The 115,343-nt window shown below is 46.4% G+C and carries 71 protein-coding genes (1 of these 71 running past the window's edge); 60 read left to right on the top strand and 11 right to left on the bottom strand.

All coding sequences use genetic code 11. From position 1 onward, the window contains the following. The 38 genes from B0I21_RS16830 to fucP all read left to right on the top strand — a co-directional run. Positions 1-504, top strand: the final stretch of a protein-coding gene (locus tag B0I21_RS16830; RefSeq protein ID WP_133641644.1) for a RagB/SusD family nutrient uptake outer membrane protein. Its footprint begins 1,509 nt before the window's first position; only the last 504 of its 2,013 coding nucleotides appear in the window; its start codon lies off the left edge, out of view; it ends in the stop codon at positions 502-504. A gap of 819 nt (positions 505-1,323) precedes the next feature. Continuing rightward, positions 1,324-2,970 carry a DUF5123 domain-containing protein gene (locus B0I21_RS16825; protein ID WP_133641643.1) on the top strand — a complete coding sequence of 549 codons (1,647 nt, stop codon included), beginning with the start codon at positions 1,324-1,326 and terminating at the stop codon, positions 2,968-2,970. Between the two features lie 47 nt (positions 2,971-3,017). Then, positions 3,018-6,230: a SusC/RagA family TonB-linked outer membrane protein gene (locus B0I21_RS16820; protein WP_133641642.1), complete on the top strand. Its 3,213-nt coding sequence runs from the start codon at positions 3,018-3,020 to the stop codon at positions 6,228-6,230. A gap of 11 nt (positions 6,231-6,241) precedes the next feature. Beyond that, the gene (locus B0I21_RS16815; RefSeq protein ID WP_133641641.1) at positions 6,242-8,107 is read left to right on the top strand and encodes a RagB/SusD family nutrient uptake outer membrane protein; all 1,866 of its coding nucleotides are present in this window, start codon (positions 6,242-6,244) and stop codon (positions 8,105-8,107) included. Between the two features lie 30 nt (positions 8,108-8,137). Continuing rightward, positions 8,138-9,106: a hypothetical protein gene (locus B0I21_RS16810; RefSeq protein ID WP_133641640.1), complete on the top strand. Its 969-nt coding sequence runs from the start codon at positions 8,138-8,140 to the stop codon at positions 9,104-9,106. Between the two features lie 302 nt (positions 9,107-9,408). Then, a complete protein-coding gene (locus tag B0I21_RS16805; RefSeq protein ID WP_243836204.1) occupies positions 9,409-11,046 on the top strand; it encodes a polysaccharide lyase in 1,638 nt (545 codons plus the stop codon). A gap of 6 nt (positions 11,047-11,052) precedes the next feature. Continuing rightward, a complete protein-coding gene (locus B0I21_RS16800; protein ID WP_166637887.1) occupies positions 11,053-12,663 on the top strand; it encodes a polysaccharide lyase in 1,611 nt (536 codons plus the stop codon). Positions 12,664-13,024: 361 nt separating this feature from the next. After that, positions 13,025-16,114, top strand: a complete 3,090-nt coding sequence (locus B0I21_RS16795; RefSeq protein WP_208292375.1) for a DUF6298 domain-containing protein — start codon at positions 13,025-13,027, stop codon at positions 16,112-16,114. 2 nt (positions 16,115-16,116) lie between these two features. Beyond that, positions 16,117-17,517, top strand: coding sequence for a glycoside hydrolase family 140 protein (locus B0I21_RS16790; RefSeq protein ID WP_133641638.1), 1,401 nt, complete (start codon positions 16,117-16,119; stop codon positions 17,515-17,517). Next, on the top strand, positions 17,517-18,437 hold the full coding sequence (locus tag B0I21_RS16785; RefSeq protein ID WP_133641637.1) for a glycoside hydrolase family 43 protein: 921 nt from the start codon (positions 17,517-17,519) through the stop codon (positions 18,435-18,437). Before B0I21_RS16790 ends, B0I21_RS16785 begins: the two co-directional genes overlap by 1 nt. Before the next feature lie 2 nt (positions 18,438-18,439). Further along, positions 18,440-20,263, top strand: coding sequence for a sialidase family protein (locus B0I21_RS16780; protein ID WP_133641636.1), 1,824 nt, complete (start codon positions 18,440-18,442; stop codon positions 20,261-20,263). After that, positions 20,263-21,696 (top strand): sialate O-acetylesterase, encoded by a 1,434-nt coding sequence (locus B0I21_RS16775; RefSeq protein WP_243836202.1) that lies wholly within the window; start codon positions 20,263-20,265, stop codon positions 21,694-21,696. The genes B0I21_RS16780 and B0I21_RS16775 overlap by 1 nt, the downstream gene beginning before the upstream one ends. Before the next feature lie 12 nt (positions 21,697-21,708). Continuing rightward, complete coding sequence (locus tag B0I21_RS16770) at positions 21,709-24,477, top strand: glycoside hydrolase family 2 protein (RefSeq protein ID WP_133641635.1); 2,769 nt, start codon at positions 21,709-21,711, stop codon at positions 24,475-24,477. A 12-nt stretch (positions 24,478-24,489) separates the two neighbouring features. Next, a complete protein-coding gene (locus tag B0I21_RS16765) occupies positions 24,490-27,234 on the top strand; it encodes an alpha-L-rhamnosidase (protein WP_166637886.1) in 2,745 nt (914 codons plus the stop codon). Between the two features lie 7 nt (positions 27,235-27,241). After that, entirely contained in the window at positions 27,242-28,393 is a 1,152-nt protein-coding gene (locus B0I21_RS16760) for a sialidase family protein (RefSeq protein ID WP_243836200.1), read from the top strand. A 21-nt stretch (positions 28,394-28,414) separates the two neighbouring features. Next, complete coding sequence (locus B0I21_RS16755) at positions 28,415-29,566, top strand: iron-containing alcohol dehydrogenase (protein ID WP_133641634.1); 1,152 nt, start codon at positions 28,415-28,417, stop codon at positions 29,564-29,566. Positions 29,567-29,579: 13 nt separating this feature from the next. Continuing rightward, positions 29,580-30,506, top strand: a complete 927-nt coding sequence (locus B0I21_RS16750) for a dihydrodipicolinate synthase family protein (protein WP_243836198.1) — start codon at positions 29,580-29,582, stop codon at positions 30,504-30,506. After that, positions 30,499-31,527 carry a 4-hydroxythreonine-4-phosphate dehydrogenase PdxA gene (gene pdxA, locus B0I21_RS16745; RefSeq protein WP_133641632.1) on the top strand — a complete coding sequence of 343 codons (1,029 nt, stop codon included), beginning with the start codon at positions 30,499-30,501 and terminating at the stop codon, positions 31,525-31,527. The genes B0I21_RS16750 and pdxA overlap by 8 nt, the downstream gene beginning before the upstream one ends. A 2-nt stretch (positions 31,528-31,529) precedes the next feature. Beyond that, complete coding sequence (locus B0I21_RS16740) at positions 31,530-32,669, top strand: four-carbon acid sugar kinase family protein (RefSeq protein WP_133641631.1); 1,140 nt, start codon at positions 31,530-31,532, stop codon at positions 32,667-32,669. Further along, positions 32,669-34,246, top strand: coding sequence for a sodium:solute symporter (locus B0I21_RS16735; protein ID WP_133641630.1), 1,578 nt, complete (start codon positions 32,669-32,671; stop codon positions 34,244-34,246). The genes B0I21_RS16740 and B0I21_RS16735 overlap by 1 nt, the downstream gene beginning before the upstream one ends. Next, positions 34,239-35,624 (top strand): DUF4974 domain-containing protein, encoded by a 1,386-nt coding sequence (locus B0I21_RS16730; RefSeq protein WP_133641629.1) that lies wholly within the window; start codon positions 34,239-34,241, stop codon positions 35,622-35,624. The genes B0I21_RS16735 and B0I21_RS16730 overlap by 8 nt, the downstream gene beginning before the upstream one ends. A gap of 6 nt (positions 35,625-35,630) precedes the next feature. Next, positions 35,631-36,521, top strand: coding sequence for a sugar phosphate isomerase/epimerase family protein (locus B0I21_RS16725; protein WP_133641628.1), 891 nt, complete (start codon positions 35,631-35,633; stop codon positions 36,519-36,521). Beyond that, positions 36,518-37,990 carry a glycoside hydrolase family 28 protein gene (locus B0I21_RS16720; RefSeq protein WP_133641627.1) on the top strand — a complete coding sequence of 491 codons (1,473 nt, stop codon included), beginning with the start codon at positions 36,518-36,520 and terminating at the stop codon, positions 37,988-37,990. Before B0I21_RS16725 ends, B0I21_RS16720 begins: the two co-directional genes overlap by 4 nt. A 10-nt stretch (positions 37,991-38,000) precedes the next feature. Then, positions 38,001-40,772 carry a family 78 glycoside hydrolase catalytic domain gene (locus B0I21_RS16715; protein ID WP_243836196.1) on the top strand — a complete coding sequence of 924 codons (2,772 nt, stop codon included), beginning with the start codon at positions 38,001-38,003 and terminating at the stop codon, positions 40,770-40,772. A gap of 90 nt (positions 40,773-40,862) precedes the next feature. Further along, positions 40,863-41,963, top strand: coding sequence for a glycoside hydrolase family protein (locus B0I21_RS16710; RefSeq protein ID WP_133641626.1), 1,101 nt, complete (start codon positions 40,863-40,865; stop codon positions 41,961-41,963). A gap of 24 nt (positions 41,964-41,987) precedes the next feature. Further along, the gene (locus B0I21_RS16705; RefSeq protein WP_133641625.1) at positions 41,988-44,384 is read left to right on the top strand and encodes a glycoside hydrolase family 2 TIM barrel-domain containing protein; all 2,397 of its coding nucleotides are present in this window, start codon (positions 41,988-41,990) and stop codon (positions 44,382-44,384) included. Positions 44,385-44,417: 33 nt separating this feature from the next. Further along, the gene (locus tag B0I21_RS16700) at positions 44,418-47,552 is read left to right on the top strand and encodes a SusC/RagA family TonB-linked outer membrane protein (protein ID WP_133641624.1); all 3,135 of its coding nucleotides are present in this window, start codon (positions 44,418-44,420) and stop codon (positions 47,550-47,552) included. Positions 47,553-47,563: 11 nt separating this feature from the next. Then, the gene (locus tag B0I21_RS16695; protein WP_208292374.1) at positions 47,564-49,300 is read left to right on the top strand and encodes a RagB/SusD family nutrient uptake outer membrane protein; all 1,737 of its coding nucleotides are present in this window, start codon (positions 47,564-47,566) and stop codon (positions 49,298-49,300) included. Continuing rightward, a complete protein-coding gene (locus tag B0I21_RS16690; protein WP_133641622.1) occupies positions 49,287-51,803 on the top strand; it encodes an L-rhamnose mutarotase in 2,517 nt (838 codons plus the stop codon). Before B0I21_RS16695 ends, B0I21_RS16690 begins: the two co-directional genes overlap by 14 nt. 2 nt (positions 51,804-51,805) lie before the next feature. Then, complete coding sequence (locus B0I21_RS16685) at positions 51,806-52,888, top strand: Gfo/Idh/MocA family protein (RefSeq protein ID WP_133641621.1); 1,083 nt, start codon at positions 51,806-51,808, stop codon at positions 52,886-52,888. A gap of 6 nt (positions 52,889-52,894) precedes the next feature. Then, the gene (locus B0I21_RS16680) at positions 52,895-54,475 is read left to right on the top strand and encodes a sodium:solute symporter family transporter (protein WP_133641620.1); all 1,581 of its coding nucleotides are present in this window, start codon (positions 52,895-52,897) and stop codon (positions 54,473-54,475) included. Positions 54,476-54,508: 33 nt separating this feature from the next. Continuing rightward, on the top strand, positions 54,509-55,675 hold the full coding sequence (locus tag B0I21_RS16675; RefSeq protein WP_133641619.1) for an ABC transporter substrate-binding protein: 1,167 nt from the start codon (positions 54,509-54,511) through the stop codon (positions 55,673-55,675). Beyond that, the gene (locus B0I21_RS16670; RefSeq protein ID WP_133641618.1) at positions 55,668-56,819 is read left to right on the top strand and encodes a CaiB/BaiF CoA transferase family protein; all 1,152 of its coding nucleotides are present in this window, start codon (positions 55,668-55,670) and stop codon (positions 56,817-56,819) included. Before B0I21_RS16675 ends, B0I21_RS16670 begins: the two co-directional genes overlap by 8 nt. A 1-nt stretch (position 56,820) precedes the next feature. Continuing rightward, entirely contained in the window at positions 56,821-57,963 is a 1,143-nt protein-coding gene (locus tag B0I21_RS16665) for a CaiB/BaiF CoA transferase family protein (protein ID WP_133641617.1), read from the top strand. Continuing rightward, entirely contained in the window at positions 57,956-59,179 is a 1,224-nt protein-coding gene (locus B0I21_RS16660; RefSeq protein WP_133641616.1) for an extracellular solute-binding protein, read from the top strand. Before B0I21_RS16665 ends, B0I21_RS16660 begins: the two co-directional genes overlap by 8 nt. Next, positions 59,176-60,249, top strand: a complete 1,074-nt coding sequence (locus B0I21_RS16655; protein WP_133641615.1) for a Gfo/Idh/MocA family protein — start codon at positions 59,176-59,178, stop codon at positions 60,247-60,249. Before B0I21_RS16660 ends, B0I21_RS16655 begins: the two co-directional genes overlap by 4 nt. Before the next feature lie 265 nt (positions 60,250-60,514). Further along, a complete protein-coding gene (locus B0I21_RS16650) occupies positions 60,515-60,967 on the top strand; it encodes a MaoC family dehydratase (RefSeq protein WP_133641614.1) in 453 nt (150 codons plus the stop codon). Positions 60,968-60,999: 32 nt separating this feature from the next. Beyond that, positions 61,000-62,298 carry an L-fucose:H+ symporter permease gene (gene fucP, locus B0I21_RS16645; RefSeq protein ID WP_133641613.1) on the top strand — a complete coding sequence of 433 codons (1,299 nt, stop codon included), beginning with the start codon at positions 61,000-61,002 and terminating at the stop codon, positions 62,296-62,298. Between the two features lie 72 nt (positions 62,299-62,370). Here the strand turns inward: fucP and B0I21_RS16640 are convergent, their stop codons facing one another. Next, positions 62,371-62,907, bottom strand: coding sequence for a hypothetical protein (locus B0I21_RS16640; protein WP_394346366.1), 537 nt, complete (start codon positions 62,905-62,907; stop codon positions 62,371-62,373). 1,268 nt (positions 62,908-64,175) lie between these two features. Here B0I21_RS16640 and B0I21_RS16635 point away from each other — a divergent pair. The 12 genes from B0I21_RS16635 (at position 64,176) to B0I21_RS16580 (ending at position 88,286) form a co-directional block, all read left to right on the top strand. Then, positions 64,176-66,335: an alpha-L-rhamnosidase-related protein gene (locus B0I21_RS16635; protein ID WP_133641611.1), complete on the top strand. Its 2,160-nt coding sequence runs from the start codon at positions 64,176-64,178 to the stop codon at positions 66,333-66,335. After that, a complete protein-coding gene (locus B0I21_RS16630; protein ID WP_133641610.1) occupies positions 66,313-69,594 on the top strand; it encodes a glycoside hydrolase family 2 TIM barrel-domain containing protein in 3,282 nt (1,093 codons plus the stop codon). The genes B0I21_RS16635 and B0I21_RS16630 overlap by 23 nt, the downstream gene beginning before the upstream one ends. A gap of 7 nt (positions 69,595-69,601) precedes the next feature. Beyond that, positions 69,602-73,030 (top strand): glycosyl hydrolase, encoded by a 3,429-nt coding sequence (locus B0I21_RS16625; protein ID WP_133641609.1) that lies wholly within the window; start codon positions 69,602-69,604, stop codon positions 73,028-73,030. Positions 73,031-73,054: 24 nt separating this feature from the next. Further along, positions 73,055-75,073: an aceric acid hydrolase gene (locus B0I21_RS16620; RefSeq protein WP_133641608.1), complete on the top strand. Its 2,019-nt coding sequence runs from the start codon at positions 73,055-73,057 to the stop codon at positions 75,071-75,073. A 37-nt stretch (positions 75,074-75,110) separates the two neighbouring features. Beyond that, a complete protein-coding gene (locus B0I21_RS16615; protein WP_243836193.1) occupies positions 75,111-76,529 on the top strand; it encodes a sialate O-acetylesterase in 1,419 nt (472 codons plus the stop codon). 12 nt (positions 76,530-76,541) lie between these two features. Beyond that, the gene (locus B0I21_RS16610) at positions 76,542-78,863 is read left to right on the top strand and encodes a DUF5703 domain-containing protein (RefSeq protein WP_133641607.1); all 2,322 of its coding nucleotides are present in this window, start codon (positions 76,542-76,544) and stop codon (positions 78,861-78,863) included. A 131-nt stretch (positions 78,864-78,994) separates the two neighbouring features. Further along, a complete protein-coding gene (gene rhaT, locus B0I21_RS16605; protein ID WP_133641606.1) occupies positions 78,995-80,068 on the top strand; it encodes an L-rhamnose/proton symporter RhaT in 1,074 nt (357 codons plus the stop codon). A 21-nt stretch (positions 80,069-80,089) separates the two neighbouring features. Continuing rightward, a complete protein-coding gene (locus tag B0I21_RS16600) occupies positions 80,090-82,198 on the top strand; it encodes a bifunctional aldolase/short-chain dehydrogenase (RefSeq protein ID WP_133641605.1) in 2,109 nt (702 codons plus the stop codon). A gap of 322 nt (positions 82,199-82,520) precedes the next feature. After that, complete coding sequence (locus B0I21_RS16595) at positions 82,521-83,795, top strand: TIM barrel protein (RefSeq protein ID WP_133641604.1); 1,275 nt, start codon at positions 82,521-82,523, stop codon at positions 83,793-83,795. 9 nt (positions 83,796-83,804) lie between these two features. Then, complete coding sequence (locus B0I21_RS16590; protein WP_133641603.1) at positions 83,805-85,160, top strand: FGGY-family carbohydrate kinase; 1,356 nt, start codon at positions 83,805-83,807, stop codon at positions 85,158-85,160. Between the two features lie 279 nt (positions 85,161-85,439). Continuing rightward, on the top strand, positions 85,440-86,846 hold the full coding sequence (locus tag B0I21_RS16585) for a 3-keto-disaccharide hydrolase (protein ID WP_394346365.1): 1,407 nt from the start codon (positions 85,440-85,442) through the stop codon (positions 86,844-86,846). A gap of 24 nt (positions 86,847-86,870) precedes the next feature. After that, complete coding sequence (locus B0I21_RS16580; RefSeq protein WP_133641601.1) at positions 86,871-88,286, top strand: Gfo/Idh/MocA family oxidoreductase; 1,416 nt, start codon at positions 86,871-86,873, stop codon at positions 88,284-88,286. Positions 88,287-89,570: 1,284 nt separating this feature from the next. On the opposite strand, the gene B0I21_RS16575 is transcribed toward B0I21_RS16580, so the two are convergent. Continuing rightward, positions 89,571-90,215, bottom strand: coding sequence for an HAD family hydrolase (locus tag B0I21_RS16575; protein ID WP_133641600.1), 645 nt, complete (start codon positions 90,213-90,215; stop codon positions 89,571-89,573). An 816-nt stretch (positions 90,216-91,031) separates the two neighbouring features. Between B0I21_RS16575 and B0I21_RS16570 the strand changes: the two genes are divergently transcribed. Beyond that, on the top strand, positions 91,032-91,730 hold the full coding sequence (locus tag B0I21_RS16570; protein ID WP_133641599.1) for a Crp/Fnr family transcriptional regulator: 699 nt from the start codon (positions 91,032-91,034) through the stop codon (positions 91,728-91,730). Between the two features lie 67 nt (positions 91,731-91,797). Here the strand turns inward: B0I21_RS16570 and B0I21_RS16565 are convergent, their stop codons facing one another. The 4 genes from B0I21_RS16565 to nirB are packed head-to-tail and all read right to left on the bottom strand — an operon-like array spanning position 91,798 to position 95,981. Beyond that, a complete protein-coding gene (locus tag B0I21_RS16565; RefSeq protein WP_243836191.1) occupies positions 91,798-92,199 on the bottom strand; it encodes a hypothetical protein in 402 nt (133 codons plus the stop codon). A gap of 29 nt (positions 92,200-92,228) precedes the next feature. After that, positions 92,229-93,035, bottom strand: a complete 807-nt coding sequence (locus B0I21_RS16560; RefSeq protein ID WP_133641598.1) for a formate/nitrite transporter family protein — start codon at positions 93,033-93,035, stop codon at positions 92,229-92,231. 30 nt (positions 93,036-93,065) lie between these two features. Then, positions 93,066-93,437: a nitrite reductase small subunit NirD gene (gene nirD, locus B0I21_RS16555; protein WP_133641597.1), complete on the bottom strand. Its 372-nt coding sequence runs from the start codon at positions 93,435-93,437 to the stop codon at positions 93,066-93,068. A 24-nt stretch (positions 93,438-93,461) separates the two neighbouring features. Further along, positions 93,462-95,981: a nitrite reductase large subunit NirB gene (gene nirB, locus B0I21_RS16550; RefSeq protein WP_133641596.1), complete on the bottom strand. Its 2,520-nt coding sequence runs from the start codon at positions 95,979-95,981 to the stop codon at positions 93,462-93,464. 202 nt (positions 95,982-96,183) lie between these two features. On the opposite strand from nirB, the gene cobA reads away from it, so the two are divergent. After that, entirely contained in the window at positions 96,184-96,942 is a 759-nt protein-coding gene (gene cobA / locus B0I21_RS16545; RefSeq protein WP_133641595.1) for a uroporphyrinogen-III C-methyltransferase, read from the top strand. A 634-nt stretch (positions 96,943-97,576) separates the two neighbouring features. On the opposite strand, the gene B0I21_RS16540 is transcribed toward cobA, so the two are convergent. From B0I21_RS16540 to B0I21_RS16530, 3 genes are all read right to left on the bottom strand, one after another. After that, a complete protein-coding gene (locus B0I21_RS16540; protein WP_133641594.1) occupies positions 97,577-98,392 on the bottom strand; it encodes a ZIP family metal transporter in 816 nt (271 codons plus the stop codon). Between the two features lie 121 nt (positions 98,393-98,513). Beyond that, on the bottom strand, positions 98,514-99,299 hold the full coding sequence (locus tag B0I21_RS16535) for a response regulator transcription factor (protein WP_133641593.1): 786 nt from the start codon (positions 99,297-99,299) through the stop codon (positions 98,514-98,516). After that, positions 99,292-102,408 (bottom strand): ligand-binding sensor domain-containing protein, encoded by a 3,117-nt coding sequence (locus B0I21_RS16530; protein ID WP_133641592.1) that lies wholly within the window; start codon positions 102,406-102,408, stop codon positions 99,292-99,294. The genes B0I21_RS16535 and B0I21_RS16530 overlap by 8 nt, the downstream gene beginning before the upstream one ends. Positions 102,409-102,504: 96 nt before the next feature. Between B0I21_RS16530 and B0I21_RS16525 the strand changes: the two genes are divergently transcribed. From B0I21_RS16525 to B0I21_RS16505, 5 genes are all read left to right on the top strand, one after another. Continuing rightward, the gene (locus tag B0I21_RS16525) at positions 102,505-103,623 is read left to right on the top strand and encodes a family 43 glycosylhydrolase (RefSeq protein WP_243836190.1); all 1,119 of its coding nucleotides are present in this window, start codon (positions 102,505-102,507) and stop codon (positions 103,621-103,623) included. A 51-nt stretch (positions 103,624-103,674) separates the two neighbouring features. Further along, complete coding sequence (locus B0I21_RS16520; RefSeq protein ID WP_243836189.1) at positions 103,675-104,739, top strand: glycoside hydrolase family 43 protein; 1,065 nt, start codon at positions 103,675-103,677, stop codon at positions 104,737-104,739. 87 nt (positions 104,740-104,826) lie between these two features. Further along, positions 104,827-106,431, top strand: coding sequence for a sulfatase (locus tag B0I21_RS16515; protein WP_243836187.1), 1,605 nt, complete (start codon positions 104,827-104,829; stop codon positions 106,429-106,431). A 3-nt stretch (positions 106,432-106,434) separates the two neighbouring features. Continuing rightward, complete coding sequence (locus B0I21_RS16510; protein WP_243836186.1) at positions 106,435-108,306, top strand: glycoside hydrolase family 2 protein; 1,872 nt, start codon at positions 106,435-106,437, stop codon at positions 108,304-108,306. 245 nt (positions 108,307-108,551) lie between these two features. Continuing rightward, a complete protein-coding gene (locus tag B0I21_RS16505; RefSeq protein WP_133641590.1) occupies positions 108,552-109,808 on the top strand; it encodes a chloride channel protein in 1,257 nt (418 codons plus the stop codon). A gap of 261 nt (positions 109,809-110,069) precedes the next feature. Here B0I21_RS16505 and B0I21_RS16500 read toward each other — a convergent pair whose 3' ends face one another. Together B0I21_RS16500 and B0I21_RS16495 are read right to left on the bottom strand one after the other, a co-directional pair. Next, positions 110,070-110,789: a 3-ketoacyl-ACP reductase gene (locus B0I21_RS16500; protein ID WP_208292373.1), complete on the bottom strand. Its 720-nt coding sequence runs from the start codon at positions 110,787-110,789 to the stop codon at positions 110,070-110,072. 42 nt (positions 110,790-110,831) lie between these two features. Then, positions 110,832-112,226 (bottom strand): MFS transporter, encoded by a 1,395-nt coding sequence (locus tag B0I21_RS16495; protein WP_133641589.1) that lies wholly within the window; start codon positions 112,224-112,226, stop codon positions 110,832-110,834. A gap of 123 nt (positions 112,227-112,349) precedes the next feature. Between B0I21_RS16495 and B0I21_RS16490 the strand changes: the two genes are divergently transcribed. From B0I21_RS16490 to B0I21_RS16480, 3 genes are all read left to right on the top strand, one after another. Next, positions 112,350-112,838: an Lrp/AsnC family transcriptional regulator gene (locus tag B0I21_RS16490; RefSeq protein WP_243836185.1), complete on the top strand. Its 489-nt coding sequence runs from the start codon at positions 112,350-112,352 to the stop codon at positions 112,836-112,838. Positions 112,839-112,909: 71 nt separating this feature from the next. Further along, on the top strand, positions 112,910-113,557 hold the full coding sequence (locus B0I21_RS16485) for a FadR/GntR family transcriptional regulator (RefSeq protein ID WP_133641588.1): 648 nt from the start codon (positions 112,910-112,912) through the stop codon (positions 113,555-113,557). A gap of 17 nt (positions 113,558-113,574) precedes the next feature. Next, the gene (locus tag B0I21_RS16480) at positions 113,575-114,786 is read left to right on the top strand and encodes an MFS transporter (RefSeq protein WP_133641587.1); all 1,212 of its coding nucleotides are present in this window, start codon (positions 113,575-113,577) and stop codon (positions 114,784-114,786) included. The last annotated feature ends 557 nt before the right edge of the window (positions 114,787-115,343 follow it).

The following is a 115,343-nucleotide window of genomic DNA, read 5'->3' as shown; positions in this document are numbered from 1 at the left end:
AAAGCGGTTCTAGATGAACGTAGAGTGGAGTTCGCTTATGAAGGAAAGCGTTTTTGGGATTTAAGAAGATGGATGCTTTTTGACGAATCAAGTCCGACCGTAGCTAGGTTGGGTATGCAAGGCCAGACATTAAACGGTACGCGACGGACGGGATATTTTATTATTGCGAAAAATGCGGACGGTTCTCGGTATCAAGGTGATAGCGATCCATTGTTAGCTTCTGCGTCGGGGGCGGCACCTGTGATAAACAGAGAGCCTAGTACTTACCCTCCAGGCATTACCACATTCGAGCAATATGTCGACTATCTCTATGACAACCATTTTGAAATTGTTGAGAAAGATGATCTTGATCCGATAAATCCTGCAGGTTGGGTGTTTTCATGGTATGATCAATATTATTTCTTCGGTCTAAGTCAAACAATTATGAATTCCTCACCCTATTTAGAGCAAACAAAGGGGTGGAACGGCCTAAGCGGAGCGGGCACGTTCGATCCTCTGCTTTAAATTTAAGACCATTTAAAAGCTGTAAAACGAGGTCGACAGAATATGTCGCCTCGTTTTTTTTATATCCTACCGAATAGCTTATTTCCGTCATAGTATCATGACGCGATAAGCTAATATGCTACACGACTGGCTGAAAATAATACAACCAACCAAGCTTTTTGCGAGCGCTAAATCGTTAACCTGATGATTGTAGGATATAATCCTACAGGTCTTAGGAAATTCATATATTTGATTCATCAAATATATGCTGAAATTGGCTTCTATCACGGTCGTTAACAGTCGAAATTCAAGAAAATTTGAGCTGAAACAAAAGATAGGAACGTTTCTCTGACTACTATTGAATTAGGAATAAGGAGCTGGTAATATCGTATAATAAGTAGATAATCGCTTATAAAATTTCTATGTAAAGAATGCGTTACTTTGAAACGTGATGGGATCCATGTTCATGTATGATTTGTAGCTAACCACAACGTTATACAGGTATTTAGATAAACCGACAATCTTTTCTATTCGGAAAGAAAGATGTTTTTATCCTTGGGTCGATTGGCAAGCACTTTAATTAAGTTAATTATATAAACCTAGTTATTATGAGATTTACAAAGATTTACTGTTTAGGATGGGAACAATCAGGCATAACAATCTTGCACACGGTCCGCAATAGTTATGTAAATTGTCGCTAATATTCGATTTTAACTAATCATGACCTTTTAACCTAGCACAATGCAAGTTTAGCTTTTTTGTGCATACGAAAAATGTAACTGTTAACCTATTTTTCTTTTTTAGATTAAGTATTAAAATTAATTAAATAACCTAATTATCATGAGATTTCCAAAGATTAATCCAATGAGGCTATTTTATCAAGCGTTGTTTCTGACCTTAGTTGCCGTCGGCATTGGCGGTTGCAAGAAAGAACCAACGGTTGGTGATCGATTCAGTTTGACTAATTTTAATGGTGCTGTCCAGATGTCGCATGCCGATACATCTGTTACGTTTAGCTGGGAGCCTGCTTTAAAGACATGGGAAGGGGATCGTCCTGCACCCGAGGTATCGTACGAGATCACCATCGCGAAGGATGCTGAATTTATGGATCCTGATGCGATAAAAGTTATTCAAGATTCCTTGACGTTTACCATCGGCAAAGAAACGTTGACACCTTACCAAAGCTACTATGCGCGTGTCAGGACTGTGGCAAGTCCAAGCATGTCTGGGTCTGCGTGGGTGAATTACGTGAGTAGCACCAGTGCAAGAACGTTTAGCGTGTTGCCAGAGATTAGTTATTTTAAACCTTCTAAAGTGGGTGATGTAATAGACGTTGCGGCTAGGTTACGCTGGATTCCCAATTCACAGGTTACAACGTTGGTGCTAGTGTCTGAAAGTTCAGGATTCCGTAAGGAGCTCGTACTTACGGATGAGCAGAAAAAAGATGGCTTGGCTACAGTGAATGAGCTGCCAGCTGGTGAAAGTTTACGTGCGGAACTCTACCTGGTAGTTGGAGAAAGAGGCCTTCAAAGAAGAGGGCGGCAATCCTTCCGTACTAAACCCGATGTGACCGGCGCGGGCTATACGGATTTACGAGGTTCTGCTGATCCGCTGGTATTGGTATCAACTTTACCAAATGCAGCTCCCGGAGCGAAGCTCGTGCTCAAACGCGGTGTGACGTACACATTTCCGACAAGTTACCGATTTGATCGTTCAGTCACGATTATGAGTGAACCAGGATTTGGTGAACCAGCGCATATTCAGATCGCTTCATCCCTGAATGTACAACCTGTTGGGACGATAGATTCTATCAAGTTTGATGATGTTAGGCTAAGTAGCAGCCAGTCCGGATATGTGTTTAACATAGCTGCGGAAGGAAAAGTTGGTAAAATTGAGTTTGAAAACTGTATACTTTCAAATCATAAGGGTGTGGCTCGTATTACTGCTACAACCAACACGGTATTTTTCGAAGTGTCAAGGTATGTTGTTAACAATTGCATCATTCAGGATCTCAATGATCTAGGTGTGGCCTGTGTAGGTAATGCAAATGCAAATGCATCTTTCAAAGATATTTCCATTACGAACAGTACCATCATCAATTCACAGCGTTTTATTTATAACCAATTGAATAAGCGGACAAATCACGGAAACTCTTGCGCGGTCAATAATGTGACATTTTATAACGTGGGAAGTGGACGGTTTTATGATCTTATGAATGACGGAACCTTTACAGGGGGGCTTAGTATAAGCAACAGTATAGTCGGTGTGGGGACATCTTATGGGGATGTGAATATACGCGGAAACTCCAGTATGGCTGTAACCGTATCGAACAGCTTTGTCACATCTGATGTCAGAGGACAAATACTAAACATTCTGAGCGCCGCTAACACATCGTCTACTAACATTTTCCAAGATCCTGCAGCGCGGAATTTTACGATCCGAAATCCAGTCTTTAATAATGTGGGGGATCCAAGATGGCGACCATAAGTGGAGATGCTTTTAGTTATAATATTATTCAAGGGTAAACTAATTTAATGATGCTAAATAACACTATAAATTTACCAACTCCTTTTCGGGCATTGGTTAAGGGATTGGCGTTGGCATGCGTGCTTTCCACGCCGATGGCAGGAATTGCCGCTAAAAAAGCGGTGAGTGGTTATACGTCCAAAGCAGCGCTATTTGTTAACATTACGGGAAGGGTTGTGGACGTAAATGGCAAACCTATTGCTGGGGCTACGGTACTTGTAAAAGGCTCGAAGGCTGGCGTTCGAACAGATCAAAACGGTACCTTTCGCATCAATGTGCCTTCGGAAAATCCTTACATCGTGGTCAGCTTTGTGGGCTACAAGGTGCTGGAAGTCAATGTGGCGGGTCAACAAGACATCACCGTAGCACTGGAAGAGTCCAGCGCTGCAATCGATGAGGTGGTCGTAACAGGATATGGTACGCAAAAGCGTTCGGAAATTGTAGGATCGGTGGCTACAATAAAGGGAGAGGAGCTAATGGATATTCCTGCTCCAAATATTGCGGGAGCATTGCGCAATCGTATAGCTGGGCTTGGCGTGTCGGAAGCTTCCGGCCGTCCAGGAGCGCGTATTTCTTTGAATGTTCGTAATTCGACAACGAGTGCTGCTGGTCAGTCTATCGGGTCGACCAGTGAGCCTTTGTATATTATTGACGGTATTACCGTTAGCAGTGATGTTTTTGATAACCTCGATGCCTCCATGGTGGAGAATATTACGGTGTTAAAAGATGCTTCTGCCGCGATCTATGGAGCTTCAGGTGCGAAAGGGGTTATCTTAGTGACGACCAAGCGCGGCAAAGTTGGAAAACCGAGTATTTCCTATAACGGCTATGCCGGGATTACGGATGCCGCCAGAAAACCCGATATGTTATCGGCCTATGAGCTGGGTGTCATGTTGAACGAAGGGTATAGAATGAATAATGCCTCTGCTGATAGATACTTCAGTAATGATGATCTAAAATACCTACAGGGATTGAATGCAGATAGCTGGTATGACCAACTTTGGCAAGCGTCTTTGACGCAACGTCACAACCTGAGCATATCTGGCGGTTCCGAGCGAATTACTTTCTTCGTCGGCGGTGGATATCAGAATGAAAACGGCAACTACGCCGGTACCAAACAGGATAAATACACACTGCGTAGTGGGATGCAGGCAACCATCATTGATGGCTTAAAAGCAGATGTGAACTTCAATATTGATAACCGTATTCGCAAAAGCAACAACGGATTGGGCAATGATACTGACCAAACATTTTTTGAAACATTGCTTTCTACGCCGGATTGGATTCCTATGGAAATTAACGGTTTGCCGGTTAATTTCGCGCGCACGGGCACACGCAATCCTTTGGGTCTTATTAACTCGGGATTCTATGATGAGCGAAATTCACAAAACTATCGCGTGAATGCCAGCTTGTCCTACCAACCGAAGTTTCTGAAAGGCTTCACGGCAAAAATACAGGTGTCCACAGGCGGGGAAACTAACAACAATACACAATATTCCCCACCATACAATTTGTATACGTTTGTGACCATGGGTAATAACCAACAGTTCTATTCCACACAACTAACGTCGAACCCCGAATACCAACCTGTAACGCCGCAGAGTTCCGATTTGACAACGTTGGTGTCTCGTTTGAATAGTACGCAAGGTTTTGTTACATTATCCTACGCTAACACGTTCGGCAAACACAGTATTGACGGGGTACTCGGGGGCGAGCAGACCATGGCTTATGGCGAAGGTCTATCATCCCGCTATATCAATCAGCTGATTGCTGGCTCTGATGAATATTGGGCATTCGACATCAACACACAGCGGACGGTACGAACGATTGCGGAAAGTACGAAGCGATCATTTTTCGGTAGAATTGCATATGATTATGATAAGAAGTACCTTTTGCAGATTGTTTCTCGTCTCGACGCTTCATCAAACTTTGCTACTGGCCAACGTTGGGGATTGTCTCCAAGCGTCGGTTTGGGCTGGGTAGTGAGTGAAGAAGGCTTCTTCAAAGATAATATATCCTTCATCAATTTCTTAAAGCTGAAAGCTAACGTGGGGATTGCGGGAGACGACCGCGTGGCAGACAGGTTGTGGCAAGACCGCTATGCCATAGATAATGATAACGGCTATCTTTTTGGTGAGAGGTATGGTGTGGGGCTAAACCCAACCGCTTATCCCAACCCTTCCATAACCTGGGAGAAAAAGCGTACCGTCAACGTTGGTGTGGAAGCCACTTTGCTAGACAATAAATTAAATTTTGCTGCCGAGTTTTTCCAAAATAAGGTTTACGATGGTTTCGATCAAGGTGGTGTGACATCCAACCCGCTATATTCGGGTATCATCGCGCCACCCGTCAATTACAGGGAAGCATATAACTGGGGCTCTGAGTTTTCCATCGGCTATAACACCCGTGTAGGCAAGGATTTTAGGATCGGTACAAGTATGAACTTTGGATGGGGTAATTCCGTCGTGACGCAGATGCTATTTGCACCAGCGAGTTATCTAGTAACTGATCGTTCGGATGGCAACTGGTTGGGCAATCAATTTGGTACAGATCCGAGACGCTACAATAGCAGCAATGTAGGGTATAAGGTATTAGGCATGTTCCGCACACAGGAGCAGGTGGATGCATACCTTCGTGAAAATCCGAATTATCGCATTGGTGGACAGGTCCCGCAACCCGGTTGGTTGATTTATGAAGATGTTAACGGAGATGGTGTTGTTACGACACAGGATCAAACGTATCTATTTGATCGCACAAATCCGTTCTTCTCAACAGGGATTACGCTCAACTTAGGCTACAAAGCGTTAAGCTTGAGTACAAATATCTTCGGGAGATTTGGAGGCAAGGTGTTTATTGACGGAAATTCTAGATCGGCGCCGACAACGACACGGAACGTAATGGCGTTTTGGAGAGATCGATGGACACCTGATAATCCTATGGAAGGAACATTTCCTCGGGCGGATGATCCCCTTATTGGTGTAAATGCAGATTTTTGGGCGTTGAATGCGACGACTATACGGATCAATAACATGACGTTAAAGTATGCGCTGCCAGCGACGGCCACCAAACGGGTCGGTTTGTCTAATGCAAGCATCTTGTTAACGGGTAATAACCTTTGGACATTGGTGAATCCATTTAGCTATAAGGATCCGTACACGAATAATGCGTATAACTATCCAACGGTGCGCACGATATCAATTGGTTTTAGTGCTGGTTTATAAATGAAATTGTGATGAAAACAAATATAAAGACGATAGTAAGAAAAGGTCTCGGTATCCTACTGATGTCTGGCATGCTCACGGCCTGTAACGATGATAAATTTTTCTTGTTGGAAGATCGTAATGGTCTAGGCAGCGATGTGGTTTGGAACTCTGAGGGTTCGATAGACTTTCACCTGAACAAAACTTACGAACTCATTATTCCCAAATGGCCACATCAGGTGATCCCCAATCGGTGGGAGATACATTTAGCAAATGACGAAAACTATTTTGCCTCTGTCGCGGGACATGCTGCGCGGGCCATGGGAATCAATGGAGAGGCGCTTCACAACCATGATGTATTTTACGTGGGAAACATCTACACGTTGAATTACGGCAGTAACCGCTATATGGATATTGCACGATGTAACAATGCGATAAAATTCCTCCCTGAAAGTACCATAAGTGAAACCTCAAAACGTCGGTTTCTGGGGCAATACCATGCTATGCGAGCCATGGTCTATTTAGAATTAGTGAAAATATATGGAGGAACCCCTTTAGTGCTGGAACCCCAAGACCCGCAAAATTTAGAGGCAAAAGGACGAGCGAGTGCACGCGCGTGTTTTGACGTCATTATTGACGACTTGACAAAGGCGGTAGAGTACCTGGAAGGGGTAACCTATGCAGGCGCCGATTTTGGGCGTATTACCCAAGAAGCGGCGGCCTCGCTGAAGGCAAAGGCGCTTTTATACTGGGCTAGCCCGCAGTTTAATCCGCTGAACGATCCTAAGCACCCTTACGACGCATCTCGATGGCAAGCCGCCCTAGAAGCTAATAAGGCAGCCTACGATTTGTGTGTGACTAAGGGACATAGCTTAGTTGCCGATTATGCCGAGATTTGGCGAACAAAAGGGGCAGCAAATAAGGAGGCGATTATTTCCAGATCTTATTCCTCGACACTTCCTAAAAGAGGACACAACGAAGAACGGAAAAACCGTCCGGAATCGGAGGGTGGAGCGCCTGATCGCGCTTACCGAGCAACTTGGAAATTGCTCCAGGCGTATCCGATGAAAGATGGTAATCGCATTGATCAAGCTGGCAACTACAGCTACGACGCGGTCATGTTTTGGCAAAATCGTGACCCTCGCTTTACAGCTACATTTGCGTACAATGGCAGCGCTTATCCGCTGAGTAACAAAGGAAATAGTCGAATTCAGTGGACTTATGTGGGAGCTACTGTGGATGGGATTGCAGAAAGCGCCAACTGGGGGATATATACCAAGAAGTTTACGACGCCGACGCTACCTGCGTCCAATGTTCCGTTGGCAAACGATGTAGGTGGTAGCGGTATGGATTGGATTGAGATGCGTTTGGCGGAGGTCATGCTTAATTACGCCGACTGTGCCAACGAAACAGGTGATATTTCCACGGCAAAAAATATGGTTCGCACCATAAGGCAGCGGGCCGGTATCGAGGTAGGGAACAATGACTACGGCCTCGGAAGCGCTGCAAGCATTGCAGACATGCGCGATCTAATTTTGAATGAACGCATGATTGAATTTGCCTTTGAAAATAAGCGCAATTCTGATCTACGCCGTACGCGCAGGTGGCACCTGCTATCGGGCGAATCGTTAGAAACAATTCGTATTGAGCTGCAACCGGGTGTCGATGCAGCAGCGCTAAATGCAGGCAGTAGGAACAACATCAATGTGGAGAATAAAGCGCAATATCAGCAGAATTTTAGAATGTCCATCCAACAACAAACTACAGGCTTTGGTTCTATAAACATTCCGGAGTATCACAATTTCTATACCTTCCATAATGATTTTGTTTGGCGAGGAGTTGATATCTACCCGACGATTGGATGGGCTGGCGGAACGTTTGATCCTTTGGATAATTAATACGGTATTCAAAAAAACTAATCAGGAAATATGACAACGAGAAAAATATTGGCTTTTATGACCGTCCTTGCCTTGGCTACGTTGGCGTCATGTCGTGTAGAGTCAGATAACATTTTTAACATGTTCGACGACGTCAAGATAACGTATCACAATGATAGTGATTATACGGTTACCGACTATAGAAAATACAATGATGGCGATAGTGTGCATATTAGTTTCACTATTACATCGGCGAATCGAGACATGATGAAGATAGTCGTGGAATCGACCACGGGTAACGGCGGATCTAACGAGCGAAATGAAGTTATCCTACAGAGCAATGAACGAAGGTCATACAGCGGTAGACTTCGGCTTAAGATGCGCCGAGATGGCCGGGCTACATTTCGTGTTTTTGCATTGGACGAAAAGAATGTCTATATGGGGGATGGTTATAAATCGGTAACTATAGAGGGCGCGCCCAGCTATACCATTTTGGCGGATAGAAAGGTTTACCGCCCCAACGCTGATAAGCCGGAACTACCAACTTTTTACGCCATTGCACAAGGGAAAGCGTATACGTATGCTGAGGGCTTAGCAAATTCGTCGGATATCGATTTTGGTATCTATGCACGAATAGATCAAACGCAAGCAAACTTGGGTCGTCTGGTGTTTAATTTATATTCCGTATCTGCTGAACCCAATCCATATCCCGCTTTTGATTTGTCTAGTTGGACAAAACGCAGGACGTTATTTAGTGCGCCCATCAGAAATGCGGGCGGGCCAAGTGGAATTTTTAATACCACCTTAGTTTCATCCAGCAGAATAGAGGAGGAAGCTAAGAAGCAAAACATCAACCAAACGCAAACAAACCTAACGGAATTTACAACTGCCTTAAACGCAGGTACCTTGCTATACTTTTTAACACCAGAAGGAAAATATGGCGCTATACTTATTAATCAGAGCACGGTTGATGCGGCTAATAACGAATACTTGAGTATAAGCACGAAAATCCAAAATTAAGAGCACTTCATGCCGTTAGGTGATGGCAAATATTTTGGCGATGCAAATCCCTGTCAGTAATCTTGCTGATGGGGATTTGCATATCATTGTAACAATCATGTATAATATTGCTTATTTCATCGGCGATAGTCGAGTCATCTATGCTAATATGGTAGAATAACATGATAACGTAAGCTATTTTACACGGTAAAAATCTGCGTTACTTTGATTATGCCATTTATAAATGAGGTCGTATCTGTGCGCCTCAACGGATGGGTGAGTAGGAAAGGAAACAATGTCAAATTTTAATTAAAATACAAAAAATGAGATTTTTAGTAACTCCATTGATGTTAATGGTGTTTGCTTGTTTATTGACGTTCAAGGCAAGTGCACAATACCCAAAAATTCCAGCTGAAGTTAAAAAGGCTTCTGATGATATGATGAGCGCTGCAAGAAAGCAGTCTGACGCAGCATGGGCAAAGGCATTGCCAGTTATCGAACAGTACGCCAAACAAGGAAAACCTTATATCCCTTGGGCGGGCCGCCCTACTGATTTGCCACAAGCAGAAATTCCAGCTTTCCCAGAAGCGGAAGGTGGAGGCAAGTATGCCTTTGGTGGTCGAGGTGGCCGTGTTATCGTGGTAACAAGTTTGGAAGATAACGGCCCCGGCTCGTTACGTGAAGCTTGCGAACAAGGCGGGCCACGAATCATTGTATTTAACGTTGCGGGTATTATCCGTTTGAAAACGCCCTTAATGATTCGCGCGCCGTATATCACCATAGCGGGCCAGTCAGCTCCTGGCGACGGCGTATGTGTGGCCGGAGAATCGGTGTGGATTGATACACACGATGTAATTATACGCCACATGCGGTTCCGTCGCGGAGAAACCTTTGTTGGACGGCGTGATGATGCAATCGGTGGTAACCCTGTCGGTAACATCATGATTGATCATGTCTCGGCTAGCTGGGGGCTCGATGAAAACATGTCCATGTACAGGCACATGTATAACGATAGCACAGGAAAACAAGAAGAAAAGCGGGGTACAGTAAATATCACGATTCAAAATTCGATCTTCTCGGAAGCCCTAGATACTTGGAACCACGCTTTTGGAAGTACGCTGGGAGGCGAAAACTGTACGTTCATGCGTAACCTTTGGGCGAACAACGCAGCTCGTAATCCATCTATTGGATGGAATGGTATTTTCAATTTCGCCAATAACGTCATCTACAATTGGGTACATCGAGCTATCGATGGTGGCGACTATCAAGCCACATACAATATCTTTAATAACTATTTTAAACCAGGCCCCGCCACGCCGGCCGGACAGCCCATTAGTTACCGCATTTTAAAACCGGAATCCGGGCGGAGTAAGTTGCCTTATGTTGTTTTTGGCCGCGCTTACGTAGCGGGTAATATTGTAGAAGGAAATGATCAAGTAACGTCCGACAACTGGAACGGCGGCGTGCAGGTGGAAAACAAAGAAGGTAAAGGCATGACGTTCGAAGAAGCTACACCATACTTTGCCGCAATGAAAGCAGCTAAGCCTTTTCCGCATGCGGAGTTTAACATTATGAGCGCAAAAGATGCATATGGTTATGTACTTGAAAATGCAGGAGCAACCTTGCCAAAACGTGATCCGGTAGATTTGCGTATTGTGAAGGAAGTGCGCGATGGGAAGCCTACGCCGTTGAAAAATGTGAAGCTGCCGGAAAAAGATTTTGAACACCGTCGCTTAGCAAAGGATTCTTACAAAATAGGTATCATCACCGATATTTCACAGGTAGGCGGTTACCCAACGTACAAAGGGAAATCCTACAAAGATTCCGATAACGATGGTATTCCTGACGATGTGGAACTAAAAATGGGCTTGAATCCGAAAGATGCTAGCGACGCGGCGAAAATCACCGAATCAGGCTATGCTAATATCGAGATTTACCTAAATAACCTCGCTTCAAAATAAATTACAATGCAGATCACGTTTAAAACCGGCATGCTGGCTTTGGTCTTTGCACTGCCCCACTTAGCAAACGCACAATATCCTGTCGTCCCTGATTCGTTAAAGGCAGTGGCTGCACGTCGCGAGCAGTTAGAGCAGCTGCGTGCCGACAAGGCTTGGGAGGAAGCGCAGAAGGTTATGAAGCAAGAAGGGAAACCTTTTATTCCAAATGCGGCAGAACCAAAAGATTTGCCGCAGGCTAAAATTTTGGCTTTCCCGGGGGCAGAAGGTGGCGGAGCCTACACCGCTGGTGGTCGAGGTGGTCGAGTTATGGTAGTGACTAGCCTTGCCGATAGTGGACCGGGGACATTGCGCGAAGCTTGCGAAAGTGGTGGAGCTAGGATCGTCGTTTTTAATATAGCAGGTATTATACAGCTGGAAAACCCAATTACGATCAGAGCACCTTACATCACGATCGCCGGCCAAACCGCGCCAGGCGATGGCGTATGCGTCGCCGGTGAATCCTTTTTGATCGATACGCATGATGTGATTGTGCGCTTTATGCGTTTTCGCCGAGGGACGACAGAGGTGACGCGGCGCGATGACGCGCTCGGCGGCAATGGCGTAGGCAACATCATCATCGACCATGTATCTGCCAGTTGGGGGCTTGACGAGAATATGTCTATGTATCGACATGTGTATGATCGTGAAGGTAAAAATCTAAAATTGCCAACCGTAAATATTACTATCCAGAATTCTATTTTTTCGGAAGCATTAGATACCTATAATCACTCTTTTGGTAGTACAATCGGCGGATTAAACAGCACCTTCATGCGCAATCTTTGGGCGTCAAACATCAGCCGAAACCCTTCGGTAGGGATGTACGGCGACTTTGGCTTTGTTAACAATGTGGTGTGGAACTGGTGGAATCGTACAGCAGACGGTGGAGACCACCGCTCGTTCTACAATTTTATCAATAATTACTATAAACCGGGACCTATAACACCGCAGGGGCAGCCGATTTCCTATCGCATACTGAAGCCAGAATCCGGACGCGACAAAGAGTTTGCTAATACCTTCGGTAAAGCATATGTACATGGCAATGTGATTGAAGGAAACGAGAAAGTAACGAAAGATAATTGGGATGGCGGGGTACAACCCGATGCGGATGCTTCCGTGTTGTCGAAAATTCGGGTAAACAATCCTTTTCCGCTTGCTGCATTTGGTAAAATTATGTCTGCCCAAGAATCGTATACCTATGTACTGGCCAATGTCGGTGCAATTTTGCCAAAGCGGGATGCTGTGGATGAACGTATTGTAAAGCAGGTAAAAACTGGGAAAGTGTTTTACAAAGAATCTAAGGATGCGATCGAACCATCGCCTTATGTGAAGCGTCGACTCCCGGCAGACTCATACAAGCAAGGCATCATCACGGATGTAAGGCAGGTCGGTGGCTATCCTGTTTATAAAGGAAAGCCCTATAAGGACTCGGATAACGACGGCCTACCAGATGATTATGAACGGAAAATCGGATTGAATCCACACGACCCCAAAGATGCAGCGCTAATTAGTGATAATGGCTATGCTCATATTGAAAATTATCTAAATAGTGTGGTTCCATTAAAGCAGGTTAAACCTTAACAAATTCGTTAAATTATTGAAACGGGGCTTATCGCAAATGTGATTTAGCCCTTTTTTATTGACTTAGCTAAGGAAATAGGCGAATGCTTTGTACGATACTATTATGCCTATTGGCAATTTTACTCAATTTCGCGTGTTCAACGGCTAAAATGATACAATAGCTAGAAAAAATAATACAACCATGAACATCCCTTTTTAGCTATGTTTGTAATAGCAATAAAGACAGATCATCCCTGTTTCTTTTATTTAAATAGAGAAATATCTAGTTGAGTAACTTCTTTATTTTTAGCTTTATAAGCCTTATTAATTCGCTTTTACGTTGGGAAAACTTTTTGTATATAGTAGTTTGTGTGTTAGAAAATTGGTTTCCATTTTTCTGGTTGTTTTCGGCGCATGTCTTGTAGGATATGCGCAGAAGCAGCTCTCGCCCATAAGCCTGCAAAAAGATAACACCCTCCTCTATACGGCTGATGAGCAGGGAAATCGTATTCCCGACTTTTCCTACGCGGGCTATGCGGGCGGCGATGACGCCATTCCATTTGTCAAAGCTAAAGTTCTCGTGCCTGTAAAGGATGGCGATGCAACAGCACGCATCCAACGCGCGATTGATTATGTATCGCAGCTTCCTGTTGATAAGGATGGTTTTCGTGGCGCTGTGCTGCTGGAGGCGGGTACTTATCAAATCATGGGTTCCCTGACCCTGCATAGCAATGGCGTCGTGTTGCGCGGAGCAGGCTTTGCTGACAAAGGAACCACACTTTTTGGAGCGGGCACTTCTCGCGAAACGTTCGTTCGAATAGTAGGCAAGGACGATCGTCAGTATACGCTAAATCAAGAAATTACAGATCAATATGTTCCCGTCAATGCCATGACCTTCACCGTGGCCGATGCAGCGGGCTATAAAGTAGGTGACGCGATCGAAATAACGCGACCTTCTACCCAAAGTTGGATAGAGGCGCTGCGTACGGATCATTTCGGTGGAGGAATCACCTCTCTGGGCTGGAAACCCGGGCAGCGCGATATCGTTTGGCATCGCCAGATCAAAGCAATTACGGGCAATAAAATAGTTATCGATGCGCCTATTACCACGGCGCTTGACAAAGCCTTTGGTGCATCCAACATTCGTCAATGCTCCTGGTCGGGCAGGATCGCGCAAGTAGGTATAGAGAACATGAACCTTACTTCAGCTTTTGATGCAGCCAACCCCAAAGATGAGGATCACCGCTGGATGGGTATCAGCGTGGAAAACGCGACCAACGTGTGGGTGCGTTGCATACAGTTCAAGCATTTTGCTGGATCAGCGGTTTATGCGTTGCCGACGGCCAGTAAGGTCACCGTGCAAGACTGTTTGTCCCTCGCCCCCGTTTCGGAGATTGGCGGACAACGCCGGTACACCTTTTATACCAAGGGTCAGCAAACATTATTTCAACGGCTCTATGCCGAAAAGGGCTATCATGATTTCGCCGTGGGTTACCTTGCCGCAGGGCCAAACGCATTTGTGCAATGTCAGGCTGTGGAGCCCTATAGCTTTAGCGGTGCTGTCGATAGCTGGGCATCAGGAATTCTCTATGATGTCATCGATATTGATGCACAAGCGCTTAGTCTCAAAAACCGTGGCCAAGATGGACAAGGCGCAGGCTGGTCTGCCGCAAATAGCGTCTTCTGGCAAATTAGCGCCGCATTGGTGGAATGTTATCAGCCGCCAACAGCGCAAAATTGGGCTTTCGGCGTGTGGGCGCAGTTTCAGGGCGATGGATTTTGGGATCAATCAAATGAACATATTAAACCGAGAAGCCTGTACTATGCGCAGTTGCAAGAACGTATAGGCGCCAAAGCAAAAGACAGAACCGTGTTGCTTCCCGTTCTTAGTGAAGCGTCGAGCAGTCCGTCGGTTGATGTGGCAATGGAATTAACCCAGCAAGCTACACAGCCGATATTGCCGTTGAAGGACTTTATCGCGCAAGCTTCCAAACGGGAAGACTTTGCTGACAATTTGAAGGGAATAAAGACGGTAGATCAGCTTCCTATGGTCAAAAAAGTTGCTCCAGCAATGGCACCGGATATGAAGCTTGCCCAAGGTTGGCTGGTTCGTGGCGACGCAGTGCTGGTTGGAAAAAAATCCGATATTCAATGGTGGAACGGCAGTGCCCGCCCACATGGTGTTGAAAAGGCGAAAGCCCATATCACCCGCTTTGTGCCGGGCGAAGAGGGCTTGGGCCTGACAGACAACCTGCTTGCCACTGCAGACAGCATGCTGGCTACACATACACTAAGTATAGATCATAATTACGGACTTTGGTACGATCGTCGCCGTGACGATCATGAGCGAATCCGCCGTATGGACGGCGAAGTTTGGCCGCCATTTTACGAGTTGCCGTTTGCACGAAGTGGACAGGGGCAAGCATATGATGGATTGTCAAAATACGACCTGACGAAATACAATCAGTTTTATTGGGGCCGACTAAAGCAGTTTGCAGATATTGCCGATCAAAAAGGGTTGGTACTGATTCATCAAAATTATTTTCAGCACAATATTATTGAAGCTGGTGCGCACTATGCCGATTTTCCGTGGCGTACGGCAAATAATATTAATGAGGTAGGCTTTCCAGAGCCGGTGCCGTATGCGGGTGATAAGCGCATCTTTATGGCCGAGCAGTTTTACGATGTGGCACATCCGCAGCGTCGTGCCTTGCACCGAGCCTACATCCGTCAATGTCTTGATAATTTTAAAGATAATACCGGCGTGATCCAGATGATCAGTGCAGAATATACCGGGCCGCTACATTTCGTCCAATTCTGGATCGATGTGATTAAAGAATGGAAAAACGAGACGGGCAAAACACCGCTTATCGCACTCAGTGCGACCAAAGATGTGCAAGATGCTATTTTAGCAGATCCAGAACGTGCGAAGGAAATTCAGATTATCGATATCCGTTACTGGCATTACCAAGCGGATGGGTCAGCTTATGCGCCGAAAGGTGGGCAAAACTTGGCTCCTCGTCAGCACGCGCGCTTGCTGAAGCCGAAAAAGACATCGGCTGAGCAAGTGTATCGCGCAGTAGCCGAATACCGCGCTAAATATCCGGAAAAAGCCGTCTTATACCATGGTGACAATTACCCGGATATGGCTTGGGCGATCTTCATGGCCGGCGGATCCATGGCCAACCTTCCTGCCGTAAACAATCCTGATTTCTACAAGGCGGCGTCAGGTATGAAAGCTGCTATCGAAAACAAGGTCTGGGTGCTTAAAAGTGCCACCGGAGCTATCGTCTACAATAATGAAGCGGGTGCGACCTTAGATTTTTCTAACCTAAAAGGTAACTACAACGTAGTCCACATCAGTCCGAAAACTGGAGAGATACTCCATACCGAGCCGTTAAAGGTGAGCAAAAGCACGACACTAAAAAATTATAAAAACACTGCAGAGATTCTCTGGATCACAAAAAAATAAGCATGACGATTAGCAAAAAACTGTTACCTATTCTTTTGGCGGGAGCTTTATTTTCCTGCACGTCTGAGCAAGACAAACAGGAAATCGATGTACTGAAGGTTTCTGAAAACGGCCGCTACCTTACTACAGCGAATGGCGATCCGTTCTTTTGGTTGGGCGATACGGGTTGGCTGTTATTCAATAAGCTCGATCGTGATGAAGCGGACACCTATCTCGAAGATCGTAAAAATAAAGGGTTTAACGTTATCCAGGCCATGGTTTTGCATACCGTGCCTTCGGTAAATGTATATGGCGATTCGTCTATTGTGAACAAGGATATTGCTCGCCCTTTCGTTACGGATGGTAATAACCCCGACAACGCAGAAGAATATGATTATTGGGATCATATAGACTACATCATCGACAAAGCGGCCGAAAAAGGGTTGTACATGGCGCTCGTTCCTGTTTGGGGCTCGCCCGTGAAAGATGGAAAGGTTTCTGTTGAGCAGGCGAAAGTATACGCGCGTTTTTTAGCCGAACGCTGGAAAGAGAAAAAGAACATCATTTGGTTAAACGGTGGTGATATAAAAGGATCCGATTCGATAGCCGTATGGCAAGAAATCGGGAAAACGATAAAATCCATCGATCCTGAACACTTGATGACTTTTCACCCGCGCGGACGCACAGCATCCTCAGACTGGTTTCATGATGAATCTTGGTTAGACTTCAATATGGTACAATCAGGGCACAGACGCTACGATCAAGACACGTCTAAGAACGAGGATAAGCACTACGGTGAAGACAATTGGAAGTTTATGGCTGCAGACTGGAAACGTACGCCTATTAAACCAACGATCGATGGCGAGCCATCCTACGAAGGTATTCCACAAGGTCTCCATGATATTAAAGAACCACGTTGGACAGCTGCGGATGTTCGTCGCTACGGATATTGGTCCGTCTTTTCAGGAGCCTTTGGGTACACCTACGGGCAAAACTCAGTCATGCAGATGCATTCCCAGTCTGACACGTCTACGGCATACGGTTCTAAAGAATTGTGGACTGCGGCTTTGCAAGCTCCAGGGGCTACGCAAATGAAATACATCAAAGACCTGATGCTCTCTCGTGGCGACTACTTCGACCGCGTGCCTGACCAAAGCATCGTGGCTGATAATGGCGAGAAGTATAACCAACTGTTAGCAACACGGACGGAAAAATATGCTTTTATCTATACCTACAACGGTCGCGAGATGAAAATCAATATGGGTAAGATTCAAGGCGATAAAGTAGAGGCATCCTGGTTTAATCCACGCACTGGAGAAACGAAGAAAATCGGCGAGTTTGATAACAGCGGCGTGCAAAGCTTTCAGCCTGAAGGCGGAACGAAAGACGGCAACGACTGGGTGCTGATATTAGATAGTATATAATGAAATTAGTTATTAAGGTTTTAGTTTTTGTGTTAGTAACATCCCTCTTGGCATCCTGCCAAAGGGATGTTTACCTGTTTACATCGTTTCGTGAGCCCGCAAATGAAGGTCTTCGTTACCTGTACAGTACAGACGCCTATCATTGGAAAGAGATACCGGGTGTCTACCTAAAACCGACATTGGGATCGCAAAAGATTATGCGCGACCCGTCTATGCTGCGCGATAAGAATGGTTGGTACCATCTTGTGTGGACCATCGCCTGGAAGGGCGATCAAGGTATCGGCTATGCCCGATCGAAAGATTTGATCCATTGGGAGCAGGAAAAAATTATTCCGGTGATGGCGCATGAGCCGACCACGGTGAACGTATGGGCGCCCGAACTTTTCTATGATGAAGACGAAGATCGCTTTGTCATCATTTGGGCTTCGACCATTCCACATCGATTTCCGAAAGATGCAGAGGCAGAAGACAACAACCAACGGATGTATTACACCACAACGAAGGACTTCGATACCTTCACGCCAACGAAGCTCTTCGCCGATCCGGGTTTCAGCATCATTGATGCGGTGATCGTAAAAAAAGAGAAGGATAATTACGTATTGGTACTGAAGGACAACAGTCGCCCGAACAGAAACCTGAAAGTCGCCTTTGCGGATAATCCACTAGGCCCGTTTACGGATGTTTCCGCGCCGTTTTCAGACTACCTGACAGAAGGCCCGAGTGTGGTAAAAGTCGGGAACGAATGGCTGATCTATTTCGACTCGTATGGTAGTAAAAGCTATGAAGCCGTGGCGACAAAAGATTTTAAACATTTTGAAAAGGTAAACCATAAAATAGGCGTGCCTGAAGGACATAAACACGGAACTATTTTTAAAGCCTCGCAAAGGGATTTAAAAAGGTTGTTAAAAGGAAAGGAATAACGATGAAATTGAAAATAGTAGGGTTGGTTATGCTGTGCGCTTCATCCTATGCCATGGCTCAAGATACAGTAAAATATGTCGGCGAAACATTGTCTAACGTAGATTATCACCACGGACAGCTGACGCCTGCTGTTGGCACGCACAATATCCAAGTGTTTCGTGCAAATCGAGAGTTTCCTGATTTAGCTGGCGGACATGGGTTTACCTACAATCACCAACCGTTCTTAGCCTATTGGAACAACAGTTATTATTTACAGTTTTTAAGCAACCCTATAGGTGAGCATATTGCAGAAGGAAAAACGCTGCTCTTAAGCTCAAAAGATGGCTATTCTTGGTCCAAGCCGCAGGAGCTTTTTCCGCCCTATCTTGTTCCGGAGGGTTTCACCAAACCTGGACGAGATGATAAAGCTGGGAAAGATTTGTATGCCATCATGCACCAGCGTATGGGCTTCTACACCGCTACAAACGGGAAGCTATTGACCATTGGGTACTACGGCGTGGCTTTAGATGCTAAAGATGACCCGAATGATGGGAATGGTATTGGCCGCGTCGTGCGTGAAATTAATAAAGACGGCTCGTTTGGGCCGATCTATTTTATCCGTTTTAATAGTTCTTTCAATCAAAAGCTGGCAAAATATCCCTTCTATACCAAGAGCAAGGATAAAGCATTTGTAGCAGCTTGCAAAGAGCTTATGGAAAAACCGCTGATGATGCAACAGTGGGTGGAAGAAGCCGATCGCAATGATCCGCTAGTGCCTTATAACCGGCCTATAAAAGCATTTGCTTACTACCATTTACCTGACGGTCGTGTCGCAGGCTTTTGGAAACACGCCTTGACATCGATCAGCAATGACAACGGAAAGAGCTGGGCCTATACGCCATTACGGGCGCCCGGATTCGTCAATAGCAATGCCAAAATCTGGGGGCAAAAAACAGCTGATAATCGTTATGCTACCGTGTATAATCCCTCCGAATTTCGGTGGCCCTTAGCGGTGTCTACCAGCGATGATGGCTTGCGATATACAGACTTACTTTTGGTGAATGGTGAAATTAGCACCATGCGCTATGGCGGTAACTACAAATCGTACGGACCACAATATGTACGTGGGATTCAGGAAGGAAATGGTACGCCGCCAAGTTCGGATATGTGGCTAACCTACAGCATGAATAAGGAAGATATGTGGGTCGCTAAAGTTCCTGTGCCTGTCCTTTCTACTGTTCAAGGCGTGGTCATGGACGATTTTAACAAAGATGCGGCGGCAGCTTACAAAAAATGGAACATTTACAGTCCGTTGTGGGCGACTGCGAAAATAGAGGGAAATGCGCTCGTGTTGCGCGATAAAGACCCTTATGATTATGCAAAAGCAGATCGCGTTATAGCGTCCGCAAAGAAGGCCAACATCGAATTTAAGGTGTCACCAAAACAGACCGATCGTGGTATGCTCGAAATTGAGCTAACCGACGATAAGGGGCAGGCGGCTTGTCGCCTGATCTTTGACAAGGATGGACAGATTAAAAATAAAGCGGGCTATAGAAATGCCGGCGTACAGGCCTATAAAGCCGAGGAAGTATATGACATTCGCCTCGTGGTCGATGTCACTACACGTTCTTTCCAACTATGGATTAACGGGGTAGATAAGGGCACAAGACTATTTTTCCAACCGGTGGCGAACATCAGCAAAGTATCTTTCCGCACCGGCGAAGTACGGCGTTATCCCGATGCAGATACGCCGACAGATCAAGATTTTGATGTGAAAGATGCAGGAAAAGCCGTGAATGAAGCAGCCTATGCTATTTTATCGCTGGCTGCAGAAAAATTGAACTAATGAAAGGACTAGCAGCTGCGATCGTTATGGTATGCCTGTGGTTTTCAACGCAGGCTTCTATCGTGCTTCCGAATATTTTCGCGCATCATATGGTGCTGCAACAAAAGCAACCCGTCGCCATCTTCGGGATGGCGAAGCCGGGAGAAGAGGTGCAGGTTCGTTTTAACGGTCAAACCAAGAAAGATCGTGCCGATGCCCAAGGGAAATGGCAAGTGCTGCTTTCACCCATGCGTGCGAATGCAAAGGGACAAACCTTGGAAATTCGAGGTGAAAATACCATCCTTTTAAACGATGTGTTGATTGGCGAAGTATGGCTCTGTTCCGGACAGTCTAACATGGAGTTCCAAATGCGCAAATTAGCGAAAATAGCGGCAGCAGATCAGGGAGGTGATTTTCCAAAGGATGCTGTCAAAGAGGCTAGTAACCCCAACATCCGTCTGTTCTTGGTGCGGCGTAAGTTTTTAGACAAGCCAGATAGCACCTATGCCGGCTGGAGCATCGCGCAAGATTCCGCCTTGAGACAATTTTCCGCACCGGGATATTTCTTCGCTAAAACGTTGCAGGAAAAGTTGGGTGTTCCCGTTGGCATTATTTCTTCCGCCGTAAGCGGAAGCCGTATCGAACCTTGGATTGCAGCAGAAGCCTTTCAAGAAGAACCGTATTTCAACGATAAGAAAGTCAGTGGCGACCCAGGAAAGTTTTTCGGTTCGATGATTGCGCCTTTGGCTCCATACACACTAAAAGGCGTACTGTGGTACCAAGGTGAGACGAATGTTTTTCTGAAAGAAAATATCGATTACACCTATAAGTTCAAAACCCTTATCCAAAGCTGGAGAAAGCAATGGAACAATAAAAAATTACCTTTCTACTTCACGCAAATAGCTCCGTTTGCCTATTCTGTCGATGAGAAGGGAGAGGAGCGTATGGCGCGTACGGTACTCCCGGAGTTTCGCGAAGCACAGGATATGTTGCTAAAACTTCCCCATACAGGCCGCATTGTGACCACAGACCTCGTAGACGATGTAAAAGATCTGCACCCGATTAATAAATGGGACGTAGGCAAACGCTTGGCCCTGCAAGCATTAAAGAAAACATATGGTGTACAGGTAGAGGCTGACGGTCCTACCCTGTCAAAAATACAGCACAAAGGCAATAAAGTGATTGTTCATTTCCAGCATGCCGACGGTTTACAAACTGCCGATGGAAAACCCATTACAGGTTTCGAGGTTGCAACAGCCGATGGGCAGTACGTTTCCGTGCCAGCACAGATTGTCGGTCGAACCGTACAAATCCAACAACAGACAAGTGCTGCCATAAAAAATGTACGATTCGCTTGGGATGAGGCAGCACAGCCCAATCTCGTGAATGCTGCGGGTATACCTGCATTGCCGTTTCGCACCGATAATCCATTTAAAAACATTAAACTCAATTAACGAATGCCGCACATGAAGTATTATGCCAACATGTTCCTGTTTACTTTGCTAGTTATCCTCACGGGCCAAACCATGGCCCAAGAGTCGATCAAGCAATACCTTTCCGGAAAGGGAAAAGATGACGGCATACTTTGGGATTTTAAGGTTTCTGAAGGCATGAAGTCGGGGGAATGGACCAAGATTCCGGTTCCATCGAACTGGGAGCTTCAAGGATTTGGGAAATACAACTATGGTTTTAATAAGGAGGCGGATAAAGGGAAAGAAGTGGGGAACTATAAGCACCGCTTTTTAGCCGATCGTGCCTGGAAAAATAAGCAAGTGAATCTGGTGTTTGAAGGGGTGATGACCGATGCGACGGTGAAGGTAAATGGAAAAGTAGTAGGCCCCATTCATCAAGGTGCTTTCTACACGTTTTCTTATGATATCTCCAAACATATGCATTGGGGGAAGGAAAACCTATTGGAAGTCGAGGTTGCGAAGCATTCTGCGAATAAATCCGTCAATGCGGCTGAGCGCGAAGGCGACTTCTGGGTCTTCGGTGGAATTTTCAGACCCGTATTTTTAGAGATTTTACCGCAAAACCATATCAAACGTCTGTCCGTTGATGCAAAAGCAAACGGCGCACTTCGTTTGAAAGTGCAGGCGAAGGGCAGCGCAGATGAAGTGGCGGTCACGTTGTATGATGCCGAGGGTAAGAAATTCGGTAAAACAATCCGTAAACCGCTAAGCGGTTCGGAAACCTGGCTGGAAGGAAACTTTGAAAAGCCAGCATTATGGTCTTCGGAGTTCCCGAACCTCTATCGTGCAGAAGTAACGCTCTATGGCAAAGGAAAAGAATTACACCGTGTGCATCAAAAAATCGGTTTCCGGACGGTAGAAGTTCGGCAACGAGACGGCGTATACATCAACGGGCAGAAGATAAAATTTAAAGGCGTTAACCGACACTCTTTCCACCCGGAATCTGGACGTACCACAAGCAAGCAGTTAAGTGTGCATGATGTACTTCTGATGAAGGAAATGAATATGAATGCCGTTCGCATGGCGCATTACCCACCAGATACCCATTTTCTGGAAGTCTGTGATTCGTTGGGTTTATACGTGATGAATGAATTAGGCGGATGGCATGGCCACTACGACACGCCGACGGGTAAAAAACTCTTGAAAGAGATGATAGCGGTTTCCGAAAACAATCCGTCCATCATCTTTTGGGCAAATGGAAATGAAGGCGGGCATAACGCGGAATTAGACAGTACCTTTTTCGAACAAGATATACAGCAACGTCCACTAATTTATCCTTGGGCGGTGTATGGCGGTTTTGAAACCACCCATTACCGGGAATACAATTATGGTATCGGTACGTATGACCACGGGCACAACATCGTCATGCCGACGGAATTCTTGCATGGCATGTTCGACGGGGGGCATGGTGCTGGTATCGAAGACTATTGGAAAGCCATGTGGGCAAACCCACTCTCAGCAGGTGGTTTCCTATGGGATTTTCAAGATCAGGGAATCGTCCGCACAGACAAAAACGGCATGCTGGACACCGATGGAAATCGTGGGGCAGATGGTATCGTTGGCCCCTATTACCAACGCGAGGGAAGCTTTTATACCATTAAAGAGGTATGGAGCCCGATTTTCGTCGAAAAACGCGAAATGACAGCTGCGTTTAACGGCGAGTTTACCATCGAAAACCGATATGCATTTACCAATACATCAGACTGTACGTTCAGCTATGAACTGCGTAAGTTCGACGGATCTACGGCCAATACGAAGACGGGTACTATTGCTGCTCCGAGCATTGCACCTTATGCCAAGGGCGTATTGAAAGTCGATCTGCCTAAAGATTGGTTTAGCTATGATGCGCTGTACGTTTCCGCGAAAGATGTATACGGGAAAGAGCTGTTTACCTGGAGCTTCCCGATCAGGTTACCTGCTAGCGTTGCGGCGACAAAAATAAAGCGTGAAGGGACCAAAGTAGACGCGCAGGAAACTGCTGATGCCTTTGTCGTGAAAGCTAACGGCATACAATACCGATTCAACAAAAAAGACGGCTTGCTGGCCGAAGTTTCCAATAGAAAAGGAATTATTCCTTTTAATAACGGGCCTGTATTACAAGAAGCCGTCAATAATTACAAATCGTTCACGATGCGTCAAGTGGCGGATACCGTTATTATCGAGTCTAAATTTGACAAGAAGGAAAGTTACAACACGCTGCAATGGTCCATCTATCCATCCGGCCAATTGAAGATGCATGTGCAGTATTTTCCTGAAAGCTACTTCACCCGTTTTGTGGGTGTCAACTTTGATCTTCCGGAAAAAGAAATGCTAGGCGTAGCATACATGGGCATGGGCCCTTATCGGGTATGGAAAAACCGGATGAAAGGCAATCGTTTTGGGATTTGGGAAAAAGCCTACAACGATGTCGCTACAGGCGAAGTGCCGTTCGAATATCCTGAATTTAAGGGCTACCACGCCAATATGTACTGGACGAAATTTAACCTGAAATCGCAGTCGTTTAGCGTGTTCACTGATAGGGAGGATGTATTCTTGCGCTTATATACGCCAAAGGAACAGCAAGATACCGAATGGAAGAATATGGAGCCTACATTCCCTACAGGCGATATTTCGTTTATGAACGGTATATCTGCTATCGGTACGAAAACCCAAAAGCCAGAAACAACCGGACCAATGGGCATGAAGCATGTGTATTATGATTTTGAGAAGGAACCCATAAGAGCCTTGCATATGCAATTGTATTTTGATTTTTCGGGCAAATAAACGATTGGACTGATGAAGATGAACGTGTTGTCATATAGTATAATCCTATTGCTCACTATCCTTTCGGGTAGCTTGCATGCTGCTACGCAGGTCGATGAACTACGCTGTGAGCTGCTTGTTAACCCACAAGGTATTGCTATACAGCAGCCGCGCCTTAGCTGGAAGATAAAGTCGAAAGAGCGTGGTGTACTCCAAACAGGTTACCATATACTCGTGGCCTCTTCCTTAGAAAATCTGAATAACAATATCGGCGATTTGTGGGATTCGGGGCACAGTGCATCTGCGAATAGCATTAGCGTTTATTATGCAGGGAAAGGTTTAGGATCTGGCACGGAGGCCTATTGGAAGGTCAAAATCTACAGCAACAAAGGCGAGTCTGCCTGGTCTGCTCCAGCTTCATGGAGCATGGGCTTACTGCACTACAAAGACTGGACAGGCCGCTGGATTGGTTTTGATGATTACCAGCAAACCGATGACAAAGCATCTGGAACGCTTTCCGCCCGCTATTTCAGAAAAGAATTTGCATTGCGCAAGCCCGTTAAGAAAGCGACAGCCTATATTATGGGGCTAGGCCTTTATGAGCTTTACCTGAATGGCAAAAAGGTAGGCGATCAAGTGCTTGCACCATCGCCGACCGATTATACTCAAAATATAAAGTACAACGTCTTGGATATGACGCCCTTTGTAAAACAGGGTGCGCATGCATTAGGCGTCATCTTAGGCAATGGCCGTTTTTATGCAATGCGCCAAGCGAAGCCTTATAAGGTAAAAAGCTTTGGTTTTCCTAAGCTACACATGCAGCTCATGGTGACCTACACAGACGGTACAACGGAGCTTATCAAAACAGATGATAGCTGGAAAGGAACGACAGATGGGCCTATCACCGCCAATAATGAATATGATGGAGAAAGCTACGATGCACGCAAAGAGATGCCGAATTGGGCAGCCGTTGGCTTTGACGACAAAAATTGGTTAAAGGCGGAGTATGTGCAGGAACCCGGAGGGCGCTACGAAGCGCAATTGAATGGCAACATGAAGGTGATGCAGGACATAGCGCCCGTATCTGTAACGAAGAAAGCTGCTGATAAATATATTGTAGATTTCGGGCAGAATTTTTCCGGATGGGTGAAAATGCGTGTACGTGGCACGCAGGGCACGGAAGTCAAGCTGCGTTTCGCTGAATCCCTTACCCCAGATGGCGAGCTGTTTACCACCAACCTGCGGGACGCCAAAGCAACCGATCTCTATATCTTGAAGGGAGGAGAGCAAGAGGAGTGGGAACCACGCTTTACCTACCATGGATTTCGGTATGTGGAAGTGGACGGCTATCCCGGCAACCTCCAGGCAGCAGACCTTGTCGGGCGATTTGTGTATGATGAAATGACCAACATCGGTACGTTTCATTCATCAAACGCGCTGTTAAACCAAATCCATAAGAATGCTTGGTGGGGCATTGCCTCCAATTACAAAGGCATACCTGTAGACTGTCCGCAACGCAACGAAAGGCAACCTTGGCTGGGCGATAGGCCTACCAGTGCCTACGGCGAAAGTTTTCTTTTCGACAATACCTTGCTCTACAGCAAGTGGTTAGAAGATATCCGTTTGTCGCAAAAAGAAGATGGTGCCATTCCTGATGTAGCGCCCGCTTTCTGGCGCTATTACAGCGATAACATCAGCTGGCCGGGTACCTATCTATTCATCGCCGATATGCTTTATCAGCAAACGGGTGATATCCGCGTGTTGGAAACGCATTATCCAGCCATGAAAAAATGGATGGAATATATGCATTTACGTTACACCGATAAAGACGGCATCTTAACAAAAGATAGTTATGGCGATTGGTGCTTTCCTCCGGCCAGCATCGAAGAAGGGCGTGGCAAAATCGCAGATAAGAAATACCCAAGTGCATTGATATCATCTGCCTTTTATTATCATTTGTTGCATACGATGCAACGCTTTAGCGTATTGACTGACCATGCGAAAGACAGTGTGATCTATGCCGATCAGGCACGTCAGCTTAAAAAAGATTTCAACAAACGCTTTTACAACGCACAAGGGTACTACGGTGCCAATACCTTAACAGATAATCTTTTAGCGATGTATTTCAACCTTGTCGAGGGCGAAAATAAGCAGCAGCTTGCCGCACGTATTGTAGACATCGTCGAAAAGGAAAACCAAGGGCACCTCAGTACTGGCGTTATAGGAACCCAATTTATCATGCGTACGTTGACCGAAATGGGGCGTGCCGACTTAGCCTACGGTATTGCAACAAAAACAACCTACCCGTCTTGGGGATACATGGTCGAGCATGGCGCGACGACCATTTGGGAATTGTGGAATGGTGATACGGCACATCCTAAAATGAATTCGCAGAACCATGTGATGATGTTGGGCGATCTGCTGGTCTGGTACTACGAAAACCTGGCCGGCATCAAAACGGAGACCAACGCATTTGAAACCATCCACATGAACCCTAGTTTCGGTTCGGGGCTCACGCATGTTGATGCAAGCTACCAAAGCCTGCGTGGGGAGATAAGATCTTCCTGGAGATTGGATAAACGACAAATGATTTGGAAGATCCGCATTCCGGCAAACAGTAAAGCTCGGGTGTTTATTCCGGCTTCGAACCCTACAACCATTAGCGAAAGTGGAAATAAGCTCGACAAAATGGAAGGTGTTAGGTATGTAGAAACACTGAAGGATAGGGTTTTGCTTGAAGTGGGCTCTGGCGAATATGAATTTAAGATAAGACGATAGAATATAGATGATGACAATCGATAAAAGAATAACGACGATGCTGTTTATGCTTGTGTCTTTCATGGCTACAGCACAGGAAAATGCGCTTTACAAATGGCGTCAAGGAATTATAACGGATGAATTCATCTATGATAAAGCGCCGTTTCCTTCCTGTCATTCCGCGACTCTCGCGGAGGCACAAAACGGACTGGTCTATGCGTTCTTTGGCGGTACACGTGAGCGTGATCCGGACGTAGAGATCTATGTATGCCGTTATGAAAACAACGCTTGGACGGCTCCCGCTTCCGTAGCGGATGGTGTGCAAGAAGATGGAAGCAGACTGCCTACATGGAATCCTGTGCTCTATCAAATCCCAGGTGGCGATTTACTTCTTTTCTACAAGATCGGTCCTAAGCCATCCGCTTGGTGGGGCATGTTGAAACGTTCTTCGGACGGAGGCAAAACCTGGTCAGCAGCGGAAAAACTACCAGAGGGCTATCTAGGGCCAATAAAAAATAAGCCTGTTTTACTTAGCAATGGCAACTTGATCGCTCCGACCAGTACCGAGGGAAACGGTTGGAATATCCATTTCGAAATCACCTCCGACTTTGGTAAGACTTGGCGGAAAGTGGGGCCTATTGCACGCGGCGAAGATGATCTCAATGCCATACAGCCTAGTGTGCTGGATCATGGCAATGGCAAACTCCAAATCTTGGCACGTAGCCGGAACTGGGCCATCGTAGAATCTTGGTCAGCAGATAACGGCGAAACCTGGTCGCCGCTTAAAAAAACGACGCTACCAAATAATAACTCAGGTACCGACGCCGTGACAATGAAAAACGGAACGCACGTGTTGGTATATAACCACGTGCTGCCACCGAAAGAGAACCCAAAAGGCGCACGTACACCACTGAATGTAGCCACGTCGAAGGATGGAAAAAATTGGGACGCCGTATTGATATTGGAAGATTCGCCAATCAGTCAATATTCCTACCCCGCTGTGATACAAACGCAGGATGGCATGCTTCATTTTGTCTACACCTGGCGCCGGCAAAAGATGAAGCATGTCGTTGTGGATCCCACTAAACTGAAAAAAAGAAAAATTAAAAATGGTATTTGGCCAGCGGTGAAGGGGTATAAGTTGCCCACATTAGAGACCTATAAAGCCGAAGAAGAATAATATAAAAGACGAAATAAACTTATGTCAGCGGAGCGTATATTAAAGATAAATTTTCCAGGAAAGCTCATTTTTGGAAACGGGGTGATTGGACAGCTAGCCGAAGATATTGTTGCGCAAGGCTGTAAAACCGTCATCATTATGACGATCAAACCCTTGCTTGGAGCGTTAGCAGATTTTTGCAATCATTTGAAAGAAAATGCTATCGAGATCGTGTTGGATACAACCATCGAGCAAGAACCATCATTTGCTGATTTTAACACTATTTTGCAGCAGTATAGTCCGATCAAAGCCGATATGGTTATTGGTATCGGGGGCGGCAGCGTGTTGGATGTGGCCAAGCTTGTTGCGGCACAGCTCAACAACAGCCAATCGCTGGAAGAAATCGTAGGAAACGGTTTGCTAAAAGGGAGAACAATCGGACTCATCTGTGCACCAACGACAGCAGGTACAGGCAGTGAAGTGTCGCCAAATGCGATCTTGGTGGATAATGAGAACCAAAAGAAAGGCATTATCAGTCCGTTCTTGGTTCCCGATGCGGTTTACGTAGATCCTTTACTGACCATAGGCGTACCCGCCGCTATTACTGCCGCAACAGGCCTTGACGCGTTAACACATTGTCTAGAGGCTTATACCAATAAATTTGCGCAGCCATTCATCGATATGTATGCTTTTGAAGGTATGCGCCTTATTGCAGCCAACTTGGTGGAAGCGGTGAAGAATGGCGCTAATGTACAGGCGCGTAGTGAAGTTGCTATGGGCAGTATGCTGGGCGGATTCTGTTTGGGCCCTGTGAATACGGCTGCCGTGCACGCTTTATCCTATCCATTAGGCAGTATGTTTCACCTTGCCCATGGACTATCTAATGCACTCTTGTTGCCTTATGTGATGGAGTACAATTATCCGGCAGCGCCGAAACGCTATGCCGATGTAGCGATAGCGCTCGGCTGTGAAAGACAGGCTACCGACGAGGAAACTGCGCAGGCAGGTATAACGAAAGTAAAAGAACTGATCAAAGCATGTGGCATTCCCGCACGTTTGCGCGATGTCAATATCCCACGGGAAGCCATTCCCCAGATGGCAGAGGATGCCCTGAAAATAACAAGACTACTAATCAATAATCCGCGAGAAGTCACTCTGCAGGATGCCATAACCCTATTTAATGCCGCCTATTAATATGAAACAAGAAATGAAGAGTAAAGAGACCATTGTCCCGGTCGTTGCACCGTTGAATGAAGACCTCAGTCTTGATCAAGACGCTGTGGCGCGCATATTTATGTATTTATATGCTAACGGAGCGACACCGTTTATTCTCGGAACAACGGGCGAATCCGCTTCCTTATCTACTTCCTTTAAGGAAGACTACCTGCGTGCAGCGGTAGCGAACAAACCCCAAGATAAAAAATTATATGTGGGCGTCTCCTCTAATATTCTGGAAGACTCGATCGCATTTGCCCAGTTGGCTTATAGCTTGGGTGTGGAAGATGTTGCGGCAACCCTGCCGACCTACTATAAGCTCTCCGAAGTGCAAATGGAAAAGTACTTCCTGGATTTGGCAGAAGCCATCCCCAATAACCTGATCATCTATAATATTCCGGCGACAACACATATGTCGATTCCACTCGATCTTTTGGATCGCTTGAGCTATCACCCAAAGATCGTAGCCATCAAAGATTCGGAGCGTAGTCTGGAACGATTGGACCAGTCGCTTCAACTGTGGAAAGACAGAACGGATTTTAAACATTATATGGGCTGGGCCGGTGCCAGTGCGTATTCCCTATTGCATGGTAGTGATGGTATCATACCCAGTTCCGGAAACTTCGCACCCGCAATTTATACCGAGATGTGTAACGCGGCGGAACAAGAAGACGCGGAGCGTGCGAATCTATTGCAGAAGCAATCGGATGAGCTAGGTGCCCTCTATCAAGCCAATAAATCCTTAGGGGAATCCCTATGGGCCTTGAAGGTGTTGATGAAGCAGTTGGGGCTGTGCGAGCCGTTTATGATGCCACCATTATATGCGTTGGCGATCGAAGAAGAACGCTCTCTTGTCGATGCCTTTAGAACCTTAATCACGAATGAAAATATTAAACTGAATTTAGTCAATCATGTATAAACCTATTATAGGAATCACGATGGGTGACCCGGCAAGTATCGGCCCCGAAATTGCTTTAAAAGCACTTTTAGATGCACGCGTTCGCGATATCTGCCGACCGATTTTAGTGGGTGATGCCGTCGTGTTTCAACAGATAGCCACGCAATTACATATTCCTTTAGAAATTCATGCGATCAGCGATGTTGCGGACGCTCTTTTCAACCCAAAGGCGGCAGACGTTTTTGATCTTAAAAATACGGATCTATCGAAAGTAACCTTTGGCGAAATTTCCGCAGAAGCTGGAAAAGCTTCTTTTGAGTCGGTAACCAAGGTCATCGAACTAGCCCTTGCCGGCACTATTGATGCGACGGTTACGGGCCCAATTAATAAAAAGTCAATTAACGAAGCTGGTCATCATTTTGCCGGACATACCGAGATCTACGCGCAGTATACGGGTACGAAGAAGTATGCGATGTTGCTTGTGGAAGATAATATGAAAGTGATCCACGTGTCTACGCACGTATCGCTGCGTCAAGCCTGCGATTTGGTGAAAAAAGATCGGATTCTCGAAGTAGTCGAGTTATTGCAACAAGGCTTGATAAGTTTGGGAGAGCAAAATCTGAAGATCGGTATTGCTGGCCTAAATCCGCACGCCGGAGACTCGGGCTTGTTTGGAACAGAAGATGATGAAGAAATATTACCAGCAGTGATAGCCGCACGCGAGAAAGGATACGATGTGGATGGTCCCGTTCCGGCAGACACCTTGTTTTCGAAAGCCGCTACCGGTCATTACGGTGGTATTGTCGCGATGTATCACGACCAGGGGCATATTCCGTTTAAACTCACCGGCTTTAAATGGAATGCGGAAAAAAAGCAAATGGATAGCGTAAAGGGTGTCAACATCACCATGGGGCTACCCATTATCCGTACCTCGGTAGATCACGGGACAGCGTTTGAGATTGCTGGAAAAGGTGTAGCCAGCGCAGACGCGATGATCTTAGCCATCGAATCAGCCGTACAACTAGCCGCTAATAAAAAGTAAAGATGAGTCAGGGATCCATATTGGTTATTGCAGACGATTTGACCGGTGCCGCCGAAATAGCGGGCATCGCGCTTCGGCATGGTCTGTCCAGCCAAATTGTCCAGCACCTGAACCAATCGGTTACGGCCGACGTACTGGTGTTGAACAGCAACTCCAGATCCCTAAAAGCAGAAGATGCCCGTGCTCATCGGGCGGCTATTTTCGCAGGACCGAATACAAAAACTTGGGATTGGGTTTACTTGAAATTTGACTCTGCCTTGCGCGGACATATCAAAGAAGAGTTAGCCTATTACCAATCTTTGTTACAGCCTGAATATGTATTCTTCAGCCCGGTGAATCCCAACCTGGATCGGCTTATCTTGGGAGAGCAGTACCTCGTGCAGGGTAGACCCATCGCAGATACCGATTTTGCGCGCGACCCTGAGTTTCCCGTTCGGTCCAGTAACCTATTGGATTTACTGGGGAAAATTGAATGGTCGGTGGTCGAAAAACCTTTACTGTGGAAGCGAGAAGCGAAGCAGGTGGTAGCGGCTGCCCAATCTTGGGATGACGTATACAGCTGGGCAGGCCATATCCCTAAAAATGCGCTCTGCGCCGGTGCTGCAGCCTTCTTCGAGGCCTTGTTGAATAAGCGCTCGGAGCGTAAAATAGTAGAACCTCAGGAATCTTCTTTACATAAAAGGCCGATCCTGTATATCTGTGGATCCAATCATGAGCAAAGTGTTACACGAATAAGCGCGTTATCGCAGGAAAATATAATATATTGGCAGCGAAAAGGAAGCGAAAGGGAAGTCGCTGAAAAACTGCTCACCTTACTTAACGAAAAGAAAATTGCCGTTTTCGCGGTGCAGCCCGGGTTGGTTGCCGAAGCGGAAGTGATTCGCAAGAGCATGGCCGATACGGTGTCTATACTCCAGGGGCCTAATATGCCTCAAGAGCTGATTATTGAAGGCGGAGCAACAGCACAAGCTGTGCTTGCCGCCCTACAGATTGAGATGCTCTTACCTACGGTGGAACATGCGCCGGGCGTAATCAGGAATGAAGTCCCCGATAAGGAGCTCGCCATTACCTTGAAGCCGGGCAGCTATCCGTGGACAGAAGAATTATGGGCCTTTGGCCCACAACGTAAACCTAACAAATAATGAATAAACCTATTTTAAGTGTTTTTGATTATGGTATTATCGTAGCCGTTTTATTGGTTACCTTATATTTCGGGTTGAAATATGCCAAGAATCAAAAATCTACTGAAGCCTATTTTTCAGCAAAAGGAAGAGTACCGTCATGGGCAATCGGTATGTCCCTTTTAGCCACCTTGATTAGTAGTGTTACCTTCTTAGGCTATCCTGCGGAAGGCTACGCGAACAATTGGATTCTATTGGTGCAAGGATTAATGGTGCCTATTGTGCTGTTGGGTACGGTGTGGTTTATCGTGCCTTTGTATCGTAAAGTAATCGGTTTAAGTACCTATGAATATTTTGAAAAGCGTTTTGGCAATTTTGCACGCTATTACAGTTCGATTGCCTTTGTACTCCGGCAGTTTTCGGGTATGGGTACAGTGTTATATTTACTTGCCGTAGCCCTGTCAAGCATGACTGATATTCATACCTATTGGATCATTATTGTTGTGGGATTGATTATTGTCACCGTAAACTTATTGGGTGGTATCGAGGCGGTGATATGGCTGGATGTTTTTCAAGGCTTTATGCTCTTTGCCAGCGGTATCCTTTGTTTGCTGGTGATTATATTTTCTGTGCAGGGCGGCCTACCCGAAGTGTGGCGCATCGCGTCGGAGAATGGACGAACGGGCTTTGGTCCCTACGACTTAGACTTCACGAGGCTGACCTTCGTTGTCATGGCCATTAACGGTATGTTTTACGCCATTCAAAAATATGGTACCGATCAAACGGTAATACAGCGCTATTTAACAGCGCGATCAGATAAATCAGCCATCCGGGCCTCTTTGATGGGTATTTTATTGACTGTTCCGGTCTGGTCACTATTTATGTTCATCGGAACAGCATTATTTGTGTATTACCAACAACAGCCCTTACCAGACGGCATTGGCCCCAATAGCGTATTTCCGTATTTTATTATGAGCCAGCTGCCTGTCGGTGTGGTGGGATTTATACTGGCCGCCATGGTGTCTGCTGCCATCTGTAGCTTAAGTGCCGACTTAAACTCTCTTGCAGCGGTCGGGATAGAAGATTACTATAAAAAGCTACGCCCAAACCGTGTGGATAACGAATACCTGAAAGCAAGCCGTACCATGGTTGCTGTCGCTGGACTGATCTCCATGGGCATCGGCTTCATTTATATCGAGTTGGGGAGCGAGAGCATACTTGGAATCATCTTTACGCTGTACGCGATATTCTCTGGCGGTATTGTCGGGATTTTTCTCTTGGGTGTATTCTCCAGACGTGCCAATCAGCAAGGCGTTAACATTGCTATTTTGGTCTGTATTCTTTTTACAGCCTATGCGTTTCTAAGCAGCACGGAGATCGAGTTTGCTGGCGAAAAACACCTGTTGCTGGATCTGGGGGCATTTAATTTCACGCATAATAAGATGATGCTTGGGGTGTACAGCCATTTGATCGTCATTATAGTCGGTTATCTGGCCAGCTTGTTTTACCCAAAACCCAATCTCGACCCCAACCTATACTTCTATGGCTGGCGCGCGAACCGTAAATTGGAACAAAAAGAAGGAATAGATCATGTTTAAGAGCCTTGTCACCTTCATTGCGCTCAGCCTGTTCAGCGCAAGCACTTTTGCGCAGCAAAATTCAGATGATCAATACCGTAAGCCTTTGGTCGAAGTGCTCCGCGACTTGGAGCAGCGTTATGGGATAACCATCAAATATGATGAAGCGCAGGTGCGTGACAAATATTTAAATTATGCCATGTGGCGATTCCGGACCGATGTCGATGAAACGTTGCGCAATGTATTAGCACCGCTTGATCTAAAGGTCAATAAGGAAGGTGAGAAGAAATATAAACTTAAGCCGTATGAATATTACCGTTGGGAGGTCAAAGACGGTTGGGATTATTTGGATCAGCTCGCTACACAGTATCACGACAAAGAAAGTTGGGAGAAAAGGAAGGCAGCTATCCGGCCAGCGCTGTTTACCGCACTTAAGCTCTCGCCACTTCCCGCCAAGCCAGCATCAAAACCAATCTTGACGGCAAAAAGGAAATTTGATGGTTACAGCGTGCAAAATTTTGCATTAGAAATATTACCCGGTGTTTATTTGAATGGATCGATTTACAGGCCGGAGAAAGCGAAAGGTAAAAGTGCCTTGGTGTTAAGTCCGGACGGACATTGGGGCGATCACCGCTACCGAAAAGACGCACAGATCCGCTGCGCCATGTTAGCAAAAATGGGCGCCGTCGCTGTTAGTTATGACCTGTTCGCTTGGGGCGAATCCCTTTTACAATTTAAGTCCGAGGATCACCGGAAAAGTTTGGCCATGACCGTGCAGACACTAGGAGCTATCCGTTTATTGGATTATATGCTTGCGGAGCAAGCGATAGACCCATCCCGCGTGGCTATTTGCGGCGGTTCCGGCGGTGGCAGCCATGCAGTTTTAATGACGGCACTGGATGAACGCATAACCTTAAGCATTCCTGTTGTTTCCCTCTCGTCGTATTTCTATGGTGGCTGTCCTTGCGAAAGTGGGTTGCCGATTCACGCCAGTGGCGGCGGTACCAACAATGTGGAATTGGCGGCTTTTGCGGCACCGCGCCCACAGCTTGTCATCTCAGATGGAAAGGACTGGACAGCACATATGCCCGAACATGATTTTGGCTATTTGCAAAAAATATACGGTTATTACGGAAAAACAACAGATGTAGCCAATGTGCATCTGCCTAATGATGGCCACGATTTTGGATACAGCAAACGCAAGCCCGTTTACGATTTCGTAGCGCGCTATTTCAATCTCAACAACAAAGGATTGAAAGACCAAGCGGGCGAATACGACGAATCGGGATGTACTATTGAAAAGAAGGAAACATTATACACCTTCGGTGCAAGCGGAGAAAACTTACCGGCAAATGCCCTGCACGGCTACGAAAACCTAGAAGAACTGTTTCAAAACTAAAACGATATGGATAGAGCGAGAAGAAGTTTTATACGGCACAGCGCGCTAATCGGCGCCGGCTTATTGTTCGCGAAGGATCTGTGGGCATTGCCTGCAGTAAAGCATCGCTATAAGATTGCCGTAATTGATTTAATGATATTAAAACGCCAGAAACTAAGCGCCTTTGAACTTTCGAAAGAAATCGGAGCCGATGGACTTGAAGTTGATATGGGCGGTCTCGGCAATCGGGATACCTTCGAAAGCAAGCTCGCCGATCCTGCCGCGCGCGAAGAGTATTTGGCGAAATCCAAGGAAACGGGTGTGGAAATTTGCGCGTTGGCTATGACGGGCTTTTACGCCCAGTCCTTTGCCACACGACCTACTTATAAGCAAATGGTGGGCGACTGCTTAACCACTTGCCAGCAAATGGGTGTTAAAGTAGCTTTTCTTCCTTTGGGTATTCAGGGAGACTTGCGTCAACATCCCGAGCTGCGCCCGGCGATTGTACAACGGTTAAAAGAGGTAGGCGAAATGGCAAAGAAAGCAGGTGTCATCATTGGTATAGAAACGGCATTGGATGCGAAAGGAGAGGTGGAGCTGTTGAAAGAAATAGGATCTAAAAATATCCAGATCTATTTCAATTTTTCCAATCCACTGAAGGAGGGACGTGACCTCATCAACGAACTGAAAATTTTGGGTAAAAAGCGCATCTGCCAAATCCATTGTACGGATGAAGACGGTGTTTGGTTAGAGAATAACACGCGTTTAAATATGCCACAAGTGAAGGCAACATTAGATAAGATGGGTTGGAGAGGTTGGCTGGTGATTGAACGCTCGCGTGACGCTAGTTTATCCCCACGAATGGTTAAGGAAAATTTTGGCGCCAACACGCGCTATATGAAGCAAATATTTCAATGAGAGATGTCCTTGGCATAAGTATTTTGTTGCTTTTTGCGCTATGCTTGGGCTGTAAATCCATTCCATTGGAAAAACAGCTGGAAAGCAATTTGCTAAAAGCGGATCAGGTTGGGGCAGACCATCTTCCCGAAGCCATAGAGCCGGTGCGGTCGCCTTTTTTCGAGGCAACCTTCATTCGGCCTACTTTTCCGCAGCAACAAGATACTGTACGTGCCGGCGAGCAAGACATACAGCAACGTATAGACCAACTTGCCGCCGCAGGTGGCGGAACTGTTGTTCTCGACAGCGGTCATCATCTTTCCGGGCGAATTGAATTAAAAAGTGATATCAATCTGCACCTTATGGAAGGTGCCGTCCTCGAATTTAAGGCTGATATAGCGGACTTTCTTCCTGTTGTCTTTACGCGCAACGAAGGCGTCGAGCTTTACAGCTTGGGCGCATGTATTTATGCAAATGGTGCAAAAAATATAGCGCTAACTGGAAACGGGAAATTAGTTGGCCCAGGCAAGGGGAGTGTGCGCGAAAGAACCATGACGCACGATGTTATTGAAAACATCGTGAATAGCAAAACTCCAGTTGCCGAAAGATTGTATGACGGAAAAACGGCCGACTATATATTCCCGCCAGCTTTAATTGCACCGATCAACTGCCAACAGGTTTGGATAGAGGGGCTACGTTTAGAGCGGTCTGCATTTTGGAACGTTGTCCCCACTTACTGTGAAGACGTGGTCATCCGCGGGCTTCGCATTCAATCGCTGGGCATACAGCGTGGTGATGGAATTGATATTGAATCCTCCAAGAATGTACTGGTTGAATATTGTACGTTGAATACAGGCGATGACTGCATCGCCATAAAAGCAGGGCGCGGCTATGATGGTTTGCGCGTCAATCGTCCGTCGGAGAACATTGTCGTGCGTTATTGCCTTTCGGCCCAAGGGCATGGCGGGTTTACAATCGGTAGTGAGACGGCCGGGATGGTGCGCCAGGTTTACGTACACGACTGTGTGTTTACCGGGACGGATGTGGGTATTCGTTTCAAAACACGAAGACCACGAGGCGGCGGTGGCGAGAAAATTCGTTTTGAAAATATCCGGATGGATGTTGTACATTCCGCGCTACGCTGGGATATGTTAGGACAGGCACTGCACGTCGGCAATCAAGCTAGTCGCGAGTATGAAGTAGCGAAAAACGCATTGACTCCACGTTTTTCGGAAATTGACTTGAAGAACATCTATATCGGAGCCGCCAGCGATTGCATCAACGTAGAAGGCATTCCTGAATCTGTTCTCGAACAGGTCTCTTTTGACCGGATATACGGGCGCGGTACACGCTATCTTTCTTTGAAAGACGCCAAAGATATCCAGATTAAAAACAGTACGTTTGTTTGTGATGTGATCGCTGTAGACAGCGTAAATGTTTCCGGCTTGGAACAAGATAATGTAGTATTAACCCAAAAGAAGCAGCTTTAATTGTACGAATATGAAATTGGTGATCGATAGCATCCTGCGGAATAAAAATATTATTGTCTTTATGACACTATTTAATATAGTGCTTCTATCAGGCCATGTTTCGCCAGTATATGCAAAGCTAGGTATTCAACAGGTATTAATTTCCGGACGAGAGAATCCATTAGGTATCAACACCCTTTCGCCAAGTTTCAGCTGGCAGTTGACTAGCGATAGCCACGATGTTTTGCAAAAAGCATATAAGATAGAAGTAAGTATAGATCGACACTTTTCTGGGGGGAGAAATCTGCTGTGGAACTCTGATTGGGTTTCTACAGCACAGTCGCTGCATGTTATGTATGCAGGAGCTGCGTTGACCGCAGGACAGACCTATTTTGTGCGCTTGCATGCGCAAGACAATCAGGGAAATACCGCGGTTAGTGCTGTTCAGTCTTTCCACATAGGTCTACTCGAGCCGGCAGACTGGGGCGGAGCAAGATGGATAACAAAAGATGTATTGCCCGATTCGTTGATCAATCCGTTGCCGCTCAGTTCGAGTAAATTGCGTATGGATAAAACGTATGATCTGCCTGTTTTCAGAAAAACCGTGCAGGTATCGCGAAAATTGAAATCATCTATTGCATACATCTCGGGCTTGGGACATTATGAACTGCTTTTAAATGGTAAGGTGGTAGACGACGCGGTTTTGCAGCCCGGCTGGACAAAATATGATAAAGAAGCGTATTACGTGGTTTATGACCTAACCAAATCTTGGAAAAAGGGCAAAAACAGCTTGGCCGTGCTATTGGGTAATGGCTTTTACTATATCCCGCCTATTAAAGGTCGCTTTCAAAAGCATAAGGTAGCCTTTGGCTTGCCTAAGCTGAAAATGAAAGTAGTCAATACTTACGAAGACGGAAAGCAAGAGGTTATCGTGAGCGATGAAAGTTGGAAAGTAGCGCGATCGCCAATTACCTTCTCCAGTATGTATGGTGGCGAAGATTACGACGCCTCTGTATTACCCGCATCGTGGACCATGCCACACTATGATGATCGTCAATGGAGCAACGCACAGCTTGTTGATGGACCAGCGCTTACAGCACAGGAAACAGAGCCGGTTCGTGTGATGCAGGAATTTCAACCGAAAAATATACGGAAAGATGCCGATGGACGAAGTGATGTTTACGACTTCGGTCAGAATGCATCCGGGATCGTGTCGTTGAAAATGAAGGGAAAGCCGGGCGATACGGTTCGTGTTTACCCCGCCGAACTGCTTAATGAGGCCGGACTACCCAACCAAAAGCATTCGGGCAGCCCGTATTATTTCCAGTATATCTTCGGAAAAGAAAGCGAAGTGGAGTGGCGCCCACGTTTCACCTATTATGGCTTTCGCTATGCACAGGTGCAACGGCGTCCTGCACAAAACGGAAATATCCAGATCCTCGACATAAAAGCGCAGCACATCCGTAATGGCGCACGGCAGATCGGTGCTTTTCAAAGTTCCGATAGCTTATTCAATCAAATTCATGGCCTCATCGATTGGGCCATCAAAAGCAATATGGTAAGCGTATTTACCGACTGCCCACATCGTGAGAAATTAGGCTGGCTAGAGCAGCTCCATCTCATGGGGCCATCGGTTCACTACAACTACGATGTGGCCCGCTTATTCAAAAAGTCGTTGCGCGACATGCGCTTTTCGCAAACGGCAAACGGCTTAGTTCCCGAGATTGCGCCGGAGTATGTCCAGTTTGATTGGGGAGGCGACATGTTTCGCGACTCGCCAGAATGGGGTTCTAGCGCGATCCTCTTAGCTTGGTACGCCTACCAATGGTACGGCGACCTCACCTTCCTTACCGAGAACTATCCTATGATGCAGAAATATGCGGACTATCTTCAAGCAAAAGCGAAAGATAATATCCTGTATCAAGGGCTTGGCGACTGGTACGACCTCGGCCCCGAGCGGCCTGGCGTGTCTCAATTAACGCCGAAAGGGCTGACGGCAACGGCCATCTACTACGACGACCTAAAGGTCTTGGGAAAAATAGCAACACTATTGGATGATGATGAGGGAAAAAGGCGCTACGATTCCCTAAAAACAGAAGTATATAACGCATTCCAAAAAACATTTTACAAGGCAGATGTGGCCAGCTATGGCTCTGGTAGCCAAACTTCGTTAGCAATGCCGCTCTATATGGGCTTAGTCGACAGCCTTAATCGGGATGACGTGGTTAACAACCTAGTCGCAGCTATTGTGAAACAAGATACGTCCTTTACCGCTGGCGATATAGGGCATCGTTATCTCTTGCAAGTACTCCAGCAGGAAAACAGGGACGACCTTATTTTCGCGATGCATCAGGACGATACGCGGCCTGGCTATGGCTATCAGATCCGCAAGGGGGCTACGGCGCTTACCGAATCTTGGGCAGCACTACCGAATGTATCCAATAACCACTTTATGCTGGGCCATCTTATGGAATGGTTTCATGCTGGGTTGGGTGGTTTAGGACAAGAAGACCATTCTGTTGCTTACAAGCATTTGCGTATAGAACCGCGAATGATTGACACAATAAAACAATGTAATCTGGCTTTTGAAAGCCCATATGGGAAAGTATCTTTTCAGCGCGAGGACAAAAACTATATGTTAGACATTCCGGTCAACAGTCTGTGCACACTCGTTCTGCCTGCTGATACCGACTTTTTGGTGAATAACAAGCCGCTTAATATGTTCAAGACCCTGCGTGTTGCAGATACGCTGGAGCTGGAATTAGGTTCGGGGATTTGGAAGATTGTCCCCCACAAGAAGTAAAGATTTGCTCAAAGGTCGTAGCTAAGTAAAGTATAGATGAAGAGCTAAAGAGGATAACAAGTCCATAGGCTTTAAAAAGAAAATAATAAGATGAAGAATACCATTGTACTAGTCTGTCTACTGTTTGTCGTTCGGCTATCGAATGCACAATCAGGCCATGTTTCAGAGGCAGAAATGCAAGCGCTCTATCAGGAAGTAAAAACAAGCTTTAAGTATGGCTTAGTCTTGACGCCGGCTAAAAGTACAGACCTGATGGATTGCCCAAGTATCTATAAAAGCGGAAAGACGTGGTATATGACCTATATCGTGTTTGACGGGGTCGGTTACGAAACCTGGCTTGCCGAAAGCAATGACCTCCTTTCGTGGAAAACCTTAGGCAAGCAAATGTCAAAAAAGGACGATGGAAAATGGGATGCCAAGCAAAGGGCGGGCTACAATGCCCTCATTGATACCAAATGGGGCGGAAACTATAAATTGCACAGCTTTCAAGGGAAATATTGGATGTCTTATTTCGGAGGGTCTACCGCTGGATATGAACCCGAGCCTCTCTCTATCGGTATGGCATTTACCACAAAAAAACCAGTAGCGCCCATGGAGTGGCAACGCCTGGACAAACCTGTTCTGGGTGACACCGATCCAGACGTGCGCTGGTGGGAAAATCGCCATAAACTATTTAAAAGTTATGTCATTGAAGATCCGCATAGTCATACCGGGCATCGCTTTATCATGTATTACAATGCTGTCGGCGATTCGCTGGAAAACAACAAACCGACCCGATGGTACGAGCGTATAGGCATGGCTGTTTCCGATGATATGACAACATGGAAGCGCTACGGAAAAGATCCGGTGGTGCATCATCCCGTAGGAATTACCGGCGACCCCATGATCCAAAAGATCAACAATACCTGGGTTATGTTTTATTTCGGCGCTTTCTGGAAAGATAGAAGCGGTGGCTTTAATCGTTTTGCAGCATCGAAAGATCTGATAAACTGGACAGATTGGCAAGGCGAAAACCTGATTGAATCGTCCGAAGATTTTGATCAGCAGTATGCACATAAATCTTTTGTGCTCAAGCATAAAGGCATCGTCTACCACTACTACTGTGCAGTGGATAAAGACGGCAATCGCGGAATAGCAGTGGCCACATCAAAAGATCTGGGCAAGAGTAGTTTACATTTTAAGAAAAATTAGTTAGTAGATAAATAGATAATGGATATGACTCGGATTTTATATGTATTTCTTTCCTTATTCGTCGCGACAACAGCCTTTGGACAATCCCAAAGAACGCTTAAATTTAATGATGATTGGCACTTTTCGCTAGCTGACGATTTACAATTTCGCCAAGAAAATTACAATGATCGTCAATGGGAGAACGTCACGCTGCCGCACGATTGGAGTATCCTATCAGACTTCGGTGCTGAGTTTCCTGCAGGTAATGCTGGAGGTGCGCTGCCGGGCGGCATCGGTTGGTATAGAAAAACCTTTCAGGTAGCTGCAAAAGATAAGGACCAACACATTAGCATTCACTTTGGCGGCGCCTATCGCTATACCGAAGTATGGATCAATGGAAAATACTTAGGGAAGCACAGCAATGGCTACCTATCCTTTTCACACGACTTATCGCCGTATCTACGCTATGGAAATTCGCCCAACGTCATTGCCGTTCGCGTAGACAATAGCCAGCAACCCAACTCCCGATGGTACACGGGATCCGGCATCTACCGGGATGTGCAGCTGAAGTATCAACAGCAAACACATTTCCTGCCGGAAGAAACCTTTATTACTACACCTGTAGTCTCTCCGGATAAGAGCACCATGCGTATACAATCGCAACTGCACAATCCAGAAAAAAGAAAACTGCAGGTTGCACTGCACCTATTGGATCAACATGGAAAACGCGTGGCTTCCAGTAAGACAGCAGTAAAATCAAATAAAATTGATCAAACCCTATCGTTAGAAAAGCTGCAGCTGTGGGATGTGGCGACGCCAAATCTCTATACCCTACAGTTGCTGTTGCAAGATGAGCAGGGAAAAGAACTCAATTCCCTTACACAACGCGTAGGCTTTCGCAGCATAGCATTTGATGTGAACAAAGGGTTCTTTTTAAACGGTCAACCATTCAAAATACTGGGTGTCTGTCTGCATCACGACCTTGGCGCGCTTGGTGCAGCCTTTAATAAATCAGCCGCTAAGCGTCAGTTAGTGATGATGAAAGAAATGGGGGTCAATGCTATCCGCACGGCGCATAACCCGCCTGCAAAAGAAGTGCTTGATCTTTGTGATGAGATGGGGCTTTTGGTGTATGACGAGGCCTATGATATGTGGCAGAAGCGGAAAAACAAATTTGATTACCACCAAGATTTTAAGGAGCATCACGTGGCCGATTTGCAAGCACTTGTGAAGCGCGACCGCAACCACCCCTCCGTTATTATGTGGAGCATAGGCAATGAAATTCGTGAGCAATTTGATAGCACGGGTACGGTGCTTACCAAAGAGATGACGGCTGTTGTAAAAGAGCTTGACAACACGCGCCCTGTCACCGCCGCACTAACCGAAACAAATTACGTGAAGAACTTTATAGCACAGGCGGAGGCGTTAGACGTGCTGGGCTTCAATTACAAATATGGGGACTACGATAAACTGCCTGAGGAATTTAAAAATGTACCGCTTATTGCGTCCGAAACGACATCTGGTTTGCAAACCAGAGGAGTGTATGATGCCCTGCACGATACCATCCAACTGTGGCCGGCATCGAGCAAGGATAAATTTGTGACCAATGGGAATCCAGATTTCACCGTATCAGCCTATGACAATGTAGCCGCCTATTGGGGCACATCGCACGAACGGGCATGGCTGGAAGTAAAGAAGCGTGATTTTCTTGCCGGCATTTTCGTATGGACGGGTTTCGATTACTTGGGGGAACCAGTGCCTTATCCGTACCCTGCGCGTAGTTCCTACTACGGCATTGTCGATTTGGCTGGCTTCCCGAAAGATGTGTATTATATGTATCAGGCGGAGTGGACCGATAAGGACGTACTGCACCTCCTTCCACATTGGAACTGGAAAGCCGGCGATACGGTTGATGTATGGGCCTACTACAATAACGCAGATGAGGCGGAGCTTTTTCTAAACGGCAAAAGCTTAGGTAAGTCATCCAAAACGGCAGACCGCTTGCACGCTGCCTGGAAAGTTCCTTTTGCGGCGGGGGAAATTAAAGTAGTGAAATATAACAAAGGGAAAGCCGTACAGGAGCAGGTGAAGCGCACAGCAGGTTCAGCAAAAAAATTGACAGCACATGTCACCCATAATGATTTTAAAACCGATGACGATCGTGATCTTTATTTCGTGGAAGTGCAACTGGTCGACGAAAAAGGAGAAGCAGTGGCGCACGAGGATATAGAACTCACTTTCCAAGGACATGCAGGTGTCGAAGTCCTGGGTACAGATAATGGATTTCAGGCAGACCTGCGCGGCCTAAGCGATCCAAAACGAAAAACATTTAAAGGTAAAGCACTTGCTATTGTGCGCATGGGGGATGCGGCAACGACAAAAGCAGTGCTTATTAAATCCAGCTTGGGCGATCTCACCGTTCCGCTGGACAAAACGAAATAAACCAAAAATGCTAACGACTATAAATCTTAATGTATGATGCAAAGAAAAGTAAAACAGAGCGCCATTGGGCTACCTCAGCTTACCAGGCGCCACTCCGGCAAATGGGGAGCGTGGGTGTTGTTGCTCGGATTGCAGCCCGTTGGGCTGATCACCAAAGCAGCTAACGAAACCCCACGGCTGTTACATGTTTATCAGCAGGAGGTAACCGGAAAGGTAACAGATGAAAATGGGCAGCCCATTGCCGGGGTAACAGTTGCCGTTGTGGATGCGGTGCTATCTGCCGCTACGGACGAGCAAGGAGCATTCAGCTTGCGGTTGAATAATGCGCAAGCTCAGCTCTTGTTTTCCGCCGTAGGCTACAAAGAGCAAACCGCTGATGTGCGGGCGGGGCAAGCCTTGAATATTGTCCTGCAACGCGATGACCAAGCGCTGGACGAAGTCGTGGTCATCGGTTTTGGAACTGTGAAAAAAAGGGATTTAACAGGCTCTGTCACTTCCGTGAAGCCCGAAGATATTGTACGCTCTCCGGCATCGAATGCGTTGGAATCCATTCAGGGGCAGGTTCCAGGATTGGACATTACCCGTTCTTCAGGAAGTGCCACATCGGGCGTAAATCTGACGATTCGTGGAAAGCGATCCTTATCAACGGCAGAAGGCGCAAACAGTCCCTTAGTCATTATCGACGGCATGCAGGGCGGTAATATCAGCGATATACATCCGCAGGATATTGCGTCGATGGAAGTATTGAAAGATGCGTCATCCACCGCTATTTATGGTTCGCAAGGTGCGAATGGTGTAATCATTGTGACGACAAAAAGAGGCCGAGAAGGGCGCCCCGTGGTTAACTATAACGCTTACGTGGGAGCAAACGGCTGGGCGCAATATCCGGATATGCGAACGGGCGATGATTATATCGCACTGCGTAGAGAAGCAGCGAAAACAGCCGGGCAATGGAACAGCCCAGCCGACGATCAAACCTTGTTTACGGTGGGCGAATGGGCTGCATTGCAGCAAAACCAATGGGTAAACTGGAAAGATGAGGTATTTCATACCGGTATTGTACAAAACCACCAATTATCGATTAGCGGGGGTAACGCCAATACGAAAGGATTGCTTTCCGGTGGCTACTACCGCGAATTAGGCTCGTTTAAAAATGATGCCTTGGATAAGTTCAATTTGCGCCTAAATGTAGACCAAAACCTTGGGTCTATCGTGAAAGTGGGGACCTCCTCGCAGATCACGCACTACGATGGAAACGAACGTGCGGATAATGTGTTGTGGCGAGCTGCGACCAATGTGCCGTTAGGCGTTCCGTATGATGAGCAAGGCGCCGTGGTCCTTTGGCCGCTGGGGCGGGAGGGGAAAGTGAGTCCATTGGCCGATGAAGCGAGCGAATTTACGGCACAACACCGCACCGCAAATACCAACATCATCACCAATGGTTTTCTCGAGATAAAACCCTTTGCAGGCTTATCTTTCCGTTCTAATTTAGGCGTCAACCTGCAGTACCATAAAAATAATGACTTCGAAAGTGAAAGCTCGATTGATCGCGCAGGCGAATTTCCAAATTCCATCGCGAGCATCGACAGCGAGAACAGAAGTTTCATCAACTGGGATAATATTATCAATTATAACGTCGAATTCGGCAAACATAGCCTAGGGTTAACCGCGCTAACCTCCTGGACACAATCAAAATTAAACACCTCGTATATGGAGGGAACCGGACAGTTAGTGCCGCAGCAATTGTGGCACAATATCGGTGCGAACGAAAAAGATTCTTACGTTATTCGTTCCGGGTATATTCAGAGCCAAACCCTTTCCTATGCCCTTCGCGCGAATTATTCTTTTCAAGGACGTTATCTGCTTACCGTCTCGAATCGCTGGGATGGTGCGTCACGCCTTTCCAAAGAAAATAAATGGGCATCTTTCCCGTCGTTGGCAGCCGGTTGGCGGGTAAGTGATGAAAGCTGGTTTAACTGGAAACCGGTAAATGAATTAAAGATACGGGCCAGCTATGGACAGACGGGGAACTCTGGTATCAATGAATACGGCACGCAATCTGGTGTCACGGGGCACACCAATGCGGCGTTCCAGGATCAAGGTTTCGTTTATTACGTCTACAACAGGCTGATTGGAAATGAAGATCTTGGCTGGGAACGGTCAGCATCTTGGAACCTCGGTTTGGACGCACAGTTTTTCAATAGCCGTATTAACCTGACAGCAGATTTCTACGACACCAAAACCACCGATATTCTCCTCCCGCGTACCTTGCCTACATCCATGGGCTCAGGTAACAATACGCCCTTCCAGATTTATCAAAATATAGGAAGCAGCAATAACCGTGGTTTAGAGATTATCTTAAACACCAAGAACCTAACCGGAGCATTCCAGTGGAGTACAGACTTTACCTTTGGAACGAATAGAGAGAAAATCGTCGACCTTATCGACGGACGCGATATCATAGGGGCGACCACGCGCGAAACCGAAAGCTTGCTGATCGGGCGACCACTGGAATCCTTTTATACCTTTAAACGGCTAGGTATCTGGCAAGCCAACGAGGCGGAGGAAGCCGCGCGCTATTTCAGGGATGCCGAAAAAACGCAGCCATTCAAACCCGGCGATATCAAGCTGGCCGATTTGAACGGAGACTTCGTGATCGATGATGTTAATGATGTTACCTATATCGGTACCACATCGCCGCGTTGGACCTTGGGTTTTAACAATACCTTTTCCTACAAAAACTTCGATGTTAATATATATGCATTAGCAAGATGGGGGCAAATGATGGATTACGAGTTGACTGGAGCCTTTGATCCACAAGGACGCGGAAACCAACCGGCTTACCTAAACTATTGGACGCCGGAAAACCCAAGCAATGATTTCCCCCGGCCGAGTATGACAAATTTCTACAACTACCTGGGTTATCAGACATTCAGCTATGTGGATGGATCATATATCAAATTGAAGACCGTAACACTGGGCTACCGCCTACCAAAGGCAACATTGGAGAAGTTTAAGATGAATAGCGTGCGCTTTTATTTTAGCGGAAACAACCTGTTCTCCTGGGCCAAGAGTGATTTGGTGCAGAACTATGATGCAGAGCGCGGTGGCTCAGCCAAAAGCCCGCTGTTACGTCAATTTGTCTTTGGTGTTAACCTAGATTTTTAATCATGAAAAGAATGTTAAGATATATAATAGGAGTAGGTCTGGTTTGTGCGCTCAACGCTTGTAGTTTGGACGAATACAATCCCGGCGGCACCACATCCGATGTGGTCTTTTCTAACGAGGCAGGAATCAATGCACTCGTCAATTCCGCTTATGTGTATTACGGTGCGCAATTTTATGGTCGTGAAGATATCCTGATGCTGACCGAGGGCGGTACTGATCTTTGGATCAACATCGCTAACTCCGGCTATGGCCGGCAAATGACGAAATACGACGGTCTTAATTCTACAGTGGGGCAGATTCGTAATACTTGGAATCGCCTATACGAAATTGTAAACTATTGCAATGCAGGTTTGGAACGCATTGCCGAGATTCCATTCAGCAATGAAGAAGAAAAGAAAGCAAGACTGGGCGAAATGTCCTTTTTACGGGCCTATGCCTATTGGCATCTGGTCGAACAATACGGTGCTGTCGATCTACGGACCGAAGAAACCAAGACGGCAGTTTTAACTGCTCAACGGTCTCCGGAGTTGGCTTTCTACGATTTAATGCTCAGCGATCTGGATGTCGCCATCGCCAATCTTCCAGTTGCGCCGATTCCGGCAGCGGATATCGGTCGCGCGACGCTGAAAGCAGCTTACGGACTTAAAGCGCGGGTGGCACTTACGCGCGTCGCGTATGAAGGATCCCAAACAGAAAAGGATAGATATTACGCGGTGGCTGCCGAAGCTGCGCAGTATGTTATTAACAACCAGGCTGCCTTACAAACCTCGCTGTATGCAACACCCGAAGAGGTATTTCGACCGGCGAACAACAAGAATAACCGCGAAGCCTTGTTTACGGTGACACATTCTACTGTAAACTCGTTGAATCCGCAGCCGAATAATCCGAATAGATTGCATATCTGGTTCAAAGCCAAGTATTCGGCCAAGGCTGGTATGGTTCGCGACTTGGAATATGGCGCAGATCGTAATTCCAATTCGGGAGGAATGTGTTTTATGCCTACCCGTCATCTGCTAGAATTGTACAATGAAGATATTGATCGCCGCTATGAAGACTGGTTTCGGGAGAAGTACTATCTAAATGTCAATCAATATAATTGGACGGCGGATGACCTGGCTGCTTTCGAGAAGCCTAGCGGTTTGGTTGGATCCGCATTATCACGGGGAGACTTAGCGTTGTGGTTTACGAAAAAGAAGGTGACGACCGAAAAACGGAACCTTCCTTATGCGTTGGTCGATATTGATGATACCTATACCGGTGCCCGCGTAAGCAGCAACGCCCGCTTCAACGTTCATTTTCCGGCATTGAAGAAATACGACGATCCTAATTTACCGGAAGCCGGCTCACAGGTAGGGTCAAAAGACGTGATCGTGATGCGTTTGGCCGAGATGTATCTCATCGCTGCTGAGGCCGAAGCGTTGCGCTCGGGAGGTGACAAAGCAAAAGCGACAGAGCTTATCAACGTGTTGCGCAGACGCGCGGCACAACCTGGGCGCGAAGCCGATATGTTGATCGCGCAGGATGCCCTTAACCTCGATTTTATTTTAGCGGAAAGAGGACGTGAGCTTTGCGGCGAACACATCCGTTGGTTTGATCTGAAACGTACAGGGAAGCTATATGACTATGTGCAGCAGTACAACCCAGACATCACGTTCGTGCAACCTCACCACGTTAGGAGGCCTATACCCCAACAATTTTTAGATGCAATAACAAATCCAGCAGAATTTGGTCAGAATGAAGGATATTAAAGCAAGGCTCTGCGTAGCCGTATTTACCCTGCTGTTTGCTTTTTCCGAAGCGGTAACGGCGGGTGATATCTATGTCGCCGCAGGTAGTCAGACAAAAGGCAATGGTAGTAAAGAGCAGCCCTTTGCTAGTTTGGAAGCAGCACTCCGCGAGGCGCGAGAATGGCGCCGCCTAAACGATCCGCGCACCGTCGGCGGCATTACGATCTGGGTGAACGATGGCCTGTATAGGCCATCACAAACCATCCTGGTACGACCCGAAGATAGCGGCACTGCAGAAAGCCCTACGCGTGTTAAAGCGGTAGGGGATGGCGCTGTTTTCTCCGGGGGCATTTCTATCAGCGGTTGGAAACCAGCAGGCAAAGTAAATGGCCTCCCCAACAAGGTGAGCCACAAATTGTTGGTGGCCGATGCACCGCGTTCCGGCGGGAAGTATTTTGCGTTTCGGCAATTGTGGGTTAATAACCACAAGGCCATTCGCGCGGAGAGCCATGATGACCAGCATCTGCCCCGCATCCTGAATTGGGATTTCGAGAAGGGCACCGCGACGATTCCAAATGTCTTCCCAGGATTTACGATGGAACCTGGGATGGAGTTTTTCATCCACCAATGGTGGGCTATTGCACAGCTGCGCATTCAAGATGCCACAGTCTCGCGGGATAGTATTGTCCTGAGCTTTCATGAGCCCGAGCGCCAATTGCAGAACGAGCACCCCTGGCCAAAACCTTGGCTATCTAAAGAACATGGTAACTCGGCTTTTCGATTAGTGAACGCGTTGCAGTTCCTCGATCAGCCAGGCGAGTGGTTTCTCGACGAAAAGAACCATAAGGTATACTACTACCCAAGGGATGGGGAAGATATGAAAACGGCGACGGTAACGGCGCCGTATTTAGAGACCATTATTCAATTGCAAGGCACCTTGGAAAATCCGATTTCCCATGTGCAGTTCGAAGGATTAAAGTTTCAGCACAGCACCTGGCTAAGGCCGCACACACACGGGCATGTGGCGCTGCAAGCAGGCATGTACTTCGTTGATGCCTACAAGTTACAAAAGGCGGGAACCCCAGATAAAGCTGGTCTGGAGAACCAAGCTTGGGTAGGGCGGCCGGGCGCAGCCGTGCAGCTGAAAAATACAAAATATACCAGTATCCTGAATTGTAGCTTCACGCATTTAGCAGCCACAGGGCTAGACTATCAAGAGGCAAACTTCCAAGATACGCTGCAAGGCAACGTATTTCAGGATATTGCCGGATCGGGATTACTGCTGGGGTCATTCTCCGACCCAGAGATGGAGGCACACCTTCCATATCTGGCTAGCGACGAGCGTCGAATGACAGATGGTACCTACGTTGCCAACAATTTGATACAACAGGTCGGTAATGAAGACTGGGGAACCGTTGGCATTGGTGCCGGTTTTGTGCGCAACCTAGAGATCGTACACAACGAACTACTGGAACTGCCCTATACCGGAATAAGTCTGGGCTGGGGCTGGACACCGACCGTCAACAGCATGAAAAACAACCGGGTGCAGCATAATAAGATCACGCGCTATGGGCAATATATGTATGATGTAGCGGGCATATATACGCTTTCCGCACAGCCCGGAACGAAGATTCAGTACAATGTGATCGACAGCATCTACGTGTCGCCATATGCCCACATTCCCGATCATTGGTTTTACCTCTATACCGATGAAGGATCGGCCTACATGACGGTTTCCGACAATTGGTTTCCATCAAATAAAATATTACAGAATGCCAATGGCCCTAGCGTCGAATGGAAAAATAATGGCCCGGGCGTAGCCGAGCAACTCGTCGCAAAAGCCGGCTTTGAAGAAGCGTATCAGCATTTGGCAGGAGCGCGGACTCCGCTCAGCGATGCGGCAGCGTTCAACGCGTATGTGCCGTTTACGAAGCCGGTGTTTTTCCAGATCTATGATCCGCAAAGACGTGTGAAGCCTGCTGATGTAGAAGCCTTTTTTACCCGCCAAGGAGCCGATGCATCCAAGCTGTTTCGTTGGAAAGAATATACCGTACTGCAAACGACAGATGAGCTTGGTAAAAAACTGGCTGGAGCCTGGCTTGCCAACTACCCGGAGGTGGCCTATAAAGTGTTCAATAACCTGTTTTACAGCTTCGACAAGAGCCGCTGTGCAGGCACATCTGCCGCCGTAGAAACGGATTACGTATTGTTAACCGCACAACTCGTAGACGATAAGGCGAAGCAGGAAGCCTATCTGCACGCCCACGAAGAGCAATATGAAAAATGGCCAGAAGTAGCCAAAGGTTTTTGTCAAGCAGGCTTTGAAGAGGTGTTGTTATACCGCAACGATAGGCAGCTCATGCTATACATCTCTTTTCCAAAAGGACAGCGGTTTGAAGATATCGACCCCTTGACGCTTAAAGACAACCCACGCGTCAACGAGTGGAATAAATTGATGGGCAGCTATCAGGAAGGTATCGAAGGTACAGCTGCAAATGAAACTTGGATTTTTTATAAGAAATAATCATGCAATCAACAGAAAAATTAAGATTAGGAATTTTAGGTCTCGGTGAAGGACGGAGCACCATGTCGGCCGCTCTACAAAGCGAACACATCGATTTAGTGCAGATTTGCGACTTGAATGAAGAGCTCGGGCGTAAACGCATGAAGGAGTTTGACTTCCACAACTATACGGCAAGGTATGAAGACCTATTGCAAAATCAGGAAATCGAAGCAATTGCGATTTATACGCCTGATCATCTCCATGCCACGCACATCCGATTGGCTTTAGAGCACGGCAAGCATGTGGTCTGCACCAAACCATTTATCGATAACTTGGCCGATGCGAACGAACTGCTCGCACTGGCAAAAGAAAAAGGTAAGCGCGTTTTTGTAGGACAAAGCTCACGTTTTTTCGAGCCCGTTAAAAAGCAACGCCAAGACTATGAAGCGGGGCTGATTGGTGAATTAATCACGATTGAAGGCTATTACCATGCGGATCACCGTTGGTTTTTGGACAAACCATGGTCTTTGCAATCCTCGTTTAAATGGTTGTATGGCGGGCTAAGCCATCCGGTAGATTTTATCCGCTGGTACCTGCCAAATATTGAAGAGGTCATGGGCTACGGGATGTTAAGTGCAAACGGGCAAAAGGGCGGCTTGCAAAATGCCGATACCATGCACTTTATTTTTAAAGCTGAAGATGGCCGCATAGCACGGGTTAGTGGCGCCTATACCGGTCCGGTGCAGCCCGTCACGCGCGATAGCGAAATGAGTTGCATTCTTAGAGGGACGGAAGGCTGTAGCCAGGCCGATTACATGGATCTGCGCTACGCCATTACCGACAAAACTGGCGAAGAGCGGATGCTAACCTGGGAACATAAATTAAAGCATTATTTCCGTTTTGAAGGCAAAAGCCACCATGCAGGTGAATACCAAAACTACTTGGAATATTTTGGCGATGCCATCCGAAACAATACGCCGGCATTCCCGGATATGAAAGAAGGAATCGGAACCATTGCGCTGTTGCAGGCTATGGATGAGTCGCTGCGAACAGGGAAGCCGGTGCGCCCGAAAGACCTGCTTGAAAAATATGGCGTCAACCTGTAAGCTGCTATGAATAATATACTCGATAAACTAACGATAGTCGACTACGGTATTGTTATCGTCTACTTGATCGCGCTGCTGGCAATTGGGCTTTTTTCATCCCGTAATCGTGCGGAAGGTGCGGCGCATTTTCTAGCGGGAAAATCGTTGAGCTGGTACAGTATAGGCTTTAACATGTGGGCCACCAATGTAGGTCCCTCCATGTTACTCGCCTTTGCTACAGTAGGCTATACCTCGGGCATTGTAGCGGTAAATTTTGATTGGTATGCCTTTGTGTTTTTGTTCTTGCTAGCGGTCGTCTTTGCGCCCCGTTATATCGCATCGGGCGTGCGAACGCTGCCTGAGTTTATGGGCAAGCGCTTTGGGCCAGATACACAGACCATCCTAGCCTGGTATTCGCTCGTAAAAATGCTGATCTCTTGGCTTTCGCTGGGCCTATTCGCTGGAGGCTTCTTAGTTCGCCAAATTTTGGGGATCCCGATGTGGCAGTCCGTAACGGTGCTCGTGGCACTAGCCGGAGTTTTCGCCTATACAGGCGGACTGCGTACCGTGGCTAAAATCAATATCTTCCAGATGATCTTGCTTATCGTGGTTTCTGCTTTGCTTACCTTCCTCGGTCTGTCGAAGATTGGCGGTATCGATGGGTTGCTTGCGAATACACCGGATGGATACTGGTCTTTGATCCGCCCGGCCAGCGATCCCGATTATCCTTGGTATGCTATTGCTTTAGGTTATCCTGTGGCCGCTATCGCATTTTTCTGTACCGACCAAGCCATGGTGCAATCTGTACTCGGAGCAAAAAATCTTAAGCAAGGCCAATTGGGTGTGAACTTTATTGCCTGGCTGAAGATCTTATCCCTCCCGCTGTTTATACTAACGGGTGTTATCTGTTATATCCTTTTTCCCGGCTTGGAAGATCCTGCATTAGCCTATATGACGATGGTTACCAATTTGTTCCCTACGGGCTTAAATGGATTGGTCATCGTGGTGCTGATTGCTGTGCTCGTCGGAACCATAGGCTCATCGTTAAATTCTCTGAGTACCGTGTTTACAATGGATATCTACCTGAAACATATCAACCCCGAGGCCGATAACCGCACGGTAACGCAAATAGGTCGCTACACCATTATTGTTGGTTGTTTGGCATCTGTGTTGGTGGCTATTGCTATCGATCAAATAAAGGGGCTGAATCTCTTTGATGTCTTTCAATCTATTTTAGGCTTTATTGCGCCACCTTTGGCGGTGATTTTTCTGTTGGCCGTGCTCTGGAAGCGAACCAATAAAGCTGCAGTGAATACGCTGCTAACTTTCGGCGCTGTATTAAGCCTCGGAACAGGCGTCCTTTACCTGTGGGTATTCCCCAAAGATGTGTACAACTTTTGGCCACATTACCTCATGCTTTCTTTTTACCTCTTTGTGGCACTACTCATCTTAGGGATCGTTATCTCCCTGCTTGTGGGCAAGTCGGAATTTGAAAAGCAAAATCAAATGGCCTACCGTATTACCATAGAACGACCCGCCTCCGCTGTTAAATGGGCGTGGGGAATCCTGTTTGTGGTGATGGTTTGCCTATATTTATTCTTTAAGTAACAACACAACAATAACTTGATATCTACCACGCATATGGCAAATAAAATTCAACTAAAGGGCATCACATGGGGGCATAGCCGCGGCTTGCTGCCAATGGTTGCCACTGCGCAACGCTACGAAGAGCTTCACCCCAATGTGGAAATTCTATGGAAAAAGCGTACCCTGCAAGAATTTGCTGATAAATCAATCGAACAACTCGCCGCAGAATACGATCTGTTGGTGATCGACCACCCTTGGACAGGACATGCTGCTGCCAAAAAGATTATCGTGCCTTTCGACGATCATCTGGATGCAGCCTACCTCACTGATCAAAAATGGAATAGCGTCGGTCAGTCTTACCCCAGTTATAATTTTGAAGGAAAGCAATGGGCGCTGCCTATCGATGCAGCAACACCCGTCGCGGCAAGCCGCCCCGATCTGTTAGCATCTTTGGAAACCTCCCTACCTAAAACTTTTGCGGACGTATTAGCGCTGGCAGACCAAGGTCGGGTCGCTTTTTCCTTGTTGCCTATTGATGTTTTGATGAGCTTCTATATGTTTTGCTGTTCGCTGGGCGAGGATCCCTGTCAACAAGAAGATGAAGTTATCAGTTCCGCTGTGGGCATAAAGGCGCTACAGCATTTTAAATCGTTAGCCGACCGTGTGGATGCGCGGTTTTATGAGAAAAACCCTTTTATGGTGTTTGAAGATATGGTGAATAACGATGAAATCGCCTACTGCCCATTTGCCTATGGCTATTCTAATTATGCACGGGAAGGGTATGCGCGCAAGCTCTTGCATTTTCACGACTTGGCCATCTTGCAAGGATCGGAGCCTATGACCAGCACCTTAGGTGGTGCCGGCTTAGCCATTTCTGCGAATTGTACAAACGTGGATATCGCGATGGATTATGCGCAATTTGTAGGTAGCGCGCCCGTTCAAGCGACCTTATACGTGGATAACGGCGGGCAGCCCGGACATTTGAAAGCTTGGGAAAGTGGCGAAGTGAACCGTCGCACGTCGAATTTCTTTCAAGATACCTTGCCCACACTACAGCGCGCGTTTTTACGGCCGCGCTATTTTGGCCATATGCATTTTCAGGATCATGCCGGCGATGTGGTCGTTGAATACCTGAAAAATGGGGGCGATGAGCAAGGCGTGCTCAATACGTTAAATGAGATGTATAAAGAATCACGATTAATGGAAGACCAGCATGGATAATAGACCACTGGAAGGCCTCTTGGTATTGGAGTTTGCGCAGTTTATGGCTGCGCCAACAGCCGGTCTGCGCTTGGCCGATTTGGGTGCGCGTGTCATCAAGATCGAGCGCCCCATCAGCGGAGAGGCGGGCCGACAAATAGCGATTAAAAATATCTTCGTAGATCAAAGTAGTTTGGTCTTTCATACGATTAATAGGAATAAAGAATCCTATGCGGCCGATCTTAAAAGCGAAACTGACTTAGCAACGATTCACGCCTTGATAAAAAAGGCCGATATTATAACGCATAACTTCCGACCCGGCGTGATGGAGAAGATCGGCTTGGATTACGAAGCGGTTCAAAAAATTAACCCTTCCATCATATACGCCACCGTGACAGGTTATGGACAGGAAGGCCCTTGGGCAAAAAAGCCGGGTCAGGATCTCTTAGTGCAATCTGTATCGGGGCTCACTTGGCTGTCGGGCAGTGCAGCGGATAACCCTGTTCCATTTGGCTTAGCCGTGATCGATATGTATTGCGCTACGCACCTGACGCAAGGGATCTTGGCCGCGCTGCTGAAGCGCTCACGTACCAAGAAAAGTGTGCTTGTAGAGGTAAGTTTGTTGGAGTCCGCGTTAGATATGCAGTTTGAAGTGTTGACCACGTATTTTAATGATGGCGGTAAATTGCCTCAACGATCGGCAACTCGAGGCGGCGGGCATGCCTATCTCAGTGCGCCCTACGGAGTCTATAAAACAGCCGATGGATTCTTGGCCCTGGCAATGGGCGACCTGCCCAATATTGCAGACACGCTAGGATTACCTGGAGAAGCATACCTGGATCGCTCGACGTGGTTTAAGCAACGCGATACCATTATGCAAGCCTTTGGGCAAACGCTCTCCCAGCAGCCTACAAAAAACTGGCTAGACAAACTGGAAGCAAAAGGCATCTGGTGCGCTGAAGTAAACAATTACGACGAGTTTTTTGCTGCGCAAGGGTTCACCGACGCGGAAATGCTGCAGGATATTGCGCTGCAGGATGGCAGCAAGCTGAAAACCACACGTAGCGTTTATAATATCGATGGAGCATACCTCTTTTCCAACAAGCCAGCACCAACAGTGGGACAGGATAATGAACAAATCAATGCAGACTACCTAAGACCGTAATATGTTACCATTAGCAGATTTTATTATCGTAGACTTTAGCCAATTTCTTTCGGGACCTTTGGCCAGTTTGCGCTTGGCCGATTTAGGTGCCCGGGTGATCAAGGTGGAGAAACCTATTACCGGCGATATCTGTCGGCAGATGTACACGTCGGATACTATTTTAAACGGCACATCCACCGTGTTTCATGCAATTAACAGAAATAAGGAAAGCGTAGCTTTAGATATAAAGGATGATGCCGATCGGGCGATTATCCGCGATTTAATAGCAAAAGCCGATGTCGTTATGCATAATTTCCGTCCCGGTGTGATGGAAAGGCTTGGCTTTGACTACAGCCAAGTGCGGGAAATCAATCCGAATGTCGTGTATGCAGAAATCTCTGGCTACGGAAAACGAGGCCCCTGGGCTAAGAAGCCGGGACAAGATCTTTTGCTGCAATCGTTGACGGGAATGACCTGGCTTAGTGGCGATGCACCACATGGCCCTGTTCCGATGGGGCTTTCTATCGTCGACATGTTTGCCGGGATGAACTTAGCCAGCGCTATCCTAGCCTGTTTGTACCGCCGCGCGGTACAAGATATAGGCGCGCATGTGCAGGTCAGTATGTTAGATTCTGCTGTAGATATTCAATTTGAAGCTGTGACCACCTATTTCCGTGATGGCAAGCAATTGCCGCAACGCACCGAAGTAAGCAACGCGCACGCCTACCTTGCTGCTCCATATGGCATTTATAAAACGGCGGACGGCTTCCTCGCGCTGGCCATGGGCTCTATTCCTTTCTTATCGAAACTATTGGATTGCCCAGCATTAGCAGGCTTTGCAGACGGTGAACAGGCCTTCCAAGAACGAACAGCCATCAAAGAGGTGTTAGCCAATCATCTGGCTACACAAGCTACCGCGTTTTGGTTAAGCCTACTCGAAGCGGCCGATATCTGGTGCGCTGATGTGCTCAACTGGGATCAATTAACCGCACATGATGGATTTAAAGTGCTGGAAATGCTGCAGCGCGTCAGTATGGGGGACGGGTTTTCCTACGATACCACACGATGCCCAATCCGCATTGACGGCGAGCGACTGACGGCGACAAAGGGATCGCCGGCGCTAGGGGAGCATACCGAGAAAATAAAACAGGAGCTATATGGTTAAATTACGTTTTGCGGTACGCAAGTTTGATCCATTTGAGCGGCATTTAAAAGCCTGCTGGGAAGCTTATCGGCAATCCGTTGATACGGCGGTCGAAATGGAATTTGTCCCCATGGATCTCGAAGAGCTTTACAGCAGCCTATTCGAAAATAAAGGGCTGCACAACGGCGATTGGGATCTCGTTCACCTCAATACAGATTGGCTTGCGGAAGCGCATCAGCATAACAGCATCCATGCCTTAGATCGCTTCGTCGATGAAAAATTGCCGGAAGGCGGACGAACAGCGTGGGCACCGAGTTTGATGGGCATGCAAACCTTTGACGGTGCATTGTATGGCCTGCCTTTCCACGACGGCCCCGAATGTCTGGTTTACCGTAAAGACCTTTTTGAGGCGGAAGCAGAAAAGCAAAATTTCCGGGAAAAGCACGGACGTGAGCTTGCTGTACCAACCAATTGGGAGGATTTTTTACAGGTTGCTGAATTTTTCAATAGGCCAGAAGATCAACTTTACGGAAGTGTTTTTGCGGGCTATCCCGATGGGCATAATGCGGTGTTTGATTTTTGCTTACAGCTATGGTCGCGCGGCGGGGAGCTGCAAGATGCTGCCGGAGGCGTATCGCTAAATCAAGCTGCCGCTATTGAAGCGCTCGATTTTTATCGACATCTTTTTCAGGCTGGCGATGTGTTGCACCCGCAATCCTTGGCATACGAATCCGTACAGGCCGGAGCGGCCTTCGCCCGTGGCGAAGTAGCCATGATGGTAAATTGGTTTGGGTTTGCCTCTTGGGCGCAGATTGATAAGGATTCCGCCGTCCGCGGCAAGGTCGATGTGGCTGCGATTCCCGCGCAAGGCGAAGTAAAGCCAGCTTCGTTAAACGTCTATTGGGTGTATGCCTTGCCAGAAGGAAGTGCACACAAAGCACTCGCCTACGATTTCCTAGCCTTTGCGGTGTCTGCCGCAAATGATAAAAACTTAACGTTAGCAGGCGGCGTGGGCTGTCGCTACAGTACTTGGCTCGATGCCGAAATCAATCAGCAGATCCATTTTTACGCGAAATTGGGATCGCTGCACGAGTCCGCCAGAACACTGCCGCGGCTGGCAAACTGGCCGGCCATAGCGCATATTATCGATGAAATGGTAAACCTTGCCGTCCAAACAAAACGCACTAGCGAAGAACTTTTAGAAGAAGCACAAACGAAGATAAATGTATTGACATGATAGATATTCCCTACAAAGCAGTTTTACCGAAAACCATGTTGCCGATCATTATTATCGGCGCTGGCGGCATTGTCAAAGACGCCCATTTACCTGCCTATAAAAAAGCCGGGTTTCAGGTGTATGGCATCGTCAACCGGACGAAATCCAAAGCGGAAGCGCTTGCGGAAGAGTTTGGCATACCCCATGTCTTTAATACGGTGAAAGAGGCCGTAGCAACGGCGCCGGCAAATGCTGTTTACGACATCACCATTATGCCCAGCCAGTTTATAGAAACTTTGGAAGCATTGCCTGATGGCGCTGCCGTATTGATTCAGAAGCCTATGGGCGATTATTTCCCAGAAAGTAAGGCTATTTTGGAGCTGTGTCAGCGTAAAAACTTAGTTGCAGCGATTAACTGCCAACTGCGGCAGGCGCCCTTTGTCAATGCAGCCCGTTGGCTTATCGAGCAAGGACATATCGGCGAGGTATACGACATGGAAGTGCGCGTCACCTTGCATACGCCATGGGACTTATTTCCGCATGTGATGGTACACCCGCGCCTGGAAATATTATACCATAGCGTACACTATATCGACTTGATCCGCTCTTTCTTGGGGAACCCCAACAGCGTCTATGCAAAAACATTGAAACATCCCGCAAAAGATTTATCATCAAGTCGTACCACGCTCTTGTTTGATTACGGCGATACACTCCACGCCGTGGTAAACACCAATCACGATCACGACTTTGGCCCCGATCATCAGGAAAGCTTTATCAAGTGGGAAGGGACGAAAGGTGCTATCAAAGCCAAAATGGGACTTTTGATGGATTACCCACATGGTGTTCCAGACAAGTTTTCCTATTGCATCAAGTCCCCAGACGGTCAGTATGAATGGATAGACTATCCGATAGAAGGATCGTGGTTTCCCGATGCTTTTATCGGCAGTATGGGCAGCCTGATGCGCTTCAAACTCGGCGAGATCGATACATTGCCAGCCGCTGTAGAAGATGTTATTTACACGATGGCCGTCGTCGATGCCGCCTACACAAGCAGCGCCACCGGAGGTGTCAAAATTGAAGATATAGCGTAATAAGATATAGCGTAATAAGATACAGTATAGCATCATATTGTTTATACATACGTCATGAAGAGATACAGTTTTGCAAAATCTACATCGACACTCCTAACGCATAACTTTTGACTTTTCAATTCTTTTTACTTTTAAAATTTAACTTATCAGTTCTTCTAATTTTTGACTTCTAACTTTTGAATTATTACTTTTTATTTGTTTTGACTTCTAACTTTTGAATTATTACTTTTTTTACTTTTTAATTTTAACTTTTTACTTTAAAACCATGCATTTCGAATCTATATTTTTTGAGGATTATACCTTAACAGACAAACGCGTGACGTTGGGCAGGACCATCACAGAGACTGATTTTGTCGTTCACGCGGGGCACACCGGCGATTTTTTTCCGCATCATATGGATGCCGAGTGGTGTAAAACACAACCCTTCGGCCAGCGGATAGCACACGGCACCATGATCTTCGCTATTGGTATCGGGTTAACAGCTTCGGTCATCAATCCGGAAGCTTTTTCCAAGGGCTATGATCACTTGCGCTTTGTGAAGCCCGTGTTCATTGGCGACACGATACATGCCGAGGTCACGATCTCGGAAAAGGCCGACGCCAAAAATCCCGCATTTGGTACCGTCACGGAGCATGTAGAAATACGCAACCAACATGGAGAAGTGGTGCTTGTCGCCGATCATATTTTGCTTGCTAAACGAAAAGAGGCAGGTTCTTAACACCATTTGTAATCCAAGAAAAACCTAGACTTATGCACGTCAATACCCACGAGCCCGCGCCCATCGACCATCACTCCTCGAGAGGCTATCTCTTTCCGTTTATATTGGTGGTATGCCTATTCTTTTTATGGGGTATGGCACACAACCTTAACGGTGTTCTTATTCCCCATCTAAAAAAGGCATGTCAGTTAGATAATAGTCAATCCGCGTTGGTCGATACCTCGGTGTTCTTCGCCTATTTCGTGATGGCACTACCCGCAGGGTTTTTATTGCGAAAGTGGGGCTATAAAGCCTCTATCATCGTCGGGCTTCTCGCTTTTTCGCTCGGCGCTTTCCTATTTATTCCAGCCGCAAATATGCGCATGTATGAACTTTTTCTACTGGCCTTATTTATCATAGGTTGTGGATTAGCCGTTTTAGAGACCGCGGCTAATCCCTACGCTGCGGTGCTGGGGCCGGCGAGTTCAGCCACACATCGCCTAAATTTGGCGGCATCATTCAATGGGCTTGCAGCCATGATTGCGCCCATAGTCGGAACCATGTTTATTTTATCGGGTAAAAGCTATTCCCCAGAACAGATGGACGCCATGGGCGAAGCCACGCGCGTCGCTTACCTTGCCGAGGAGGCCGCTTCCGTAAAGTTGCCCTACCTCGTTTTAGGTTTAGTGCTGCTGCTGATAGCCATCATCTTTGTGTTCGTGAAACTTCCTGAAATAAAAGATACGGCCGACTCAGAAACGACGCAGAAAACCGGACTATTTGCAGCGCTGCGGCACCGACACCTCGCGTATGCCGTGGTAGCCCAGTTTTTCTATGTGGGCGCGCAGGTATGTGTCACCAGCTTCTTCATACGGATGGCCCAACAAGGGGCAGGCGTGGATGAGAAGACTGCCGGTTATTACCTGGGCGTGTATGGTCTTTTGTTTATGGCGGGCCGCTTCGTCGGCACCTTTTTACTGCGCTACACCACTGCTAGTCGGTTGCTATCGCTTTACGCGTTCATCGCTATCCTTTTAGCAGCCGTCGCCATTTTCGGCTCGGGCATGGTCGTGCTTTATGCGCTTGGCGGACTAGGCTTCTTTATGTCGATCATGTTTCCAACCATATTTTCGCTGGGTATTGTCGGACTTGGGAGAGATACCAAGCAAGCATCTTCTTGGCTCATTATGTCTATTGTCGGTGGAGCGATCTTTCCTTTCTTGACTGGAGGGATTATTGATTTTGCCCATGATGATACGCAGGTTGGCTACATCGTTCCCTTGGTTTGTTATGCAGTGATCCTGTGGTATGCGCTAAAAGGGTCCAAGCCGAATCCGATTGTAAAGTTATAGGCTTAAACCGAACTCACGTTGTAATACGGTCATAAATTGGTTATTTTATACCTATATTAAGGTTTAATGGTTCTATAAGTTGTTTGGTAGATTGATTTTATCTCCGACGTTGTTAAAGTATCCAGTGTAGTCCAAAAGTTTTGGATCTATCCAACTAATGACATCATGAACATCATTCAGTATCTGGGAAGCAAAAGAGAAATCAATTGAATTTCCACGAAAGCAGATCGGTTCGTTATGATAAATCCGGTTTCTGAATTCTCTGATATTTTTTAGCTTCGTAACGACGGCCGACCTGTTTACCGCAGCAGGCTTATTAGGAAATGCTCCCATTATTGAGCCCTGTAGCAGAATGTAATGGTGGTTGTCAAACAGTGCGGTCCAAAATCCTAGTGTCTGTTCGGAGACCAATTTTCCTGGGGTAATGGGGTGCGGACGGATTTTTGTTTCGGCTTTGAGGACGCATCCCCGCAAAAAGTAACGCGATGGAGCCAAACTTGGATGGTTCATAAATAAATTCTTCTGTGTAGTTATCCAGTCCTGATCATTGAAATGTAGCGACAATCGGTTATAAAGTGCGTTGCGTAAGAAGATTTCGAATAAGTTCATCACTGGATAGAATGCCTGGGCAACCCTGAGATTGATTTTATAAAGCTTCTGTGCCTTTGTCTTCGAATTTCCACACGCCCTCAAAAAGCGGTTGAGCCTAGGTTGGGAAACGTATAATTCAAGTCGTGCGTATTTCACTAATAAATTGGTTTAATTAAAAATTTTCGTTAAGTTTGGCATGTTATGCTTAGTCAAGCCTCCTCTTGTTCGCAAGAGCGTAACTAAGTAAAAGTTTTAGCCCTGGTCGTGTCCAGGGTTTTTTGTTTAACTCAATTCTTTTGCGCCATTTACAAAACTAAAGAATTCCGTTGTGGCTAACAAGGTCGTCAAATCTAAAAACAAAGTATTCTAATCTAGAAATCAGACATCAGCGATCCGAATTGTTTGATCACCAAGTAACAAAAAATTACTTTCTAGGGGGCAGTATGCTCCAGCGCCATGAGTTGGAAAAACACATTTAGGGGGCACATCAGCCCGTACGGTAGGTGATTACAAGCCTTAAACGCAATAAGGGCTCCTAAATATAATTCTATTTTGAGGGGTCAGCTTGCTCCAGTATATACAATACTTACCTAGGTTTTCCGGGCATATTCATTATAATATTAACGTTTGCACAAGACAATTGTAAGAGGGGTGTCACCATATGTGAGGAAACACTCATATCTCCGGAATATACAAACGTGTAAATTAAACTGCTTGACCAATAGGTAGTTGGGGTCTCGAGCTCAGAAATTAGCAATTTGATAGCAAGACGACTGAATTAACGCCCTGCGGGGCGTTAGTTCAGTCACTGACACAGTTTGTTTTACACTTCCTCGTTATTTTCCTACGAAATACTACATATTAAAACAAATGCAGATCTTATCTTTTCTAAAACAGCGTGTTCGTTGGCCCAGCAAACGAACACGCTGCCTTTTGTTGTAGATCTTTGCTGCCCTATCCCGCTCTATATCTCCAATTCGCATAGAGCATGGCAATATCTTATAATAGCTAGAGAAAATATCATAAATACAAAATAAGCATTTCAAGTATGTTTGTAGTTGGTGCCATGCATAAATCAATGAGCCGATTGCGATGCTAGAATAGCTGATAACTTGTGTTAAAAGAAACATGCTGCGAGGAGTACAACCTGCGCAGTGCCTGCAAGCTGTCGACTGCGATTGTTGAATCCAATTTGTGCTTTCCATAACATACAAAACGAAGCGGTATGAAAAGGTTTTCAAAAGAAACCCTGATCATCCGCTTACGCATGCAAATAAAATAGAGGAATGAAAAAACTAATCTTAACCATCGGCTGTGTATTGATCACTGTCTTGTTGTTTGCTCAAAATACAGCTACCTGGATCTGGTATCCCGGTGATTTTGAGGTTTGGCTGAGCAACGATATGCAAAACAGACGAACAGAGCGCGGCACGTTTTTTCCTCCGTTTTGGAAAATGGATAGCCATTATGTACTGGTAGAGTTTCATAAAGAGTTTGATTTACAGCAGGCGGAAGAGATTAAAATCCATGCCGAGGGCAAGTACAACGTCAAGGTAAACGGCAAGATGCTTCCCGGCATGCCAAGCAGCATAAAGCTGGATAAAGGAAAGCAAAAAATCAATGTCAAAGTATATAATCAGGCGAAGGTGCCTGCGCTGTTTGTAGAAGGCAAGCAGGTCCATACTGATAAGGATTGGCTAGTAACGTTTGAAGATAAGGAGTGGATCGATGAAACAGGAAAGGCGTCTGATCAATCGGGCACCACCTATGTAAAGGCGGGCTACTGGAATTTCCAAAATGCAGCGCAGCGACCATCTACCTTTAGGTTGCCTACGCGCCATGAAAAATCTTTAACCAGCACAAAGCAAGGTAAGGGAACGCTTATTGACTTTGGGAAAAATACCTTCGGTTTTTTAACGCTACATCAGTTGAAAGGCAACGGAGAACTGGCCATTTACTACGGTGAATCCAAAGAAGAAGCACTCGGTACCACGACCTGCGAAACGCTGGATATGCTCACCGTGAAGCAGCAGTCTGCGCAGGATAGCACGCTTGATCTGTCGAAAGCATTTCGGTACGTATACATCGAGCCAAGAGGCAATGTTACGTTTGACCAAGTTTCCATGGAATATGAATACCTTCCAGTAGAAGACCGCGGAACATTCAAGAGCTCAGACGAAGAATTAAATAAAATCTGGGAAGTAGCGAAGTATACGATGGAGCTTACCTCCAGAGAATTTTATATTGATGGCATTAAACGCGACCGCTGGATCTGGAGTGGTGACGCTTACCAGTCATACGCCATGAACTATTATTTAGGCTTTGATTCGGAAACGGTAAAGCGTACCATCCTGGCACTCCGCGGAAAAGAACCTACCGTGAGCCACATCAATACCATTATGGATTATACCTTCTATTGGTTTTTGAGTATCTACGACTATTATCAGTATACAGGTGATAAAGAGTTTATCGCCGGCATCTATCCACGGATGCAATCCTTGATGCAGTTTTGCTTAGATCGCCGTAATGAAAATGGATTGATGGAAGGACTGTCGGGCGACTGGGTATTTATCGATTGGGCCGATGGTCTGAGCAAGCGAGGCGAAGTGAGTTTTGAGCAGCTGCTGCTGTGCCGCAGTTTGGAGACGATGGCACTTTGTGCCGAGCTGCTTGATGAGTCTGCAGATAAAGCGCATTATGCAAAAGAAGCGGCACAGCTGAAAGGTAAAATATTCGACTACTATTGGAATGAACAGAAAGGCGCTTTTGCACACAGCCGGGTTGCCGGTAAGCAAACAGATCAGGTCACACGCTACACCAATATGTTCGCCATCTTCTTCGACTACTTATCCGCCAATCAGCAAAAAGCCGTAAAAGACAAAGTTTTATTAAACGATGCTATCCAAAAAATCATGACACCATACATGCGCTACTACGAGCTGGAAGCACTGTGCGCACTAGGCGAAAAAGATTATGTGATGCGTGAAATGAAAAGCTACTGGGGGGGCATGTTGAAGCTAGGTGCAACAACTTTTTGGGAAGAATATAATCCCGATAAGAAGGGGGCGGAGCACTACGCGATGTATGGGCGCGAATTTGGGAAAAGCCTCTGCCACTCTTGGGGAGCGAGCCCGATCTACCTCTTGGGTAAATATTACCTGGGCGTAGAGCCTACCGCTGCCGGGTACGAGCGGTACACCATCAATCCCTACTTGGCTTCCCTAGAGTGGATGGAAGGGAAAGTACCGACACCGGCTGGTGAAATAGAACTGGCCGTGTCGAAGAAAAAAATAACGGTTAAATCGCCTATCGGAACAGGGACGCTGCAGTTGAAGAGCAAGGTGGCGCCGCGATGTAAGCAAGGGAGAGTGGTAAAAACAGGAAAAGATCAGTACAGCATCGAGCTAAAAAAGGATATGACTTATGAAGTGGACTATGAGGCGTAAGGTATACCATTGTTTGACCATGGCGTTCAGTTTGTTTTGGGCAAGCTCCACTGTACACGCGCAAACAGTAGATGGTAAGCCCGCCGTTATTCCGCCGGTTCCGGATGGAAAAATTGCTTCGGCCTGGGAAAATCCCATGATCACGTCTATCAATCGCGATCCGGCCCGCGCCACCGCATATTCCTATGCCAGCGTAGAAGCGGCTTTAAAAAATGACCGCCAAAGCAATGACCGCTTACTTTTTTTGAATGGCGAATGGGATTTTAAATTCGTATACAAACCCGCTGACGCACCGCAGGATTTTCACCTGGCAGAGGTGAAAGGCTGGGATAAAATACAGGTGCCCTCCAATTGGGAGATGAAAGGCTACGATATTCCGATCTATCGATCGGCGGTTTACCCGTTTCAACCTATTGATCCGCCGCGTATTCCAACCGACTACAATGCGGTAGGTTCTTACCAACGCAGTTTCGACCTCCCCAAAGCCTGGGATGGCATGAATGTCACGCTACATTTCGGTGGCGTCATCTCTGCCTACCACCTGTGGGTGAATGATACCTATGTAGGCTATGCCGAAGATTCCTGCTTGCCTTCTGAGTTTAACGTAACACCTTATCTTAAAGCAGGGAAAAACCGAATTTCTTTACAGGTTATCCGTTGGAGCGATGCCTCTTACCTCGAAGATCAAGATCATTGGCGTATGAGCGGTATACACCGCGAGGTATTTCTGATGGCTGAACCGAAGGTGCGGATCGCGGACTTCCACTGGCAGGCGAAGCTCGATAAAAATTACCAGGATGCTACATTTTCGCTGCGTCCTAAACTCGATAATTTCTCGGGCGATAGTATCCGCGGCTACGTGGTCAAAGCGCAGCTTTACGATGCCAACAAGCAGCCGATTCTGAAAGACCAGTTCCAGAAAGATGCAGACCAGATCTTCAATGAAATCTACCCCCGGCTAGACAACGTAAAGTTTGGTTTGCTGGAAACAGTCATTTCAAATCCAAAAAAATGGTCAACCGAAGATCCGAACCTGTACACCTTAGTGATCAGCTTATACGATAAAGAAAACAAACTCTTAGAGGCTAAAAGCTGTCAAGTTGGATTTCGGGATATCGCCTTTTCATCGACAAACGGGAAATTGCTAATCAACGGCAAAGAAACCTACCTGTATGGCGTAAATAGGCATGACCATCATCCGAAGCGTGGAAAAGCATTGACACGGGAAGATATGGAAGCCGATATTCGGCAGATCAAGCAGTTCAACTTCAACGCTATCCGTACCTCACATTACCCCAATGATCCGTATATCTATGAGCTATGCGACCGCTATGGGATGATGGTGATGGACGAAGCCAACCTGGAAACACACGGCTTGGGCGGCAAGTTAATGAATGACCCGATGTGGTTGGCCGCGCATATGGAGCGCGTAACACGCATGCTGGAGCGCGATAAAAATCATCCGTCGATCGTCATCTGGTCGTTGGGCAACGAATCTGGTCGCGGCCCGACGACCGCAGCTATGGCGGCTTGGATCCACGATTTTGATATCACCCGCCCCGTGCACTACGAGCCAGCAATGGGTAGTCACCAACTGCCGGGCTATATCGACCCATCAGATCCGCGCTACCCAAAATCCAACGACCACTCCCATAGGCTGCAAAACATAAAAGATCAGTACTATGTGGATATGGTATCGCGTTTCTATCCCGGCATATTCACGCCGGAACTTCTGCTGAACCAACAGAATGGCGACAACAGGCCTATTCTCTTTGTGGAATATTCACATTCCATGGGAAACTCGACCGGAAACATTAAAGATTTCTGGGATATCTTCCGCGCGCATCCCCGATTAATCGGTGGCTTTATTTGGGATTACAAAGATCAGGCATTGATCAGAAAAGATAGTGTCTATGGAGAAGTCTTGGCCTACGGTGGCGATTTCGGGGAGAAAATCCACAACGGCGCCTTCAGCTTAAACGGTATTGTCGATGCATGGAACAGACCAAAGGCAGCCATGTGGGAAAACAAGCGTATCTACCAAGCAGCCGAAGTGACTTTACGCGATACGCAAGATGCACGTGTCCGCATAAAAAACCGGTCAAGTTTGCTAAACCTCGATCATTATCAAGCGACCCTGCTGATTCGTGAAAATGGCAAGATCATTCGGGAATCGAACTTACCAGCGATCGCCGTAGCTGCTGGCGACTCGGTGGAGCTATCGCTATTACCCTATATCCAAACAAAAAGGAGCCCTGACAGAGACTATCAGCTTGATCTGCAATTTCGGTTAAAGAAAGAGGAAGCCTGGGCACCCAAAGATTTTGTCGTATCCTCCTCGCAGCTGAATTGGCAACACGTACAGGGTTGGCACCTCACCAAGCTAGACAAATCGAAGGCAATAGATTTGCAGGAGCAAGATAGCGTATACCTCGTCGTAGGAAAAGATTTTACGGCTACGTTCAACAAAAAATCAGGGGCGCTAACGCAGATGTTATATAAGAACGAGAAAATTGTAAACAGCGCGTTGTTGCCTAATTTTACCCGCCCAGCAACCGATAATGAGCGACGCGGCTGGAAGCCGCACGTGAAACTTAAATATTGGTACAATGCGGTGGCCCTGCAACACACAGCAGCCCAAAAGTCTGCCGATAGCATTACCGTGGAAAGCAACTACAGCTTGCCGGGAGATTCTGCCCAGGTAAGCATACGCTATACCGTACACGGCGACGGGATAATCACGGTGAATTATCACCTGCTGACCAATCATCCCCTGCCTAACATCCCGAAAGTGGGTATGCAGTTGGGTGTTAATCCTACGTTTGAGCATATCCAATATTACGGACTGGGCGATATGGAAAACTATCCGGATAGAGCATACGGTTTTGACTTGGGCGTTTACAGCAGTATGATCGATGACTTTATGGAGCCCTATCTATACCCGCAGGAAAATGGCAACCGCATGGAAGTACGCTGGTTCCGTTTGCAGAACAAAAAATATGGTTTGCTCGTAGAAGGTAAGCAGCCACTGCAAATGGGGGCTTGGCCATTTTCACAAAAACAAATAAGCCAGACTAAGCACTGGTATAAGTTGAAAAAAGAAAACAGCATCACGTTGAATATTGATCTTTTACAGATGGGGATAGGTGGTAATGACACCTGGACAGATGTGTCGCAGCCCTTGGAGAAATACCAGATTCCGGCAAAAGAATATCACTATTCATTCCGATTAAAACCGTTTGAAGTGGGCAAAAAGTGAGTTACTGATGAAGATAAAAAGCTATATACTATGTTGCGCGCTGCTGTGCGTTTTGACACTACGCGCACAGATTAAAGGCATTCCCGCTTCGCTACTGGCGTTGGACCAGCAATCCTATGAAAAGGCAAAGCCGTGGGTGGTTTGGTATTTTATGCATGCCAGCTACTCCAAAGAAGGAATCACGGCTGATCTACAAGCGATGGCTGCCAATAATATTGCGGGAGCCTACTTTACACCCATCAAAGCAAAGACAAACCCACCTTTGTTTGAGCCCGCTTCCGAAACCTTAACGCCGGAATGGTGGGAAATGTTCCGCCACATCGTGTCTGAAGCAAAGAAGTATAATATCAAGATCGCCCTATTTCCCAACGACGGTTTTGCAACCGCCGGTGGGCCTTGGATAACACCGGAAAAATCTATGCAGAAAATTGTTGCTGCTGATACCGTCGTCTCAACCAACGGAAAGAAAAAACTTCGCGTGCAGCTGCCACAGCCCGAGCGCAACGAAGGCTACTACGAAGATATTCAGCTCTATGCTATTGCGCAGCCCCACATTTACAAAAACAGTTCGACCTACCCGCCAACGGTAAGCAGCAGCTATGATGAAGATCTACAACGTTTAGTGAAAAAAGGCAATGACAAACATTTTGCTACTTCTCAACCCGGCTGGATACAGTATGAATTCAAAGAGCCGTTTGCGGCCAATGCCTTAAAAATTGAATGGAAGGCATCCAATTACCAGGCAAATCGTTTACAAATACTTATCAGTGACGATGGAAAAAGCTTTCGACAACTAGTACAGTTGCAGTCGCCGCGTATGGGATGGCTCGATTGGGATAATGGGGTGACGCATACGCTACCCTACGCGAAAGCAAAGTTCTTCCGCTTTGTCTACGATCCGAAAGGATCTGAGCCGGGCGCGGAAGATCTGGATGTCGCGAAGTGGAAGCCCTCGCTGAAATTGTTGGGCATCACGCTTTTTGAAGAAGCAAGAATAAACCAGATTGAAAGTAAAACGGCCGAAATATGGCGCGTTTCATTGCCCACAGCAAGCGCAGCTATTCCCGACAAAAACATCATCCAGCAGCAAGATATTCGCGTGCTCCATGCGCCATCAAAATCCGGCATCATTGAGCTGGATCTGCCAAAAGGAACATGGAAAATATTGCGCATCGGGCATACCAGTACCGGTCATAAGAATGAAACGGCGGGCGCAGCAAAAGGACTGGAATGTGATAAACTCGATGCCGATATTGTAGCCTTTCAGTTTGAGCAATGGTATGGCAAAGCCAAGAAAGCCGTGGAGCCCAGTTTGTCGAAAGATGTGCTTACGGTATTCCATATCGATTCTTGGGAGTCAGGAAGCCAAAACTGGACGCGGAGCATGGCTGGAGAATTTCAGAAACGCCGTGGCTATTCCCTTGAGAAATATATGCCGGCGCTGGCCGGATACGTCGTCGGTAGCGCCGAAGCCTCTGAAGCTTTCCTGCACGATTACCGCGAAACGATTGCGGAGCTGCTCTTGGACAAGGGCTTTACGACGCTAAAGCGTATGTGTGACCAATATGGCGTGGAATTTACCGCCGAAACCACGGCCCCAGTAATGGCCAGTGACGGCTTATCACACTTTAGCCTCACCGATCGGACCATGGGTGAGTTTTGGTTCAGAAGCCCATCCCATGATAAGCCTAATGATGTATTGGATGCCGTATCGGGGGCGCACATCTATGGCAAGAATGTAGTCATGTCAGAAGCCTTCACGCAGATTCGTATGGAATGGGACGAACATCCACGGCTATTAAAACCTGTACAAGATTTAAATTACGCCTTGGGCGTAAACAATTTAGCGTACCATGTCTATGTGCATAATCCTTGGATGGACCGCAAGCCGGGCATGACATTGGACGGCATCGGCACCTATTTCCAACGCGATCAAATCTGGTGGAAACCAGGAAAAGCTTGGGTGGATTATGCCATTCGTACACAGCAATTGCTTCAGCAAGGTAAGCCCGTAAAGGATGTTGCCGTATTTATTGGCGAGGAAGTACCTCGACGAGCAATCCTTCCAGATCGACTCGTAGGCGTATTGCCTGGTATCATTGGTGCTGATCGGGTTGCGCGTACTGCGGAAAAGCTGGCCAACGAGGGGCAACCTTTGCAAAAGATAGCTAGCGTGAGCACCTCTGCTAATATGTATAGCACGATAGATTGGATTGATCCACTCCGCGGTTATGCCTACGATTCTTTTAATCCGCATGCGCTATTGGAATATGCGAAGGTAAGTGATGGCGCCGTGCAGTTTGCTAATCATATTGCCTATAAGCTTTTGGTTGTGCCCGGAAAACACCTGTTAAACCCAAATCCAGAGGCAAGCTCACTGGCTGTCCTGTCCAAACTAACTTCTTTGCTGGAAGCAGGAGCGACCGTTGTATTCGAGACAAAGCCTACAAAATTAATCGGTCATGCCTCTCCAAGCGATTCTTCCAAATTTCAAGCGCTGCTAAGCCAATTGTTTACCGACATGAAGAGCGAGAAGGGGATGTGGACAAAAACAATTGGTCAAGGTAAAATCTACCTCGGTGCATACAAGGAAGCCGACTTTAACGCATTGGGTATAGCGGAAGACTTGATTATTGACGATAAAAAAACAACGGCCATCGCGTGGAACCACCGCCGGTTTGCCGCAACGGATAGCTATTTTTTAAGCAATCAGGACAGTGTAGCACGTAGAGTGGCATTTTCTTTCCGAGCCAATGCTTCTCATGTTTACTTGTATGATGCCGTACGTGACGAATTAAAACCCATCGCTGCAGAAAGGAAAGGAGAACGTACGGAGGTATCGGTAGATTTTGCACCTCATCAAGCGCTTTTTGTTTTATTAAGTGAAGCGGATGTGCGCTTACCGAACTGGAAAGTACAGCGAACAGAAACGATAAAAGGAGACTGGACGCTGCATTTGCAAGGGCAGGAAGACAACAAAATAAATCAGAAAATGCCATCTTTTTGGACGGAATCCACGACGGATGAGCTGCGTTATCATGCTGGAAGAGGGACCTATGCACTCAACTTTAAGCCAGCGAGCAGCACGAACGACCAACGTGTAGCGCTTCGTCTTGATGATGTGGAAGGAATGGCTGAAGTGCTGTTGAACGGCCAGCCTGTAGGTGTTATCTGGGCTAAACCCTATGAGATCGATGTGACCGATTATCTTAAAAAGGGCGAAAATCGATTGGAAATTAATGTCTACCACACCTGGGGCAACCGGTTTGGCTACGAAGCTAGCGGTAAGGCCAAAGAGAAAATAATGCAGACGACGGCAACAGCTAAATTCCTGAAGCCGTTGCAACCTGCCGGCTTATCCGGTAATGTGGAATTGCTGTGGTACAAAGAGGTCCAAGAGGTACAGGAGACACAAAAGGTACAAGGAAAAAAATAGAGAATTAAAGGCGAGGGATAAATGATGATGAATAGAAAAATATACGGCTTGGGTTTGGCATTCTTTTGCTTAACCACGGGTGTAGCGGCGCAGGAAAAGGCAATAACCAACACCAGTGCTAGCCCATTTGCCGTGCAAAAAGCGGTAGATATGGGCGATGTGTCCTGGACAAAAGGCTTTTGGGCCGACCGCACGGCGACCTGCTATCAACAGATGGTACCGAACCTGTGGGACATGTACACCCGTGCGGACATTAGCCATGCCTACCGAAATTTTGAGATAGCGGCAGGATTGGAGCAGGGAGAACACAAAGGCCCATCTTTTCACGACGGCGACTTTTATAAAACGCTCGAAGCGGTTTGCGCACTTTATGCACAAACGAAGGATAAGAAACTGCTCCAGATGATTGATCAGGTCATCCCCGTGATCGCGAAAGCGCAGCGTGCAGATGGTTATATCTACACCAAAGCAACCATAGACCAGCGCAATGCCGGTGAGAACATCGAGTTTCAGGATAGACTAAGTTTCGAATCGTACAACATCGGTCATTTAATGACGGCTGGCTGCATTCATTACAGGGTTACCGGCAAACGGGATCTATTGGATATCGCAATAAAAGCGGCCGACTACCTTTACGGATTTTATAAAAAATCAAACCCTACCCTAGCGCGAAATGCCATCTGTCCTTCGCATTATATGGGTACGGTTGAACTTTATCGTACGACCAAGGAACCGAAGTATTTAGAACTTGCCAAACATCTGGTGGACATCAAAGGCGAGATCGAGGATGGCACCGATGATAACCAAGATCGCATCCCCTTTAGAAAACAAAATAAGGCGATGGGCCATGCGGTACGTGCCAGCTACCTGTATGCCGGCGTGGCAGATTTGTGCGCCGAGCTGCAGGACACAACTTTAAGCAACCGCCTGTTTGCCATTTGGGAAGACGTCGTAAAACATAAGATGTATATCACTGGTGGTCTTGGTGCGCTGTATGATGGAACCTCGCCAGACGGTACATCATACGACCCTACCGAGGTGCAAAAGATACACCAGGCTTTCGGTCGGGATTATCAGCTGCCCAACCTAACCGCGCACAATGAAACCTGTGCCAATATAGGCAACATGCTATGGAATTGGCGGATGACGAATTTTACCGGCGATGCAAAATATATGGATGTTTTGGAATTGGCATTGTATAATTCGGTGTTATCAGGCATCAGCTTAGACGGCGATAAATTTTTATATACCAATCCGCTAAGCTTCTCTACGAATTTGCCCTTCCAGCAGCGCTGGTCGAAAAAACGAGTCCCTTATATTGCACTGTCAAATTGCTGCCCACCCAATGTCGTACGTACGATAGCCGAGGTCGCTAACTACGCCTACGGGCTATCTGACAAGGCCGTTTGGGTGAATCTCTATGGCGGGAATATGTTGAATACAAACTATAACGGAAAATCCATCAGGATCAAACAAGAATCAAATTACCCTTGGGATGGCGACGCGGTATTCACGCTGGAAGATATTCCACGCGACTATGTGCTGAAATTCCGGATTCCGGGTTGGTCGTCCAATGCAGAGATAACGCTCAATAACAAAAAGGTGAATGTCGAAATGGATAAAGGCTACGCTGTCGTGAAAGGTGCTTTGAAAAAAGGCGATCGCATCCGTGTACATCTTCCTATGGAAGTGGAGTTTATGGAGGCTAATCCTTTGGTGGAAGAGACCCGTAACCAAATTGCCGTAAAACGCGGCCCTGTAGTCTATTGTTTGGAACATGCTGATGTTGATCATGAAAGCGATCTTTTCGCGCTGAAAATAAAGACGGCAGAACGCTTTGAACCCGTTCATGATGCCGTGCTGGGTCAGGATCTTGTGTTTTTGGAAGGAAAGGCGTATACCGATGAGCGCAGCGAATGGAATAGCTTATATCGGAAAGTATCTACGGATGATAAAAAAGCAGTGTCCGTGAGACTTATTCCTTATTTTGCCTGGGGAAACCGCGAGTTTGGTGATATGTCGGTGTGGCTGCCTGCGTTTTAGTTGTCGCTACTCATTTATAAATTTTGATTTGCTATCGGTGAAAAATCTAGTTTTAGTTCTGTTTCTCTGCTGCTCACTATGCATAAAAGCCGAGGTTCGTCTTTCCGCCATTTTTACGGATGGAATGGTCTTACAGCAAGAAAAAAGTGTTCCGATCTGGGGATGGGCAAAGCCATCTTCACAGGTGGAGGTGCGCACCTCTTGGGATGGGAAATCCTATTCTGTACGTGCAAATAGTGAAGGCGCTTGGCGCTTGGATATACGTACAGCAAAGGCAGGCGGGCCCTACACGGTTCGCGTGAAGGAAAACAATACCATTACCCTGCAAGACGTGTGGCTGGGCGAAGTATGGCTCTGCTCGGGGCAATCCAATATGGAAATGCCCATGAAAGGATATCCAGCGCAGCCCATCGCCGGAAGCACAGACGCAATATTAGACAGCGAAGATAAGCTACTTCGCTTTTACACGGTACCGAGAAATCCTTTGCTTAAACCTGCTTCCGATAGCAAGCCTAGCAGCTGGAAAGCCGCTAGCCCGGCCACAGTGGCTAATTTCAGTGCCACAGCCTATTTTTTTGGAAAGCGCTTACGGCAGCAGTTGAATGTGCCCATTGGGCTCATCCACAGCAGCTATGGGGGCTCCAATGTCGAAGCCTGGATGGATGCCGCTTGGTTGGCCGATCAGCAGGATGTTGTCATCCCGAGCAATACAGAAGGACTGAAAGATAAGAACAGGGCACCTACCATGCTATACAACGGGATGATACATCCCATCGTAGGCTATGGTATAAAAGGCATAATCTGGTATCAGGGAGAGTCCAATTATGAGCGCGCAGCAAGCTACGACATCCTCTTTCCCCGAATGGTGGAAAAATATCGGGAGCTTTGGGGCGATGCACAGTTACCCTTTTATTTTACGCAAATAGCCCCCTTTAACTACGCATCCTTACCGCCGTTCCATGTGGAAGACCGGTATAATTCGGCTTACCTGCGCGATGCACAACGAAAGTCTTTGGATAAGCTTTCCCACAGCGGCATGGCCGTGACCATGGATTTAGGGGAGGAAAATTGCATACACCCGGCGAAAAAGAAAGAAGGTGGAGACCGTTTGGCTTTACTTGCCCTTGGTTGTAGCTATAGCTTTGACGCTATTTCCTACCGCAGCCCAGTCTATGACAGCATCGCGGTGCAAGGAAGCACGGTTCAGGTCTATTTTAAAGATGCGCCATTGGGGCTTACCGCCTTTGGAAAGGAAATAAAGACCCTAGAAATCGCGGGGGAGAATAAGGTTTTTGTTCCTGCTACGGCTATCATTCAAGGAAAAACATTGGTGGTCTCTTCACCGCGCGTTGCAAAACCTGTTGCGGTGCGCTATGCCTTTAAAGATTTTGTCGTTGGCGATTTGTTTGGTGTCAACGGCCTTCCGGTAAGTTCATTCCGTACAGATGCCTGGTAAAGGAAAATAACTATGAAATTCAACAATCTCTTCCTCGTTCTCCTTTGCTTTTTTTGTCAAGCTACATCCTCGACGGCGCAATCTTTCTCTTGGAAGGATTACAACATCGTGTGGACAAGCCCGAGCAAGAATGCTTCGGAATCCATGCCCGTAGGTGGGGGGGATATCGGTCTGAACCTTTGGGTGGAGAACGGTGAGGTCTTCTTTTACTTGGGCAAGAGTGGAGCGTTTGACGAAAATAACATGTTGCTCAAACTAGGACGTGTGCGGCTTAAAGTCGCTCCAAACCCATTCATAGGCGACAGCTTCCGCCAAGAGTTGAAGCTGGAAGAAGGATATGCGCGTATCCTAGGCGAGGCAAACGGCGTAAAAGCGGAGTTGCACGTGTGGGTAGACGTGCATGCACCAAATGTGCACGTAGAACTCAGCGCTGATAAGAAAGTGACCATGGAAGCCGTTTACGAAAGCTGGCGATTTAAGGATTTATTTCCGAAGAAGAAGGAGAATAATGCAAACTCTTGGAAATGGGCGCCGCCTACGCCTGTCGTTACGCATCAGGATCGTGTCGAAGCAGTAGACAATACCATCGTCTTCTACCACCAAAATCGGGATACAACAGCCTTTGATATTGTTGTGAAACAGCAGCAGCTTGACGCTGTCAAGGATTCTCTTTTCAATCCGTTGAAAAAATTGATCTCGGGCGGCATGATGCAGGGTAAAGGGATGGTCTTTGCCGGCGAACAGCAGGGGCGTTACATGGACACCGATTACAAAGGCTTTTCGCTGAAGAGCAAAAGCCCCGCGCGGAAGCAAAACCTACAGGTAACCCTTTTGGCTAAACAAAGCCCGCAACTTGCACAATGGACAGCCGACCTGAAAAAAATCGCAACGCTAAGCCAAAGCCATGCTGCAGCTCGCCAAAAAACGCTAAGCTGGTGGAAAGACTTTTGGTCGCGCAGTCATATTGCTATTCACCCTTCAGGGCAACATCAAGAAAATCCGGCATGGCAAGTCGGGCGAAACTACCAACTGTTTCGCTATATGCTCGCTTGTAATGCCTATGGCGCATATCCCACGAAATTTAACGGAGGCCTGTTTACCTATGACCCGTCTGCCGTCGACAGCAGCTTTACGTTCACGCCCGACTTTCGCAACTGGGGTGGTGGCACACATACCGCACAAAATCAGCGATTGGTGTATTGGCCGATGTTAAAAAGTGGTGACCACGACATGATGGCTTCCCAGTTTGAGTTTTACTTGCGCCTGCAGCAAAATGCCGAATGGCGTAGCAAAGTGTATTGGAATCATGGCGGCGCCAGTTTTACCGAGCAGCTTGAAAATTTCGGCTTGCCAAATCCCGCAGAATATAATTGGAAGCGCCCTAGCGATTACGACCCCGGGCTGGAATACAATGCATGGCTGGAATATCAATGGGACACCGTCTTGGAATTTTGTATGATGATGCTGGAGACGGGTAGCTACGCTGGTCAAGATGTGAAACCTTACCTTCCGTTTATCGAAAGCTGTATTCGCTTTTTTGATGAGCATTATCAGTATCAAGCACGTCAACAGGGTAGCAAAGTCTTGGATCAACAAGGACATTTGGTTTTCTACCCGGGTTCTTCGGCAGAGACTTACAAAATGGCCTACAACGCCTCCACCACGGTAGCCGCATTACAGGAAGTGACGAAGCGCGCCTTACGTTTGCCAGATGCTTTGCTGGATAGCAGCCGTCGCGGCTACCTGGAAGGTTTCTTAAAGAAAATACCACCCTTGCCCAAACGTCAGCTCGATGGGCGAGCAATGCTTGCGCCGGCACAGGTTTGGGCACGTGTCAATAACACAGAAGCGCCGCAGCTTTATCCGGTATATCCTTGGGGAATTTACGGCGTCGGAAAGCCTGGCCTCGACACGGCACGCAACACGTACCTGCATGATCTGGATCTGTTGAAATTCAGAAGCCATGTAGGCTGGAAACAAGACAATATATTTGCTGCACGACTTGGCTTGACAGAAGAAGCGGCACGGTTGACGCTGCTCAAACTAGGGAATGCGGACAGACGCTTTCCCACATTTTGGGGACCTGGATTTGACTGGGTGCCTGACCACAATTGGGGCGGATCCGGCATGATCGGCTTGCAGGAAATGTTGCTGCAAACGGCCGATGAAAAGATCTTGCTTTTTCCGGCCTGGCCCAGCGATTGGGATGTCGATTTTAAACTCCATGCGCCACAACAAACAACGGTAAGCGGGCAGTTGCGTAACGGAAAACTGGTCGATCTGCAGGTTTTTCCGGCACATCGATCGAAGGATGTCGTCAATATGCTGGAGTAGTATATGAACGGCTGGATAGCCGTGCTAGGCAGCGTAAAAGGTGTTAGCATGACAGTGCATAACAGTTTTTACCACGAATCCCTTTATCTTGGAACATCATTATGAATCTATCTTATTTTAATACATAATTTATGAATGCATTAGCAGGAGTTATCTTTCACTTCATTGGAGGATTTGCGTCGGGAAGCTTTTACGTTCCTTACAAAAAGGTGAAAGGATGGTCTTGGGAGGCCATGTGGATCTTGGGTGGACTCTTCTCGTGGATTATTGTGCCGCCCATTGCTGCGTGGATTACTATTCCTAATTTTCCTGATATTATCCGGGAAGCCGGAGCCTCTACTCTAGGCTATACCTTTTTATTCGGTTTGCTTTGGGGAATTGGCGGTCTTACCTACGGTTTAGGTGTTCGCTATCTCGGGGTTTCCCTAGGCAGTAGTGTGATCCTAGGCTTAAGCATGGTATTTGGTTCATTAATGCCTGCTATCTATTACTTTTTCAATCAAGCGCCAGGCAAGCAGGGCATCGATTATTTCTTCACAACAAATGCCGGGTTATGTGTTATGTTCGGTTTGCTGGTGTGCGTAGTAGGAATCTACCTATGCGGACGGGCTGGTATGCTGAAAGAGCGAAGCCTTTCCAGCTTGTCGGCAGAAACAAAATCAGACTTTAACTTCGGCATCGGGATCGGCGTTGCAATTGTATCTGGCGTATTGAGTGCCTGTTTCAACTTTGGGATCGAGGCCGGAAAGCCTATGGCCGATGTCGCCAATGAACTTTGGAAAGTGACAAACCCCGGCCAGGGAGAGTTTCTCTACCAAAATAACGTGACGTATATCATCATCCTCTGGGGGGGCTTTACGACCAATGTGTTGTGGTGCCTATACCTCTTGACTAAAAATAAAACCTTCTCCGATTATGGAAAGGCCTCCGCACCATTTGGGAAGAACCTTTTACTGTGCGCGCTGGGCGGTACAACCTGGTATTTACAGTTCTTCTTCTACGGGATGGGAGAAAGCCGTTTGGGCAATGGCGCAAGTTCCTGGATCTTGCACATGGCCTTTATTATTTTGATCTCCAATGCATGGGGCGTCATTTTAAAAGAATGGAAGGGCGTGAATAAGTCGACTTATACCGCAATTATCGCAGGTATCTTGACCATTATCCTTTCCATTTGTATTGTTGGATTTGCAAAAACATTAGAATAGTAAACATAAAAAATTTGAGTCGTGAAAGAATATAAACACGTAAACTACCTGTGGGATGACGCGAAAGCAAAATCTCTTGAAGGTGATGAAGTTGCTTTATTGTTGTATCGTTCCAATTTATTGGGATCAGACCTTAGAATTACCAACTATGGCGGTGGTAATACGTCCTGCAAGATGATCGATAAAGATCCGTTGACGGGCGAAGAAGTGGAAGTGATGTGGATCAAAGGCTCAGGTGGTGATATCGGGACACTTAAAAAATCAGGGTTAGCAGCCCTGTATGTGGAACGTCTGCGTAATCTTGAGAAAGTATACCGTGGCATCGATCACGAAGATGAAATGGTGGAATTGTTTAACCATTGCATCTTTGACTTAGCATCAAAAGCACCGTCTATCGATACGCCGCTTCACGGTTTTTTGCCTTTCAAACATATCGATCACTTACATCCAGACGCAGCAATTGCGATCGCTGCAGCTAAAGATGGAAAGAAAATAACACAAGAGCTTTTTAACGGCCAAATAGGTTGGGTAGAGTGGCAAAAGCCAGGCTTTGACCTAGGCTTGCAGCTGCGCGACTGCCTTGCTGAAAACCCGGGCATCCGCGGTATTATGTTAGGCTCACACGGCTTGTTTACCTGGGGGGATACAGCCTATGAAAGCTACGTCAATTCCTTAGACGTCATCGAAGCTTGCGCAACCTATTTAGAAGAAAATTACGGAAAAACAAGACCTGTATTTGGCGGTCAGAAAGTAGAAAGCATTGCTGCCGAAGATCGCAAGGAGCAAGCCGCGAAATTGGCACCTATCCTGCGCGGTTTCTGTTCCAGTGAACGTCCAATGATCGGTCACTTCACCGATGATGAAAAGGTCTTGGAATATATCAATTCGAATGATCTAGAGCGTTTAGCACCATTGGGTACAAGCTGCCCTGATCACTTCCTGCGTACCAAAATTCAGCCGTTGGTTTTACATTTGGATAAACATGCTGACCTCAGCGACGTGGAAGCCGTTAAAGCACAATTGGCACCCCTGTTTGATGACTACAGAGCCATGTATACCGAATACTACGAGACCTGTAAACACGAAAACAGCCCCGCAATCCGCGACCGCAATCCAGTGATCATCCTGTATCCAGGTGTCGGCATGTTTGCCTTTGCCAAAGACAAGCAAACGACACGTGTGGCCGCTGAGTTTTATATCAATGCTATCAACGTCATGAAAGGATCCGAAGCAGTAAGTGAGTATACCTCCTTACCGCGTCAAGAAGCGTTCAATATCGAATACTGGCTACTGGAAGAGGCAAAGCTGCAGCGTATGCCGAAACCTAAGCCTTTGTCGGGCAAGATAGCCTTGGTAACAGGTAGTGCAGGTGGTATTGGTAAAGCAATTGCAAAGAAATTTGCCAGTGAAGGGGCAGTGGTTGTGTTAAACGACATGAATGCAGAGCGTCTTGCAGGTGCCGAAGAAGAATTTATCGGTTTATTTGGTAAAGACGCCGTAACCACGGCAGAATTGGATGTCACCAACCAAGAACAAATTGAAGCAGCATTGAAGAAAGCAGCATTAGCATTCGGCGGTGTCGACATCATCGTTAATAATGCAGGTTTATCCATCTCTAAAACGATCGAAGATCATACCCAAAAAGATTGGGATTTGCTATACAATGTGCTCGTGAAAGGACAGTTCTTGGTAACACAGGCGGCTACCCACGTGTTGAAAGCACAGGCAATAGGAGGCGATGTAGTAAACATAGTCAGCAAAAATGCATTAGTTAGTGGTCCTAACAATGCCGGATATGGAAGTGCGAAAGCTGCGCAGCTGCATTTAAGTCGCTTAAACGCGGCAGAGCTAGGTGCTGCCGGAGTACGTGTAAATGTCGTCAATCCCGATGCGGTAATTTCCGACAGTAATATCTGGGCCGGTGGATGGGCGGAAGGACGCGCGAAGGCCTATGGCGTCAGCGTAGAAGAATTACCAGCCTACTATGCAAAACGTACGTTACTCAATCAGATCATTTTACCTGATGATATTGCAAACGCATGTTTCACGTTTGTGGGTGGTCATTTAAGTAAGTCGACAGGCAACGTGCTTAATGTGGACGGCGGCGTAGCCATGGCATTTGTACGATAAGGATTAGTTAAAGATAAGGATATCTGAAAAGTAGATGGCCACGTCATACTTCCTCGCCATGACGCATTTTTGTCTTGCGAGACGGAGGAACACGGCGATCAGGAAGGGAAGCCAATCTTGTGTTTGAGAAAATGCAGATGGCCACGTCATACTTCCTCGCCATGACGCATTTTTGTCTTGCGAGACGGAGGAACACGGCGATCAGGAAGGGAAGCCAATCTTGTGTTTGAGAAAATGCAGATGGCCACGTCATACTTCCTCGCCATGACGCATTTTGAATTTTGACTTATCACTTTTGACTTTTAAATTTTTACTTTTTAAAATGAAAATAGATAAAAAAAGTATAGAACAACATAACGAGCAGTTGAAAGCAAAGCATGAACGTGCCTTCGCTTACCTCGCTGAAGATATAACGAACGTTGAAGAGGTTATTGCAAAACTGGAGAAATTCCAGATTGCTATTCCCAGCTGGGCCTTGGGTACCGGAGGTACGCGTTTTGGCCGCTTTTCCGGCAAAGGCGAGCCTGGAACCTTGGAGCAAAAGATTGAAGATGTAGGCCTATTGCATGCATTAAATCAATCCAGTGGAGCGATATCCCTGCATATACCGTGGGATATTCCCGAAGATGCGGAAAAAATCAAAGCATTAGCCGCCTCATTCGGCTTAGCGTTTGATGCCGTAAATTCCAACACCTTTCAGGATCAACCCGATCAGGAATACAGCTACAAATTCGGCTCTTTGCAGCATGTAGACCCTAATGTACGCAAGCAGGCTGTGCAGCATAATATCGACGTCATTAACCACGGTGTCGCGTTGGGATCGAAAGCATTGACCGTATGGTTGGCTGATGGCTCCTCATTCCCAGGTCAGTTGAACTTCCGCGAAGCCTTTCAAAATACATTAGAAAGTTTAAAAGCGATCTATGCGCATCTTCCTGAAGATTGGAAGCTATTTGTGGAATACAAAGCATTTGAACCGAATTTCTACTCGACTACCATTGCGGACTGGGGACAGTCCTTGCTATTGGCTAATAAATTGGGCGACAAGGCCTACACGCTTGTCGACTTGGGGCACCATCTGCCAAACGCTAATATCGAACAAATTGTTTCCCTATTGCTGATGGAAGGTAAGCTCGCCGGTTTCCATTTCAACGATAGTAAATATGCAGATGATGATTTGACTGCAGGCAGCGTAAAGCCTTACCAACTGTTTCTGATCTTCAATGAATTGGTTGAAGGGATGGACGCAAGAGGCATTGATCACGCCACCGGACTTGGCTGGATGATCGACGCATCACACAATTTGAAAGACCCGTTAGTAGACTTGCTACAGTCCGTGGATGCCATAAAGCTAGCTTACGCGCAAGCGTTGTTGGTGGATCGGGAGGCATTGAAAGCAGCACAACAGCGAAATGATGTGGTGGCGGCGCAAGAGATTTTGCAAAACGCCTACCGCACGGATGTACGCCCTATTGTGGCCGAGGCTCGCCTGCGTCAAGGAGCGGCACTTAATCCTGTTGCCTTGTTTAACGAACTGAACGTTAGAAATAAACTAGTAGCAGAGCGTGGTAACCAATCGGTAGCAACCGGTTTATAGTACATATTTATGGGTAAAACACGCATACCGGTTGTCGCTATTTTTGATGTAGGAAAAACAAACAAGAAACTTTTCCTGTTTGATGAACGCTATCAGATCGTCTTCGAGCGATCGGCTAGATTTCTGGAAACTGAAGACGAGGATGGTGATGCCTGTGAAAATTTGGAAAGTCTGCGGCTATCGGTTTTTGACTCGCTGCACGAGGTGTTTCGGCGTGATGAATTTGATATTAAAGCTATAAATTTTACGTCTTACGGAGCAAGTTTTGTCTATCTAAATGAGAGCGGTCGTCCATTGACACCGCTCTATAACTACCTCAAAGAATACCCGAAAGATTTGGAAAAAGCCTTGCATGCACTGTACGGTGGCGTGGGGGAATTTTCGCTGCAAACCGCATCACCAGCATTGGGCAGCCTTAATTCAGGATTGCAGGTTTATCGAGTTCAGCAGGAAAAGCCTGAAATTTTTGAGCAGGTGAAGTTTGCCTTGCATCTACCGCAATACCTCAGCTTTCTGGTGTCTGGGCAAATGTACTCTGATATGACAAGCATAGGCTGCCACACCGCATTATGGGACTTTTCAAAAAAAGCCTACCATCAATGGGTCTCCGATACCGGTATCGAAGACAAACTGGCTCCCATTGTTCAGGGCGATGAAGTTTTCTCGGCTGCCTTTCCGGGAAGTACCTACAAAGTAGGCGTAGGCCTGCACGATAGCTCATCCGCCTTAATACCCTATCTGCTGAATTTTCATGAACCTTTCGTGCTTATTTCCACAGGAACATGGTGCATTTCCTTAAATCCATTTAATGAGGAGGCGCTCACGGAAGAACAATTGGAGAAAGACTGCCTGTTTTACATGACCTATGCGGGCACACCGGTAAAAGCATCTCGCCTGTTCGCAGGCTATGAGCATGAATCACAAACAAAACGCATCGCCGAGCACTTTCAAGTAACAACAGCCAAGTTTAAAAATATCGAAATCAATTGGTCGCTGGTTGAAAAGCTCACGACCGAGAAAAATACACCGACAGCCTTAGACGCCTTTCGCAATGGAGATCTAAGCGAATTTACCGATTATGTGGAGGCGTACCATGCCCTCATCGTTTACCTCGTGGCTGCGCAAGTTGCCTCGACACAGCTTACCCTATCCAATACCAAGATAAAACGCATCTTTGTCGATGGCGGATTCAGTAAAAACAACATCTTTATGAACCTGTTGGCAAAGGCATTTACAGATATCGAAATTTATGCCGCATCGATGGCACAGGCTACTGCAATTGGCGCTGCGCTGGTCATTCACAAGGAATGGAATAGCCAGCCCATCCCGACGAATATCATCGAATTGCGCTACTATAGAGCCTAGCGTTCGTCGGCTAGTAGAACATGAAAAGCGTGGAGTCCCTTGGGCTACACGCTTTTTTTATGCATCGGTGTAGCCATAAAGCACTCATAATGCCCCTAAAACGTTTTCGTAGATAACCATCTTTTTACTCGGGATGCTAGTAAATAATTAATATACTTGTATCCATAGCCAAGGCGACATGATAAACCATTGCCTTGTTATCCGCTACGTAAAGAGGGCGGCGGCGCGATAAGCCGAGAAGCTAACGATAATTTATAAACACTTACATACTAAATATTCATGATCATGAACTACGTTAATTCGTTCAAAAGATTACTGCCCGCCTGTGGGTTATTGTTCTTGTTTTGCTTACCCGCAACAAGTCATGCACAGCAAGCAGCATCCAAAAAAGGTTGGAAAGACCTGTTTGATGGCAAAAGTTTGCAGGGCTGGAAATCAGTGGGGGGCAAAGCTCCATACACCATTGAAAATGGGAGTATTGTAGGCACGATGACAAAAGGGACACCCAATTCGTTCTTGATAACGGAAAAAGAATATGGCGATTTTATTCTAGAACTCGATATTAAGCTGGAGGGTGACGAAACAAACTCCGGGGTGCAAACCCGTAGCCACATTGATGCCGCAGCAAATAACGGTCGTGGCCGTGTTTACGGTAGGCAGGTGGAGATTGATCCGTCAGCACGTGCCTGGACAGGTGGCATATATGACGAAGCCCGCAGAAACTGGTTGTATCCGCTGGATTTAAACGAAAAAGCAAAGACAGCTTACAAAAAAGATCAGTTTAATCATGTCCGTATTGAAGCAATAGGCGATGAATTGCGCACTTGGATTAACGGCGTGCCTGTCGCTTACGTTGTCGATACTATCGATGCAACAGGCTTTATCGGCTTGCAAGTGCACAGCGTGCCTGATGCGCAAGATGGTAAAAAGGTGTATTTCAAGAATATACGTATTCAAACGGAAAACCTTAAACCCACCGCTTTCCCGAAAGATATCTACGTTGTCAATCTTAAACCCAATGCCTTGAGCAATGCCGAGAAAAATGCTGGCTACAAGCTATTGTTTGATGGAAGCAGTTCGAACGGATGGCGAAGTGTGCGCGGCGACGCTTTTCCAAGCAAGGGTTGGGAAATCAAAAATGGAGAAATCAAAGTATTACGGTCTGACGGTGGCGAATCTACAAATGGGGGAGATATTATTACCAATGATCAATACGCCGTATTTGATTTATCGTTCGAGTTTAAACTGACGCCCGGCGCAAATAGTGGTGTAAAGTATTTCGTGACATTGAAGGAAAAGACCTCAGGTTCAGCTATCGGATTGGAGTACCAAGTGCTTGATGATGAAAAACATCCTGATGCCAAACTCGGAAGAGATGGCAACCGTACACTAGCCTCGCTGTATGACCTCATGACGTCGAACAGAGATGGACGCGCCCGCCGCCCGATAGGCGAATGGAACCGTGGCCGTGTATTGGTAACTGCCGATAATATGGTGACACATTATTTAAATGGCGTAAAAATGCTTAGCTATAAACGAGGCTCCAAAGAGTTCAAAGATATTGTCGCGATCAGTAAGTACAAAGATTGGGAAAATTTCGGAGAAGCCAAGGCAGGCCACATTTTGCTGCAAGATCATGGCGACAACGTGTCTTTCCGAAGCATAAAGGTGAGAAAAATCAAATAGCGAACCCCTAAATAAGCAAAACCTATGAATCATTATCTATCACGTCGTAGCTTTATAAGCCGCACCGCTATGGCAGGGGGCGCCGTATTATTATCAAACAGCATCCTTGGTCAAGTCAAGATGGCCAGTCCGAATGAACGCGTTAACCTTGCGGGCATAGGGATTGGTAATCGTGGAGGCGAAGTCATCAAAGAATTGTATAAAACGGGTCTATGTAATATCGTCGCTCTGTGCGACGTGGACATGGGCGCCAAGCATACCCAAGAGCTGATCGCCATGTTTCCCGATGTGCCTCGTTACCAGGATTTTCGAAAGATGTTTGACGAGATGGGCAATAAAATAGATGCTGTTACCGTCGGAACACCAGATTTTGCACACTTCGCTATCACGATGATGGCTATCGATCTCGGAAAGCACGTGTATGTGGAGAAACCAATGGCGAAGACCTTTTGGGAAGTAGAACTCATGATGCAAAAAGCCAAGAAGTTTCCGAAGGTGGTCACGCAGATGGGTAATCAAGGGCACTCCGAAGCAAATTACTTCCAGTTTAAAGCATGGAAAGATGCCGGCATCATCAAAGATGTAACGCGTATTGATGCACATATGAATATGCCGCGACGCTGGCATGGCTGGGACACTAAAATCAGTAATTTCCCTGCAGCAGAGAAAATTCCAGAAACGTTGGATTGGGAACTGTGGCAAATGCAGACTTTGGGACACAACTACAACAAAGATTTCATCAATGGGCAGTGGCGTTGTTGGTTCGATTTTGGCATGGGCGCTCTCGGTGATTGGGGAGCACATATCTTGGATACCGCCCATCAATTCTTGAATTTAGGATTGCCGACTGCAGTAGAAGCCGTTTCACTTGAAGGACACAATTCCTTTTTCTTCCCGATGTCATCTACGCTTAAATTTAGCTTTGCAGCACGTAAAAAAATGCCCGCTTTGGATATTAATTGGTACGATGGCTTAGACAATCTACCGCCTATCCCAGAAGGATATGGGGTATCCGGGCTAGATCCTAATATTCCGCCGCCAAGTACGGGGAAAATAGAGCCAGCGAAGCTAAACCCGGGAAAAATTATCTATGGGAAGGACCTAACTTTCAAGGGTGGCTCACATGCCAGCACCTTGCAAATCATTCCAGAAGCGAAGGCGAAAGATTTAGCGAATAAGCTTCCGGTCGTGCCAGATTCTCCGTCCAACCACTTTGCCAATTTCTTAAAAGCCTGTAAAGGACAAGAAGAAACGCGATCGCCGTTTGCAATTGCAGGGCCGCTAAGCCAAGTATTCTGCCTAGGTGTTTTAGCACAGCGACTGAATGGTAAGCTTCAGTTTGATCCACAGAAAAAGGAAATTGTGAATGATAAGTTCGCACAGGCGCTATTGGTAGGGCCTCCGCCTCGAAAAGGATGGGAACAGTATTACGTTGTCTAAAGGGTAATGTGTAGTAAGTATTGCGTAGTGCGAATTGAGATATGAGTAGATCGTGTTTAGTACATAGATTTTAGTACTTAGTAGGTAGAGTAAGTGTCATCGCGAGGAGGAGGAACGAGGACGAAGCAATTTCCGGTATTGCGTATTGCGAATTGCGAATTGAGATATGAGTAGATAGTATTTAGTACATAGATTTTAGTACTTAGAGCACTCATCACCGCGAGAAGTAGAACCGACGGCGAAGCGATCTTTCGGTAGTGCGTAGTGCGTATTGCGAATTGAGATATGAGTAGATAGTATTTAGTACATAGATTTTAGTACTTAGAGCACTCATCACCGCGAGAAAGAGGAACGACGACGAAGCGATCTTTCGGTAGTGCGTAGTGCGTAATGCGAATTGAGATATGAGTAGATAGTATTTATTACATAGATTTTAGTACTTAGAGCACTCATCACCGCGAGAAAGAGGAACGACGACGAAGCGATCTTTCGTACAGCGAAGTGGCAGGATGTAAAATATATTTCGGTATGCCTAGCTAATATGTAAACGTTCGATGTGCTTGGATGGTGATAAGAAATTGCACCCTCGAACCATTTTAAACCGTGTAGGAATGACCCAACGGGGTCAAATGTTTATAGCCAGAAAAACTGTTACGATTTTCGACCCCGGAGCGGGTCGCACTAGACAAACGATCAATAGATATGCGACCCACTACGGGGTCGGTTAAATCCTCAATTACTTGCTATATATATGTGACCTTTGCGAGGTCAATTGTTATGTGTTCATGTATACTGTACCAGCGAACTACAATTATTCTGCGCACTTACTCCCCCTCCTTTAAACCTCTCCGCCGCTTGCTGCGGCAGGACATCACTTTTGGGGACAAAAATGACTAAAATCCTTTGTCTCCTTCAGGTGCTCTGTTTCGAAAACGAATGGTAGTGCGTAGCGCGGATTGAGATAGTAACTCTATCGGAAGCGTACTCGTCATCGCGAGAAGGAGGAACGAGGACGAAGCGATCTTTCAGACAACGAAGGAGGGCAAAGCAATCTTACAACGCAGCGACAACTGTCTTTATGGAATAGCTATAAAAAAATAAAAGGTTTTCAAACGGGGAGAATGAAAACCTTTAGCTAACCAATTATAAACCTAAATTATGATAGTACAAATATAAGACTTTTTCCACTATCGACAAAATCATACGTGGAAATTGTAGTACTTAATTGACAGGAATTTGACTAAACTGCGAAGGTTGTCTGTTTCGATTAAATTAATGTCTGATTTAGATAACACGAAGCAGACTTTCGGGTTCATGGATGATATACCTAGCGCCGCTTTTGCGTAATTCATCTTCTGTTCGGAATCCCCAGGTAACGCCAACGGCCGTTACACCGGCTTTTGAGGCCGTGATCATGTCTACAGATGAATCACCCAAATAGTAGCACTGATCTTTAGCAATGCCCAATGTTTCTAACGTATCGAAAACAATGTCTGGATCCGGTTTCGCGGGTCGATCCGCACGGTGGCCTAAGACCAGATCGAAGGCAACATCAGGAAAATAGAAATTCACGAGTGCAACGGTAGCCTCATGATATTTGTTGGAAGCGACACTGAGTAAGTACCCCTTTTCTTTTAATTGTTTTAAAAGCGGCGTAATCCCCGGATAGGGTTGGGTATGGTCTTGTGCGTGTATACTATAATAATCGATAAAGTCTTGCTTGACCTTGTCAACTGTTTCCGCATCGCGGGCACTTGGCGGGAGCGCCCGCTCCACCAACGTGCGAACGCCATTTCCAACGAAATATTTATAAGCGAGTTCGGCATGCGTTGGAAAGCCGTTTGCCCGCAAGACATGGTTACAACAGTTTGCCAAATCTTGTAAGGTGTCAACCAAGGTGCCGTCTAAATCAAAAATGATCAATTTCATAGCTGTAAAATTTATTCTTTAATTGTCATCAATTGTCATCCGCCAGCTGACAGATCGTTCTTTTATTCATCAGTATCTGCGTTTTCCAAACATGGATACGTCATATCGAAATAACTAACGCAAGATCTTGCTACCCTCTATTTGTTTTAATAGCCTTTGAAATATCTAGCATATTTTGGTACGTGTTGGTGTTCGGCATTGCTGAGGATTTCTTCTGTTAGAAACCGCTGTTTCTTCGTGCGTTGCGCTCGAAGCTCAAGCTGTCATTGTACTCTTTCGATCGCGGACCTGCCAAGGCTTGCAAAGCTAAGAAAAAGGATGGCGAAGAAAGCAAAGCTCTCCCGAAATTTATTTGTTTAAACAGGTAGTTCTTTTTGTGTACGAAAATGTCGAATATTCAGTAAATGACGGAGTTGAGTTTGCTATTTAAAGAATAAATACTATCTTTATAGAGTTTGTCGAAGTTCGTTGTTTTTTGAGCAAAAATCCGACAAAAGCGGGACGTAAAATAGCCCAAAATAGCGTAATAAAGTTTGCGAATGTATCGCGGAATCTGACCCCTAAACCTTTGTGCGCGCAATTTTTTATTTAGGAAAGTAGAGGTTGTGTTAGTCAACCTGATTTTCATATATGTTGTTTAGTTATCAAAAATGAATGCCCTAGGTTCTCGGACGCCCGTCGGAGAACTTAAGGGCATGCTTTTTTGTACCTGCTTGTTCTAAGCCACCCCAACCGTCACTTTTTGTCATACGCCACTGAAATTATGCTGAATAGTTTTACCTTTGGGGGTAGTTTGCGGTGAAGCAAAAGAAATCCATGAAGTTAACAAAATCAAAAAGCTGCGATTATTCCTGTTTTATGTGCCGACACGTCGAGCAAGAATGGCGTAACCAAATCGATAATAATAAGCAGGTTATCAAGCTGAAGCGTGGCGAACGGTTCATCGAGGAGGGCGGCGCGGTGCGCGGTGTTTATTTCGTGCAATCAGGACTTGTTAAGGTGCACAGACGCTGGGGAGATAAAGAAATGATCGTGAGGTTTGCCAAAAATGGCGCTATCGTTGGTCATCGTGGCGTAGGCGCCACGCAAGATGACTATCCGATATCCGCAACGGCACTAGAGCCCACGGTGCTTTGCTTTGTAGATATTGCCTTCTTTATGTCAACGCTACGGTTCAACACAAATTTTACCTACCAGCTGCTGTTGTTTTTCGCAGATGAATTGCAGGTTTCCGAGCAGAAAATGTCCAACATGTTGCGGCTGCCCGTTAAAAATCGATTAGCTTGGAGCCTTGTGCTGCTCTACAAGATGTTTAGTACGGGTGATGGCGATGGATACTTGGGTATAACGTTGAGCAAAACGGATTTGGCGGCCTATTTGGGAACGACCTACGAAAGCATCTATCGCGTGTTGGTTGAGTTTACGGAGACAGGCTTGTTGCGCCTGGAGGGTAAAAAGATATTTCTCGCCAATATGCCAGCTTTGAACGTGCTGGCCTTGCAAAAGAACCCATAAAAAACGAGGCGGGTAAAGCTTGCCCGTAACTTTACCCCCAAGCCCCGTACTTCCCTAGTATCTCCCGTTAAAATTTATAGCCTATTCCCAGCCCGACTTTCCACTTGCCATCCGTTGTAGCCGTCTTGGCCGTATAAAAGGCGGGCATCTGAAGGGCAAAGTGACCAATGCAGGCCGTCATGCCAAAACCAAGTGTAGGTGTTATTACCGAATTTTTTGGTTTTCCTTCCTCGACTTTATCTTCTTTAATTTTTAGGGTGGGTAGTAGCCCGAGTAAAATGCTTGCGCCGGGGCGGCTGTATTTGACCGCAGGACCTGTACAATTAATGTAGGCCCCTTTGTCAACATAGCCGGCTACCACCGTACCCTCAAACAGGCTACCTTTGATCGTTCCCTGCTGCGCGAAAAGTGTGTTGTTTTTCAGGCCGAAACACAAAAAAAGTGTCAGGGCTTTGATTAAGTTATGCATAACGTTCGTTGTCTGTGGTGTTATCTTAATTATACGGCTGTATGTGTTTCTTTGCTATTGTGCGTGTAGTAGATGGCCATGCCGGTAAAAAGCAGACCGCCTACTATGTTACCGGCTGTAACGATTAGCTGGTTGTAAAGCCACCAGTCAGAGAAGCTTACTTTCGCGCCAAACATCATGCCTGCAGGGATCACAAACATATTAACCACCGCATGCTCATAGCCCAACGCAAAAAAAATAAAGATGGGAATGCCGGCTGCCAAGATTTTGCCCAGCGTAGATTTGGATGTCATCGACATCACGACCCCCATACACACCATCCAATTGCATAATATCGCTTTTACAAATGCTGCAAATAAGCCGGGTGCACCATGCAGCCCGTAGCCTAGCGTTTTTTTCTCGCTTATCGTGACCAGCGCTTGCTCAATGGCGCCCAATTGGGTAATTTGTCCTGTCTCGGTACTCGCTGCCCAAAAGAGCGTGGCGAAAAGTACGCTGCCGATCAGGTTTCCGATAAAAGCCCAGAAAAGATTGTTTAACATGGCACGTAAGCTGATTTTTCCTTCCAGCCAAGCAAGCGGAACTAACGAGAAGCTACCTGTGACCAGTTCGAGTCCTAAGATCACGATGATGACAAAGCCAACGGGAAATACAAACGCTCCAACCAGGCTGAGTCCTGTTTGCGTGGTCGCCATGAGAGCCAGTGTAACGGATATCGCCAGTAGTGCACCGGATAGCGCGCCTCGGATAAGTAAGTCTTTAATCTGCAACGACGATTTGTGAATTGCGGTGCTCATCATGGCGCCGGCAACTTCTTTTGGGCTGATGTAATCCATAGTTTTGAAGATGATAAAGGAGTGAGATGTTTATTGCATGTCCAGTGTCGGGGTTTCACGTGTCAGAGCGATGTACACGCGACCATTTTCAACTTTCACTGGATAGGTTTCGATGGCACATTCATCGCCTGAAAGGCATTCTCCCGTATCCAGTGCGAACGTTTTTTTATGAAATGGACAAGCGACTTTTGGCGTGTCGCCAAGTGATCCGAGCATGCCACGGCTTAAAATCATTTGCCTTTTATGTGGGCATTCGTTTTGCGTCGCATACCACTCGTTGCGCCTGGTGAAGTAGAACAGCGCAATTTGTTTGTCTTGCAGTTTGAGGCATACCCCTCCGTTTTCGATAGCATCTTCGGTGCGACATGCTTCAAGCCAGTTTGTGTTAACCAAGGTTTCCATATGTGTTTAATTTTAGCGGTTTTACTAAAGTACGGGGGTATTCCAATCTGCTGCCTTTTTCTGGCCTCGGAAATCGTCGAAACGCACGTTGCTATCTTTCTCGTCCGGAGCATTGACAAAGTGTACAAATCGCTTTCGGATGTTTGGATCTTCCACCGCAACTTTCCATTCACATTGATAGGCACTAACAAGTTTCTGCATGTCCTGTTCCCACGTGGTAGCCATGTTCAGGCTGTCGTTTACCACAACATTTCGTAGGTAGTCGATGCCTCCGTCCATTTTATTAAGCCAGGTCGCTGTGCGTGTCAGCGGGTCTGCAGTACGGATGTAAAACATCAGGAAACGATCGATATAGCGAATACAAGTCTCGCTGTCAATGTCACTGGCGAGTAAAAGAGCGTGTTGCGGTTTGCTGCCCCCGTTGCCACATACGTAAAGATTCCAGCCCTTTTCCGTAGCGATAATGCCAAAATCTTTGCTCTGTGCTTCCGCACATTCGCGTATGCAGCCGCTTACCGCTGATTTAAATTTGTGTGGTGCCCGGATGCCGCGGTAGCGCTCCTCAATCTGAATAGCAAATGAAACGCTGTCATGCAGTCCAAAGCGACACCAGGTGCTGCCTACGCAGCTTTTTACCGTGCGCAAGGCTTTCCCATAAGCATGTCCACTTTCAAAGCCAGCCGCAATAAGCTCTTCCCAAATGTTTGGCAAATCGTTAATGTGGGCGCCAAACATGTCAATACGCTGTCCTCCCGTGATCTTCGTGTATAGCCCATATTTTTTAGCTACCTGACCGATGACGATCAGTTTGTCGGGAAGGATTTCGCCGCCTGGAATGCGTGGTACGACCGAGTAGGTGCCTCCTTTTTGAATATTGGCGAGATAACGGTCGTTGCTGTCCTGTGCGACATCATTTCCTTTGCGCAGAATCATCTCATTCCATAAACTGGCTAAAAGCGAGGATACCAAAGGCTTGCACGTCTCACACCCATGGCCCCTTCCCAATGTATCGATGACCTCATCATAGCTCTTAAGCTCGTGTATTTTTATTAAATCATAAAGTTCTTGCCTGCTGAGGTCAAAATGCTCGCAAACGGTATTGCGAACATATTTTCCCTGTTGTTTCATGCTAAAGGTTACCAAATCCTTGATCATCGGCACACAGCCGCCGCAGCCCGATCCTGCTTTTGTGCATTGCTTTACCGCGTCCGCGTTCTCACAGTTCTGCAACGTCACGGCATCGCATATCTGTGCTTTGCTGATTCCCTCACAACTGCATATTAATGCGCTGTCAGGCAACGCGGCAATGCCGTTTGATATTGATTTTTCGCTGTTTTTCTTTTCCTCGAAAAGGAGCTCCGCCGGATTTTCCGGTAGCGGAAGGTTGTTATTAACGGTTTGTAAAAGCATGTTGTATGCTGCCGCCTCGCCAACCAAAATGCCTCCTAACAAACGCTGGCCGTCTGGGCTCACGTTTAGCCTTTTGTATATGCCGTTATGGCTGTCTTCAAAAACTATGGGGAGCGCATAAGGGGCATCGATAAATGGATCCCCAAAGCTTGCCACGTCAACCCCGAGTAGTTTAAGTTTTGTGCTCATGTCAAAGCCGGAAAACGATTTTTCGACACCTAGTAGATGGGATGCCGCTATTTCGGCCATCTCATAGCCCGGTGCCACAAGTCCATATATCATATCGTGTGCAAGAGCACATTCGCCTATAGCGTAAATGTCGGGGATCGAGGTCTGCATCTGTGCATTTACCATAATTCCGCCGCGTGGGCCTACGGCGAGGCCAATCTTTTTAGCAAGCTCATCCCGAGGGCGTATGCCAGCTGAAATGATCAACAGGTCTGTTTCCAAGATGCTGCCGTCAGCAAAAGCAATCTCTTCAATCTTTTCCTCGCCGCGGATCGCTATAGCCGATTTTTGAAGAAGGCATTTCAAGCCCAGTTCCATAAGTTTTGCTTCCAGGACGCGGCTCGCGGCATCGTCAATTTGGCGAGGCATCAAGCGCGCAGCAAATTCAACGATGGACGTGTCTGCCATGCCTAAATCCAGTAAGGCCTTGGCAGCCTCCAGCCCTAAAAGTCCACCACCCATAACCGTGCCCTTGCTTGCCGTTGCAGCGTAAGCTTGAATAAGATCAAGATCTTCGATAGTGCGGTAAAGGAAAACGCCAATCTTGTTTACACCTGGGATAGGGGGAACGAAAGCTTCAGATCCGGTGGCAAGGATTAAAAAATCGTATGAACGATGGATGCCGTGAAGAGAGGATACCTCGCGTAAAATGGTGTTGACGTCGACGATCGGGTCATTCAGATGTAATTCGATCTCATTTTCTTCATACCACACCTTTTCTTTTAAAAAAAGGTCTTCCACGGCATTGGTTTTGAAGTAATCTGTTAGATGAACCCTATCATAAGCACGAATTGGCTCCTCGGAAAACATAACAATGGAGAGGTTTTCGGATTTCGAGCGTAGTTTTTCGCAAATCTTGTTGCCAACCATGCCGTTTCCAATTATGATGACTGTTTTCTTTTTCATACCGGTAGAATTTCGTGGTTAAAATCCATATTCTAAATTTTATTATGCTAATCTATCAAATTTAAAGTTATAAAATCGATAAAAACATGATATTTGTAATATTTTTTTATTCAAAATTTGTTTTTATTGAATTTTTATATGACTTGTGCCATATATTTTGATAAATTTGAATACGTTTAAAGTTTAAAAATGACAGTTTAGTATGATTGATGCACAAAACAAGTTATTCATAGTCGGATCTGGGCCTGGAGATCCAGAATTACTAACGATAAAAGCCTATAAGGCTATAAAAAATGCTCAAGTGATCTTATTTGATAATTTAATCAATGATGATTTGCTGCATTTGGCACCAAAAGAATGCATAACCTGTTATGTAGGTAAAAAACCCTATGGCGAATACGTAGGTCAGGAAAATATAAACGAGCTGATCGTCTCTTTTTGCAGTAAATTCCAACGAGTAGTCCGGTTAAAGGGAGGCGATCCCTATATTTTTGGACGAGGTTTTGAAGAATGGTTGACTGCGCGTGCCTATGGCATCGATGTGGAGTATATTCCGGGTATAAGCAGTATGCAGGGAGCCGGCATGAACGCAATACCGTTAACCCATCGCGATGTTAGCGAAGGAGTTTGGGCCATGACGGGCATGAAGCGTGACGGTAGCTTTGCCACAGATCTTTCCTTAGCTGTGCGTAGTAAATCAACGGTCGTCATTTATATGGGCATGCGGAAATTGCATGAGATAGCGCGTGCATACGTATTATATGGAAAAGGCGATATGCCGGTAGCTGTAATACAAAACGCCTCCCTTCCGCAGCAAAGGGTGGTGCAGGGCGCCATTCGGGATTTGGCAAAGATATGTGAACAGGATAATGTTTGCCATCCTGCCATCATTGTGATTGGCGAAGTTGTCAATATGCGCTATGCACAAGGGATTACCGCTGTTCAGCAATATGTGATCTAGGCGCCGTCTGTAAGGCAAAGATTGGCAAAAGGTTGATATATTTTGTTTTCAAAAAGTATTGAAAAATAAAATTTTAAGTGTATATTTGCTCGATTTATTCACGGTTTGTAGAGATTTGTTGTTTACCTCGTTGCTAAGCCTCAAGCAGAAAGCAGCAAGGGAAGTTCTAGGGGAGGGAGCTGTAGTCGTGAAGTAAACTCGCCTTTAAATCGTGCAGTATGTTAAATAAAGTAGTTAAATCCATTTACGCCGTTCCCGCAACTCTCAAATTGTTTTGGTTAGTGTTAGCGCTTTTATTCGTCGTGTTTTTTCAATTGTATCATTTGGTTTAACAGGCATCGTAAGCGAGCCAGATCTTTGAAAGGGTAGGGACAATCTTTTTCGTCAATTTGACCTATTAGATTTTAATACAAGAAATGGAAACAGGTGCAAATGATGTTTGAGGGGGTGTTTTGCTTAATTTTTGTTAAAAGGTGTTAAAAGCTAGTTTACAAAACACTATTTCCAACGTTGCGGCGTTTTAAGAATAACAATAGAGTAATTTTTTTCATAAATTAGGTTAGTTAGTAATTGGTTAGTAAAAAAATCCTGAAGTACCCAACTTCAGGATTTTTTTATGCGTGTTTGTAGATAGTTAGCCCAAAACCACATCCAAAGTCATCATCACGATAAAGCCACCAATAAAGCCAATCGTGGCTAAATCAGAATCTTTGTTTTGCTGTGCCTCCGGTATAACTTCCTCTACCACGACAAATATCATGGCGCCGGCAGCAAAAGCCAGTGCGTAAGGCAAAATAGGCGTGAAAAACCCCACTGCTAGTGCACCAAGCACGGCGGCCATAGGCTCTACAATGGCCGAAAGCTGACCGTAATAAAAGCTTTTGCGGCGCGATATGCCCATGCCACGCAGCGGCATAGAAACAGCGATACCTTCCGGAAAATTTTGTAGACCAATGCCTAGGGCTAGGGCCACAGCACCGCCGATACTGGCATCAGGAATGCCAGCGGCCACAGCGCCAAACAAAACGCCTACAGCCAGTCCTTCGGGGATGTTGTGTAAGGTAATGGCCAAGACCAAAAGTGTCGTTTTCTGCCACGGAGATTTTACACCCTCGACCTGCTTGAAATTAACATGGAGGTGGGGCAGCAGTTTATCCAACGCAAATAGAAAACCCGCGCCCATGAGGAAACCCACAATGCTAGGCAAAACTTGGGCGAAGCCTTCACCATCACTCATATCAATGGCAGGTATTAATAAACTCCAGATGCTGGCCGCGACCATAACGCCGCCGGTAAACCCCAGCATGGCATCCAGAAAATTGCGGTTCATGGTTTTGAAGAAAAATACAAATGAGGCACCCAATGCGGTAACCAACCATGTAAAAATGGAGGCATATAATGCCGCTAAAACCGGGTTTATTTCGGAGAAATACGTTACGATTGCGTCCATAGAAGCTGTTGTTCAATATGATTCCACAAAAGTAATAAGTTCAAGCAGATCATCTCTATTTTCCACAAGTTTTCGCAATACCTTTCACCATGAAAAGGTGAGGTTGTATCCTGCAACGCATTTATGAATGTTGTTTGCGCTGCTCACTCCATTCCTTCGGGCTAATACCGAACTGCTTTTGGAAGTTTCGAATAAAATGAGACGAGGAACTAAAGCCCACCATGCTGGAGATCTCATAGACCTTGTAGTTGCCGTCATTTAAAAATTCTGCCGCTTTCCTCAGCCGCGTCATATTGATAAGCTCATTGGGCGATAGATCGGAAAGCGCTTTAATTTTTCGGTAGAGCGTAGGTCTGCTCATGTTCATTTGATCAGCAAGTAAGTCCACACAGAGGGTTTGCTCGGCCATGTTGTCCACGATCAATACATTCAGTTTTTCGAGAAAAATACGATCGGATTTATTGAGCGCCGTGCTTTGCATAGGGCTGCTGGGCGAGTGGTTGTAGTGTGCCCGTACATGTTGCCTGTTGCGCAGCAAGCTCGCGATTTGTGCCTGAAGAAAAGTAGGCGAAAAAGGCTTTTCGATATAGGCATCTGCACCATATTCCAAACCTTCAATTTTAGATTGCAGGCTGTTTTTCGCCGTGAGCATGATAAAAGGAATATGGCTAAAATGAATATTTTCTTTCAAGCGTGTGCAAAATTCATAACCGTTTACTTTGGGCATCATGATGTCGCTAACGATAAGATCCACGGCGTGCATGTCGATACAATGCAATGCCTGTTCGCCATCCAATGCTTTGAGCACATGGTAATGGTCGCTCAAATCATCTGCGATGAAGTCAAGAATTTCTTGATGGTCATCCGCTACCAAGATGGTGGGTTTGAGTACATTCGCATTAATCATAGGTTCCTTGTATTGGGATCTTCAGTACGAATATATTTAAATTTTCCGAGTTATCTAAATAAAAAAGTTTGCCTCCATGCAGCTCTGCAAAGGAGTATGCCAAGGCTAGCCCGAGTCCCGAGCCCTCGATTTGGTAATGCTCTGTGGATCGATGAAAAGGCTTAAATATGGTTTCAATTTCAGCAGATGATAGTAACCTGCCATCATTTTTCACGGTAAAATAAAAGTCCTTTTCCTCCGCAGGCATGGACAGTTCAGCGATCACGCGTTCATCAGCATATTTCACGGCATTTGTAAGCAAGTTATCCAGAATTTTAACCATAATTTCGATATCAACCAACGCCTCAACATTTACTGCACAGTGATAGGTCAAGGAAAGGTGATACTGCGTGAAAACGGGCTGGAATTCTTGCAGTCGTTCGCTGACCAGCTGATTGATGTTATGCCGTTCGAGCTGAAGATTATGGGCGCTGCTTTCGATCTTTCGAAAATCCAACAGCTGATTGGTGAGGTTAACCAATTTTTCGGTGTTGTGTCGCATCGTTTGCAACAACTTAGCCGTTTTGTTATCCACCCCTTCGTTCAGCATAATCCTTTCCAAGGGTGCTTTTATTAAGGTTAGCGGCGTTTTGATTTCGTGCGCTATGCGAGCAAAAAAATCCATCTTGGTTTTGAAAAGTGCACGTTCACGATGTGACTTGATAATCTCTAGTCGGCGCCGGTTCTTCTCCTTGATTTTTGTGTCGTAAGACCGGACGATAAGATAGATGGCACCTGCACCGAGGATCACATACAGCAACAAGGCAAAAGTAGTTGCCCAAAAGGGCGGAGCGATGTGTATGCGGAGGCTTTTTAATGCGGAAACTTGTTGGCCGTTTGCATCTACAGCTTTCACCTTGAATACGTAATCGCCCGGCGGTAGTTTGGTGAAATGTGCCGTGCGCGCGTTTCGAAGGAGCGTCCAATCGCGATCAAACCCCTCCAGCATATACATGTATGACATGGAATGCGCAGAAACAAAGTTGAATGCAGCGAAGTCGATGCTGATCGTGGATTCATCGTAATCCAAGGAAAGATCTTGCAGGTAGCTTACAGACCGGTCGATACGTGGGCGCGATTGTCCCACCGTAATTTCCTGTTGAAGCGATCGGATACGGGTGATAAACAAAGGGCTACGTTGTTCCGCAACAGCAGTATGCTGTATAGAGTCCGGATGAAATTGAATAAAACCCGATGAAGAACCAAAGTAAAGCGTGCCCAGGTGGTCTTTAAACGTCGAGTTGTAATTGAATTGTAAGTCCAACAGTCCAGATTCTTTATCATAGATATGCAATCCAAAATCAGGTAGTTGCATGCGAACCAGCCCGCGCGTCGTTGATATCCATAGGTTGCGATGCTGATCTTCCTGCATAGCAAGTATCAGATTGCTGGGCAGGCCGTCCGCCTTTGTGAATCTTCGTAGAAAGCGGCCATCTTGCGTCCACATCGCCAACCCATTCTCTGTGGCGATCCAAATTTGGTTGAAGCTATCCTGAAATATACGATTTACCCGGTTGCTGTTTAAGCTTGTAGCATCATCTTTGTGATGAAGAAACACCCTGGTGCGCCCCGTTTTATAATTAATATAGTACAGGCCATCCCGCCACGTAGCTAACCAGATGTTTTCCGAACTATCTTCAAAAATCGATGTATAAAAAATATAGTTGGGCGCTTCCTTGATTGTGATAAAGGTATCTTCACCCGGTATAAACTCACAAAGGCCGCGTGCGGTAGCAAGCAATATCCGCCCCTTTTTGGTGCGGTAAATTTGGTAGATAAAGTTGTTGCTTAAGCCCGTGCTATTCTGGGTGTTGAAGTGCTTAAGTATTTTCTCGGTCCGTACATCGATCACATCAAGCCCACTATCAAACGTCCCCACCAATAAACTATCTCCGGCAAGCGCCAATCCGTGTACGTTACTGTGCGAAAGGCCATTTGCTGGCGTAAATCCACGAAAAACACCACGCCGCTTATCCCAGGCGTAGAGTCCATTATCTTCGGTCCCGATCCAGATTTTTCCCTGCTGATCTTGCGTAATCTCGCGCACAGCATGCCCCTGTATGGAACTCGCCGAGAGGCGGGGAAAGACTTTTTGAAAGCTGTTGTGCGCCGAATGGTGGTAGTTCAAGCCGCCGAAAAAAGTGCCAATCCATAATCCGTGTTGCTGATCTCTGCAAATGCTGTACACCGCGTTGTCAGACAAGCTCCACGGATTATCGCTCTCATGTCTTAACAGCGTTCGCTGTTTCGTCGCCCGATTATATACAATAACCCCACTTTCAGTAGCAATCCAAAACGTGGCTGCATCAGTCTGCTGTATATCGCGAACGAATAGTGGCGATCCATCCAGCGAAGGCAGTTCGTGGTCGATTGTTTTGCGTAGGGGATCTAGCCTATACAAACCCTGTTTGGAGGTCGCAATCCAGCATTGTTGTTGATCGTCGAAATAAATCTTTTGTATCCACTGCGCTGCATCGGGCGTTTTCGGTAATGCAAATGATTTTCCGGTAGTTAAATTTTTGACGGATTGGCTACTGCCAACCCACACGTCGCCATATCTATCTATTCCGAAAGCTGATACAACCTGTTCCCGGATGGATGTGTGCTGCTTTAATTGCCCGTTGATGGGGCTGAAAGAAAATAGCTGATTGTTGGAAATAAACCAGATGTTACCCAATATATCTTCCGCCAGTTGCAAAATTTCACCATGCTCCTCGGCGGTAAAAGCTGAAAAAATTTCCAGATGCGGGTTGTATATAAAGATCCCCTGATCTGTTCCTACCCAGATATTGTTGCTTTTGTCAACAAGGAGGCTGTGAATAAAGTTACTCCCCAGCCCATTGTTGCTATCTGTATCGCTGTAGAATTGTTTAAACGAGTAACCGTCAAAACGGTTTAACCCATCTTTGGTGCCAAACCAAAGGAAGCCGTTCTTATCCTGCACGCTGCATAAAATCGCATTGTTTGAGATTCCTTCATCCACGCCGAAATGGTTAAAGTAATAGCTTTGCGGACGCCCGACTGATACTGTCAGCAGAAAACAAATGAATACGAATAGAGCTTTGTGCATCAATAGATCTAGGTTATGCGTTATTTTGAGACAAATTAGTGATTAATTGAAATAAATAAGCAATTCATTCCGAAAATGATTTTACAAATTTGAGAGATGAAAAGCATGCCATCTTTCGTTGCTAACAGAAAATTATGGAACCTGCACTACTGGCTTTGCCTCAGTTTAGCGATTCTTTTGGCCTCGATCCATTCGCCTTGTTTGGCAACGAGACGCTCCGCCATGACGCTTGGAAATGACACGATTCTCCAGTATACAAACCCCGTTTTTGAACCGATCCTCGCCGATCCAACGGTTATTCGCGATCCTAAAACAGGTCTTTTTTATGCCTATGGTACGCAAGATGACTGGGGAGATGGCCAAGGAAGCCGCTTGATGCCTATTTTGCGATCCGCAAATTTGATAAACTGGGAATATGTGGGCAATGTGTTCCAAGAGAAACCGAATTGGAAAAAAGGCGGCGGACTCTGGGCGCCGGATATTAACTTGGTGAATGGTCAGTATTATCTATACTATTCTTTCTCGCTATGGGGCGATCCTAACCCCGGGATAGGCTTAGCGATAGCCGAAAAAGCCGATGGCCCCTTCGTTGACCAAGGAAAGCTTTTTAGCTCGAAGGATATAGACGTGCCTAACTCTATCGACCCGTCGCTATATCAAGAGGAGGGTAGCAAACACCTGATCTGGGGAAGCTTCGGAAATGGGCCGAATCAAGGGATTCATATGATAACGCTTGATCAGGCAGGCAAGCGTATCGCTGAAGGGGTAAAGAAAATAAAGCTGGCCGCCGGTGATTGGGAAGCAGCGATGCTGCATAAGCGTGATGGCTACTACTATTTCTTTGGATCCAAAGGCAGCTGTTGCGACGGAGCCAATAGTCAATATCGGGTGCTAGTCGCACGATCGAAAAACGTACTCGGGCCTTATCTAGATCGAGCTGGCAAAGCCATCACGGAGCGCGGTACAGGGACGCTATTGCTGCAGGGCAACGAGATGTTTGCCGGCCCCGGACATCATGCCAAAATAATCACAGACGATGGAGGGAAAGATTGGTTGCTGTACCACGGAATACGTAAAGATAACCCCAAAGTACGTACAGGTGCATCCCGGCGAACATTAATGTTGGACGCGCTCGTTTGGGAAAACGGCTGGCCAAAGATGCAGGACAATGCGCCCAGTACGCAACAACATATAGGACCAACATTCAAAAACTAAATCATGAGGTACAAATTTATTTTAACTTTTATTTGCGTAATATATTGTGGCATGATAGCGTGCGCACAGCAAGTGAAAACAAATAATCCATTGGATATTCCGCTGGGTGATCCCTACATATTATATGATAAGCCTTCGGATCAATACTACCTGTATGGAACAGGAGGTACGGAAAATGGGTTCGTTGTCTACACATCAAAAGACTTGAATGCATGGGCAAAGCATGGTGTAATCTACTCGTCTAAGCAAGCGACTGCTTGGGGCACAAAAGACTTTTGGGCGCCAGAGGTTTATGCTTACCATGGAAAATATTACCTGTTTTACAGCGCACACTGGAAAGATAACCCGAATAATGAACTGGAAAATTACCGTATTGGAGTTGCTGTGTCCGATAAACCGACAGGTCCTTTTGAAGATATGACGGGTAGCCCGCTATTTGATCCGGGATACCCTATCATTGATGCCAATGTCTATTTTGCCGAAGACGGAAAGCGGTACCTGTATTATTCCCGTTGCTGTTACAAACATCCCGTGCAATCCGAGATTGCCAAATGGGCAAAAGATAAAGGTATGTATAATGAAATCGAAGAGAGCTGGGTATACGGTATAGAACTGGCTGCCGATTTTTCAGGGGTTGTTGGAGAGCCAAGACTACTGCTCAGGCCGCCCGTCAAAAAAAATGATCAGCAAGCAGAGTGGGAGAGCCGCTCCGTTACCTCTGGCGAGGTAAACAGACGCTGGACAGAGGGCTCCTACCTATTCAAGCACAACGATCTGTATTACATGATGTACTCGGCTAATCATTTTGCCGGGGAAAACTATGCAGTAGGTTATGCGACGGCAAAGCATCCCTTAGGACCTTTTAAAAAGTCTGCCTTCAACCCTATTTTACAGAAAAACACCGATAAAGGAGGTGTGGTGTCCGGGACAGGACATAACAGCGTGCTGATCACAAAAAATGGCGAGCGTTTATGTGTGTACCACGGCCGTACCACAAAAACCGGTGATCAACGGTTAGTATTTATAGATCCGCTGACGATCACGAAAGATGGCCAATTGCAAGTAAAAGGGCCGACAGTGGGCACAGTGGGGAAAAGCGGACCAAAGAAAAAATAACTTTTTCTACGTATTGAAAAACGCGTCCTCGTGCTCGCAGCGAGCACCGCACAAATGAACGAGCAAAAGAAATTACGTAAGCCGTGTATGATCGTGAAACAAAGAAAATTAAGTAATAGGCGTGTTGTCAGCGCAGGCATGGCTTTGCTACTGTGTATTGGCTTATTGTATGGATGGGTAACACAAGCTGTTGCTGCAGTTGTCCAAAAGAACGTCACCGCAAAAACAGGCGAACCGATAGCAGAGTCTAACGCAAACAGTGGTAAGCAGAAACCATATAATGTCTTGTTTATATTGGTTGACGATTTGCGACCCGCGCTTGGGGTCTATGGCGATCAGGTTGCACAATCGCCCGAGATTGATGCGTTTGCAAGAAATGCCTATGTATTTGAGCGTGCCTACAGCAATCAGGCGGTATGCGTGGCTTCTCGCTATAATTTACTACTGGGCGCGCGGTCAACCTCCACGGGACTTTACGATTTTGGGCGGGCTTTCCGAGAATTTTATCCGGAGGCTACTACGATGCCCGAGCACTTCAAAAATAAAGGCTACTACACGGCAGCCATAGGAAAGGTGTTTCACGTGGGGCACAACACCTATAATGATAAACAATCGTGGACTGTGCCGCACGAGCATGATTTAGTGGTAGAGTATGCGGATAAGTCGAAAAAAGGGCAAACGCGAGAGGAAGCGCTATTCGGGAATGTGCCTTGGGGCGAGGCAAATAAACTCGCTAAAGGGGCTGCCTGGGAATGCTTGGATGTTTCCGACGAAACCTATGCTGATGGCCGCGTGGCCAAGCTTGCCGCAGCGCGTCTCGCACAGCTCAAGCAGCAAGACCAACCTTTTTTCTTGGCGGTCGGCTTCGCACGACCGCACTTACCCTTTTCCGTGCCCAAAAAGTATTGGGATAAGTATCATCTAGATCAACTGCCGGTACCTAAGCAACAATCAAATCCGATAGGGTCATTAGCTTATGCAAACAAGCGCGATGGGGAAATCGTGCAGTACCAAGGTATTCCGACAGCTGCTGAGACTGACCCCTTTCCAGATAGCTTGACGCGTAAGCTTATTCATGGATATTACGCCGGGGTGAGTTACGTGGATGCGCAGATTGGCAAGGTACTGGCGCAGCTCAAAGAAACGGGCTTGGATAAAAATACCATCGTCGTGCTATGGGGAGACCATGGATATCTATTGGGTGAAATGGGCATGTGGACAAAACATGTAAACCATGAATTAGCCAACAGAATTCCTCTTATCATCCACATCCCCGGACAGACAACTCCCCAAAAAACGAAGCAGCTTATAGAAACCGTAGACATTTACCCCACACTGGCCGAATGGTGTGGCATTCCTGTGCATGCTACCCAACAACCTATGGATGGCAAAAGCTTTGTCCCTTTTTTGAAAAACACCGCAATAAAAACAAAGGACTATGTGTATCATTGTTTTCCGCGGGATGGCAAGCTGGGGCGAGCCATTCGCGACGAACGGTATAGGCTTATCGCTTGGCAGCCTTTTCAACAAGGTGCTCCTGTTGCCTACGAGCTGTATGACTATGAGCAGGGACTTGTGGAAACGGAAAATATCTGGAAGCCTGATCACCCTGCCTTTCTTAAGCTGAAAGCTGCTTTGGATCGCGAACCTTTTCCTGCCCCATTCCGACCTGAAAGTAAAGCAATAAAATAATATATGAAGAGAACACAAAATATGATGATGAAAAAGACAATGGCGATAGCCTGCGTATTGGCTACCTCCCTTTCCGTAAGCTTCGCACAACAGTGGAAGCCTGCGGGCGACAAAATTTTAACGCCCTGGGGCGAAAAACTCGATGCGGCAAAGCCACATCCGGAATACCCTAGGCCGCAACTAAAACGTAGCGGAAATTGGCAGAATTTAAACGGTCTTTGGAAGTACAAGATCACGACCAAAGACGAGAAAAATATCCCGACATCGTGGGATGGCGATATCCTCGTACCATTTGCGGTGGAATCAGCGTTGTCTGGCGTAGGAAAAAGCGTGAACAAAGATCAGGCACTGTGGTACCACAATGACATTAACCTGGACAAGAAGGTTCAAAAGGGAAAAGTTCTCCTGCATTTTGGAGCGGTGGATTGGCAATGCGATGTATATGTGAATGGAAAGCATGTAGGGCAGCATGAAGGTGGCTTCGATCCATTTTCTTTCGATGTAACGGCAGCTTTAAAAAAGGGCGCAAAGCAGCAAGTTAGCATACGCGTATGGGATCCAACTAGCGATGGCCCGCAGCCGCGCGGAAAGCAGATCAATAATCCACATGGTATTTGGTATACACCGGTAACCGGTATATGGCAGACCGTGTGGTTGGAAGCGGTGCCGCAAACCTATATTGTTAATACGAAACAAACGCCAGATGTGGATGCATCATCATTGACCGTATCGGCCAACTTGGAAGGTGCGCAAGCAGGCGACATGCTTTTGGTGGAAGCACATGACCAAGGGAAAAAAGTCGCCGAAAGCTCGGTCGCAGCCGGAACGGAAGCACAACTGAAGATTGCTAACCCACAGCTTTGGAGCCCTGATAGCCCGAAATTGTATGATCTGAAAGTGAAAGTCGTTCGCAAAGGAAAAGTCGTTGACGAAGCAGATAGCTACTTTGCTATGCGTAAAATAACGGTGAAGAAAGATGCGAAAGGCATACAACGGATGTTCTTGAACGATAAGTTTCTGTTTCATTACGGACCATTGGATCAAGGCTGGTGGCCAGATGGTTTGCATACGGCCCCTTCGGACGAAGCATTGAAATTTGATGTGGTGAAAACCAAAGAAATGGGATTCAATATGATCCGTAAGCACATCAAAGTAGAGCCTGCGCGTTGGTATAGACATTGCGACAGCTTGGGGATCATGGTATGGCAGGATATGCCCAGTGGGGATCTTGGTGGAAACGTATGGGATATGCAGCCCGGCAAGATTTCCAACGGACAGCATGATAAGGATCGTACTGCAGCATCGGAAGCCATTTACAAGAAGGAGTGGAAAAGCATTATGGATGTATTGCACAACTTTCCGAGTATAGTGATATGGGTGCCTTTTAATGAAGCGTGGGGTCAATTTAAAACCAAGGAAATTACAGAGTGGACCATGAAGTATGATCCTTCACGCCTTGTCAATAGTGCCAGCGGCGGAAATTTTTCGTTTACAGGACCTATAGTCGATATCCATAATTATCCGGATGCAGCAATGCCAGATCCAAATATCTTCGGAGAGAAATTTGTGTTAGTTTTGGGTGAATTTGGAGGGTTGGGCTTGCCCGTAGAAGGGCACACCTGGCAGCAGAAAGATAATTGGGGTTATCAATCATTCAAAAATAAAGAAGAGCTTCAGCGTCGTTACGAAGAGGTTATCCATAACGTATCCAGTTTGATTCCGCTCGGTCTTTCGGCTGCCGTGTACACGCAAACCACAGATGTGGAAGTGGAAACCAATGGATTGATGACCTATGACCGTAAAGTGATTAAGATACCGGAGGCTAGCCTAAAAGAAATACACCGTAAGTTGTATAATGTTGATGTAACCAAGTAGTTTTAGCAGAATCGGGGTTGTCTTTATGTTTTTTCAAGCAAACATACCAGGCAGCCCCTTTTTCTTTTCTTGGTTTCTGCTAATAGCCATCGAGAGCTGCCTATTTTGGGAAGCTAATACTCTTCAAAACAAGTTCAAAATTTGCTCGCTTTGTGGCAACAATGTAAAATGCTTGTGTCAAAGGAAAGCCTACTTCGCTATTGGTCTCATTTGTTCCTACATTTGCGTCGCAAATTCAGTTCATTATGCGACAGAAAGTTCTTATTTATAGTTATTTCAAGCTCATTATAGCGGCTGCGGCAGTGGCGGCACTTTGTTGTGTGCTTGCCTTTTCCTTAAAACATCTCACCGAACACGTACAGTATTTTATTTTTAATCAGGCGCAACGCACGAGCGCCTATCTGTTTGTTATTCTTCCTTCTATCGGGATCACTGCGATCTATTTTTTGCGCAAATATGCCTTCCATAATAGGAAAAATAAAGGCATTAAAGAGATCTATACGACCTTAGAAACGCGCAAAGACCATTTACCATTTTTTAAAGTAACATCACATTATGTCAATGGCTTTTTGACAGTGGCATTTGGCGGTTCTACCGGTATTGAGGTGTCTACCGTTGTATCTACAGCCACGATAGGAAACCAAGTGTACAAGCGTCGATTTATGCCTTTAGCTTTTAAAAGGGAGCTGGTTTGCGCCGGAGTGGCTGCTGGCGTTACTGTACTATTTGGAAGTGCTTTCGGCGGCTGGTTATTTGCCGTAGAAGTCATTGCAAAGAAATTTCAAAAAACAGTAATTCTTAGTTGCACGGTTGCCGCATCAGTAGCCTTTCTTTTCATACAGAATTTCGAGCCAGGCTTTTTAATCAGTATGCCCGCCATGGAATGGCAGTGGAAAGCATTGCCTTTTATGTTCGTACTCGGAATGCTGGCCGGGCTTCTAGCCAGCTATTTCACGCAAATTGTTATTTATTGCAAGAAATGGTTTAGTCATATCGAAAGTAATTTTTTACGTGTACATATTGGTGCATTGACGGTGGGCGTATTGATCTTAGCTTTTCCAGGTTTATATGGAGATAGTTACCATGGCTTAGCGAATATTTTATCAACTTATAGTAGTGCCGATGCGGTAAAAGCAGTGCCGTATACGCTTGCACTGCTGGTGCTTTTCAAGCCGCTTGCCGCTTCGCTGACGCTAGGGGTCGGTGGAGACGGGGGCGTCTTCGCACCAAGCATCGTGGCAGGTGCTTTTTTGGGAATCCTCTTTGCACATATCAGCAATACCTATTTTGACACCTCATTTTTAATCATAAATTTCGCATTGATAGGTGCTGCGGCGACACTGGCAGCAGCTATACATGGCCCTTTTACCGCGGTATTTTTGTTATGTAGCGCTGCCCCTAATGGCTACCAATTGATATTGCCTTTATCCATAGGCGCGTTCTCCGCCTACCTGTTAGCGAAGAAAATCTGTGCCTATAATGTGTACTCTTATCAGGGATAGATTTCGGCGACAACAAGGTTGAATGTGAGGAAGAAGCCGTCGGAAAACGACATGGATGACAAAAGGCTTCATCGCGAGCAAGCATAACGCGGCGATCTCCATGTTTACGAACGAAAAGGTATCTTCATCGTTTTACGTAAGAGCAAAGGTGTTTGCAGCTCGCCTTTAAACAAAGATTTAGGTAGGTTGTGCGTAAAGACAAGCAGCCAATACAGACATCTTGGGATATTTATATTGGCTGCTCATGGTATTTGTTAAACACTAAGGGTTTGTTGAAAATATAGACGCATTAGCGATCAACGCACGCTTGTTGAATTTTAAGATGTCTACAATTAGCTCGGCAAAATCCTCCGGTTGCAATACTTTATCCGGATTTCCATCAGTAATCTTTAGGTCAGTCATCGCCATATCAGTCGCAATCGTGCTCGGCGTGAGCGTCGTTACCCGGATATTCTCCTTCCGCATTTCATACATCAGCGATTCTGAAAAGCCAATTACTGCAGATTTCGACGCGCTGTAGGCGGATGAGTTGGCGCTACCTTTTAACCCGGCTGTGGAGGCTATGTTGATAATATCACCACTACCTTGTGCCTTCATAATCGGTATAATCGCTTTCGCTACGTAATAAACACCCAATACATTCACCTGAATAATTTCCTCCCACGTGCTGCTCGGCATTTCTTCCACCGTTCCGAACGATGCGATACCCGCATTGTTAATTAAGATATCTATCTGGGGGAAAATGCTGTGTATGTTGTGAATTCCAGCTTCTACTTCCGCTTGGTTACCCACGTTTAGGGTGGCGTATGTGGCCTTGATACCCAGCGCGGTCAACTCTGCAACGGTATCTTCAAGTTGCTTTTCGTTGCGGCCACTGATCGCTATATTCACGCCTTCTTTAGCCAGGGCAATGGCGGTAGCCTTGCCAAGTCCGCGACCGCCTCCGGTGATAAAGGCGGTTTTTCCGTTTAAATTCATCATGATGATTTTGTTTTGATACAAAAATAAAGATATCGCTGCGGATTATGCCTCTACGGTTTTTAAACTTTTTGTCAATTTGCGCTTATCCGCATAGGTCAAGTAGGCTAGAAGGGTCAACCCGAAAAGCGAATACCCTATCAGCACAACAAGGCTAGTTGGGCCCACGGCAAATCCGGATACGTCCGGTTGTCCTAAGAAGGAAACTAGGGACAAGCCAATACCAGCACCTAGAAAATACGACGTGCTCGTTAAGCTAGCAGCAACGCCGTAATGCTCCTGCGGTACATTTTTTACACCCAACACGGATAAACTGGTGAAGCATATGGTCATGCCAATGCCGGAAATGCAGGCCGCTCCGCTCAACACTAAAACTAAAGGGTGGTCGAGGTAAACAGATGCCAGCAGTAGCGCCAATCCGCTAAACATGCACAGCATGCCTAGGATCCCCAACTTGGCAGGACGCAATAACCTGCTTAAAGTTGGAATGGCGAACTTTGCAATCATGGCCGATAATATACTGAACGGAACCAACATCAAGCCCGACGTAGCGGCACTATAGCCCATGTCATTTTGTAACATCAGCGATATCAGAAAAAGAAAACCGATAAAGATGGCGCCCAGCATAAAGAAGGCAAGGTTCGAGATAACCAATGAACGGTTTCGAAAAATCCCAGGCGCAATAAGCGGATCGTCGAGCGTAAGGAGTCTTTTAATCAGTAAGGAGATCAACAGAAAGCTGGCAAGGAAACAGCCCGTAATCAGGTAGGGCCGCTCGTTAAAATGCGCCATATCATGGATGCCGAAGGTTAAGAATAACAGACCTAGAATTAACAGTACAGCAGAAGGGATGTCGTTTCCACGATGTTGTGGAGCAGCAGTCGCTTTGGGGAAATAGCGCAGGGCAAAGAATAGGGTGATAGCCAAGATAGGGACGTTGATCAAAAATACCCAGTGCCAGCTCCAATATGTACTGATCAAGCCACCGACGGAAAGCCCGCTGCCCGATCCTATCGCTGCAAAAGAGCTGAAAATACCGATAGCACGGCTTCGTTCTTGTGGCTCTGTAAACGTTTGGGTCACAATAGACAATGATGCAGGCATCAGCAGCGCTGCGCCGAGCCCCTGTAGCGCGCGAGAGATGGCCAAGATCGTGAAGTCCGGAGCCAGCCCAGCACTCAACGAGGTTAGTAAGAAGAGCAACCCGCCACTAATGAACATCGTTTTTTTACCGATTTGATCTGAAAGCTTGCCACCAATAATTAAAAATCCACCGAAAAATAAAACGTACAGCGTTTGCAACCACTGTACCGTATCATAGCTCATGTTAAACTGCTGTTGGATAGCGGGGATAGTGAGATTAATTATGGCGATATCAAGTGCCTCGACAAAAGTGCCAACCGATGCCAAAAGGAGGATAATCTGCTTCTTATTGTTCATACAACTATTTTGATGCAAAAGTAATTTAACAATACATACGTTTTGTTTTCTAAATTAATTTTGGAACATTTGTTCTATTTTAACGTTTTTATTGTTATTTTGTTCTTTTGGCGACCCGATTCTATGAACAAAAAAGAACAGATTAAAAGTGCCACCTTTATTCCAGATAATAAAGATCTCCAAATATTACGTTTGTTGCAGGCAGATGCAAAGCTGAGTGTTCGCGATATTGCACTAAAAATACATTTAAGTCCCACACCCACACATGAACGGATCAAGCGTTTGGAGCAGCAGGGCATCATTAAAGAATACATCGCTGTGCTCGATAAAAAAGCAATAGATCGTGGCTTGGTGGTGTTGTGCATGGTTGCGTTAAGTGTTCATAATAAAAAAACGGCAGGTAAGTTTATTGAGGCTGTGAAGTTGCTCCCAGAAGTTGTTGAGTTCTATAATATCAGCGGGGATTTTGATTTTATGCTCAAGATCGTTTCTTCAAGCATGGACAGTTTTCACGAGTTTTTCGTCGATCGTCTGTCCGAGATAGATGGTATTGGCCAAACCAAAAGTATTTTCGTCATGAATACCATAAAAGAGTCTCACCAAATTTTATAAGCTTTTTTATCAATGAACATGTAAAAAAGTATATCTTTGCAAATCATCATATCATCAGATGAATTTGTAACATGATAAAAAGAACTTCATTGGCGGAAGAGGTTTCCGAACGGATCAAAGCTAAAATTAAGACAGGAGAGTATGGCTTAGGCAGTCGTTTGCCGACTGAGCCAGCCCTGATGCAAGTTTTCGGCGTAGGGCGATCGAGCGTACGCGAGGCTATTCGCATGCTGGCAAATCTGGGTTATCTCGATGTGCAGCAGGGGGTGGGCACCTTTGTTGCTGGTAGCGATGGAAATGAGGCATTAGGTGAGGTCTTTGAGAAAGCCCCTTTAGCGGATCTGCTGGAAGTCCGACAGTTATTGGAAATTCGGATTGCGGAAAAGGCCGCTGAAAACCGAAGTACGAAAGACCTGGGACGTATGGCTGCAGCGCTTAAAAAAAGGAAGATAGAAGCTGATGCCGGAGCATTAGAGACCTGTATTGAAGCCGATATCGCCTTTCATCAAGCAATAGCTGACGCCTGCGGTAACCCCATACTGATGGAACTTTATGGCACCTCCTCAAAGCATGTGGCCATCGCTTTTAAGCAAATCTATGCCAATACAACCGTGTTTGTAAGCACCCAAGTCTCGCACGAGCGCCTGTTTTTAGCCATAGAACAACGAGATGCGGCTCAGGCACGATCGCTACTGAACGAAATTATTGAATCGGTTTAATGAAGACCATGAAAACCATGAAAACAACCATAAACACCAGTACGTCGCCTATTGTAAAAGGCACGGTATACAGTATTTTATTTGCCATCAGCTTTGGACATTTGCTTAACGACCTGATGCAGTCGGTTATTCCCGCCGTATATCCGATGCTAAAACAACAGTTTAATCTTACATTTACACAAATTGGATTGATTACACTGGTTTTCCAGCTTTCGGCTTCTATACTGCAGCCCTTCGTTGGCAATTATACCGACCGTAAACCAAATCCGCAATCCTTGGCTATCGGCATGGGCTTTACGCTGTTAGGATTGCTATCATTGTCAATAGCTGACCAATTTGCGTTTTTGTTATCGTCCGTAGCCTTAATCGGGATAGGTTCCTCCGTTTTTCATCCCGAAGCTTCTCGTGTGGCCCAACTTGCTTCTGGCGGTAAGAAGGGTTTAGCACAGTCTATTTTTCAGGTAGGGGGCAATGCCGGCAGTGCAATCGGTCCGCTAATGGCCGCATTAATTGTAATTCCGCATGGGCAAGGGCATATCCGTTGGTTCGCGGCGTTTGCCATAGGTGGAATGATATTGCTCTCTTTTGTTGGACGTTGGTACAAGGACAATATTGCGGAACGGAAAAGGCGCCCTGCGCCAGTGCAACAATCTGTTTACGCTCCCGGATTAACCAAAGGTAGGGTGCTAACTTCTATTGTGATTTTACTCGTGCTTATCTTTTCCAAATATTTCTATATGGCATCGATGAGTAGCTATTTTACGTTTTATTTGATCGATAAATTTAAGATTGGCATTCAAGAGTCTCAGTTTTATCTGTTTGCATTTATGGCTGCTGTAGCCTTGGGAACGATAGTCGGTGGGCCACTGGGTGATCGCTATGGGCGCAAAGTGATTATTTGGGTTTCTATATTAGGTGCTGCTCCTTTTACGTTGTTGTTGCCTCATGTCGGGCTCGTACTGACCGTCGCCTTAGCGATGATTATTGGCGTCATTATTTCATCGGCGTTTTCGGCGATATTAGTGTATGCGACAGATTTGGTTCCTGGTAAAGTAGGTACCATTGCCGGTCTGTTTTTTGGGTTTGCATTCGGCATGGGTGGCGTTGGGTCGGCCTTGCTGGGTTATGTAGCCGATCATACCAGCATCAATTATGTCTTTCAAATTTGTGCTTATCTGCCGTTGATTGGCATTGTCACCGGGTTTCTTCCTAATGTGAAAGGTAAGTAAGGAGACCTTTAGTTCGATAAAAATATCCCACAGATCCCCAGTGCCTTGCGGTGTTTTGGCAAGAAATAAGCGGGGATTGTTTGCAGGGATCGTGCCAAAGTTCTATCTTTGCACCACTCCGCAAGGGAGGGACGATTGAAAAGCGAACACGTGGAGATGGAAAAGCCTGTATACAAGGGGGCGTTCCGCCGGTTTTTGCCCTTTGGGGCAGCGAAAAAAAAGTTCAACTTTATTTTGCGGATCCGGAAAAATCTTCTACCTTTGCAGTCCCAACGAAACGGAGGGAAACGAAAAAAGATAGTTCGGGCAGCGATGCCACGATATATAGGATGCCAAAGCGCGACGCGGCGGCGATAACAGTTCTTTAAGAGATATGATCATGTAGCGTAACGAGTAGTCGGAAGATGAAAGTTATACAATAACAAACAAATCAACCTGTCAGTTCGGAACGTAAGATACAACAAAACGATTCTGATTATTTATTGATAAATAGTCGGGAGTCGAACAATTCATTTTTACAATGGAGAGTTTGATCCTGGCTCAGGATGAACGCTAGC

It is taken from the genome of Sphingobacterium paludis (assembly GCF_004364125.1).
GTDB classification, from domain to species: domain Bacteria; phylum Bacteroidota; class Bacteroidia; order Sphingobacteriales; family Sphingobacteriaceae; genus Sphingobacterium; species Sphingobacterium paludis.
The sequence above is the reverse complement of the archived record's forward strand: the minus strand, read 5'-3'. Positions and strand labels throughout refer to the sequence as shown.

What these genes read in the sequence shown, in the direction of transcription:
- B0I21_RS16825 (WP_133641643.1), top strand. Translation starts at nt 1,324, where the DNA reads ATGAGATTTCCAAAGATTAATCCAATGAGGCTATTTTATCAAGCGTTG.
- B0I21_RS16820 (WP_133641642.1), top strand. Translation starts at nt 3,018, where the DNA reads ATGATGCTAAATAACACTATAAATTTACCAACTCCTTTTCGGGCATTG.
- B0I21_RS16815 (WP_133641641.1), top strand. Translation starts at nt 6,242, where the DNA reads ATGAAAACAAATATAAAGACGATAGTAAGAAAAGGTCTCGGTATCCTA.
- B0I21_RS16810 (WP_133641640.1), top strand. Translation starts at nt 8,138, where the DNA reads ATGACAACGAGAAAAATATTGGCTTTTATGACCGTCCTTGCCTTGGCT.
- B0I21_RS16805 (WP_243836204.1), top strand. Translation starts at nt 9,409, where the DNA reads ATGAGATTTTTAGTAACTCCATTGATGTTAATGGTGTTTGCTTGTTTA.
- B0I21_RS16800 (WP_166637887.1), top strand. Translation starts at nt 11,053, where the DNA reads ATGCAGATCACGTTTAAAACCGGCATGCTGGCTTTGGTCTTTGCACTG.
- B0I21_RS16790 (WP_133641638.1), top strand. Translation starts at nt 16,117, where the DNA reads ATGACGATTAGCAAAAAACTGTTACCTATTCTTTTGGCGGGAGCTTTA.
- B0I21_RS16785 (WP_133641637.1), top strand. Translation starts at nt 17,517, where the DNA reads ATGAAATTAGTTATTAAGGTTTTAGTTTTTGTGTTAGTAACATCCCTC.
- B0I21_RS16780 (WP_133641636.1), top strand. Translation starts at nt 18,440, where the DNA reads ATGAAATTGAAAATAGTAGGGTTGGTTATGCTGTGCGCTTCATCCTAT.
- B0I21_RS16775 (WP_243836202.1), top strand. Translation starts at nt 20,263, where the DNA reads ATGAAAGGACTAGCAGCTGCGATCGTTATGGTATGCCTGTGGTTTTCA.
- B0I21_RS16770 (WP_133641635.1), top strand. Translation starts at nt 21,709, where the DNA reads ATGAAGTATTATGCCAACATGTTCCTGTTTACTTTGCTAGTTATCCTC.
- B0I21_RS16765 (WP_166637886.1), top strand. Translation starts at nt 24,490, where the DNA reads ATGAAGATGAACGTGTTGTCATATAGTATAATCCTATTGCTCACTATC.
- B0I21_RS16760 (WP_243836200.1), top strand. Translation starts at nt 27,242, where the DNA reads ATGATGACAATCGATAAAAGAATAACGACGATGCTGTTTATGCTTGTG.
- B0I21_RS16755 (WP_133641634.1), top strand. Translation starts at nt 28,415, where the DNA reads ATGTCAGCGGAGCGTATATTAAAGATAAATTTTCCAGGAAAGCTCATT.
- B0I21_RS16750 (WP_243836198.1), top strand. Translation starts at nt 29,580, where the DNA reads ATGAAGAGTAAAGAGACCATTGTCCCGGTCGTTGCACCGTTGAATGAA.
- pdxA (WP_133641632.1), top strand. Translation starts at nt 30,499, where the DNA reads ATGTATAAACCTATTATAGGAATCACGATGGGTGACCCGGCAAGTATC.
- B0I21_RS16740 (WP_133641631.1), top strand. Translation starts at nt 31,530, where the DNA reads ATGAGTCAGGGATCCATATTGGTTATTGCAGACGATTTGACCGGTGCC.
- B0I21_RS16735 (WP_133641630.1), top strand. Translation starts at nt 32,669, where the DNA reads ATGAATAAACCTATTTTAAGTGTTTTTGATTATGGTATTATCGTAGCC.
- B0I21_RS16730 (WP_133641629.1), top strand. Translation starts at nt 34,239, where the DNA reads ATGTTTAAGAGCCTTGTCACCTTCATTGCGCTCAGCCTGTTCAGCGCA.
- B0I21_RS16725 (WP_133641628.1), top strand. Translation starts at nt 35,631, where the DNA reads ATGGATAGAGCGAGAAGAAGTTTTATACGGCACAGCGCGCTAATCGGC.
- B0I21_RS16720 (WP_133641627.1), top strand. Translation starts at nt 36,518, where the DNA reads ATGAGAGATGTCCTTGGCATAAGTATTTTGTTGCTTTTTGCGCTATGC.
- B0I21_RS16715 (WP_243836196.1), top strand. Translation starts at nt 38,001, where the DNA reads ATGAAATTGGTGATCGATAGCATCCTGCGGAATAAAAATATTATTGTC.
- B0I21_RS16710 (WP_133641626.1), top strand. Translation starts at nt 40,863, where the DNA reads ATGAAGAATACCATTGTACTAGTCTGTCTACTGTTTGTCGTTCGGCTA.
- B0I21_RS16705 (WP_133641625.1), top strand. Translation starts at nt 41,988, where the DNA reads ATGACTCGGATTTTATATGTATTTCTTTCCTTATTCGTCGCGACAACA.
- B0I21_RS16700 (WP_133641624.1), top strand. Translation starts at nt 44,418, where the DNA reads ATGATGCAAAGAAAAGTAAAACAGAGCGCCATTGGGCTACCTCAGCTT.
- B0I21_RS16695 (WP_208292374.1), top strand. Translation starts at nt 47,564, where the DNA reads ATGTTAAGATATATAATAGGAGTAGGTCTGGTTTGTGCGCTCAACGCT.
- B0I21_RS16690 (WP_133641622.1), top strand. Translation starts at nt 49,287, where the DNA reads ATGAAGGATATTAAAGCAAGGCTCTGCGTAGCCGTATTTACCCTGCTG.
- B0I21_RS16685 (WP_133641621.1), top strand. Translation starts at nt 51,806, where the DNA reads ATGCAATCAACAGAAAAATTAAGATTAGGAATTTTAGGTCTCGGTGAA.
- B0I21_RS16680 (WP_133641620.1), top strand. Translation starts at nt 52,895, where the DNA reads ATGAATAATATACTCGATAAACTAACGATAGTCGACTACGGTATTGTT.
- B0I21_RS16675 (WP_133641619.1), top strand. Translation starts at nt 54,509, where the DNA reads ATGGCAAATAAAATTCAACTAAAGGGCATCACATGGGGGCATAGCCGC.
- B0I21_RS16670 (WP_133641618.1), top strand. Translation starts at nt 55,668, where the DNA reads ATGGATAATAGACCACTGGAAGGCCTCTTGGTATTGGAGTTTGCGCAG.
- B0I21_RS16665 (WP_133641617.1), top strand. Translation starts at nt 56,821, where the DNA reads ATGTTACCATTAGCAGATTTTATTATCGTAGACTTTAGCCAATTTCTT.
- B0I21_RS16660 (WP_133641616.1), top strand. Translation starts at nt 57,956, where the DNA reads ATGGTTAAATTACGTTTTGCGGTACGCAAGTTTGATCCATTTGAGCGG.
- B0I21_RS16655 (WP_133641615.1), top strand. Translation starts at nt 59,176, where the DNA reads ATGATAGATATTCCCTACAAAGCAGTTTTACCGAAAACCATGTTGCCG.
- B0I21_RS16650 (WP_133641614.1), top strand. Translation starts at nt 60,515, where the DNA reads ATGCATTTCGAATCTATATTTTTTGAGGATTATACCTTAACAGACAAA.
- fucP (WP_133641613.1), top strand. Translation starts at nt 61,000, where the DNA reads ATGCACGTCAATACCCACGAGCCCGCGCCCATCGACCATCACTCCTCG.
- B0I21_RS16640 (WP_394346366.1), bottom strand. Translation starts at nt 62,907, where the DNA reads ATGAACTTATTCGAAATCTTCTTACGCAACGCACTTTATAACCGATTG.
- B0I21_RS16635 (WP_133641611.1), top strand. Translation starts at nt 64,176, where the DNA reads ATGAAAAAACTAATCTTAACCATCGGCTGTGTATTGATCACTGTCTTG.
- B0I21_RS16630 (WP_133641610.1), top strand. Translation starts at nt 66,313, where the DNA reads ATGAAGTGGACTATGAGGCGTAAGGTATACCATTGTTTGACCATGGCG.
- B0I21_RS16625 (WP_133641609.1), top strand. Translation starts at nt 69,602, where the DNA reads ATGAAGATAAAAAGCTATATACTATGTTGCGCGCTGCTGTGCGTTTTG.
- B0I21_RS16620 (WP_133641608.1), top strand. Translation starts at nt 73,055, where the DNA reads ATGATGAATAGAAAAATATACGGCTTGGGTTTGGCATTCTTTTGCTTA.
- B0I21_RS16610 (WP_133641607.1), top strand. Translation starts at nt 76,542, where the DNA reads ATGAAATTCAACAATCTCTTCCTCGTTCTCCTTTGCTTTTTTTGTCAA.
- rhaT (WP_133641606.1), top strand. Translation starts at nt 78,995, where the DNA reads ATGAATGCATTAGCAGGAGTTATCTTTCACTTCATTGGAGGATTTGCG.
- B0I21_RS16595 (WP_133641604.1), top strand. Translation starts at nt 82,521, where the DNA reads ATGAAAATAGATAAAAAAAGTATAGAACAACATAACGAGCAGTTGAAA.
- B0I21_RS16590 (WP_133641603.1), top strand. Translation starts at nt 83,805, where the DNA reads ATGGGTAAAACACGCATACCGGTTGTCGCTATTTTTGATGTAGGAAAA.
- B0I21_RS16585 (WP_394346365.1), top strand. Translation starts at nt 85,440, where the DNA reads ATGATCATGAACTACGTTAATTCGTTCAAAAGATTACTGCCCGCCTGT.
- B0I21_RS16580 (WP_133641601.1), top strand. Translation starts at nt 86,871, where the DNA reads ATGAATCATTATCTATCACGTCGTAGCTTTATAAGCCGCACCGCTATG.
- B0I21_RS16575 (WP_133641600.1), bottom strand. Translation starts at nt 90,215, where the DNA reads ATGAAATTGATCATTTTTGATTTAGACGGCACCTTGGTTGACACCTTA.
- B0I21_RS16570 (WP_133641599.1), top strand. Translation starts at nt 91,032, where the DNA reads ATGAAGTTAACAAAATCAAAAAGCTGCGATTATTCCTGTTTTATGTGC.
- B0I21_RS16565 (WP_243836191.1), bottom strand. Translation starts at nt 92,199, where the DNA reads ATGCATAACTTAATCAAAGCCCTGACACTTTTTTTGTGTTTCGGCCTG.
- B0I21_RS16560 (WP_133641598.1), bottom strand. Translation starts at nt 93,035, where the DNA reads ATGGATTACATCAGCCCAAAAGAAGTTGCCGGCGCCATGATGAGCACC.
- nirD (WP_133641597.1), bottom strand. Translation starts at nt 93,437, where the DNA reads ATGGAAACCTTGGTTAACACAAACTGGCTTGAAGCATGTCGCACCGAA.
- nirB (WP_133641596.1), bottom strand. Translation starts at nt 95,981, where the DNA reads ATGAAAAAGAAAACAGTCATCATAATTGGAAACGGCATGGTTGGCAAC.
- cobA (WP_133641595.1), top strand. Translation starts at nt 96,184, where the DNA reads ATGATTGATGCACAAAACAAGTTATTCATAGTCGGATCTGGGCCTGGA.
- B0I21_RS16540 (WP_133641594.1), bottom strand. Translation starts at nt 98,392, where the DNA reads ATGGACGCAATCGTAACGTATTTCTCCGAAATAAACCCGGTTTTAGCG.
- B0I21_RS16535 (WP_133641593.1), bottom strand. Translation starts at nt 99,299, where the DNA reads ATGATTAATGCGAATGTACTCAAACCCACCATCTTGGTAGCGGATGAC.
- B0I21_RS16530 (WP_133641592.1), bottom strand. Translation starts at nt 102,408, where the DNA reads ATGCACAAAGCTCTATTCGTATTCATTTGTTTTCTGCTGACAGTATCA.
- B0I21_RS16525 (WP_243836190.1), top strand. Translation starts at nt 102,505, where the DNA reads ATGAAAAGCATGCCATCTTTCGTTGCTAACAGAAAATTATGGAACCTG.
- B0I21_RS16520 (WP_243836189.1), top strand. Translation starts at nt 103,675, where the DNA reads ATGATAGCGTGCGCACAGCAAGTGAAAACAAATAATCCATTGGATATT.
- B0I21_RS16515 (WP_243836187.1), top strand. Translation starts at nt 104,827, where the DNA reads ATGATCGTGAAACAAAGAAAATTAAGTAATAGGCGTGTTGTCAGCGCA.
- B0I21_RS16510 (WP_243836186.1), top strand. Translation starts at nt 106,435, where the DNA reads ATGAAGAGAACACAAAATATGATGATGAAAAAGACAATGGCGATAGCC.
- B0I21_RS16505 (WP_133641590.1), top strand. Translation starts at nt 108,552, where the DNA reads ATGCGACAGAAAGTTCTTATTTATAGTTATTTCAAGCTCATTATAGCG.
- B0I21_RS16500 (WP_208292373.1), bottom strand. Translation starts at nt 110,789, where the DNA reads ATGATGAATTTAAACGGAAAAACCGCCTTTATCACCGGAGGCGGTCGC.
- B0I21_RS16495 (WP_133641589.1), bottom strand. Translation starts at nt 112,226, where the DNA reads ATGAACAATAAGAAGCAGATTATCCTCCTTTTGGCATCGGTTGGCACT.
- B0I21_RS16490 (WP_243836185.1), top strand. Translation starts at nt 112,350, where the DNA reads ATGAACAAAAAAGAACAGATTAAAAGTGCCACCTTTATTCCAGATAAT.
- B0I21_RS16485 (WP_133641588.1), top strand. Translation starts at nt 112,910, where the DNA reads ATGATAAAAAGAACTTCATTGGCGGAAGAGGTTTCCGAACGGATCAAA.
- B0I21_RS16480 (WP_133641587.1), top strand. Translation starts at nt 113,575, where the DNA reads ATGAAAACAACCATAAACACCAGTACGTCGCCTATTGTAAAAGGCACG.